The sequence below is a fragment of the Vibrio chemaguriensis genome (assembly GCF_012275705.1).
In the GTDB taxonomy this organism is placed as follows: domain Bacteria; phylum Pseudomonadota; class Gammaproteobacteria; order Enterobacterales; family Vibrionaceae; genus Vibrio; species Vibrio diabolicus.
Genome location: NZ_SHOE01000009.1, coordinates 1 through 115,343 on the forward strand (window position 1 = coordinate 1; position 115,343 = coordinate 115,343).

At 44.2% G+C, this 115,343-nt stretch carries 125 protein-coding genes (1 of these 125 running past the window's edge); 36 read left to right on the plus strand and 89 right to left on the minus strand.

Annotation, left to right across the window (positions count from 1 at the left end; translation table 11 throughout):
• Positions 1-81 precede the first annotated feature (81 nt).
• The 4 genes from EX191_RS10080 to EX191_RS10120 all read right to left on the minus strand — a co-directional run bounded on the left by EX191_RS10080 (position 82) and on the right by EX191_RS10120 (position 3,499).
• Positions 82-618, minus strand: coding sequence for a nucleotidyltransferase family protein (locus tag EX191_RS10080; protein ID WP_193447672.1), 537 nt, complete (start codon positions 616-618; stop codon positions 82-84).
• A gap of 144 nt (positions 619-762) precedes the next feature.
• A complete protein-coding gene (locus EX191_RS10090) occupies positions 763-1,260 on the minus strand; it encodes a hypothetical protein (RefSeq protein WP_193447673.1) in 498 nt (165 codons plus the stop codon).
• Positions 1,261-1,405: 145 nt separating this feature from the next.
• Positions 1,406-1,849 (minus strand): hypothetical protein, encoded by a 444-nt coding sequence (locus EX191_RS10100; protein ID WP_140247132.1) that lies wholly within the window; start codon positions 1,847-1,849, stop codon positions 1,406-1,408.
• A 1,347-nt stretch (positions 1,850-3,196) separates the two neighbouring features.
• The gene (locus EX191_RS10120) at positions 3,197-3,499 is read right to left on the minus strand and encodes a hypothetical protein (RefSeq protein ID WP_193447674.1); all 303 of its coding nucleotides are present in this window, start codon (positions 3,497-3,499) and stop codon (positions 3,197-3,199) included.
• 194 nt (positions 3,500-3,693) lie between these two features.
• On the opposite strand from EX191_RS10120, the gene EX191_RS10130 reads away from it, so the two are divergent.
• Both EX191_RS10130 and EX191_RS10135 read left to right on the plus strand, forming a co-directional pair.
• Positions 3,694-3,978: a type II toxin-antitoxin system TacA family antitoxin gene (locus EX191_RS10130; RefSeq protein ID WP_193447675.1), complete on the plus strand. Its 285-nt coding sequence runs from the start codon at positions 3,694-3,696 to the stop codon at positions 3,976-3,978.
• The gene (locus EX191_RS10135) at positions 3,975-4,253 is read left to right on the plus strand and encodes a type II toxin-antitoxin system RelE/ParE family toxin (protein ID WP_140139439.1); all 279 of its coding nucleotides are present in this window, start codon (positions 3,975-3,977) and stop codon (positions 4,251-4,253) included. Before EX191_RS10130 ends, EX191_RS10135 begins: the two co-directional genes overlap by 4 nt.
• A gap of 149 nt (positions 4,254-4,402) precedes the next feature.
• On the opposite strand, the gene EX191_RS10140 is transcribed toward EX191_RS10135, so the two are convergent.
• Both EX191_RS10140 and EX191_RS10150 read right to left on the minus strand, forming a co-directional pair.
• Positions 4,403-4,771, minus strand: coding sequence for a VOC family protein (locus EX191_RS10140; RefSeq protein WP_193447753.1), 369 nt, complete (start codon positions 4,769-4,771; stop codon positions 4,403-4,405).
• Between the two features lie 695 nt (positions 4,772-5,466).
• Positions 5,467-6,450 carry a hypothetical protein gene (locus EX191_RS10150; protein ID WP_193447677.1) on the minus strand — a complete coding sequence of 328 codons (984 nt, stop codon included), beginning with the start codon at positions 6,448-6,450 and terminating at the stop codon, positions 5,467-5,469.
• 254 nt (positions 6,451-6,704) lie between these two features.
• Between EX191_RS10150 and EX191_RS10160 the strand changes: the two genes are divergently transcribed.
• Complete coding sequence (locus EX191_RS10160; RefSeq protein ID WP_193447679.1) at positions 6,705-7,028, plus strand: hypothetical protein; 324 nt, start codon at positions 6,705-6,707, stop codon at positions 7,026-7,028.
• A gap of 187 nt (positions 7,029-7,215) precedes the next feature.
• Here the strand turns inward: EX191_RS10160 and EX191_RS10165 are convergent, their stop codons facing one another.
• From EX191_RS10165 to EX191_RS10225, 9 genes are all read right to left on the minus strand, one after another.
• Positions 7,216-7,854 (minus strand): hypothetical protein, encoded by a 639-nt coding sequence (locus EX191_RS10165; RefSeq protein ID WP_193447680.1) that lies wholly within the window; start codon positions 7,852-7,854, stop codon positions 7,216-7,218.
• Positions 7,855-8,013: 159 nt separating this feature from the next.
• Positions 8,014-8,430 (minus strand): lysozyme inhibitor LprI family protein, encoded by a 417-nt coding sequence (locus EX191_RS10175; protein WP_025507156.1) that lies wholly within the window; start codon positions 8,428-8,430, stop codon positions 8,014-8,016.
• Between the two features lie 145 nt (positions 8,431-8,575).
• Positions 8,576-9,673 (minus strand): SH3 domain-containing protein, encoded by a 1,098-nt coding sequence (locus EX191_RS22910; RefSeq protein WP_243238692.1) that lies wholly within the window; start codon positions 9,671-9,673, stop codon positions 8,576-8,578.
• 196 nt (positions 9,674-9,869) lie between these two features.
• Positions 9,870-10,370, minus strand: coding sequence for a GNAT family N-acetyltransferase (locus EX191_RS10185; RefSeq protein WP_193447681.1), 501 nt, complete (start codon positions 10,368-10,370; stop codon positions 9,870-9,872).
• A 559-nt stretch (positions 10,371-10,929) separates the two neighbouring features.
• Positions 10,930-11,430 carry a hypothetical protein gene (locus tag EX191_RS10195; RefSeq protein WP_193447682.1) on the minus strand — a complete coding sequence of 167 codons (501 nt, stop codon included), beginning with the start codon at positions 11,428-11,430 and terminating at the stop codon, positions 10,930-10,932.
• 144 nt (positions 11,431-11,574) lie between these two features.
• Positions 11,575-11,973, minus strand: a complete 399-nt coding sequence (gene fos / locus EX191_RS10205; RefSeq protein ID WP_193447683.1) for a FosG/FosC2-related fosfomycin resistance glutathione transferase — start codon at positions 11,971-11,973, stop codon at positions 11,575-11,577.
• Between the two features lie 123 nt (positions 11,974-12,096).
• On the minus strand, positions 12,097-13,302 hold the full coding sequence (locus EX191_RS10210) for a hypothetical protein (RefSeq protein ID WP_193447684.1): 1,206 nt from the start codon (positions 13,300-13,302) through the stop codon (positions 12,097-12,099).
• Positions 13,303-13,407: 105 nt separating this feature from the next.
• Positions 13,408-13,902 carry a GNAT family N-acetyltransferase gene (locus EX191_RS10215; protein ID WP_069545263.1) on the minus strand — a complete coding sequence of 165 codons (495 nt, stop codon included), beginning with the start codon at positions 13,900-13,902 and terminating at the stop codon, positions 13,408-13,410.
• A 139-nt stretch (positions 13,903-14,041) separates the two neighbouring features.
• Positions 14,042-14,395, minus strand: coding sequence for a VOC family protein (locus EX191_RS10225; protein WP_193447685.1), 354 nt, complete (start codon positions 14,393-14,395; stop codon positions 14,042-14,044).
• Between the two features lie 246 nt (positions 14,396-14,641).
• Between EX191_RS10225 and EX191_RS22915 the strand changes: the two genes are divergently transcribed.
• The 3 genes from EX191_RS22915 (at position 14,642) to EX191_RS10240 (ending at position 17,226) form a co-directional block, all read left to right on the plus strand.
• Entirely contained in the window at positions 14,642-14,944 is a 303-nt protein-coding gene (locus tag EX191_RS22915; RefSeq protein ID WP_243238694.1) for a hypothetical protein, read from the plus strand.
• Between the two features lie 307 nt (positions 14,945-15,251).
• The gene (locus EX191_RS10235; RefSeq protein WP_193447686.1) at positions 15,252-16,190 is read left to right on the plus strand and encodes an integron integrase; all 939 of its coding nucleotides are present in this window, start codon (positions 15,252-15,254) and stop codon (positions 16,188-16,190) included.
• 598 nt (positions 16,191-16,788) lie between these two features.
• A complete protein-coding gene (locus tag EX191_RS10240) occupies positions 16,789-17,226 on the plus strand; it encodes a VOC family protein (protein ID WP_193447687.1) in 438 nt (145 codons plus the stop codon).
• Between the two features lie 370 nt (positions 17,227-17,596).
• Here the strand turns inward: EX191_RS10240 and EX191_RS10245 are convergent, their stop codons facing one another.
• Entirely contained in the window at positions 17,597-18,478 is an 882-nt protein-coding gene (locus tag EX191_RS10245; RefSeq protein WP_193447688.1) for a DMT family transporter, read from the minus strand.
• Between the two features lie 312 nt (positions 18,479-18,790).
• On the opposite strand from EX191_RS10245, the gene soxR reads away from it, so the two are divergent.
• Entirely contained in the window at positions 18,791-19,231 is a 441-nt protein-coding gene (soxR, locus tag EX191_RS10250) for a redox-sensitive transcriptional activator SoxR (protein ID WP_017634100.1), read from the plus strand.
• Between the two features lie 331 nt (positions 19,232-19,562).
• On the opposite strand, the gene EX191_RS10255 is transcribed toward soxR, so the two are convergent.
• Both EX191_RS10255 and EX191_RS10260 read right to left on the minus strand, forming a co-directional pair.
• Complete coding sequence (locus EX191_RS10255; protein ID WP_005376976.1) at positions 19,563-20,138, minus strand: hypothetical protein; 576 nt, start codon at positions 20,136-20,138, stop codon at positions 19,563-19,565.
• Positions 20,135-20,854 carry an AHH domain-containing protein gene (locus tag EX191_RS10260; protein ID WP_005376975.1) on the minus strand — a complete coding sequence of 240 codons (720 nt, stop codon included), beginning with the start codon at positions 20,852-20,854 and terminating at the stop codon, positions 20,135-20,137. The genes EX191_RS10255 and EX191_RS10260 overlap by 4 nt, the downstream gene beginning before the upstream one ends.
• A gap of 131 nt (positions 20,855-20,985) precedes the next feature.
• Here EX191_RS10260 and EX191_RS23080 point away from each other — a divergent pair, with 131 nt between their 5' ends.
• Positions 20,986-21,120 carry a hypothetical protein gene (locus tag EX191_RS23080; RefSeq protein WP_279286899.1) on the plus strand — a complete coding sequence of 45 codons (135 nt, stop codon included), beginning with the start codon at positions 20,986-20,988 and terminating at the stop codon, positions 21,118-21,120.
• 61 nt (positions 21,121-21,181) lie between these two features.
• Here the strand turns inward: EX191_RS23080 and EX191_RS10265 are convergent, their stop codons facing one another.
• The 26 genes from EX191_RS10265 to EX191_RS10390 all read right to left on the minus strand — a co-directional run bounded on the left by EX191_RS10265 (position 21,182) and on the right by EX191_RS10390 (position 44,846).
• The gene (locus EX191_RS10265; protein ID WP_193447689.1) at positions 21,182-23,995 is read right to left on the minus strand and encodes a host specificity factor TipJ family phage tail protein; all 2,814 of its coding nucleotides are present in this window, start codon (positions 23,993-23,995) and stop codon (positions 21,182-21,184) included.
• Positions 23,955-24,380 (minus strand): hypothetical protein, encoded by a 426-nt coding sequence (locus EX191_RS10270; protein ID WP_025766778.1) that lies wholly within the window; start codon positions 24,378-24,380, stop codon positions 23,955-23,957. The genes EX191_RS10265 and EX191_RS10270 overlap by 41 nt, the downstream gene beginning before the upstream one ends.
• Positions 24,380-24,916: a DUF1833 family protein gene (locus tag EX191_RS10275; protein ID WP_193447690.1), complete on the minus strand. Its 537-nt coding sequence runs from the start codon at positions 24,914-24,916 to the stop codon at positions 24,380-24,382. The genes EX191_RS10270 and EX191_RS10275 overlap by 1 nt, the downstream gene beginning before the upstream one ends.
• Positions 24,917-25,708, minus strand: coding sequence for a LamG domain-containing protein (locus EX191_RS10280; protein ID WP_140340494.1), 792 nt, complete (start codon positions 25,706-25,708; stop codon positions 24,917-24,919).
• A gap of 2 nt (positions 25,709-25,710) precedes the next feature.
• On the minus strand, positions 25,711-28,737 hold the full coding sequence (locus EX191_RS10285; protein ID WP_193447691.1) for a hypothetical protein: 3,027 nt from the start codon (positions 28,735-28,737) through the stop codon (positions 25,711-25,713).
• Complete coding sequence (locus EX191_RS10290) at positions 28,727-29,203, minus strand: hypothetical protein (RefSeq protein ID WP_083150992.1); 477 nt, start codon at positions 29,201-29,203, stop codon at positions 28,727-28,729. The genes EX191_RS10285 and EX191_RS10290 overlap by 11 nt, the downstream gene beginning before the upstream one ends.
• Positions 29,204-29,209: 6 nt before the next feature.
• The gene (locus EX191_RS10295) at positions 29,210-31,432 is read right to left on the minus strand and encodes a hypothetical protein (RefSeq protein ID WP_193447692.1); all 2,223 of its coding nucleotides are present in this window, start codon (positions 31,430-31,432) and stop codon (positions 29,210-29,212) included.
• Positions 31,413-31,745 carry a phage tail assembly protein T gene (locus tag EX191_RS10300; RefSeq protein ID WP_193447693.1) on the minus strand — a complete coding sequence of 111 codons (333 nt, stop codon included), beginning with the start codon at positions 31,743-31,745 and terminating at the stop codon, positions 31,413-31,415. Before EX191_RS10300 ends, EX191_RS10295 begins: the two co-directional genes overlap by 20 nt.
• A gap of 23 nt (positions 31,746-31,768) precedes the next feature.
• On the minus strand, positions 31,769-32,200 hold the full coding sequence (locus EX191_RS10305; protein ID WP_193447694.1) for a hypothetical protein: 432 nt from the start codon (positions 32,198-32,200) through the stop codon (positions 31,769-31,771).
• A gap of 54 nt (positions 32,201-32,254) precedes the next feature.
• Complete coding sequence (locus EX191_RS10310; RefSeq protein WP_193447695.1) at positions 32,255-32,752, minus strand: phage tail tube protein; 498 nt, start codon at positions 32,750-32,752, stop codon at positions 32,255-32,257.
• 2 nt (positions 32,753-32,754) lie between these two features.
• A complete protein-coding gene (gpU, locus tag EX191_RS10315; RefSeq protein ID WP_193447696.1) occupies positions 32,755-33,204 on the minus strand; it encodes a phage tail terminator protein in 450 nt (149 codons plus the stop codon).
• Positions 33,194-33,826 (minus strand): phage tail protein, encoded by a 633-nt coding sequence (locus EX191_RS10320; RefSeq protein ID WP_171343091.1) that lies wholly within the window; start codon positions 33,824-33,826, stop codon positions 33,194-33,196. Before EX191_RS10320 ends, gpU begins: the two co-directional genes overlap by 11 nt.
• The gene (locus EX191_RS10325; protein WP_005376961.1) at positions 33,823-34,113 is read right to left on the minus strand and encodes a hypothetical protein; all 291 of its coding nucleotides are present in this window, start codon (positions 34,111-34,113) and stop codon (positions 33,823-33,825) included. Before EX191_RS10325 ends, EX191_RS10320 begins: the two co-directional genes overlap by 4 nt.
• Positions 34,114-34,121: 8 nt before the next feature.
• Positions 34,122-34,613 carry a hypothetical protein gene (locus EX191_RS10330; protein ID WP_193447697.1) on the minus strand — a complete coding sequence of 164 codons (492 nt, stop codon included), beginning with the start codon at positions 34,611-34,613 and terminating at the stop codon, positions 34,122-34,124.
• 64 nt (positions 34,614-34,677) lie between these two features.
• Positions 34,678-35,715, minus strand: a complete 1,038-nt coding sequence (locus EX191_RS10335; RefSeq protein WP_193447698.1) for a major capsid protein — start codon at positions 35,713-35,715, stop codon at positions 34,678-34,680.
• 41 nt (positions 35,716-35,756) lie between these two features.
• A complete protein-coding gene (locus EX191_RS10340; RefSeq protein ID WP_193447699.1) occupies positions 35,757-36,098 on the minus strand; it encodes a head decoration protein in 342 nt (113 codons plus the stop codon).
• Positions 36,099-36,111: 13 nt separating this feature from the next.
• Positions 36,112-37,464 (minus strand): S49 family peptidase, encoded by a 1,353-nt coding sequence (locus EX191_RS10345; RefSeq protein ID WP_005376957.1) that lies wholly within the window; start codon positions 37,462-37,464, stop codon positions 36,112-36,114.
• Positions 37,457-39,013, minus strand: coding sequence for a phage portal protein (locus tag EX191_RS10350; protein ID WP_193447700.1), 1,557 nt, complete (start codon positions 39,011-39,013; stop codon positions 37,457-37,459). The genes EX191_RS10345 and EX191_RS10350 overlap by 8 nt, the downstream gene beginning before the upstream one ends.
• On the minus strand, positions 39,013-39,222 hold the full coding sequence (gene gpW / locus EX191_RS10355; protein ID WP_005424556.1) for a gpW family head-tail joining protein: 210 nt from the start codon (positions 39,220-39,222) through the stop codon (positions 39,013-39,015). Before gpW ends, EX191_RS10350 begins: the two co-directional genes overlap by 1 nt.
• The gene (locus EX191_RS10360) at positions 39,219-41,195 is read right to left on the minus strand and encodes a terminase gpA endonuclease subunit (RefSeq protein ID WP_193447701.1); all 1,977 of its coding nucleotides are present in this window, start codon (positions 41,193-41,195) and stop codon (positions 39,219-39,221) included. The genes gpW and EX191_RS10360 overlap by 4 nt, the downstream gene beginning before the upstream one ends.
• The gene (locus tag EX191_RS10365) at positions 41,083-41,685 is read right to left on the minus strand and encodes a terminase small subunit (RefSeq protein WP_140131088.1); all 603 of its coding nucleotides are present in this window, start codon (positions 41,683-41,685) and stop codon (positions 41,083-41,085) included. Before EX191_RS10365 ends, EX191_RS10360 begins: the two co-directional genes overlap by 113 nt.
• 114 nt (positions 41,686-41,799) lie before the next feature.
• Positions 41,800-42,282: a lysis protein gene (locus EX191_RS10370; protein WP_193447702.1), complete on the minus strand. Its 483-nt coding sequence runs from the start codon at positions 42,280-42,282 to the stop codon at positions 41,800-41,802.
• Positions 42,264-42,743 carry a lysozyme gene (locus EX191_RS10375; protein ID WP_086485284.1) on the minus strand — a complete coding sequence of 160 codons (480 nt, stop codon included), beginning with the start codon at positions 42,741-42,743 and terminating at the stop codon, positions 42,264-42,266. Before EX191_RS10375 ends, EX191_RS10370 begins: the two co-directional genes overlap by 19 nt.
• Positions 42,730-42,921 (minus strand): phage holin family protein, encoded by a 192-nt coding sequence (locus EX191_RS10380; RefSeq protein ID WP_005376950.1) that lies wholly within the window; start codon positions 42,919-42,921, stop codon positions 42,730-42,732. Before EX191_RS10380 ends, EX191_RS10375 begins: the two co-directional genes overlap by 14 nt.
• Before the next feature lie 155 nt (positions 42,922-43,076).
• The gene (locus tag EX191_RS10385) at positions 43,077-43,745 is read right to left on the minus strand and encodes a hypothetical protein (RefSeq protein ID WP_193447703.1); all 669 of its coding nucleotides are present in this window, start codon (positions 43,743-43,745) and stop codon (positions 43,077-43,079) included.
• Between the two features lie 150 nt (positions 43,746-43,895).
• Positions 43,896-44,846, minus strand: a complete 951-nt coding sequence (locus EX191_RS10390) for a hypothetical protein (RefSeq protein ID WP_193447704.1) — start codon at positions 44,844-44,846, stop codon at positions 43,896-43,898.
• A gap of 558 nt (positions 44,847-45,404) precedes the next feature.
• Between EX191_RS10390 and EX191_RS10395 the strand changes: the two genes are divergently transcribed.
• From EX191_RS10395 to EX191_RS10405, 3 genes are all read left to right on the plus strand, one after another.
• On the plus strand, positions 45,405-45,575 hold the full coding sequence (locus tag EX191_RS10395) for a hypothetical protein (protein ID WP_237301229.1): 171 nt from the start codon (positions 45,405-45,407) through the stop codon (positions 45,573-45,575).
• Between the two features lie 730 nt (positions 45,576-46,305).
• Complete coding sequence (locus EX191_RS10400) at positions 46,306-48,153, plus strand: P-loop NTPase fold protein (RefSeq protein ID WP_193447705.1); 1,848 nt, start codon at positions 46,306-46,308, stop codon at positions 48,151-48,153.
• Positions 48,154-48,702: 549 nt separating this feature from the next.
• Positions 48,703-49,047 (plus strand): hypothetical protein, encoded by a 345-nt coding sequence (locus EX191_RS10405; RefSeq protein ID WP_140319048.1) that lies wholly within the window; start codon positions 48,703-48,705, stop codon positions 49,045-49,047.
• A gap of 46 nt (positions 49,048-49,093) precedes the next feature.
• On the opposite strand, the gene EX191_RS10410 is transcribed toward EX191_RS10405, so the two are convergent.
• The 11 genes from EX191_RS10410 to EX191_RS10460 all read right to left on the minus strand — a co-directional run bounded on the left by EX191_RS10410 (position 49,094) and on the right by EX191_RS10460 (position 54,861).
• Positions 49,094-49,705: a hypothetical protein gene (locus tag EX191_RS10410; RefSeq protein WP_140319049.1), complete on the minus strand. Its 612-nt coding sequence runs from the start codon at positions 49,703-49,705 to the stop codon at positions 49,094-49,096.
• A gap of 390 nt (positions 49,706-50,095) precedes the next feature.
• Positions 50,096-51,070, minus strand: a complete 975-nt coding sequence (locus EX191_RS10415; protein ID WP_193447706.1) for a DUF968 domain-containing protein — start codon at positions 51,068-51,070, stop codon at positions 50,096-50,098.
• Positions 51,063-51,374, minus strand: coding sequence for a DUF559 domain-containing protein (locus EX191_RS10420; protein WP_193447707.1), 312 nt, complete (start codon positions 51,372-51,374; stop codon positions 51,063-51,065). The genes EX191_RS10415 and EX191_RS10420 overlap by 8 nt, the downstream gene beginning before the upstream one ends.
• On the minus strand, positions 51,371-52,066 hold the full coding sequence (locus EX191_RS10425) for a phage antirepressor KilAC domain-containing protein (RefSeq protein WP_193447708.1): 696 nt from the start codon (positions 52,064-52,066) through the stop codon (positions 51,371-51,373). The genes EX191_RS10420 and EX191_RS10425 overlap by 4 nt, the downstream gene beginning before the upstream one ends.
• Positions 52,060-52,272: a hypothetical protein gene (locus EX191_RS10430; RefSeq protein WP_140319053.1), complete on the minus strand. Its 213-nt coding sequence runs from the start codon at positions 52,270-52,272 to the stop codon at positions 52,060-52,062. Before EX191_RS10430 ends, EX191_RS10425 begins: the two co-directional genes overlap by 7 nt.
• Positions 52,273-52,282: 10 nt before the next feature.
• A complete protein-coding gene (locus EX191_RS10435) occupies positions 52,283-53,239 on the minus strand; it encodes a helix-turn-helix domain-containing protein (protein ID WP_140319054.1) in 957 nt (318 codons plus the stop codon).
• Positions 53,239-53,532 carry a hypothetical protein gene (locus EX191_RS10440; protein ID WP_193447709.1) on the minus strand — a complete coding sequence of 98 codons (294 nt, stop codon included), beginning with the start codon at positions 53,530-53,532 and terminating at the stop codon, positions 53,239-53,241. The genes EX191_RS10435 and EX191_RS10440 overlap by 1 nt, the downstream gene beginning before the upstream one ends.
• Entirely contained in the window at positions 53,529-53,726 is a 198-nt protein-coding gene (locus EX191_RS10445; protein ID WP_047104230.1) for a hypothetical protein, read from the minus strand. The genes EX191_RS10440 and EX191_RS10445 overlap by 4 nt, the downstream gene beginning before the upstream one ends.
• Before the next feature lie 160 nt (positions 53,727-53,886).
• Positions 53,887-54,156, minus strand: coding sequence for a hypothetical protein (locus EX191_RS10450; RefSeq protein ID WP_140319056.1), 270 nt, complete (start codon positions 54,154-54,156; stop codon positions 53,887-53,889).
• Positions 54,153-54,605 carry a YmfL family putative regulatory protein gene (locus tag EX191_RS10455; protein ID WP_193447710.1) on the minus strand — a complete coding sequence of 151 codons (453 nt, stop codon included), beginning with the start codon at positions 54,603-54,605 and terminating at the stop codon, positions 54,153-54,155. The genes EX191_RS10450 and EX191_RS10455 overlap by 4 nt, the downstream gene beginning before the upstream one ends.
• The gene (locus EX191_RS10460; RefSeq protein WP_172563578.1) at positions 54,595-54,861 is read right to left on the minus strand and encodes a helix-turn-helix transcriptional regulator; all 267 of its coding nucleotides are present in this window, start codon (positions 54,859-54,861) and stop codon (positions 54,595-54,597) included. Before EX191_RS10460 ends, EX191_RS10455 begins: the two co-directional genes overlap by 11 nt.
• Before the next feature lie 108 nt (positions 54,862-54,969).
• Here EX191_RS10460 and EX191_RS10465 point away from each other — a divergent pair, with 108 nt between their 5' ends.
• The 10 genes from EX191_RS10465 to EX191_RS10510 all read left to right on the plus strand — a co-directional run bounded on the left by EX191_RS10465 (position 54,970) and on the right by EX191_RS10510 (position 62,104).
• Complete coding sequence (locus EX191_RS10465; RefSeq protein WP_031778939.1) at positions 54,970-55,635, plus strand: LexA family protein; 666 nt, start codon at positions 54,970-54,972, stop codon at positions 55,633-55,635.
• A 9-nt stretch (positions 55,636-55,644) separates the two neighbouring features.
• Positions 55,645-55,854, plus strand: a complete 210-nt coding sequence (locus EX191_RS10470) for a hypothetical protein (RefSeq protein WP_172563577.1) — start codon at positions 55,645-55,647, stop codon at positions 55,852-55,854.
• Between the two features lie 321 nt (positions 55,855-56,175).
• Complete coding sequence (locus EX191_RS10475) at positions 56,176-56,571, plus strand: hypothetical protein (protein WP_172563576.1); 396 nt, start codon at positions 56,176-56,178, stop codon at positions 56,569-56,571.
• A 40-nt stretch (positions 56,572-56,611) separates the two neighbouring features.
• Positions 56,612-57,430 carry a DUF2303 family protein gene (locus EX191_RS10480; RefSeq protein ID WP_193447711.1) on the plus strand — a complete coding sequence of 273 codons (819 nt, stop codon included), beginning with the start codon at positions 56,612-56,614 and terminating at the stop codon, positions 57,428-57,430.
• A gap of 52 nt (positions 57,431-57,482) precedes the next feature.
• The gene (locus EX191_RS10485; protein ID WP_005376930.1) at positions 57,483-57,695 is read left to right on the plus strand and encodes a hypothetical protein; all 213 of its coding nucleotides are present in this window, start codon (positions 57,483-57,485) and stop codon (positions 57,693-57,695) included.
• Between the two features lie 10 nt (positions 57,696-57,705).
• Positions 57,706-57,969 (plus strand): hypothetical protein, encoded by a 264-nt coding sequence (locus EX191_RS10490; RefSeq protein ID WP_140333105.1) that lies wholly within the window; start codon positions 57,706-57,708, stop codon positions 57,967-57,969.
• 124 nt (positions 57,970-58,093) lie between these two features.
• Positions 58,094-58,324 carry an excisionase family protein gene (gene xisR / locus EX191_RS10495; protein ID WP_047104247.1) on the plus strand — a complete coding sequence of 77 codons (231 nt, stop codon included), beginning with the start codon at positions 58,094-58,096 and terminating at the stop codon, positions 58,322-58,324.
• Entirely contained in the window at positions 58,324-59,559 is a 1,236-nt protein-coding gene (locus tag EX191_RS10500; RefSeq protein WP_193447712.1) for a tyrosine-type recombinase/integrase, read from the plus strand. Before xisR ends, EX191_RS10500 begins: the two co-directional genes overlap by 1 nt.
• 272 nt (positions 59,560-59,831) lie before the next feature.
• Positions 59,832-61,484, plus strand: coding sequence for an AAA family ATPase (locus tag EX191_RS10505; RefSeq protein WP_193447713.1), 1,653 nt, complete (start codon positions 59,832-59,834; stop codon positions 61,482-61,484).
• On the plus strand, positions 61,481-62,104 hold the full coding sequence (locus EX191_RS10510) for an HNH endonuclease (protein WP_193447714.1): 624 nt from the start codon (positions 61,481-61,483) through the stop codon (positions 62,102-62,104). The genes EX191_RS10505 and EX191_RS10510 overlap by 4 nt, the downstream gene beginning before the upstream one ends.
• A 495-nt stretch (positions 62,105-62,599) precedes the next feature.
• On the opposite strand, the gene EX191_RS10515 is transcribed toward EX191_RS10510, so the two are convergent.
• The 8 genes from EX191_RS10515 to EX191_RS10550 form a co-directional block, all read right to left on the minus strand.
• The gene (locus tag EX191_RS10515) at positions 62,600-63,073 is read right to left on the minus strand and encodes a DUF2947 domain-containing protein (protein WP_012841656.1); all 474 of its coding nucleotides are present in this window, start codon (positions 63,071-63,073) and stop codon (positions 62,600-62,602) included.
• 13 nt (positions 63,074-63,086) lie between these two features.
• Complete coding sequence (locus EX191_RS10520; RefSeq protein WP_005376917.1) at positions 63,087-63,674, minus strand: HD domain-containing protein; 588 nt, start codon at positions 63,672-63,674, stop codon at positions 63,087-63,089.
• A 1-nt stretch (position 63,675) separates the two neighbouring features.
• The gene (gene rimJ / locus EX191_RS10525) at positions 63,676-64,260 is read right to left on the minus strand and encodes a ribosomal protein S5-alanine N-acetyltransferase (RefSeq protein ID WP_005396929.1); all 585 of its coding nucleotides are present in this window, start codon (positions 64,258-64,260) and stop codon (positions 63,676-63,678) included.
• A 36-nt stretch (positions 64,261-64,296) separates the two neighbouring features.
• Positions 64,297-65,841, minus strand: a complete 1,545-nt coding sequence (gene tyrR, locus EX191_RS10530) for a transcriptional regulator TyrR (RefSeq protein ID WP_005376914.1) — start codon at positions 65,839-65,841, stop codon at positions 64,297-64,299.
• A gap of 100 nt (positions 65,842-65,941) precedes the next feature.
• Positions 65,942-66,982 (minus strand): YcjF family protein, encoded by a 1,041-nt coding sequence (locus EX191_RS10535; protein WP_193447715.1) that lies wholly within the window; start codon positions 66,980-66,982, stop codon positions 65,942-65,944.
• Positions 66,979-68,355, minus strand: coding sequence for a YcjX family GTP-binding protein (locus EX191_RS10540; RefSeq protein WP_074191491.1), 1,377 nt, complete (start codon positions 68,353-68,355; stop codon positions 66,979-66,981). The genes EX191_RS10535 and EX191_RS10540 overlap by 4 nt, the downstream gene beginning before the upstream one ends.
• A gap of 263 nt (positions 68,356-68,618) precedes the next feature.
• Complete coding sequence (locus EX191_RS10545) at positions 68,619-68,804, minus strand: hypothetical protein (protein ID WP_012841654.1); 186 nt, start codon at positions 68,802-68,804, stop codon at positions 68,619-68,621.
• 173 nt (positions 68,805-68,977) lie between these two features.
• A complete protein-coding gene (locus EX191_RS10550) occupies positions 68,978-70,495 on the minus strand; it encodes a fumarate hydratase (protein ID WP_005376905.1) in 1,518 nt (505 codons plus the stop codon).
• A 271-nt stretch (positions 70,496-70,766) separates the two neighbouring features.
• On the opposite strand from EX191_RS10550, the gene pabB reads away from it, so the two are divergent.
• Positions 70,767-72,128: an aminodeoxychorismate synthase component 1 gene (pabB, locus tag EX191_RS10555; RefSeq protein ID WP_193447716.1), complete on the plus strand. Its 1,362-nt coding sequence runs from the start codon at positions 70,767-70,769 to the stop codon at positions 72,126-72,128.
• Positions 72,129-72,497: 369 nt separating this feature from the next.
• On the opposite strand, the gene EX191_RS10560 is transcribed toward pabB, so the two are convergent.
• Together EX191_RS10560 and EX191_RS10565 are read right to left on the minus strand one after the other, a co-directional pair.
• A complete protein-coding gene (locus EX191_RS10560) occupies positions 72,498-74,198 on the minus strand; it encodes an ATP-binding protein (protein WP_193447717.1) in 1,701 nt (566 codons plus the stop codon).
• Positions 74,199-74,205: 7 nt separating this feature from the next.
• On the minus strand, positions 74,206-74,745 hold the full coding sequence (locus tag EX191_RS10565) for a heme NO-binding domain-containing protein (protein ID WP_012841652.1): 540 nt from the start codon (positions 74,743-74,745) through the stop codon (positions 74,206-74,208).
• A gap of 242 nt (positions 74,746-74,987) precedes the next feature.
• On the opposite strand from EX191_RS10565, the gene EX191_RS10570 reads away from it, so the two are divergent.
• The 5 genes from EX191_RS10570 (at position 74,988) to EX191_RS10590 (ending at position 81,133) form a co-directional block, all read left to right on the plus strand.
• Entirely contained in the window at positions 74,988-75,587 is a 600-nt protein-coding gene (locus EX191_RS10570; protein WP_012841651.1) for a CoA pyrophosphatase, read from the plus strand.
• Positions 75,588-75,931: 344 nt separating this feature from the next.
• Entirely contained in the window at positions 75,932-77,185 is a 1,254-nt protein-coding gene (locus EX191_RS10575) for an aromatic amino acid transport family protein (RefSeq protein ID WP_005396901.1), read from the plus strand.
• A 98-nt stretch (positions 77,186-77,283) separates the two neighbouring features.
• Positions 77,284-78,645 carry an L-serine ammonia-lyase gene (locus EX191_RS10580; RefSeq protein WP_005396900.1) on the plus strand — a complete coding sequence of 454 codons (1,362 nt, stop codon included), beginning with the start codon at positions 77,284-77,286 and terminating at the stop codon, positions 78,643-78,645.
• Positions 78,646-78,855: 210 nt separating this feature from the next.
• Entirely contained in the window at positions 78,856-80,571 is a 1,716-nt protein-coding gene (gene tpdA, locus EX191_RS10585) for a cyclic di-GMP phosphodiesterase TpdA (RefSeq protein ID WP_193447718.1), read from the plus strand.
• 94 nt (positions 80,572-80,665) lie between these two features.
• Positions 80,666-81,133: a GNAT family N-acetyltransferase gene (locus EX191_RS10590; protein ID WP_005396898.1), complete on the plus strand. Its 468-nt coding sequence runs from the start codon at positions 80,666-80,668 to the stop codon at positions 81,131-81,133.
• A 90-nt stretch (positions 81,134-81,223) separates the two neighbouring features.
• Here the strand turns inward: EX191_RS10590 and queD are convergent, their stop codons facing one another.
• Positions 81,224-81,586, minus strand: a complete 363-nt coding sequence (gene queD, locus EX191_RS10595) for a 6-carboxytetrahydropterin synthase QueD (RefSeq protein ID WP_005376896.1) — start codon at positions 81,584-81,586, stop codon at positions 81,224-81,226.
• Between the two features lie 292 nt (positions 81,587-81,878).
• On the opposite strand from queD, the gene EX191_RS10600 reads away from it, so the two are divergent.
• A complete protein-coding gene (locus EX191_RS10600) occupies positions 81,879-83,504 on the plus strand; it encodes a methyl-accepting chemotaxis protein (RefSeq protein WP_193447719.1) in 1,626 nt (541 codons plus the stop codon).
• Positions 83,505-83,692: 188 nt separating this feature from the next.
• The gene (gene asnS, locus EX191_RS10605; protein ID WP_193447720.1) at positions 83,693-85,093 is read left to right on the plus strand and encodes an asparagine--tRNA ligase; all 1,401 of its coding nucleotides are present in this window, start codon (positions 83,693-83,695) and stop codon (positions 85,091-85,093) included.
• Positions 85,094-85,193: 100 nt separating this feature from the next.
• On the opposite strand, the gene EX191_RS10610 is transcribed toward asnS, so the two are convergent.
• Positions 85,194-85,412, minus strand: a complete 219-nt coding sequence (locus EX191_RS10610; RefSeq protein ID WP_012841649.1) for a hypothetical protein — start codon at positions 85,410-85,412, stop codon at positions 85,194-85,196.
• Positions 85,413-85,533: 121 nt separating this feature from the next.
• The gene (locus EX191_RS10615) at positions 85,534-86,940 is read right to left on the minus strand and encodes an aminotransferase-like domain-containing protein (protein WP_193447721.1); all 1,407 of its coding nucleotides are present in this window, start codon (positions 86,938-86,940) and stop codon (positions 85,534-85,536) included.
• A 258-nt stretch (positions 86,941-87,198) separates the two neighbouring features.
• Here EX191_RS10615 and EX191_RS10620 point away from each other — a divergent pair, with 258 nt between their 5' ends.
• The 3 genes from EX191_RS10620 to EX191_RS10630 all read left to right on the plus strand — a co-directional run bounded on the left by EX191_RS10620 (position 87,199) and on the right by EX191_RS10630 (position 89,504).
• Positions 87,199-87,429 carry a hypothetical protein gene (locus tag EX191_RS10620; protein WP_005396877.1) on the plus strand — a complete coding sequence of 77 codons (231 nt, stop codon included), beginning with the start codon at positions 87,199-87,201 and terminating at the stop codon, positions 87,427-87,429.
• 245 nt (positions 87,430-87,674) lie between these two features.
• Positions 87,675-87,974 (plus strand): hypothetical protein, encoded by a 300-nt coding sequence (locus EX191_RS10625; RefSeq protein WP_005396873.1) that lies wholly within the window; start codon positions 87,675-87,677, stop codon positions 87,972-87,974.
• A gap of 339 nt (positions 87,975-88,313) precedes the next feature.
• The gene (locus tag EX191_RS10630) at positions 88,314-89,504 is read left to right on the plus strand and encodes an amino acid aminotransferase (RefSeq protein ID WP_193447722.1); all 1,191 of its coding nucleotides are present in this window, start codon (positions 88,314-88,316) and stop codon (positions 89,502-89,504) included.
• 87 nt (positions 89,505-89,591) lie between these two features.
• Here EX191_RS10630 and EX191_RS10635 read toward each other — a convergent pair whose 3' ends face one another.
• A complete protein-coding gene (locus EX191_RS10635; RefSeq protein WP_193447723.1) occupies positions 89,592-90,233 on the minus strand; it encodes an outer membrane beta-barrel protein in 642 nt (213 codons plus the stop codon).
• Positions 90,234-90,550: 317 nt separating this feature from the next.
• On the opposite strand from EX191_RS10635, the gene EX191_RS10640 reads away from it, so the two are divergent.
• Positions 90,551-92,440 (plus strand): DUF294 nucleotidyltransferase-like domain-containing protein, encoded by a 1,890-nt coding sequence (locus EX191_RS10640; RefSeq protein ID WP_005396868.1) that lies wholly within the window; start codon positions 90,551-90,553, stop codon positions 92,438-92,440.
• 8 nt (positions 92,441-92,448) lie between these two features.
• A complete protein-coding gene (locus EX191_RS10645) occupies positions 92,449-93,168 on the plus strand; it encodes a 3'-5' exonuclease (RefSeq protein WP_172605974.1) in 720 nt (239 codons plus the stop codon).
• A gap of 70 nt (positions 93,169-93,238) precedes the next feature.
• On the opposite strand, the gene EX191_RS10650 is transcribed toward EX191_RS10645, so the two are convergent.
• Together EX191_RS10650 and EX191_RS10655 are read right to left on the minus strand one after the other, a co-directional pair.
• Positions 93,239-95,122: a methyl-accepting chemotaxis protein gene (locus tag EX191_RS10650; RefSeq protein ID WP_193447724.1), complete on the minus strand. Its 1,884-nt coding sequence runs from the start codon at positions 95,120-95,122 to the stop codon at positions 93,239-93,241.
• A 230-nt stretch (positions 95,123-95,352) separates the two neighbouring features.
• Positions 95,353-96,924: a BCCT family transporter gene (locus EX191_RS10655; protein WP_005394723.1), complete on the minus strand. Its 1,572-nt coding sequence runs from the start codon at positions 96,922-96,924 to the stop codon at positions 95,353-95,355.
• Positions 96,925-97,311: 387 nt separating this feature from the next.
• On the opposite strand from EX191_RS10655, the gene EX191_RS10660 reads away from it, so the two are divergent.
• Entirely contained in the window at positions 97,312-97,788 is a 477-nt protein-coding gene (locus EX191_RS10660; protein ID WP_031780419.1) for a MarR family winged helix-turn-helix transcriptional regulator, read from the plus strand.
• Between the two features lie 40 nt (positions 97,789-97,828).
• Here the strand turns inward: EX191_RS10660 and EX191_RS10665 are convergent, their stop codons facing one another.
• The 6 genes from EX191_RS10665 to EX191_RS10690 form a co-directional block, all read right to left on the minus strand.
• Positions 97,829-98,467, minus strand: a complete 639-nt coding sequence (locus tag EX191_RS10665; RefSeq protein ID WP_005394727.1) for a response regulator — start codon at positions 98,465-98,467, stop codon at positions 97,829-97,831.
• Entirely contained in the window at positions 98,460-99,815 is a 1,356-nt protein-coding gene (locus tag EX191_RS10670) for a cache domain-containing protein (RefSeq protein WP_005394729.1), read from the minus strand. The genes EX191_RS10665 and EX191_RS10670 overlap by 8 nt, the downstream gene beginning before the upstream one ends.
• Positions 99,816-99,966: 151 nt before the next feature.
• Complete coding sequence (locus tag EX191_RS10675) at positions 99,967-101,253, minus strand: TRAP transporter large permease (RefSeq protein WP_005394731.1); 1,287 nt, start codon at positions 101,251-101,253, stop codon at positions 99,967-99,969.
• A 12-nt stretch (positions 101,254-101,265) separates the two neighbouring features.
• Complete coding sequence (locus EX191_RS10680; protein WP_012841642.1) at positions 101,266-101,805, minus strand: TRAP transporter small permease subunit; 540 nt, start codon at positions 101,803-101,805, stop codon at positions 101,266-101,268.
• Positions 101,806-101,920: 115 nt separating this feature from the next.
• Entirely contained in the window at positions 101,921-103,012 is a 1,092-nt protein-coding gene (locus tag EX191_RS10685; protein WP_005394734.1) for a TRAP transporter substrate-binding protein, read from the minus strand.
• Between the two features lie 414 nt (positions 103,013-103,426).
• On the minus strand, positions 103,427-103,831 hold the full coding sequence (locus tag EX191_RS10690) for a hypothetical protein (protein ID WP_005394736.1): 405 nt from the start codon (positions 103,829-103,831) through the stop codon (positions 103,427-103,429).
• Between the two features lie 273 nt (positions 103,832-104,104).
• Here EX191_RS10690 and EX191_RS10695 point away from each other — a divergent pair, with 273 nt between their 5' ends.
• On the plus strand, positions 104,105-104,770 hold the full coding sequence (locus EX191_RS10695) for a DUF2982 domain-containing protein (protein ID WP_193447725.1): 666 nt from the start codon (positions 104,105-104,107) through the stop codon (positions 104,768-104,770).
• Between the two features lie 18 nt (positions 104,771-104,788).
• Here the strand turns inward: EX191_RS10695 and EX191_RS10700 are convergent, their stop codons facing one another.
• The 12 genes from EX191_RS10700 to EX191_RS10755 form a co-directional block, all read right to left on the minus strand.
• Positions 104,789-105,445, minus strand: a complete 657-nt coding sequence (locus tag EX191_RS10700) for an MBL fold metallo-hydrolase (RefSeq protein WP_048625699.1) — start codon at positions 105,443-105,445, stop codon at positions 104,789-104,791.
• 95 nt (positions 105,446-105,540) lie between these two features.
• On the minus strand, positions 105,541-106,089 hold the full coding sequence (mepK, locus tag EX191_RS10705) for a peptidoglycan L,D-endopeptidase MepK (RefSeq protein ID WP_193447726.1): 549 nt from the start codon (positions 106,087-106,089) through the stop codon (positions 105,541-105,543).
• Positions 106,090-106,255: 166 nt separating this feature from the next.
• Positions 106,256-107,818 (minus strand): L,D-transpeptidase family protein, encoded by a 1,563-nt coding sequence (locus EX191_RS10710; RefSeq protein ID WP_455722165.1) that lies wholly within the window; start codon positions 107,816-107,818, stop codon positions 106,256-106,258.
• 120 nt (positions 107,819-107,938) lie between these two features.
• Positions 107,939-109,021 (minus strand): DUF1513 domain-containing protein, encoded by a 1,083-nt coding sequence (locus EX191_RS10715; RefSeq protein WP_047009970.1) that lies wholly within the window; start codon positions 109,019-109,021, stop codon positions 107,939-107,941.
• Positions 109,002-110,039, minus strand: coding sequence for an imelysin family protein (locus EX191_RS10720; protein ID WP_193447727.1), 1,038 nt, complete (start codon positions 110,037-110,039; stop codon positions 109,002-109,004). The genes EX191_RS10715 and EX191_RS10720 overlap by 20 nt, the downstream gene beginning before the upstream one ends.
• Before the next feature lie 10 nt (positions 110,040-110,049).
• Complete coding sequence (locus tag EX191_RS10725; RefSeq protein WP_193447728.1) at positions 110,050-111,432, minus strand: di-heme oxidoreductase family protein; 1,383 nt, start codon at positions 111,430-111,432, stop codon at positions 110,050-110,052.
• Between the two features lie 97 nt (positions 111,433-111,529).
• Entirely contained in the window at positions 111,530-112,792 is a 1,263-nt protein-coding gene (locus EX191_RS10730; protein WP_193447729.1) for an imelysin family protein, read from the minus strand.
• Between the two features lie 176 nt (positions 112,793-112,968).
• Positions 112,969-113,625 (minus strand): GTP cyclohydrolase II, encoded by a 657-nt coding sequence (locus EX191_RS10735; RefSeq protein WP_005394759.1) that lies wholly within the window; start codon positions 113,623-113,625, stop codon positions 112,969-112,971.
• A gap of 216 nt (positions 113,626-113,841) precedes the next feature.
• Positions 113,842-114,018: a hypothetical protein gene (locus EX191_RS10740; protein WP_005394761.1), complete on the minus strand. Its 177-nt coding sequence runs from the start codon at positions 114,016-114,018 to the stop codon at positions 113,842-113,844.
• A gap of 146 nt (positions 114,019-114,164) precedes the next feature.
• On the minus strand, positions 114,165-114,575 hold the full coding sequence (nrfF, locus tag EX191_RS10745; RefSeq protein ID WP_193447730.1) for a heme lyase NrfEFG subunit NrfF: 411 nt from the start codon (positions 114,573-114,575) through the stop codon (positions 114,165-114,167).
• Positions 114,562-115,095, minus strand: a complete 534-nt coding sequence (locus EX191_RS10750) for a DsbE family thiol:disulfide interchange protein (protein ID WP_193447731.1) — start codon at positions 115,093-115,095, stop codon at positions 114,562-114,564. The genes nrfF and EX191_RS10750 overlap by 14 nt, the downstream gene beginning before the upstream one ends.
• On the minus strand, positions 115,073-115,343 hold the end of the coding sequence (locus EX191_RS10755; RefSeq protein WP_193447732.1) for a heme lyase CcmF/NrfE family subunit. It continues 1,634 nt past the right edge of the window; only the last 271 of its 1,905 coding nucleotides appear in the window; the start codon falls outside the window, past its right edge; its stop codon occupies positions 115,073-115,075. Before EX191_RS10755 ends, EX191_RS10750 begins: the two co-directional genes overlap by 23 nt.

Here is a 115,343-nt window from a genome sequence, read left to right on the forward strand (position 1 = left end):
GCATTAAGGTGTGAGCGACGCTTGGCTATACTTGAGCGAAGCGAAAACGCCAAGCGTTGCGAATCACTCTTAAATGCTTTGTTAGGGCACAGTTCTCAACGAAGACCACCTTACTAGCCAGCCCTTTGAATTTACACGATTTTCAAACGTTTCTCGTGACCTTTTAGGGTTATGTGTGACACAGCAACCAAATAAGGATTCGTACCCAAAAGCTGCAATACATTCATAGTTATCAGGTGCGACTTGTCGAATGGCAACAGCTGTCTCTTGTTCTGGCCAATAGCTCATAGCATCAAGTGAGCTAGTGTAAGGTAAATCGCCATTCCGAGTATGCATGAGTGTTTGGTTGCGAACTTGCCAATTAATTTCCGGCATTAGCTGCTTGAGCTGAGATTCATACTGTAGATATGCAGTGGGGTCATTCTCGTTTGGAGAAAAGTAAATAACATCCGCATCGTTCAATGGTGTTGCTACATCAAAGCCATGCAGTGCATCCCAAACAAGATTACGAACGAAACCAGCTGCAATGTAGCATTGAGGCAACCCCAATTTAGAGACGCACTCTAAGGCTTTAACTCTAACTGGATCTTGTTTGATTAAATCTACGATTCTATCCACTTCCGCCCTGTGCCCTAACGCCTTGTTAAGGTGTGAGGCGCGCAATACCGAAGCTCCCGCATACCACCTTAACCACTAAAACCAACGCATAGTAAAAATGCCACGCGTGCCGAATCACTCTTGAACAATTTGTTATGCAATTTTTTAGAGCACCCTAGCCATAAGCATTTTTTGCAATTTATCCGGAAAGCTATCAGCTGGAGTAAGATCATCAAACAACCATTCAAAATACTCATCGAGAATATCGACCAACTCTCCAATAGAGTAATATGCGTTCGCTACTGAAATTCCAGGCTGAGGTCCAAACACGTAAGTAAAATGATCCCTAATTTCTGGTTTGTGGACCTCTGTCAAAACCTTTTTTTCATCGTTAGGTTTGTCCAATCGAAAATGTTTCGAACCATTTGCTAGATCGCGTGTGGCATTAACTAGTTCCTTCATTTGTGGCGGCGCTTGATTAACTTTTTTATAAAACAAGTTAGGTCGATTTTGTTTATCGTTTTTAATCCAGTCGTGGTGCAAGTGCCATGCAGTGACCACAAAGTTGAAGAAATCATAAGGGTGATAACTTTGAGTAACTCGTTGCCGCTCAAATTTTAATTTTTCACGTAACTCGTGAACTGTCTCAATACCTACTTTCAAACGAAGTCCTCAAATTGCATAACGCCCTGTTAAGGGGTGAGCAACGCAATACCGAAGCCGCCGCATACCACCTTAAACACTAGAACCAACGCATAGTGAAAATGCCACGCGTTGCGAATCCCTCTTGAACAGTTTGTTAGGCTTATTATTCGCCGTTTACCTGCTTCGCAAAATTAGCGTGAAAACTGATTAGCTCGACACCATCTATTGCTTTTATAGATGCATTATTTCCCTCAGCAGTGCAGAAAGGTGGATACGCGAATAACAACTGACCAACCTTTAAATCCAAATCGTTTGGAATGCTCAACCTTTCAATTGGGTCCTCGTCAACCCAAGCCAAAAACTGTTCCCAAGTACAACCAAATTCATCAATATCACCAGTTTCTGCATTCAATTTAACTACCAAATTATCTCGAATAAAAAACTGGTCACCAAAGCAATCCTGAGCAATAGGAAAATCACTTGCTTTAACTTCTCGATATAAGTTGTGGAAAGCCAACTCACCATCTAAGAAAGTATTAACATTTAACAATCGCTCTTGTGCATCATTAGAGCGGATTTGTAGACCGCCTGAATATAATATTTTCATAGTTTCTCGTTCTATAAGCCTAACGCCCTGTTAAGGGGTGAGCAACGCAATACCGAAGCCGCCGCATACCACCTTAACCACTAAAATCAACGCATAGTAAAAATGCCACGCGTTGCGAATCCCTCTTGAACAGTTTGTTAGTTTGCAAACCCAAAGCGTTGATTTTACGTTATTTTAAATTTTGAAAACAATAAACTCTATGTGTTTTGATGCTCTTAAGTCAGGCGCAGTTTCAAAGCGACTACTCAATGAAACCACGTGGAACAAACAACGCCGCAGAAAACGAACTCACAACACCAAAAAGCGCTTTTGGAAAACCAATCTCACAATGCGGACTTTCAACAAAGCCACTGAAACCACATGAACTTACCACACCAGAGAAAACGCCATTTCAGCGAGTAAATCGGCTTTTGTACCAATAAACTCAACGAACAGAGTTTCAGCAAAAAAGTTCGACTCAGTTAACCCTAAAGTCACCGCACCAAAGAACAAATCAACCGTTGAAACGATGCCAATTTTAGATTTTCACCACGCTAGTTAACACTAAAATTGAAAGCCAATACGACAACTTAAACTATGAGCTTTTACCACTAGATCTTGCGATATAGCTGCGTTTTCCTCTTGCAAACTAACGCCTTGTTAAGGTGTGAGGCACGCAATACCTAAGCTTCCGCATACTACCTTAACCACTAAAACTAACGCATAGTAAAAAATGCCACGCGTGCCGAATCACTCTTGAACAATTTGTTAGAAGTTTGTTCACCTAATACTCCGACTTTCCCTTTTCGCGTCATGTGGAAAACAGTTTGTGTACGCACGAGCAACATGACTTTTGCCATTGTCATCTATGACTACACAAACGAGGTTGCACGGATTTCCCAATGCACTCCGCCAATTGTGATGACGCTCCTCATATTCTGCTTCAAATTCAATGTAAACGTATGCTGAACTAACCCACTCAAAAGGGATTGAATGTTTTACAAGTAACCCTTGAAACATCTTTGAATAGCGCTCAGTCATGACGTCAAAGTGTGGGTAATATGGAACAATCTTTTGGGAGCAAAGGTCTATAGAAACACACTTGCTTTGAAGATGATCTACGAACAGGTATAGCTTACCGATACCCCAATAGCCATCGACATCATTGTTTCTACTCCGAAACGAACCAATAATACCGCTTGCAATACTACCTAATTCTCTCCTACGTCCCATATTTGTTCCTAAAACTTCTAACGCCCTGCTAAGGGGTGAGCAACGCAATACAAAAGCCGCCGCAAACCACCTTAATCACTAAATTCAACGCATAGTAAAAATGCCACGCGTTGCGAATCCCTCTTGAGCAGTTTGTTATGTTTGTTCTACATGCGCGCGATCACACCAATACTCTGAGTAACTTTCATTTACCCAACACTCAATTCGTATTGTGCCAAACTCTTTATAAGTACCTAGTTCTTCAGAGATTGTTATACGTTCAGACGATAATAAATCACTAACTGAATCAGCCAAATCTTCAAACCCATAGAGTTCAACATTTTTATGTTCACTTTGAAGAGTAAGCTTCAGAGCTCCTTGTTCTTCGGTCCGAGTCGCTGTGAGATTATAAATAAAGTCAGGCCTCACACACTCGAATAGCTTCTTATAACTACTCATATTCACTCCGAAAACATAACGCCCAATTAAGGTGTGAGGCACGCAATACGATGCTCCCGTATACCACCTTAATCACTAAAACCAACGCATAGTAAAAACGCCACGCGTGCCGAATCACTCTTAAATTGTTTGTTAGTTGCCCATCTCAAAGCCTAGTGCTAACATTTGTACACACACCAACAAAGGAATACATCATGGACACTAGAATTCAATTTCGTGTTGATGAAGAAACAAAACGCCTTGCTCAACAAATGGCTGAGAGCCAAGGTCGCACTCTGAGTGATGCTTGCCGTGAACTTACTGAGCAACTTGCTGAACAACAAAGAAAAACATTATCTCACGATGCATGGCTAACTGAACAAGTAAACCTAGCATTTGAGAAGTTTGACTCAGGAAAATCTGTTTTCGTTGAGCACCAAACTGCTAAGTTTCGAATGGAAGAGCGCAAAGCCAGAATCCGTAATCGAGGTAAGCAATGATTTTATGGGAAGAAGAGTCACTTAATGATCGTGAAAAGATCTTCGAGTTTCTCTATGACTTCAACCCTGATGTGGCAGAAAAAACTGACAACCTCATTGAAGCAAAAGTAGAAAACTTGCTTGAACAACCTTTAATGGGTGTACAACGAGATGGTATCCGCGGACGATTGCTCATTATTCCTGAGATTTCGATGATTGTCTCTTACTGGGTCGAAGGCGATATCATCAGAGTTATGCGTGTACTCCACCAGAAACAAAAATTTCCTACGGATTGATTGCTTCCTCTGGGGAACTAACGCCCAATTAAGGTGTGAAGCACGCGACCACGACACCCAATTTGACCGCCGTAAACACTAAATTTAACCCAAACCAAAAATGCCAAGCGTGCTGAATCACTCTTAAATTGTTTGTTAGGGCGCTGAGCCTATTGATATACGCTGACTTCAATTAAATTTTTATCAAGATCCAAAAAGTAGACCGATTGAATTGAACCAACAGCTCCTGATTTTTCTACAGGACCCTCAATAATTTTGACATTTTCGTTGACCAAATGATCTATCACTGTTCTCAGTGGCCAATCAGAAATCAAACAAACATCACCTGAACCAACATTAGCTACATTTCGTGATTCTTGACCCAGAAGCTGAAAGTTAATCTTTTGATTTCCAAACGTTACAGCCTTGCGACCATTGGCAAAAGTGACTTCTTCCATACACAAAACCCGTTTGTAAAAATCCACTGATTTTTCTATGTCGGAAACTGTAAGAACAATATGATCTATGTGACTAATCATCATTTTACTCCTTGCGCCCTAACGCCGCGTTAAGTGGTGAACAACGCCAACCACTAAGCCTAAACCCTTACACCTTAAACACTAAAACTGATTTAAGCCGAGATCGCCAAGCGTTGTGAATCCGCCTTAAACGCCTTGTTAGGCGAAGTTTCCCAGTGGTATTTAAGTTTGTTTGAAAGCAAGTTACCCTAAAACCTATAAGCAACCAAACACCCACTAACTTTTTGTGATTCAAGAACCACAAATATCACTATGTTTCAGCCAAGATTCCAACAACCACTGAACGCAGACCTTCAGCAACAAAAATAGGTTTTGAGCCCGAAAAAACCAAAGCTGCAAACTAACAGCAAATTCGAAAGCCTCGATTAACTTGTCCTTTCCACACTTTAAGACCGCGGGATTCACAACCAACCGACTGTGAAAACCAATGAGGCAACCCGCGAACCTTGGCATGTCTTACGGTTGGAGGTATTCAAGAACTTGAGCCGACAACGCTGAATTGCCGACTTAGAAAAACGAATGCTTAAAGAAAACTAAGAAGATGAGAACAAAGAACTTTCCTGCCCGTCGCCTAACGCCCTGTTAAGGTGTGAGCAACGCAATACCGAAGCCGCCGCATACCGCCTTAAACACTAAATACAACGCATAGTAAAAATGCCACGCGTTGCGAATCACTCTTAAACAGTTTGTTATGTTTATACCCACCGTTTTGAAGAAGAGCAATAAAAACCCTTCCATTCATCTAGTGCAATCTCTGAAAGGCTAAATTTATAATACCTAAGTCCTTTAGTTTTTGAATTGTTTAACTTTTCTTCAAGCCTATTTATCGACCAACCATCTTTAAAGTAATATAGTGGAGATGAAAAGCCTCTGTACTCGATTAACTTTGTAGCTAAATATTCCTCACTCAATACATACCTCGGCCAAAGATCTATAACTTTTATTTCATTTTTCTTTTGTTCATCAAATAAAAATATCAGTGATAGCGTTTCGATTGCTTTCATCGACATCCATAAATACTCTTTTTCACCAGTATGACAAAATGAACAAGACCACTTGTATATATTTAGAACACATTGGAGTTTACATGGTAAGTTTAAACAATTTAAATTTATTAGCTCTTGTATTACCATGGTCACCGGAAGTTCTTGAACTCCACTTTTAACCTTTCCATTCCTAGTGATATCACATGACTCAAAACCTATTATCGACTTAATTTTATTTTCAATTGCAACTCTAATTTTAAATGGTATAGAGTACATATCAAATGTTTCTTTATGTTGAAGAAGGTCTATAGACTCGTATGTTTTGGGCAATATTGAAGATGCTGCCAAGTGAAAAAAAGCATGGTCAGATATTTGGGATTGAGAAAAGGTCAGTATAAACTTATCACTGATTTTCAACTTGTGATTTGTTGCAAACTGCTCTATATCAGCAATCAACAACTCGAGTAAACTTTGTCGGTCTTTAACTCCCATACTCTTATTAAAAATACAGTAATCAATTCGATTAGTTAGCAACTTTTCTGCCTGTTCGACGAAAACCTTAAGACTTGCACTATTGTCCCTTTCAAGTTTGTTCTTCGATGGGAAATCCACTGAATCTTTACTTGCACCAGTTAAGTAATTTAGCTTTATATTGGTTACATAATCCGCTAGTTTTTTATCCATATCTTCCATTTTTCGCCTTAACCTCCCTGTAAACATAACGCCCTGCTAAGGGGTGAGCAACGCAATACCGAAGCCGCCGCATACCACCTTAATCACTAAAATCAACGCATTGTAAAAATGCCACGCGTTGCGAATCCCTCTTGAGCAGTTTGTTAGTCGCGAGGCACCGAGCGACAATTTTAAGCCGAACTAAACTTTGCAAACAACAAACTTTATGTGTTTTGATGCACTTAAGTCAGGCGTAGTCTCAAAGCGGCTAGCCAATGAAACCACTTGGAACAAACAGCGCCGCAGAAAACGGACTGACAACACCAAAAAGCGCCTTTGGAAAGCTAATCTCACAGCGCGGACTTTCAACAAAGTCAATGAAACCACGTGGAATTTACAACACCAGAGAAAACGTCATTTCAGCGAGCAAATCGGTTTTTGCACCAACAAACTCACCGAGCGGAGTTGCAACCAAAAACAGACTCTCGATTGCCCTGCTCTGTCAGCACCAATGGACAAAACAACCGCTAGGACAGTTACAAAACTTTGGACTTAAAACAGCTGAAAATGAGTTGGGACCAACAACGATGAACCTGTGAACCGAACGATCAGCAGCCAAGTTTTGAGCTTAGAAACATGATTTTGATTGCTAGTTTTTTCTGGCGACTAACGCCGCATTAAGGTGTGAGCAACGCTACCACCTAACCTAAGCCATTGCACCGTAAACACGAAACCCAAACTTGAACTGAAAATGCCAAGCGTTGGGAATCACTCTTAAATGCTTTGTTATGCATCATTTGACTTCTTTGACTCTGTATAAAGTCTGTAAGGCTTAAATGCAAGTTTCAAATACCAGTGTAAAATGGGAACTTGCTCTACAATTTCGTACATTAATTTTGCATAGATTTCTGGAACCCAATTTACAGCTTCATCCTTAAATTCCACTCCCACACCTATTTTTCGACTTGCAACGGCGGGCTTTGTACTGCCGGAGCTTCTATAAGAGAAAACGACACGATCATTTGGATTGAGATAGCTAATGTCAATCGAAACCTCACCACTATCATTTGTTTCTATATAAGTCGCGCCATCATCTTGATAATAATTTGTGGTAGAAACTTTAACGTCAAACAATGGAGAATCATCACCTGGAAGCAACTTAACTTCTAAGTTCTCTAGGCTCTCAGTACCTGTATTCTGAACAGCAACTTCGCCATGAAATAACTCAGATATTACTTTTCCCTTGTATTTAATTTCAATATCCGACTTAACCATATCTTCGATATCTAACAGCTGTGAAGAAGGAGAACTAAAGATAGTTAAGTGAGATAATGATTTATTTTTCTTCATTATAATTGCTGTACCGATGACACCAATTAACGCTCCAAGAACTACAAATATCCCATTTATAACTTCTGGGCTCATATTTTCCTCCACTCTATGATGCATAACGCCCTGTTAAGGGGTGAGCAACGCAATACTAAAGCCACTGCATACCGCCTTAACCACTAAAACCAACGCATAGTGAAAATGCCACGCGTTGCGAATCCCTCTTGAACAGTTTGTTATGTGCGTGGTTGAAACCTACTCTACACTTGGTTCTGGTAAAACTGGTGGGGTACTGTCCATATAAGTTAAAAAGTTTTCCCATAACTCGTGCGTTCTTTGTTTAGTTAGCTTAGTTTTGCACGATATCGCCATAATTCCACGAATAGTTCCATCACGCCATTGCGTATAAACCGAATCACAGTGAGAGGACATATATGCTTGCCAATCCTGTTGCGCAAGCTTAATTGCTGCGATCAGTTCTGGGTCATGAGAGTTATGCTCAAAGCTAGTGCTTAGATATTTGTCTAATTTAACTTGTGCTGACTCTAGTTCAATAGCAGCACATTGGTTTATCTCGATTGTGGTCATCGCATTATTACAGTCAATGGACTCTTCTTCAGCAAGAGCACCAAATGAAAGACTAGATAATATGATGATTAGACACTTATTCATCGTTTTCTCCGAAAGCACATAACGCCCAATTAAGGTGTGAAGCACGCGACCACGACACTCAATTTGACCACCGTAAACACTAAACTCAACCCAAACCAAAAATGCCAAGCGTGCTGAATCACTCTTAAATTGTTTGTTAGCTTAATTACTTAAATCGTTCTGTATACTCATTGAGAACCCACCCCTCAAGAGGCTTAGCATTCGTTTGAGGCACAGCTACCTTTACCCAACTTCGATCTTTTTCTAGGACGTATACTAATTGACCAAATTCTAAATATGAAATGATTTCTACTTTCGTAGAAGCAGAAGACCTTAAGCGAACCCCATTACCGGTAATAAATCTGTTTGCGGCAGTAATTTCAATACCATGTTTCTGTGGCAGCTTTTTAATTGTATTTTTTTGTACTCGTGGAGGCTCACTATTATTTTGAAGGTAATCTTGCAGTATTGGTTGCAAGTAAGCGGCAACAAATAATGGCATCACAATATAGTTAAACAAATATTTGAGAAACAGTAGGACAAAAGCAGGTATTTTTTGAAGAGTTTTGACCGCCTCTATCTCAGAACAGCTTTCCTGTTGGAGGTTATTATCGACCTCTGATAACACCTCTGAGAATTCAGTTAATTCTTGTTCAGTATATAACGAGCTAAGAGCATCGAAACGCATCAGCGAAGCTGAGTTTACAACAGTATCGAAGACACTAGAGTGTGGAAATGATGCAGCTTGTATTGCAGATTCAAGAACACTGCCATGTGACAAAGCTGCTGCTTTTACAGCAGATTCAAAGAGACTTGCGTGTGGTAAAGTCGCTGCTTGCATAGCAGACTCGAAGAGACTTGCGTGTGGCAAAGTCGCTGCTTGCGCAACAGATTCGAAGAGGCTTGCATGTGGCAAAGTTGCTGCTTTCACAGCAGATTCAAAGAGACTTGCATGTGGCAAAGTCGCTGCTTGTACAGCAGATTCAAAGAGACTTGCATGTGGCAATGTCGCTGCTTTTACAGCAGATTCAAAGAGGCTTGCATGTGGCAAAGTCGCTGCTTTTACAGCAGATTCAAAGAGACTTGCATGTGGCAAAGTCGCTGCTTTCACAGCAGATTCAAAGAGACTTGCATGTGGCAAAGTCGCTGCTTGCGCGGCTGCTCCCAAAGCACAAACATGTGACAATGTTATACTTTCAAACCCCTCAACTTGTTCTGATAAAGAACTACACTTAATGGGTTTCTGCAATTCCACATGCTTCATAGTCGATAATTGTCCATAATGCTAAGCTAACCAAAGCTACTACTCTATTCGCTCATGCGCAACTTATTTCCTGTTAAGCTAACGCCGCGTTAAGTGGTGAACAACGCGACCACCCAACTAAACAATTGTGCCGTAAACACTAAAACTGATTCAAACCCAAAATGCCAAGCGTTGTGAATCCGCCTTAAACGCTTTGTTAGCACACAATTTCCAAGCTGTACTCCGCTGTATTTTCACTATTAGAAACTATCTGTTCAAAACCCAGTTTCTTTAGTACCGAAGAGCTTCTACTATTCCAAGAATGGACACCTGCCCAAATACTACCTTGATAACCCGAACTACGAACATGTGATAGCAAAGCTTTGCACATTTGCGTCGCTAAACCGTGCCCCCAGAATTCCGGATTAACCCAATAAGCTAAAGCCAAACGATTTTCCTGAGGAAGCAATGTGACCTGACCAATAACTTGGGAATTGTGCAATCGGCGACAGCTCCAGACATAACATTTGCCCATATTCCACTCTGACATACGATTTGAACACCAATTCTCAGCTTGAGTTAGAGTTTTAATGTTTGCTAATGGAAGCGACTCAGGAAATAAATCGGAGTTCACTGCGGTTAACAAATACACTGCATCAGCGATTTCTATTGGAGTAAATACAAAACTTGAACATTCAAGTTTTCTTGCGAATTTCAAAGCCTTCTCCTTGTGTGCTAACGCGCAGTTAAGGTGTGAGAGACGCACATGCACCCTAACCTAAAATAAACTCTGATAAATCCGTGCCTATTTGGGCACTAAAACCCCAATGCGTTTCGAATCGCCTTGAACGTCTTGTTATTCCGCAACTAAAGTCGGCTATGTTTACGCCTAATCTTTTGATATGACGAGAAATTTTCGGTATGCAGGCAAAAATCGAAGCCGAAGTATTTGGCAGCTCACTACCTTAAATCGCTTTAGCGTCACTCTTTAATTGCTGCGCCATATTAAGGTGCGCTTAAAGCGCTTTAAGGCTAGCATGGAAATGACCAATATTCGCCCTTTTCGCCGCTTTTCCAACCTATTACCCCGCCACTTTCACTCTTAGGCTACAACCACGTACATTCAGCCTGAGAGATCCGTTGCGGAAATAACGCCCTGTTAAGGGGTGAGCAACGCAATACCAAAGCCGCCGCAAACCACCTTAATCACTAAAACCAACGCATAGTGAAAATGCCACGCGTTGCGAATCCCTCTTAAACAGATTGTTAGGTAAATATCACTCCAACTGGTTGTTACTATTAAACTTATCACGTTTAATTAAAAGACTTTCCTCATCTGGCAAATAGTCGACTAAGCGTTTTAAATCGTGGTAGCCAATTTTTTCATAGTAGTCATGTTCATTTATATGCTTAATCAAGTTTTCAATAGGATCCCGTTTTAAGTCTAAGCTTTCCTTGAGATCCTCTAACTTATACTCTGCTTTAATTTCTAATAGCCTTGAATATGTATTGAAGGTAGAAACCATAGCACGTAATGTTGGGTACCCTAAGGATATTGCCAATGCGATAGCCATTGGATAGCCAATAGATATCTCCAATGATGGAACAACACTAGAAACCTCTTCTACAAGCTGCCCCCCACTTCTCTCAGAAGTAAATAAAACAACTAGCGCTTTCCAGTTTACAATCACAGCGGCTATTGTATAAGAGCCTAATAGTGGGCTAGACGCCCTTTCTCTTACATTACCCGAAATAGAACTAATCAACTCTTTTATCATCTTAATCTCAATTAATTTACCTAACGCCCTGTTAAGGTGTGAGCAACGCAGTGCCGAAGCTCCCGCATACCACCTTAAACACTAAACGCAACGCACAGCAAAAATGCCAAGCGTTGCGAATCACTCTTAAACAGATTGTTATGTTTAAAGCCAAACGAGCCCACTATATGGTTTCGTTCTTAGAGATTCTAACCGGCTTTTCAGCGAACCTGAATGTATCTCTAGTTTGTGGCCATCAGGGTCTAAGATATAAAGTGACTGCCCTTCACTCTTATTCTCTTTCCAAACTTCTGCCCCCAATGAAACTATGCGCTTCGCAAACGCTTCAAATTCTTTTGGTTCGATATCAAAAGCTACGTGGGTATAGTCTGTTTTAGGGCAAGGTTCATCGTGGGAAAGGCAAAACCATAGTTCGCCTATTGATAAATAAGCTCCGTTGTCCCACTTAGCATGAGCTGTGAATCCCAACGTCTCCTGATAGAACTGAAGAGAGCGATCTAAGTCACTAACTGCAATGGTTATATGATTGAGCCCTAAAATCACCGTTTTCTCCCGTAAACATAACGCCGCATTAAGGTGTGAGCGACGCTTGGCTATACTTGAGCGAAGCGAAAATGCCAAGCGTTGCGAATCACTCTTAAATGCTTTGTTATATTCGTTTTTAAGTTATCGACTTTCAAATATTGGTACATCCGTAACAGCAAAGCCATCGACAAAGTGTTTAGGAAAAAGAACACCCGCCCTACCCGTTTTTTCGTTCCAACCAGGATTTTGAGTGGCTAGAAACTGTCGTACTATTTGATCGGTTGGTTCATCTAAACACATTAGAACGTAAGCAATAAAATCTTGAACCGTTTGATAATCTTCAAGCGCTTGTTCAGGGGAAGAAATACTCAGTGACGCAGTATGCACCTGAGTAAACATATCTTTGAACTCAGCAAAGATAGGCGTATTTCCTTGAAAATAGCATGTGTCATATACCGACTTTTTAGGGTCAATATTGCCATGTAAGAGATCATTCCGCTTGTTAAATAGCGAATGTAATTTCTTACATGAATCTGCATTGTTGTAATCTACGGGATGAGCGAAGCCACTACAGTTTCGATGTAGCTGCTTAACTCGTATATCTATATTCTGCCTTACAATACTCTCATATAGGCGCTGATCTTTTTTTACATCACTATCCGCAAGCAAAAATATCAAAGTATTTACGAAAGACTCAGCATACACTGGGGCGAGAATTCTGATCCCAAATGCTAAAGATGTCGCTTGAACATAACGTGCGGATAGTTCTTCAAATACACCCTTGTTTTCCGGACGAACCCTCCCCTCTGCGGGGCAACTATCAAGTTCTAGTGCTTCAAGAGCACTAACTTGATATTCGATCATAGATTTATTGTGATAAAAAGGATTAGCAAATAAACTCCACTTTTCTAATGTCGTTCTAAATTGACTAATCTCTTTTTTGTAGTTCATAAAGTCTTGCTTTATGTCACTTAGGAACGAATCTAATGCATATTGATGATCTAAGAATTTAAAACCATGCATTACCTCAATTCTGTAGTTCGCGCACATTATATCTACAGTTTTGTTTTCATAGTGAAGCGTATAATGCCAATGAAACAAATTATCACTATGCTGGTTTTTAAATAAGTTTTGCATCCCGTTTGGAGCGCCAAAACGTGCGTTGAGGTAACAATAAATATCTACAGGCTTTACATTCTTTATCAGAAACCACAATGCAATTCCTTCTTGATCTGCACTTTCACAGACACTAGCTTGAACTGTCCCTGCTTCTTTCAAATCTAGATACTCTTTGGCAAGCTCTTTTGTAGGTCTGCACTCAAATTTAGATATATCAAACTTATCCATTATTACCTCGGAGAATATAACGCCGCATTAAGGTGTGAGCGACGCTTGGCTATAATTGAGCGAAGCGAAACTGCCAAGCGTTGCGAATCACTCTTAAATGCTTTGTTATGTGCGTGCTAAACGGTAGCGCCTTACCGTACCCTCACTCTCATCTGTGTAGTTACCGAGGTATTCTCCACCACAGTTTTCGATGACCTTTTGAGATGCGGGATTGTCAATTGAGCAAGTAACAATAACTGAATCAGTGACAACATGGTCTCGCACCCAAGCAAGCAGAAATGAGGCTACACCCTTACCACGAGCTGACGGTCTAGTTTCGTAGCCAATATGACCAATGACATTTTCTACGTTGGCATTAGTACCTTTGCGAACTCGGATTGCACCTAAAATTTCGGAGTTCGATACACAGTAGTAAGTTGTGCTAGGTAAATATCCCTTTGGTAACTCGGAGATTGCCTTTGAACGTTCGACCAAACCTGACAAATAAGCTGTCGGATCTAGCTCCACACCCGAATATTTTGGAATACCCGACTCTAGGCATTCTTTCGCATAACTCGCTAATAATGGGGCCAAATCAAGGTTGGCCTCTATCACTTCCATGTCAATTTTCCTCATAAGCACATAACGCCTTGTTAAGGTGTGAGGCACGCAATACCTAAGCATCCGCATACCACCTTAACCACTAAAACTAACGCATAGTAAAAATGCCACGCGTGCCGAATCACTCTTGAACAATTTGTTATGTGGTTTTCCCACGTAGTCCTATTAAGTTTCCAAATGGGTCCTCAACTTGGCACATTGAAAGCCCATATTCAATTTCCATTGGTCCACGATAAAGGCACGCACCGAGTTCTTCAAAATGAGTCAGGGCAACACATAAGCTATCTACTGACCAATAAACAACTGTGCCACTTTTACCAGCACCAACCTTTTTGTCTGCTTGGACTATTTCTAGTGAGAAACCATTTATATCAAGCGCTGTGAAGTCAAAGTCAGGATGATAAACCGGAACGGCTTCTGGAAAAGCTTTCTTGTACCATTCAAGCCCTTTCGCTACATCTGGGACATGAACAAGAACCGCTGATGGATTCATAATTTTTCTCCAACCACATAACGCCCTGCTAAGGGGTGAGCAACGCAATACCGAAGCCGCCGCATACCACCTTAATCACTAAAATCAACGCATAGTAAAAATGCCACGCGTTGCGAATCCCTCTTGAGCAGTTTGTTAGTCGCGAGGCACCGAGCGACAATTTTAAGCTGAACTAAACTTTGCGAACAACAAACTTTATGTGCTTTGATGCATTTAAGTCAGGCGTAGTCTCAAAGCGGCTACTCAATGAAACCACTTGGAGCAAACAACGCCGCAGAAAACGAACTGACAACACCAAAAGGCGCTTTTGAAAAGCTAATCTCACAGTGCGGACTTTCAACGAAGTCACTGAAACCACGTGGAATTTACAACACCAGAGAAAACGTCATTTCAGCGAGTAAATCGGCTTTTGTACCGACAAACTCACCGAGCGGAGTTGCAACCAAAAATAGACTCTCGATTGCCCTACTCTATAAGCACCAAAGAGCAAAACAACCGCTAGGAAAGGTACAAAACTTTGGACTTAAAACAGCTAGAACTAAGCTCTGATGATCTACGATTAATCGGTGTACCAAGCAAACAGCTGCAAAATTTTAAGCTCATAAACATGATTTTGATTGCTAGCTTTTTCTGGCGACTAACGCTTTCTATACGGCAATTTGCCTCATTTCTGGCAAGCTACCGCCCTCTTTCTGATCAAAAGCGCTATGAATCGTAGCATCTATATACATGAAACAAATAGAAAAACAGTATGAATATGTGTGGTCGCGCGCGCAATTAGACGGCGCAATGCACGCTAATTGCAAAAGAGGTGATAGATTCAAGGGACTGTATAAATAAACAGGTCAATTTTATCATGAAAAGTCAGTTTTTACTTAGTGTAAAAGAGCACATGCTTACTCGTCATTATGCGAATAAAACCATCGAAAGTTACCTATTTTGGATAAAACGCTTTATCACTTTCCACCAGCTTGCACACCCTTCGACACTAGCAGAAGATGATGTCGTTCAGTTCCTGAGTTACTTAGCGGTAAAAGAAAAAGTTGCGGTAAAAACGCAAGCTTTGGCACTGAACTCAATATCATTTTTATATCGTGATTATTTCAAAACTCCACTATCACTTGATATGAGATTTCAGAAATCTCTGACCGAAAAGAAACTTCCCGTTGTGTTAACCAGGGAGGAGATCCGACGATTCGTTCAACATATCGACCCGAGGTATAAACTCCATATTCAGCTGCTTTATGGCTCAGGGCTTCGAGTCATGGAGTGCTTGCGCTTAAGAGTTCAAGACATCGATTATGATTATGGTGCAGTTCGCGTTTGGCAAGGAAAAGGAGGTAAAAATCGTACAGTCACATTAGCCAAAGAACTGCATGAACCACTCAAAGCTCAAGTTAATTTAGCAAGAGATTACTATTTTAAAGATAGACACATGCCTGGTTATGCGGGCGTATACATCTCTGAAGGTTTACGACGTAAATACCCAAAAGCGGAGCTAGATTTTAACTGGCACTTTTTATTCCCATCAACAAAGTTAAGTACAGATCGGGACACCGGAGAGCTCAGAAGACATCATATCAATGAAAGTGCAATACAAAGAGCGGTAAAGCGCGCTGCAACGGATGCGTGTATCGAGAAAACAGTAACATGCCATACACTCAGGCACAGCTTTGCCACACATTTATTGGAGTCTGGTGCTGACATTAGAACAGTACAAGAGCAGCTTGGTCACACCGATGTAAAAACTACCCAGATCTATACTGCAGTTCATCATGTCAACCACAAAAAATGATCTGTCATTGGCGGGTTGAGAACAAATAAATAAAAATCAATAACTTAACAAAGACAACTCTACATAAAGGTTCTCCTAGTCATTTCATAGATGACCAAAAGAAATCCTAAACATTTAAAAATGTATGCTTAACTCGCCCCATTATTGCCCCAAATTTGCCCCATTTATTAACTAACTTGAATTAGTCTGAATGCAATCTGTCAGTTTCTTTATCTCGATGTGACTAGATCTGACAGGTTGTCCTAAATCGGTTCTGATCCATTCCAATTTAGAACAAAAAACCTATCTATTATCTGTTCACGATGATCAGCCCTAAGTAAAGTTATCTAAAGAACTTTTGAAGTAACCTTTTCTAAAACTACGCGCCATTTTGTGATCCGGTATCCCTTACTTCTTATTCACCTATTAATTATGGGTTTAAGTGTTATTGCAAAGGTTGCGTTATAGTTTCATAAGGAGTGGCTAAATTCAGTAAATTGAAACAGTCTTAATCAATGGTGCTTCAAGGGGGAACGGGCTTGATTTAACTCGCCAGTTTTTAGCTTTAGGTATAGCGTTGCTCGCCCCTTAACAGAACTAGAAGATCGTAAGGAGTCACATGACAGTAAAACGAATGGATAATGTAGGAATAGTTGTCGAAGATCTTGATACTTGTATTAAATTTTTTATCGAGCTTGGTCTCACCCTAGAAGGTCGTATGCCAATTGTAGATGATTGGTCTGGTAGAGTTACAGGTGTGCGTGGCCAGCAACTTGAAATAGCGATGTTACGTACTCCTGACGGCAACAGTCGAATTGAGCTTTCACGTTTTGATTCCCCTCCTATTGAATCTGATCATCGTACAGCACCGGTAAACTCCTTAGGTTATTTACGTATTATGTTTACCGTTGAAAATATCGAAAATACCATAAACAAGTTAAGCCCTTTTGGCGCTAAAATGGTTGGTGAGATTGTTAATTACCAAGACACCTATAAACTTTGCTACATAAGGGGGCCTGAGGGAATACTTATTGGCTTAGCACAAGAGCTTGGGTAACTATTACTGTTCACATAGCATCTAAGGTTTCAAGATACTTTTTCTGTTCCAAATAAAGCACGTTATAATCCATACGCTAACGTGATTTTGTACAGTCATGTTAAAGCATGCATCGCTAACACGGATTTGCCCCAAAGTTTGTTTCGGAATTCGCTACAACTTATTATCAAAACTAATAGGTATCTCTTTTGAGGTGGAACGTTTTCAGTTTTATTATTTGAACCTAAGACATTTGAAACAAGTTAGACTGATGGATAAAGAAATCTATAATCAAGTAAGATTAGATAAGGCTTGAAAATACACACGCCCGATGAAGTACATCGAGCGTTTGTTTTACTAAAAAGTCGCAATAATAGCCTGAACATTCCCACTAAGTTTTTTGTTCATACTTTGCGACAATTTGATTCAATAAAAGAGCTGATAAAATAATACCAAGAGCCAGCCAAGTTGTAGCCAGAATGCTTTCATTGGTGACCAGCGCAGCGATTAATACACCTACAGCAGGTACGAGGTAGTTAGTCATTGACGTAAAAACAGCTCCTGCATTCTTGACACTAGTCATATATAAGTAATAGACAACTCCCGCGCACATGACACCAAGATAGATTACAGCAATAAAAATGCTCGGCGATGGTGCTTTATCTGTCATTGTCGTCGTTGTAATGAGAGCGACAATGATCAGTTGAATGCTCGCCATGGTCAGAACATTTCTTGCGACTATCAGAGGATGCTCTTTTTGAACACGGTTTAGCAATAGCAAAGCAATGGCAAAGCATACTGCGGCAAGTAAGACAGCTAGCACGCTGACAGGCTCAATCCTTTGAGATGTTGAAATTATGTCAGGGTAGAATAGTACAACTAAACCAAAAAAACCGATGGTTATACTGAGCAGGTTTCCTTTGGTGATCTTTGTATTCCTAATAAATAATGGCGCGAGAAGAAGTGCGTAAAAGGGTAATGTTCCCATTAAAATTGCAGTCACTGAACTACTCAACTCTTTTTGAGCAAAAGGTACGAGAACAAAAGGAACAGTTGCTTCAAGAAAACCGATTACACTATAGAGTTTCCACTGTTTACTATTACTGCAAATTCGCATGATACGACAAATAATAAACAGGGTTATTGCGCCGAATACCGCACGTAATGTGCCTATCCATACTGGAGTGAATGCTTCTAGTGCTGTTTCTTGAAAAATAAATTGTGATCCCCAAATCAGCCCAATTGCGATCAAAGTGAAATAATTTTTAAGCATAGTAAAGAATCCAAGTGCAGCTCAATGGGTTGAGCTGTATGAAAAGTTGGAACAGATTATGGCGTACTGGCTAAGCCGATTTAAAAGTAACGGCATCAACAACAATTGTTATGCTATCCAGCGCTAGTTTAGGTACAGGAATTAAGGCTCTCGCTGACAGCGTATCTGACCACCTGCATTTTTGCATCTCTTCACTCATGGGGGGGCGGCATGATCATATCCTTTTATGCGTTGAGTTTTATATTTAAAAGGAGTATAAAAGTTAAAGTTAACTTTAAGTAAAGCGATAAATTAACAAAAGTTAGAATAATTATGATTAGAAATGATTACCTTACCGTTGGGCAGTTATCAGAACGCAGTGGTGTAGCGACATCGGCTTTACGTTTTTATGAGACCAAACAGTTGATCACATCTTTTCGAACCAATGGTAATCAACGTCGTTACTTGCCTTCTATGCTACGTAGAGTCGCACTTATTCAAGTAGCACAGTCAGTAGGGTTTACCCTAGAAGAAATAACGCATGAGTTAAGTACCTTACCTATGAACAAAACAGCTACTAAACAAGATTGGGATAGAGTTGCGAAGAAGTGGCAGCAAGATCTGGACAAAAAAATGGTAAAGATCCAGTCACTAAAAGATAACCTCTCTGGATGTATCGGCTGTGGTTGTTTGAGTATGAAGAAGTGTCACCTATTTAACCCAGAGGATGGACTATATGAGCAAGGGCAAGGGGCGCAACGAATTATTAGATAATGTTTTCGGCTATTCTATATTCAACACAGTCTGTAGTGGATAAGTGAATTCGGCTAGTCGGTTAGAGGTTGCAATATCTAAGGTAATCCGTTAAATGCTAATTTAGGAAAGTCACTGACAAGGTTTTGTCCAATTGCGAGTTTTGACACCAGCAAACCGACTGTATGATCTAGTCGTGGCTAACCCGCGAATGTGTAAGATCGAGTATGAGTCACTACAACTAACTTTACCTCAGAACAATGTGAAGTTACTAAGGGTACTTATCAGCGTTCAAACTAAGCACAAAGCGATTTGATGCGCTGATAAGTTTAGTTAAATCTAAAACAGCTGATTAATAGTCAAATACATCCAGTAGATCTAAATCGAATTCAACACCACGCAAGTCATGTTCATTACACAAGTTCTTTAGCTTGTCATCGCAATACAGCAAGTTACACCCTTGCATCAACGACTTAAAAACGTACTTATCTGTAACACTAGACTCGACGAACTTGAGCATTTCCAATCCTGCCGGATGGCCATCAATGTATTCGTGTTTCGTGTGTTCCTTGTCTTCTTCGCCAAAGCTCATGACATTGAAAACCTGAAACTTCTCACCATCTATCACGATAGGTAAAAATTCACCATCTGTTTCAATGTATGGTCTCAACACTTCAACCGCTCGAGGCGTTAGTACCAACCATGATCCCCAAACGGATATGTCTGGAATCTTTACAGACGTTTTGTAGTGAGCGGTAAATTTAACACTCTCTTCTACCCAAACGTCGGCCAGCCCTAGTGCTCTTACTGGCTCATTAAAAAGCCTATCCAACAGAGCTCCATCGCCCGCAGCCATAGCCCTTTGGAACGGGTCATGCTCAAGGACTTTAAAGTAACGATTGAGATTTCTTATTTGGTATATACTCATTCAGGTGGGTTCCAAGTTGGGTCTTTCTTCATAAGGATTTGGGGAGGGTAAGAACCATCCTTTAACTGAGATTTGATTCTCACAAGTCTAGATTTAAACGCACTCTCATTGTGACGAATATCGGCCAATTTACCAACCCATCTCTGATAATTATTGCCATGTATGCGCGAATGCGTCGGTGCATTTGGCGTAGTATAATGTCCCTTGTAGGCGGTCGAACGTGGTAGCCAAATACCATTCATTGAGTCGTTAATACCTATCCCAAACATGAACATTTGCAACCGAGCGTCAGTCATGGCCCTAACTCGACCATTACCCATAACGATATGATGTGCTGCATGATTTGGGGACGGTTGCGGCTCTGAAACAGCATACAAGTTACTTACCAAGCGATTTGTAGGATGGTGATTTTCCATCCCCAGCTCGGGACTAGATTTATCTTTGTTATCATCTCGATATGCTTCTAAATCTGCAAGCAACTGCTCTTGCAGTTGTGCATGCGCGTTAATCTTGGCACGCTCTCGATTCAAATGAGCAACGGTTTCCTCTGCTTCTTTAACCTCTTTAGGCGAGGTTTTATCTAGATCCTTTATCTTGTGGTAATGCTTGTACGCTTTAACCTGAAATCTATATATCGCCATCTCCAAACCTGACGGGTTCTTTGGCCTCAAAGGGAGCTTCAGAACGGGAGACTTGCCCAAAATTACCTTTTCCATTTTCTTTTCAAACCTTCAAAAAGAATAATGCTCCCCTTAATAAGCTAACTCGGTCAATGAGTTAAACCCGTTTTTGTGCTTAGGTTAAAACTGTCACAAATTGACGAACATATTAATTACATAAGGGACTTATGTACAATTCTGTAATTCACAGCAGTCTGCCATTTAATCTTCAGCCAACTTCCGAAGAAGAAAATACTCTGTATTTACCTATGCGCTTAGGCTACCTTGAGCAACTCAAAAAGCATGATGTTGATTTCGGCTAGAACTCAATAGTCAAAACTAGTAAAACTAATAGAAGAACTATTACGAATTTAGGGCGCTTCTTTAAGCCACTTTTGGGTATCCCTGTTCGTCGGGTTCGTTGTCATCATCCTCATACACACGCACATCATAGTTCACCGCCTTAACGCTGCACTTCTCAGTGCCTTGTGGCGTCACATCATTAATGAGCGCTGGATAACACCACTTATCCGCTGGACCAAACAGCCACAATGGTGGTTCCATTTCGCCGTCTAGTGAGGGCGTAAAGCCCAAGTTACTGGTGATGATGACTTCGTTAGGATGACTCCCTTTAGTGCAAACATGTGGCCCCGATGCTCTACCATCGGGTTTTCGGACGGTGATGTGATGCACTCCGCTTTCCCATTCCAGTGGCAAGTCTAGCCATAGGTGCGTCTTGCCGTTCTGAATGCTAAACCCTTCCAATCTGCCGCTTTGCGCGTAACCTGGCACATCGTCACCCAAAGCAACGTAATCGAGATAGTTAGAGTTAAAGGCATCCATCTCAGTTTGGAATGAATACTGAAAGCGTCGGTAGCGCTTCTTACGTCGCACTCGCATACCAAATTGCCACGCCTTGGTTGGGTCGGTCACTCCAAACGCTCTGACTTTCTCCGGTTTGATGCCGAGGTCACCAGGCAGCAAGCACATTATGGTTTCCGGTTTCCATGTCAGAGTGGAGAAGTATTCCACCTCCACACCGTCGGGCTCTTCTTCGCGAATAAAGCTGCCTGAGCGCTCCAAGCCTTTACCGAGCATGTTGTCCGGTTGGTACTGAAAATCAAAAGTGGTTCTTGGCTCATCCCGAACTGGAATGATTTGACCGTATTTGAGCGTTGGCTCGGAATAACCGACGAGCAAGACTTTCTTCAATACCTCGAACAAGGTGCTGCTGTCGGTGAATACTGCGTCGAACGTATCCCCTCTGGCTTTCCAAACCTCATGCAAACGCAACAGCTCGTAATGACCGATGTGAACATCACTCAATCCACTATCAAGAATGATGTAGCGGATAGCCGGTGCTATATCTCGGGTCGGGTAAAGCTCTTGCGTCCAACCTCCTAACCCATCTGGAATTTGCAGCTTACGGGTGGGCACCACGCCCAGCTTATTCTCCGCGCTTCGCGAGAGCGAGTTACTACCACGGATTTTGAACGCGATAGTGGTGAAGTCGTCATACTTGGTGTTGCTATCAAGTCGCGCTTTCAATCGGCGGTACTCGATGCGATCCAAATACTTGAGGTCTTTATTGTCGTTGGTGATGCGATATACGCGCACTTCAGGGCGAACTTTACGACCTAAGTCTATTTCGATAGTTTCCGCAAGCTGATCGCGAGTGCCGTCTCGGCGCTCGTACTTGACTTGGTTCCACTCGGTTTCTCCCTCTCCGCGCCATTCAATCATGGCCTCGACAGTGAGCGCGTTGGTGTCGCCGTTCTTGTTCACGTATCCAAGGCCGTCAGGGTGTTTGAAGTCGATGTAAATCTTATCGGCCACCTCTGAGGCTGGGCAGGCGAAGTGTGGGCCTGCAGGCTTACCAGGCAGTGCCACTTCGGTTTCAAGCGTCCACCCTTTGTTCTCGCCTTGATGCGTGAAAACATCCCACCAAACCTGTGCTTTCGTCCCTTCGGGATACAGCCTATCGACTCGGCCTTTCGGGTTGTTCGCTTCACGGATGATATAGCGGCCATCGTCCGTGCCGTGAAACTTGATGGGATGATGGCGCGTTTCTGACGGTACGGTATCGACCGTTATCCAGTAGCCCTCACCATTTAAGATGCGCAGCGCATAGAACGTCTCGCCATTGACCTCGAACGTCTGCTTAATGTCCACCATGCCCACGGAATATTCCACCACGGGGTCGGCTTCATGTGGGACGTAATAGTTGGTCGGGTATTCAACATAATCGCCTTGTTTGCAGTTATGCAAATCAGGGTCACGCGACCAAAAGTTAAGAATGTCTGCCCCATTTTCGTTTCGCCAGCCACCATTACCACTTGCTTCGGTGATCTCACGAATACCAGGCGAACCGGATATTTTGATGATGTGGCCAGCTTCCCATTCAACAGGCCAGTATTCTGTGGCGAGTCCATCCACATCGCTCACCACGCCGAGCGTATCGTCCACCACGTTGACTTGGCTCGGAGTGATGGAGTTAATCGGCCCTTCTAGCTCGATCCCTGCCGTGGAAGACGTCGAACCGACCTCGCGTGAGGTGTAAATGTTTTCGTGCGCTGGGTGGCTGGTCACGTCCTCCCCTGGCGCAAACACTTGATAACTGATGTCCCCTGCGTATTTCGACACAGGCGTGTCACTGATGGTGATGTCGTCGCCCGTAAGCTCAAACTCGCCATTGCCAATGGCGGTCATCATGAGCAGGTACTCTTCATCTTCTGAGAAATACCAATGCGGCTCACTGATGATGTCAGGGAAGGTTTTGTGGCGTCCAAACAGCTCAGGGATGATCCCCATTAATCGCACTCGGTTGCCTTGTGCGTTGGCTTCATAAATCGGACTGCCTTCTGGCATGGTTTTCTGGAAGTTGTCAGGGATTTGGTTCATGGCGTAGATGGCCGCGCCAGCCGCCACCACCGCGATCACCGCATAAGCGATACTTGCAGGGTCTTTCGGCTCGGCAACCAACTCCACTAAGTCACCATCTTGCCAAACATAATCAAACCAATCTGAGGAAGTGCGCTGTTTTTTATTCACGAAATAAGAAAACGGCGGCGTTTCTGATACGTAGTAACCTTTGATGTTCGCAGCCATCCAATCATTGAGCGTTTGCCCAGGTTTGATTGGGGTAAACTCGCACTTACTACGATTGAGCTTGTTGGGATAAACCGCTAGTACAGTCATGTTCGATGTAGTACCTCGTAATTAGTGACATACGCTCAAAATCAGACAGGCTACAGAGCCAAGGTCGGCCCATTTTTCGCCCTGTTTGAGCCACTTTCAGCCCGTTTTCATTCACCACGACACCCACATGCACCAAAGTATCTTCAATCAGATGGCATGCGATTGCGCCATCTATCGGGGCAGTTTCAACATACCCACCCACCAATTGGTGATAGGCGTCGGTCATGCCTGCTTTGTCGTCTGGGTCCACGGTCCCAAAACTGTCCAATAGGGGTAAGCCGTGATGATGGTGGCGAACCAAACGAACAAAGCCCCAACAATCCAGACCATGCTCGTCACGACCATGATCCAGATAAGGCACCGCCATTAACTCATTTAAAGTCATTAGTTCCCCTGGTACTTGAGTCCTTTGGTGATCGTTGGCGTGTAGCGGCGTTTCGGCCATGCTCGGTTCACCAAGTCATGAAACGACGCGACAACGCCGACGGTTTGAATATTGTCTTTTTCACTGACCGCCGTCAGCGTGAGGGGTGGCTCGGCAGGTGCCGAGACATGGGGATACAAGTAAAAGCGATACGTGATGGTCACTTTGCTGCCATCTTCCATGGCTTTATCAATAAAGCGACGGGCATCGCCCGTCACGTTATCAATCTGGAATTGCAGGTTCTGTTTCCCTTTGACGCTTTTACCCGGTAATGACACCCCGAACGCCGACGCTCGAAAGAAGGTCTCTACCCCTGTTTCTAGCCCAAGATAAATGCCTTCCACACCGTCGACTTCAAGATGATAGAAACCGTCAGCCAGACGAATGACCGATTCCGGCTCGCCTTTCTGATACGCATCTTCATTTTTGATTTCTATGGTGTGGATGGGGATTTTATCGACAGGAGCAGAGGCGTAATAAACCTCTATGGCTTTCATTTATCGCCCTATTGAATACTTGTTCATGAGCCACTCATCAACCGCTCGTCGGTATGAATCGTTTTCAGGCTCTCCCAATGAAATATCCATAACGCCCATTTCGCCAAACTGACCATTCATACCGCTGGTTGAAATGGTTCCTAATGCTGTGCCAAACAACGTAAAACGTGACACGGTTAAGGGAGCTTTGTCGTCGGGCGACGTGGCCACTTCAACCCCATTTCGGTACATGCGCAAACCATCGTTGGTCGAGTACGTCGCCATCACGTAAACAAGTTGGTCCATGTATAAGGCACCGTCACCATGCGCAAGACGAACCGAGGTATCCCCTCGCCAGATTCTAAATATCCCCGTATTGTTGAAACCAACACGCAGGCCATAACTGGTATCGTCCACAATATCTTCACCATGAGGAGTGAAGATTTCGTGAGGCGTATCTGGTGTTAAGTTAACCACCGCAAAGACTGTCCAAGCCGTCTTATTGACCTCTACACCCGTGTCATAAATCGACGTATACCCAGAATCAGGAAAGGCTAGGCACTCCTTACCATTGACGAATTCAGAGGGCACCGCTTGGTACATTTTCTCACCCCTTGGGCTAACTGGCACTAAGGGGAAAATTCGATTCAGAAGATCGCCATTATCTTCGTTGTAATAGTTTTTACCTGGACTCAGTAGCATTCTCCAACCAGGAATACTGGCTGCTGCCAGTTCGTTCTGATCAAACGGCACTTTCATTGGAGACACAGCATGTGTCACATTCAGACCTTTGATTTTTTGTACTCTTAACATCGTTATGCCTCCACGACTTCAATTTCTTGATGGACTGCCCAATTATCCAGTCGGCGACCATCAAAACGACTTGTTCGCTTATCTCCTGCGCTATCACGAACGTTTCCGCGAGGTATGGTGTATTCAAATCGCTGGCCGGAGTGGCCGTTCATGGCGTACTCCAATCTCTCACTGCCTCCTGATGGCAGGCTTTGCAATTCAATTACGATGGTGTCTGCCGCTGTGACCGTTACCGATTCGATACCAATCAACTCACTACCATTTCGGAAACGGAATCCTTTAGCGTCACGCTCTGTCACTTGCACCGTATCAAGGGAGATTGGCGGTACAGGCACCGACCAAGATACCGTCACGGTAGTGCCAGTTCGTGTGGCGCTAAGCATTCTCAAACAATCCCAGCCTTTACCAGGCCAATTTTGCTGAAGAAATGCAGGAACCGCCGTTTCACTAACGAGGTGATAACCTGGTCCAGCAAGGTGAACAAAGTCTGGAGAATACGGATAAGCATAATTGGCCGAGACAAGAAAGTGATGTTCACTCGTTTCATGTGCTTTTAATATGCCTTTAACCGCCTCTTTAACACTGGAAAAACTGCTTGGTTGGTTCATAAAGAATGGCACCGTACGCACTTGATTCGTGATGGCTTTAATGTCCAAATCAATGTCACGCTGCCATTGGATCAAGTCGTCATAATATTGGGCGTTTCCAGCATCGGCTTCACCATGCACCAGGTACACGAAATCCACTACGGCTTTCATCCCTAGTGACTCGGCCAATTCTTTCGCACGAGTCACCGCCGACATAAAGTTCATGTACGGCTGAGTGCCTTTTTTTAGCTTCTCGTAACTACTTCCACCCAGACCAGGTGCAATCCAAAGACTTTTCCATGGCGTCGGGACACGATTTGCAACGCGAGACAATTCAAAGGCCAGAGCCTCACCCACGGTTTCACCACGATTGCCATTCCCCTGACCATCTTTAGCCACTAGAGGTTGAAAGCCTGTTGCGGTTTGAGGGTCAAACGCTGACAGCTCTCCACCCAAGGTCGCTAATCCGAGGCGAATGTCCATTTCGGGCGTACCAGAAAACATCCAACAATCTTCTGGCCATGGATTCCTAGTCGATACCAAAGGGACTCCTTGAGCGCCAACTGATAAAGACTGACCGTACACGACACAAATGTGCAGAATGCGGCTGTCATCCGGCACCAATGCACCAAGACCTGGCGCGCCAGAGACTTGAGTGGTGTCGTATAAACTCGGCTCACTCACCACTGCTCGCACAGAGTTGTGATTAAATGGACTGCAATTGAGCACCTTGTTCTTGTTGATTTCCGCAACAACTTGGTCGCCATCATCCCCCACACTGCGCAATGCATTCTCTGAGGCATAAGGCATTGGCCATAAACGAGATCCCGGACTTGATACACCGCCGTGTTGATCAATTTCTTGGATGACATAACCGGACTCATCCTGAACTTGCATGGCAGGTGTATTTTTGTTTGATGCAAACGCTCTCACACCAAGATGCGGACTCTCAAAATTTAAGAAGCCAAAGCGGTCATAGAAAGACAGTAAATTATCGTGCTCATCAACCTCAACCGCTGCCATATCATTGAAACCTGGCACGTCAAAAGCAAGCGTGGGGTTATCCAACTGGTTGACTTGGTCTCTAACTTCTGAAAATTCCTCGACCTGACTTTGTACTTTTGAAATGGACTCTTCTGCTTGACCAAGTCGCGGGATAACTGGCCCTTTTTGATCATTTCGACCGAGGAGTTGACCTGTTTTTGACAGATTAAAATCCGTAGCCAAAAGGCCAATCATAATGCCGTAATAATTGCCTATCAAAAGGAGGTTATCACCACTAACAAACGTGTCACCTATTCCTGCAATCTCAGCTAAAGTTACCTTATAGCCTTGATTGCCATCGCTACTTCCATCATCTATGTACTCCTGGCGAGTGTTGATGAACAAACAATATCCGTGAGGAACTTCTAATGGCGGTTGGTCATGAACTTTGCGTACCAGTTTCTTTACCCCATCAAGAACCCGCATCGTTTCCCAACTCACAGTAAGCACCATGTTTGAGCCGGATCCGACAGAGTCAAAATTCAATTTATAAACGGATGGGTCTGGATTGTCTGGGTGGGGAGATGATATTTGCCAACGTCCAGCAATGACGCTACGGCTAACGTCTGCTATGACCGTTTCTGCGAGACCTAGTCTCGGAATAACAGCGCCCTTTGAATCGTCGCTACCCAATAGCTTATTCATTTTGGCTAAATTGAAGTCTTGCGCTAGCAAGCCCATCATGATGCCGTAATAGTTACCAATCAGCAGCAGATTATCGCCACTAACAAACGTGTCACCTATCCCAGCAATCTCTGCGAATGTGACCTTGTAGCCTTGAGCACCGTCTCCGCTAGCATCATCCACATACTCTTGACCAGTATCAATGTATAAGCAATAACCATGAGGGATTTCAATCGGGGCTTGGTCTGCCACCTTTACGACAAGATTTCGCATGCCATCAAGGACACGCATCGTTTCCCAGCTGACGGTGATAACCATATTGGATTCTTTGCCGACCGAGCTGAAATTCAACTTGTAAATATCCGCATCAGGCGCGTCAGGATGAGGGGAAGATAATTGCCAACGCCCTGTGGCCACTCTACGGCTAAATTCCGTCATTTTGTCATATGGTGACTTTGTCCATCCCGTTCCGCTAATGTAACCATATAGACCGTTATAGTCTGGAGTAGAGTCATTCCAGACTTCAGCCAAAGGGGTTTCTGCTGGCGGTGCACCAGACAGTAGAAGTGCATTACGCGTTTCAAAAGCTTGGCGACCTTGCACTAATGCCTGAAAGGCTAGAAAGCGTTCCGCAAAACGCTTATCTATTGACGGTTTTTCAACACCGTCAATCATCGCACTGTCATGCTCTCCGCCAATAAGAATCGTATTGAGCCAATCGATATTCTTCTTAAACCATTCGATCAGTTCAAAATAGTTATTGCTACTTTCCATTCTTCCAGCTCTCTGTGTAATAACGGCTCATATCTGCGCCTGCCACAAACTCTTCGAGCGTGTGTGGGGCTAACATTTGGCCAACGGTGATTTCTTCGCTTTGAATTGGGTATTGGCGAATTTCACATTTCACGGTGTAGTAAAACTTGCCACCTTTTTGCTTGGCGTCTTTGAGTGGGTGGTCTTTCATTTTGATTTGTAGGGGAACCACGCCCAGTTCGGTGCGCTGGTTTAAGGTAAACCAACGAATGCCACCACTGAGTGCATGGTCTACCCAACCAAGAAACGCCGCTGCTTTGTCCTTTGGCATCCGAAACACGAGGGTTTGGAACGTCGGCACGATGACATGCCGACGACGGTCCCGAGTACGCCCTGTCGACATTTCCGTGGAAATACGATTGGACATCTGTTCGATTTTGTCGGGGAACTGAGGATGTGGCAGGTAGCTTGGGTACATCATTGTCATGAGTGCTTATACTCCCACTGGCTTGAGGTCAAAGCGCTGCGCGATCCCTTGAGACATTGGTCCGTCAGAATCGAGGTCTTCCAAAAAGACATCGGTGATGTTTTCACCATTGTCACCTTGGCGCTCTCTCACTTTCGCTCCCTCTGGTGCGCCGTAAATGTTCACCACGTTACGACCTCCAACGGCCAACCCTGCCTTGGCTGAATCCAGGCTTGGATCATTCATCGCGAACTTCTGACGCTGCATGGCCATGATGGCGCTATACATTTGGTCGATTCGGTTCGCGGATTCGTTGGTGTAAACGCGCTCACCTGCTTTCAGCGTCCAGTCGGATTCCATTCGACCACCCAACATCGGCACTTCGGATATCCCGTTGTGCGCCATGTTCGAGACTGAATCGACTTTGCTGGCCATGGAGATACCAAAGCCCATAGCGGTGCCTGCCGCTGCCGCAGCAAGACCAGGACCGACATAAGGAATGCCAACTAAAGATTTGTATGCCGCTGACGCTGATTCGTAAGCGTTAAGCATGATTTGGACACGCGCTGCGGTTTTACCAATACGAGCGGCGTTTTTGTTTTCACTGCTTTGCAGCTCGGAGATTTGACCGAGGAAGTTGCTCATGCCTCGAACGCGTTCTTGCATCAAGCGCTCTTCACGATACGCCCGTTTTTCAGCTTCGATTTTGGCCTTTTCGGTTTTGGCTTCTTCACTCTTAGCAAAAGACTCGATTGATGCTTCCAAAGCATCATCTTCTAAATCTTTACGTGTCTTTTCTGCATTTAGATAGAACTCTGTCTCACGGTCACGATACTCAGCTTTTAGCGCTTCCAAGGTATCAAAGCCACGACGCTTTAACTCTTGCTCGGACACCTGCATTTCTTCGATGTCACGCAAGCGTTGCTCATGCGCTAAGATGAGTTTTTCACGCTCACTCGCGTACTGCATATCAAGCGATGCTAGGCGCGATGCGCCAGAAGACTGCTTGCTTTCTAAACCTGCGGTGTCTTTCGGTAATATTCTGTCTGGCGTGTCGCCTTCAGGTTTTAAACCTGGTTGCGGCGTGTCATAGTTCATGCCAGTTCGCATGATGTTGTAGCGTTTTTGCTGACGCGCTATCTCGGCATCGAGCTCATCAAGTTGCTTTGTTAATCGCCCAAAATCAGAGTTAAGGTTGAATAGCTCGTTTTCACTACGACCAAGAGGGTTTATAGGCAGTAAGCTGTCAACATCAATACCTTCGTACTCTTTAAAGGTACGGTTTACCTCTTTTAACTCGTCACTAAGCTCTTTTCTCTCAGATCTCAATTCTGACAGCTTTTTGCTTAGTCCATCGACCGTTCTTGGCGTGTCTGACCAACTATCAAACAGTGTTCCCCAATAGTCGATTGAGTAAGCCAGCTTATCGCTGAACCAATCAATCTGATCACTGGCCCCAAGCACGGCATTAGCAAAAGAGCGCTGCAGCTTAAGCCCAGTATCTTTGAGTTTTTGGTCCATCTCTTTGAATTTCTCAATGTCATACTCCGACATGGAGACGTTCAAATCGTCGTACTTTTTGGTCAACTCAAAGAGCTTTTGGCCTTGATTGTCGAGCAATGGCATCAAGGCCGAGGCATCGTTCGCGATACTCTCCAGATAAAATATCTGGCTTTTCATTGGAACGTTGGCTTGGTCCATCGCCGTTTTGATGGCAATCAACGCATCGGGACCCGACAGCTCTTGCAGCTTCTCAATGGTCAGTCCGACTGTTGGCGCGATGTTCTCCATGAAGTCGGCAAATTCACCACCTTCATTTTCGGTAAAGTCGCCCAGCTTATCGTTAACGTCCTTCAGTATCTCGGCCATGTTTTCGCCGCTGATATTGAACTGCTCAGAGGCGTATCCCAAGGCTTGAATTTGCTGGACCGATACCTGAGCAACGGTGGCCATCTTTTCGATTTCGCGCGCTTGTTGCGCCTGCTGCGTAATAAGGTAAGCCGTGGCACCTGTGACCGCACCAATACCTGCCGAGACATAACCTGCAGCATCTAACACGCCGCGACCTGCGTTTTTGGCGCGGTCTGCGGTTTGCTCTAAAGAGCGGCTTAATGATAGGTTTGAGTCGTTCGCCGCTTTGGCTTCTTTGGTGTAGCCGCGCAGCATCTTTTTGGCATAATCCACGTCCTTCTGAAACTTGGCGGTTTCAGTATTGAAGCGGATATTAAAATCAGCTATCTGGGCACTCAAGGCGAACTCCTCCTGCCGACGCGCTCAACGCCATCAGCTCTTCGTCGGTGTATTCTTTGGATTCTTCTTCGGGATGTTCTAGGGTTGGTAGGAAGTCTTGGTAGCTTCTAAGGACGCTGTCGTCCTTGCAGCCTGCGGCCATGGCCGTGACATTCCAGTTTGAAGAACAGGTCACGGCAAAGCGCAGATTGTCCATCTGGTGTTTAAAGCCGTGTTTTGAAAAGTATTCACGCCACTCCACAACAGCTTCGCCGCTAATGGAAGCCAACAAGGTGCGCCAACAGACTTGCCCGAACTCTCGGGCAAGGTCCATGGCAAACTCAATTTCATCCCGAATTAGACTTTTGGGTCGGTGGGTTCCTGAGTGGCGGTGTCTTCCGTTGTGGCGCTTTCAGTGCTAGTGGTGGTTTCCGAACCATCTGATGGGGCTGTTTCTTCTTGCGCAGGCACTGGCAAGCCTGAGAAAGAAGCGATTTCATAGTGAAGCGTTTCAACCTGTTCTGGCGTCATGAGTGACATGATCTGTTTGTGTCGTTCATCGATGTCTTCCACGCCATCACGATAGCCATACGCCACCAATCGAGCTTGTGCAAGAAAGTTAATGCGGAACCATTTCTTCGTGTACTTGTTCAACTCGACCAGGTAATTATCTTGCTCCGACTCACTGGCGGACTCATCCGGTTTGGCTGGTCGTTCTGGTTCTTGAATCTCTGAACAATAGTCCATAAAATCCAGTCTTTCTAAACCAGACAACTGAGTGATGGTCACGCTTATTTCATCGACAGGTACGGTTTTTTGTTTTCAAAAAAGTCTGGGTCATGATTATGCTCCTGCGCCAGCCGCTTGTTCAGCGATGAGCATTTCCGCGAGTTTTGGCTTGCCAACGTTTTTGATTTTTAGTGTTCGAGTGATCTTCTCTTTAATCGTTACCGCTTTACCCCATGAGTTAAGGTAACCAGAATACGCATCCACCGTGCCATTCGGGTATTTGGTTCGATATTCGGTAACAGTACCGTTCACTACATCATCAGAAAGTTGTTGTTGACCTGGTTCACCAGGTTTCCAAACTAACGTGATGGTCGTATCACCTGCTGACTTTTGACCCGGAGTGGTCTTTGCCCAGTCCGCATCAGGATCGTCTAGGTAGTTATCTTCTTCATCTTCAACCGTAACTTCACCTGGTTGAATCTCTTTGACGCCGCCTAATTTTTCCCATTTGGCGTCATCAAGGTAATCTGCAGTAGTAAGCAGTTCTTGGTCGTCTTTTTTGCGCCAAAACGAGGTTCCAGCACCTTTGATTGCTTGAGTTGGGTCCGACATGATTAAACCTCTTCGGTGTATTCAATAGTAAATGCCAAGTCCAGCGTTCCCCATGGCTGCTCTTCGTCTTGTGCGTATCCAAACGATTGACGATTACAGAGGTCGAGAAGACCGTTGGCGGTGTAATGTTTGGTGATGATCTTGAGAACTTCTTCACCTAATGCGTCGAGCTCTTGCTCCGTGTAGTTGTCTGCCACCAGATAGATTCTGATAGTCAGCTCAGAGCGCCATGTGATTTCTTCAAAATCTTCTTCAACGCACTGGCCTTCAGAGACGGAGACTGAAATGGCAGGGATGTCAGTATCATTCTCTTCAGCTTCAAATTCGGGAACCGCGATGTATCTGGGGTTGCCATTAAAAAACGTTGCGATGATTGACTCGCCAGTCTCATCGACTAACCCTGCTTTCAAATCAGCAACAACTTGTTTGCGTATGGCGTTGTTAATTTCCACGACCAACCTCTCTGCGAATAACCAAGCGGATTTGCTGCTTCATCGCGCTGGACAGCTCTTTTTTCATGTCCGTTCGAAGCAACTCGTCGCTGTGCTTTTTAAATGCTTTGGTGATTTCATTCACGATTGGCACCTTGCACACTTTGATGGGATGCCTCGCATCCGAGACACGTTGCATGATGTGCCAACGACCGTTCTTCAGCTTTTGTAAGAAGGCGTTCTCGAAGCGGTGCCGACCGACAACAATGGCGGTGTTACCGGATAACTCTCGCTTTTGGTAACGACCATTTCGGCCTCGGTTAACTCGGCTGATTTGGTATTGCCCTCGCTTGCGCCGAATTTGGGTTCTAGCCGTATCGATAGAGATGGCAGGAACATCGAACCTGCGCACTCTGACAAAAGCCACTGGCATTTTCCCTGTGGCCTTTTTTGTTATCGACGCGCGAGGGCGAATAACTTTTTGCTTGATACGAACGGCTTTTGCGGTGTCTTTCACTGACCGAGAAACAGCTCGAGCAGCCACACGGTTAATCGCCATTGCACTGGCTTTCGGTACCGCGTTACTTTGTAATGAAGAAAGGTTTTTAACGGCTACCGCCAATTCCCGATCAATGCTATTCATAAGATCACCACAATATTTCCGTCTTCTGGATAAGGGCCACTGGTGACAGTGAGCTTTCTGCCCGAGGAAACGAACTCGATAGGTGTTCCCTTCTTCGGTCTGACATTATCTGCTTTCTTAAATGTCAGCTTGCGAGCGATGCCTGCCATAGCGTCAAACTGGTTTAGGGATTCGTCATAAATGGCTTTGATAGGTTCTCCACCATTGACTTTCACCCAGACACCAAACGCTTCAGAAACCGTGTTATCCACCTCTTCCATTAACTGGTCGAATTCGTTATCAAACATAAGCGGCCTTACATCGTCGCGACGAAATACGCCAAGCCTGCGTCCACCGCTTCCATCGCGGTTTCTTCATCTAAAAACGGCTTATCGCCACGTTTGAGCAGCACCGTCTTTTGGCCTTGCAAACACTGAAACGGCTTATCCACGAGAACTTGCACATTGCCTTTTTCATCGGCGTTGACTTCTGGCGGCTCACCATCGTCTAGAACCGTGGCATCATCGGGTAATTCGACCGCAGCACCGATAAGCACTTCCGATTTTTCGCTGGCTTGACTCTCGGTTTGTTCGCTTTGATCACTGGCAGTATGGTTAGCGTCATTTCCTTGCGTTTGCGACTGTGCTTCATCATCGGATTCGTCCATGTCTGGTAACTTGGCTTCCAAATCGTCAATGACTTTATTTAGCTGAGGTTCGGTCGTTTTGTCTGAATATTGCGGTTCAGTAATACCGAGCTCTTTGCAAAGCTCATCAACACGTTTTTTCAGGTTTTCTTTTCGGCTCATGATTGGCTCCAAAGTAAAAATGGGTCCGTGGACCCATTTTGCTTTTCGTTAGTGGTGGTCAGGATTAACCGACTTTGACGACAACAACTTTGTTAACGTCAATGAGGTACATCGCAGGGGCGGCTTCCGTTTTGGTATAGCGAACTTCTGGATCGCCATTTTCCGTCCAATCTTTCACGTAGCGTTCGGCTTCATCAAAGCCTTCACGCTGAGCGGATAAGTCTTGGATTTGACCGTACAGACGCGCACCGCGCAGTTCGGTATGCGCCAAAATCAACGTGAAGTCGCGTTGAACTTTCTTCGTTGTGCCGTCACGGTCGATGTACTCTTCATCCACCACGATGATGGTGACATCGCCAAGATTGCCTTTGATGCTGACTGTTTTGCCTAAATCTTTTAGTGCCGTTTCCAGCTGAGAGTTAGAGCCACGGCGAGTTTCCAGCGCGTCATTGAACTTCTTGAACTTACGCATCAGCGCCCACGTTTTAGGGTCGGTAATGATGGCGTTTGTCAGACCTTCAGAAATCGCCGCCCAAGCTTCAATGTCACCAACGATGTCGTAGGTAGCAAAGTCTTGATTCGCCCACTGAGCTGCCGAAAGAAGCGTGATCATGTTGTTCGCATTTCGGCCTGCATCAATTTCGTAAGGCGTTTCAATGTAAGGGCTGTCGATCACGGTTTTACCGTCGTAGACCATCTCGGCACACATCAGCTCTTCACGGTCACGAACCGCTTGCTCTTCGATGTCGAGGTTTTGCATCACAATCGCGTTTTGACGGTCGCCTGCCGACATAGAGCCTGTGATTGGCTCGCCTGGTCGGCGCTTAACGCTTTGGTTAGCGGTAACTGCATGCTTGGACTTCACGTATGCAGGTTTGAAGCTTGAAGTTTTAAAACCTTGGTTGCGATCCACGGCTGCACCAATCATCGGTGAGCAAAATGCTGCAATCTTGGTTTTATTTGGGATCATGTCGAGGTCGACTTTTTCCGTGGCAAAGGTGTACATCTCACGGAAGAAGAAGCGCATGAAGAAGTTATCGCGGCGAATCCCTGCTTCTTGAATGGCTCCAAGCAGTTCGCGAGTGGTGTAATTATCAGGCATAAGAAGCTCTTTTTTTTTCTGAATTCAAAGAAAACGACGAATTAGTATTCGTCGTCTACGAAAACTGGACTGCCAAGGAAAGCAGCGCGTTTTTGCTTGTTGGTTGTGACCGCATCAGGCCAGTTCACAAAACCGATACGAAAGCCACCCTGTAGGTAAACTGTCGATTCTTGGTCGCTGCCTGTATTCGTCACATCACGAGCCGAGATAGCGATGGCTGTGCCTGGTGTACCGTCCCATTCCACCAAAGTGGCGGCGTCAGTCGCGTCGACCATTAATGGGGTTCGAGCAGGAAAAGATACGCCCGTTTTGATGGTTGCTCGCGCCGTGACTGGTGCGCTAATAAACAGCTCATCTGGTGTGTATTCTGTTTGTTCTAACATGCGAGTTTCCTTGTTAAATGCGTGTGTATGAAGACGCTAGCGCTTTGATGTTCTTTTGTTCTTCGGTGACATCACCGGAACCAACATCATCACCAAGAGGCTCACCGTGCTCTGAGGCCAGTGCCATTAATGCCGACTCGTTTTGCGCAGTGGCACTAACTGGTACTGAAGCAAGTAAGGCCTTGGCTTCATCGACGCTAATTTTTGGGTTACTGGCAAGTTGCTGCGCGAGCGCTTCACGCCCTTTGGCTTCTTCTAGGCCAATAATGCCCATGCAGCGTTCACGCTCTTTTGTGGCTGGGTCCGTGGACTCATCACTTTGCGCGCTCGCTTGTGGCTGTTCTGGAGTGGATTGCTGTTCTTCAGCTGGAGTTTGTGGAGTCGCTGGAGCGGCGGCTTGTTGTGGATTGCCTTGCTCACCCGTTGCGACTGGTTGTTGTTCTGCTTGCACCGTCATAGCGGCTCCCATATCAAAGGTGGTTTGTTGTTTCTTGAACTGTTCAGCCATGATCTGAACCGCATCAAGACCGTTAACGACTTCGTTTGCGAAGCCAACATCCACTGCGGCTTGGCCTTCGTAGACCTGCGCCTCAGTCGATAGAATGGTTTTAATGTCGACGCCCATGTACTCGGCGGCTTTACCTGCGAACATTTGACGTGTGCTCTCTGCTTCGGATTGCCATTTCTCTCGCACCTCTTTCGGCAGAGATTGGTAAGGGTTGCCATCGGCTTTATGGTCACCTGCCGTCACAAGGGTGATTTCCACGCCTTGCTGATCCAGCATCTTCTCGATGTTGGTGTGCGCCATAATCACGCCAACCGAGCCTGCGATGCCCGTTTGAGTTATGAGGCGCCTTGAACACGCACTCGCAATCATTTGTCCGGCACTGCAGTGCATGTCGTAACCGAGGGACCAGATAGGCTTGATTTTTCGCATCTCTGCGATTTTGTCGGCCAAGTCAAAACAACCTGCGACCATGCCGCCCGGTGTGTTCATATCCAGCAAAATGGCTTTAACTTCGGGGTCTGCGACCGCTTCTCGCAAGCGGTGCATAATGCCGTCGTACCCTGTCATCCCTGAGTAGGGTTTGATGTGGCCATACTTATGAACCAGCGAACCATCAATCGGAATGATGGCGATACCCTGAGAGACTTGATAGCTGCGGTTACTGCTACGAGTCCGAGAAAAGCCAGAAGCGACTTTTTTCATGTCGTTCTCACGCAGGACTTGCCCTTCGGTGTCGGTTATCTGGACCACATTGCCGAGACGTTGGCTGAGCGCCGAGAAAAATACCCGAGCGTAACCAGCTTCTAAGGCGAGCGGCCTGTTGAATGTGTTGCTGATTAGGTGTTGTAAATTATTCATTTGAACTCTCGCTTGGGTTATCCGGTGCTAACGCTTGTAGCTTCATCCAGCTTGGCGGTGGCAAACCTTTCGATTTGCGCTCTTCCATCTCTGCCAACTGTTGATCAAAGATTTCTTGATAGTCTTCACCGAGTAGCGCGAGCTCTTTCTCATACGTCGATAGACCTGAGTCGATACGCAGTACGGCTTCTTTGACTTCTTTCAATCCATCGATGGCCAGTCGACCAGAGCCAATCCAGTCACACTTGGTCCAAGCGTTGCGGCGTTCGTAGAAGTTGAATCGCGCTTTGCTTGGCAGCTTGATGTAGCCACGCAAGATCATTTCTTCGAACATGAGTGCGAAGATTTGGCTGGCGAATCGGTTAGCAATGATTTTTCGTCGACCCATGAAGTAACGCCATGAATCGTTGTGCGAAGCACGAATGGTGCTGTAAGACATTTGCGCGTAATTGCGCGACAGCTGCGCGTAATCCACGCCCAATCCAGCCGCAACGTAGCGGATGATGGATTGCTCCAAGGCCGCGAATCCGTTATCGGCGTTCCCTGCGCTGTGCAGGTTGATTTTGTCACCTGGCATGAGGTGAGGCAGTTTGACGCCGTTGAACTTGACCTCGTTGTTGGCGTAGTAATCGCCGTAGGTCATTAGCATCTTTTCGACCGCGCCATGTTGCTGCGCACCGAACAAGTACTCCATCGCTTGGTCCGTTCCAAGCTCTGACTCGATACTGGCGGCGTACATGGCGTTGACAATCGCTCGCTGTAACGTGGTGTTCTGTAAGGTGTCGAGCATCTTCAATTGCTCTAAACACGATAAGAACTTATTCACGCCACGACATTGCCCACCTTCCGATGGCTCAAAGATATGCAAGAACCCCATGCGTCCCGAGCGTAAACGCTTCGGTACTTCACGCCATTTCTTTGGCGAGCCAAAGTTATCGGCTCCTTCTTCAATGAAGTAGGAAATGGCTTCGCCATGTCGATTGAAGCGCATCCCACCGCGCTGATGGGGTTTGTCCATCATGTAGTTGGGGTTGTTAACCTTGCGTGGCGCGACCATGCGAATGCAGGTTGAAAAGTGCGAATGGCGACGGTCTATCCATTCCGGCTTCGCCATGATTTCGCCCGTGTGAGCATGCGTTTCAATGCCCTCTCGCATCATCATGGTGAACGTGCGGCGACCTTCTGCGTCGATAAAGCAGTTCGGGTCTTCGGCGATGTCACGAAAAATGGCTTCCACTTCACGCACGAACCCTTTGTCTGGATCGATGCCGAGCAATAGCCAATTTGGTTTGTAACTGAGGCGAAACTCAGAGCCAATGATGTGGTCTTTGTGTAGCTGGATGCCGTTTGCAGCAATACCGTTATTGCGCGTGACATCGTCTGTTCTGGCGTTCGCCTGTCTCATGACAGGTAAGAAAGCAGCGTCTACCGATTTTGACGGAGGGTTCCAATCGCTCATCTGGCCACCAAACCCTGAACCGCCAGCTCGATACACCGCATCTCTTAATGGTGTTTGACCATCTGCAGCCAGTAGTCCGGTGTGTGTCATTAGAATGAAACTCCTGCAGGGCCGCGACGACGAACTGAGCTCAATCCTAACTGTCCACGCAAGTCATCAATGTAGGCGCGAAGTTCATGGATGTTGGCTCGACTGTATTCAACTTTGCGGTCTCCTTTCTGTACGGAAACCGCCATCTTTCCTGTTTGCAAGCTATGAAAGGCGGCTTCGGCCTGTTGCAACATTTCTTGTTTTGTCATCTTGATCCACCTTTCAATCTCGCGGCTAATTCAGCGATGCTGAGACCGGATGTTTGTGGTTGTTCTTGAGGTTGTTGGGGTTGCGGCTCTTCCAGTTCGAGACCGAACCGTTGAGTGAGAATGTTGAGTGCCGCATACGCATACACCCATCCGTCTAAAGCTTCATCAAATGGGTGGTATTGCTTCACCCATCGCCAAACTTGTCGCCCTGACTTGTCATGTTCCAACTTTTTATTGGCTGAGCAGAGCTGCTTGAAAAACTCATCACCGGCTATGTCATCATCCAATGGAAAGTGAACACATCCAGGCACAGGTTCATCACCTTTCGGGGTTAAACCTAAACGGCTGTAAAGTCGTTGCTTGATACCGTCGGTACCTAGCCTAGTGAGGTAGACTTTTTTGTTGTTTTTCTTGCGAGGGAAGTTTTGTATCGGCTTGCCGTATTGGTTCTCACCTTGGATTGGGATCACCCAAATCACGCCGTGCGTTCGACTCATCTGGTAAACGTCATCGGTTTTATGGCCCATGGCGTCCCAACACCAAAGCTGAACGTCCATCACTTGGCCACTGCGCTTTTTGTAGGTCCGATACAGCGCTTTTCCAGCGGCATCCTTTAATACTTGGCTCGATAAATCCCCGAGAAGAACGATGTGTTCGACAAGCCAACATTCTTCACCTGGTCCCCACGCCCACACAAAGAGTTCGATGCGGTCGTCCTGAGTATCAATGCCTCCGGTCAAAACCACGGCTCGCTCAGGTACTGGGTTACTGGTGCGACTCTCTGCCCACCATATTTCACGGCGCGACTTGAGATGCTCCCAATCCAGCTTCTCTCCGTTCTCACCATCCCAAAGCTCACCGAGCGTTAGATTGACGAACGTTTTGAGCTGACTTGGGTCGTCTTTCTTGTTGAGGAAGTCACGCACTATGCCGCGCCAACCTGCACTCAATTTGGTGTTGTATCCTGACCAAATGTGAATACCGACGCTGCTTGGCGTAGGCGCTGGGTTGTCGTCTATATCAAAGAACTCATGGCCATCGCGTGTCCATGTGCCATCTTCAGCAATCCAACGACCTGCCAGCTCCATCTTGTAGAGGTGCTTGTAGTAGATAGGGTCGTCACAATGAACGCAGCTGTAATAAACCGTCTTTGATTTTTTCTCGATACTTGGCTGAGTGTTGTCCCACTTGAAGCCGTGTTTATCTTCTTTACTGCCCCACTCTAAAACCTGCTCGGTTCCGCAGTGTAGGCATGGCAGATAAAAGCGGAAAGTCAGCTCCATCTTTGCCATTAGGCGTTCAACGTGCGACTCGCCTGTATTGGTTGGTGTGGTTCCCCACCTTGCCATCGGGAAAGCGGCGCCTTCCAAACGCATTCGCGCAAGATCGATAGGGTTACCTTCTTTACCGACCTCCCAATCCCATCCATCAATCTCATCACCGAACAACGCGCCTTTAGTCAGAGCACGCATGTTTCGCGGTGTGGATGTGCCGAGGACATGCAGCGACCAGCCTGTTCCCTGTTTGTAGGAAACGGTGTTTCGGTGGTCCTTAGCGAATAAGGCTGGGAAGATTTGGTGCATGATTGGCATTTCCTGCCAAGCTGCATCAATTTCGGTGACAGAGATGTTTTTTGCGTCGTTCTCTGTCGGTACGTAAATCACGGTGTTGGTTTTGAACTGAGCATGCAGACAAGAGTTTGCTGCTATGACCAACTTGGACCAGCCAACACGAGCCGACTTTTGCATGGTCAGCTCGGATATAGCGCGGTTGCACATCATGTTGAGTGGCACAACCTGCAAAGGCAGTGTTTCCCAAAAGCCTTCTTCCTGAGAAGAACCAGCAGCTAACCGGAAATGCTTATTTGCCCACTCCGCTCCCTTGATGGCGATTGTTCTCCTCATCCCCATCAAGCCACGACGGACTTTCGTCTGGATCGCTGTCAATGTAATCGGAGAGGTTTGGTTGAACATCGGCACACTCATTTAATACAGCAGCAATCACGGCCTCTAAAACTTCCACCGCTTCGGGTGGCATGTCGGGCCATGCGTTCTTTAGTTTCGGAAGGAGGGTGTCGAGGCGTGTGCCCACTCTGGCGCATACCTGTTCTAAGGTATCGACGATGATGTCTATTGGTGCGTAACTTTTTTCAAACAGTACGCGCTTGGCTTTTAGCATCGCCAACTTTTCGCGCCGTTCCTCTATCTTGAGATCGCGTTCTAATTTCGCAAACGCTTCCTCATCTTCTTGCTCGGTTTCCGGTTTTGAATCGGAGGCTTTTGATTGCGATTTATAGGTAATGTAAGCATGGATACACGCAAGAGGATCGATACCATTTCGCCCTTTGGCGACAGGCAGAACCCCTTGTTGCGTAAGGTTTCGGACCTGTCTAGATGAAATGCCAAGAAGCGTCGCTATGTCCAACTGCGTGAACTTTTTGCTCGGGTTGAATAGTTCGCTCATTCATGGTTTTTGACCGGAAACCGGAAACCTCCAAAATAAAAAAAAATTTTAACGAGAGCTTTTCTGCGAGGTCGAGCCCCCGTGGTCGCTCAGGGTGCCCGAAAGGACCCGCGATCATAATTGATCTTCTGCTAGGCATTGAGTCCTGATGTAATCTTGCAAATACTTTGTCTGCTGCTCGTTCTCAATCATCATTCGCCTGAGACGTAGATAATCTTGTTCAGCTGCGGCTCCAAGTCTTGGGGTGTTTGCATTGCCCACGCTTCTGGTGCTGGTGGCTTCGGGCACTGCTGGGCAATCTGCCTGGACATACACCCGCTTAGAGCCAGTGCTGAGACTATCGCTAAGACGATCAATTTCTTCTTTTGCTGCGGATAACTCTGCTGCATGCTTCTCTCCCAATTGGTTGAAGGATTGAATTTGAACTTGCTGCTGGTGTAACGCTGCGATATAGCCCTGAATCTCGCTCTTTACCATGGTTAGCTGGCTTTCAGCGATATCAGCCCGATTGCTTTCCACAAACAATGCTGCCGAGAGTGTCGCAACCACTACTACCACAATAGCTGTCGCCCATACTGTCAGCTTTGCATTAGGCATACTTCCCTCTCGATATCTCGTCGGTTCATCAATCCTTTCCACGGTTTTCCTGCTGCATATATCCATCGTTTAAGTTGGTCACATGCTGCATGCCACTCACCTTTGTTGAGCAGCTTTAGTAACGTCGAGCGTGAGAATGAGCCTATGCCAACATTAAATGTGAAAGAGTAGAGAGCTGCTCGTGTCGTCTCAGGAATATCAACGTGAATCATCGGATCGACCATTCGCTTAACATCGGCCAAGTCAGACTCCAGAAATTCATCACACTCGGCTTGTGAGTAGACTTTGTCTGGAATGATGTCTGCTCCTGTATGTCCGTAACAAACAGTTTGAACGCCAGCGACATCGATGTAAGGAGTATACCGAACACCTTCCATTGGCTTTACCATTGCTGTCGCCATAATAAGAGCCGAAGCTCCTGCGGCTGCTAACATCTTGACTGCAGAATTAAGGTGCTTCATCGCCATAGTCCTTTTCGAAACGCTTTTTCTGCCAGTAGTTGTTAATCCAGGCAGTAATGAGCATACCAGCCAAAGCAATCAGCACCGTATAACCATCTGCAGATATAGACCCAAACACACCTATTACCCCATTCCAAAAATAAGATAGGGCGCTAGATATCTTTTCGTTCATACGCATACTCACCCCCGTACTGGAGTGCCCTTTTGCTTGGGTGAAAATGAAAAAACCCCGCCAAGGCGAGGTTTTCGAGAATTTATGGTAGGCACAAAAAAACCGCCTAAGTGGCGGTTACTTTCAATACTGTGTACTTATCCATAATGGATATATACACATTAAATTGCCCCGTTTTTATTTTCAAGCTCTTTTTTGAATAATTTCCGCGCGGACTTGTCATAGTTAATTAGCAAGGTACGAATCACTTCAATGTGCTTTTCCCATTCAGACCAGTGGTTTTGGTAATAGCGAGAGCGTTTCTTTCTGAGCCCATCGGACTCAATATTCTTATCTTTACAATCGACTTCCACCAGCGCTTTGATTAGGAACTGACGGCTAACGCTGGGCGTATATTGAATACCATCATGATCGAAGTAAGTCTGAGCCCCAGCCAATTGTTCAAGCGCGATATTACCAGCGATAGTACTAATGAGAGCTTTAACTTTGAGATAGGTTCGCTTCTGAACAATCACGCCTTGCTCAGATGAAAGAACAACCCAATCATTCAACACACTTTCCACAAGGCGCTTCTTGTTTTCTTTCGAGTTCCAAAGTGGTGAGGCGTAGGCGTACAGGCTCCAATCGGCCAAATGCGCTGCTTTCTTCTGCATTCTATCAATCGTTAAAAGCACTTTTGCACCATCAATTAGAGATGCCATTTGGTAGTCAGCAGCCCCGAAACCACCGCCACCACCAGAACCGTCATTATACTTTGCTTTGATGCCTTCCGTAGCCATACCTATTGCCGCTGGCATCGGCCACATTTCAATGTTTGTCGCTAATCCCATTATTGATAATCCTCGCAATCTAGTACTGAATATAATAACAGTAAGTCTATAAATTCACAGATTGAACGCACAAAAAAGCCCCAGTAGAACTGAGGCTTCTATAAACTCTTACATACGACCGTCGATAACAGCCGTACTAACAGGAAGATTCTATCCACCAGCATTCGCTTTGTTCCACTCTCGTTCTTCTATCCTCTGAAACTCTTTTAGCTTCCTCTCAAACTTCCGTTCAAGCCCATCAAGCCAATACACAAACTCATTATCTATAAATTTTCGAGGCAAGTTTTTTGATTGGACATCTACAAAAAAGACCAAAACTTCAGACAAGTCTATTCCTTGATATTTTAATTCCATACCAATTCTAGATTTTGCTAGCACCATTAATAAGTCAATGTATTTTCTCGTATGTCGATATCCAAACTCTAACAAACTAGATTGTAAAAACAGTGCTGTAGGCAATATTAGCAGATTGATTCTATCTAACTCTCTTTCAGGATCCTTTGCTTTCTTAAGGTATTGATAATTGAGCATACGACTCTTAATGCAAGCAATAGGATTTAGAACTCTCAAATTATCGACAGGAGCAAGTTCAAATTCTGAGGGAAACTCAAATAACTCTGTATGTTGTAGTAAACGACCATGCTTGAAGTCATGCCCCTCGAAGCCCATAGGAAGCTCTAGGAAATCAACTTGGTTAGGTTCTTCTTGCTGCTTATTAATCCAAGCACCAATATCGACATACATTAGCCCATCGGTTTCTTTGATCTTCCCAGTATCTCTATGTAGCAAAACACTAATACCTACTTCCGGTGTAGATTGATCAATGTTAGGTACCCGAAACTTAACATTCCACCGTTCAGTTAGAACCAAAAAATCGGCTTTAGAACCACAGAAATCGACATCTACAGAAGTTGCCAAAGCTCTATCTGCGTCACTCAGAGCACTCACATAGTCGTAGTATTCTAGCCAATATGATATGGATTGGCCTCCTATGATTATCACAGGACGATTCAATTGATCTAAATGGGTATATATTTCTTTACAGAGATGGAAAACTTGATCAAGAGGGGCTAAATGGTAATTCGCAACACGGTCATCCATAACAATCCTTTCATCCATAAAAAAGCCCCGCGCATCACGAGGCTATTTGAATACGTTAAGTCCGATGAGGGACGATTGGGACAGTCAATCCTTTAATATTCCGACAACCAAACGAAGATGAATATCGAGAACGAATGTCTAGTAGCTGCTCTCCTTGCTGAGCTCTAACTAAGTATTTACGATGATTCTCGTGTATTTTTGCCTTAACAGGTCTATCTATATTTCGCATATAAGCACCCAACACATACATTAAGTGGCTTGAAAGCTACACTCCTTGTAGTAGCTCCTGATGTAAAATTAATACAGCGCCATAAAGAGATCAATAAGAATATTAAGGTTTACAATCCATTCAACAATCATATCACCCTTTTCTTAATCGTGCTTCAGATCTCTTTTAAAGTATAGTATTCATGCAATTAACTACAACTATTAACCGTATTAAGAGCTTTCTAACAAACAGCATCCGATCAACGATACGTGTAGTTTTTTTACTTTTTGCGACATTGAGCAGATGGCCCATGTGGATGCGACAACACTGCAGACAATGTATCTGTGTTGATGGCTAATAGTGACAGTCACAAAGTCGTTTATACCATTCCGAGAAACCACTACCTCGTTGGGACTTATCTAAGCGGGAAGTGCTTCATCTTGCTCTATAAAGGTGAAGTGAAACACTACCTAGACAAAAACGCCGACCAACGTACTAAGAACAACGTGGTTTGGCTGTAAATTAAAGTTCAAGTTTCCTAACTTAGCCCTTTAAAAGAGTGGATCTTCCTACTCACGGTGGCGAGCTTATGCTTTACCAATTTAAGCTCGCCGCTCAAAATGAAAGGGATCGTGCGGTATAAATTACTTACAATGACATTGAGCAAAGTACTGTAGCGGACATTACAAAATTGGGGGCATTGTAATTAACCCCGAAACATACCAGCCTTCAGTGTTAACTGTAGGAGCCCAAAATCGGCTACAGGTCTCGATTTATATACAAATACATCTCAATAAGCTGATTATGTATACCCTCCCCCTACCAAGATACTTCCAGTTGGTGTCCAATCGCACATACCACTAGCGTGGTATTACCCTTATATTTCAAATGCTACAGCCGATATCACTACTTAATAGGAATGAACCAAGGGGATCTGACTCTCGGTTGTTTATCTTGACCTAATCGTACAAGCTGCCCCTGCACCACTAAACTCGTGTCTGGACAAAACTGTGTTAGAAATGACTTTATAGTTTATTGAAAACCGCACTAAAACGGGATAGCGAAAACTAACAGGCAACAAAGTAAGGCTTGCCCCATTTGTTGCTCTTAATTAAACGTAGAATGCGCCTACCCCCTATCTCTTATATGTCGAACTAACCAGCATACAGACTCGAACAAGCGGTTAATTAGCGGTCATATGAACTATTTCAATAAGGTACACTATATACAACTAACTTATTGCGAGTAACCATGACAAACAAAGCAACACAACAGATTATTGAGCAACTAAAGGATTCTAGTCACCCACCAATCGTTCTGCTTGATGGGGCTTGGGGAATTGGAAAAACTCACTTAATCGATAATGAACTACGCCCACTGATTGAATCCAATCCTCAAGAATTTGGTGATTATCATTACGTGTCAGCTTTTGGTATCAAAAGCGTCACGGAGTTCCAAGATCAGATCGTCTCTCTCTACATATCTAGCCAAGAGGAAGGCTCTAAGTATCTCGATGGTTTAACTCGCCTCAGTGGCAAGCTTGCGCGAATGTGCGGTGCTGATGCGAGCGAAGCCGGAGTTATTCAAGGTGTCATATCTGGTACTACTGGGTTTCTGCGCCAAAAAGCTATCCAAAACATGAAAGATATCACTCTTGTAGTCGATGACCTGGAGCGATTGACAGATGAAAAGCTAATATCGGACATCATGGGAACTTGCTTACGATTCGCTGAGCACAACAAAATCAAGATTATTGCCGTTGCAAACGCAACTGCATTTCAAGATAAAACCAAAGTTGAAAAATCTTTCAGTGACGTAATCAAACTCACTAGAACGACTGAAGAACTGCTTGCCATTATTGCTGATATTTACGATGGGAAGTTGGATGCTATGGTGGAACACACGTTTTTTCAAACTATTAACCATGCACAAACAAAAAAATTAGATATAAATAACTTACGAGTACTTCAACGAGCAGTAAACCGAACTATTAAACTAATAAATAGAATTCGCCTTATTGAAGGAATCGATGAACGACGCAGTGCCGAAAAGCTAACTCAACATATTGTTCTTATTACACTCTATGGCTACGCTAACAAATTAGATATTGATGCCTTTGTATCGATACTTGAAAGTGCTCAAAAATGGCAATCCCACCGGTTGGCAGAAGCGGTAGCAAGCCGTAATGCGAGCCAGAATGAGAGGGAAGAACTTACCAAAGATGAGCAACAGCAAAAAGTTTTGTTCGACCAACTAACTTCACTACTTAACGGCTTCGCCTGTAGTGATACTTTGGCTGAATATTGCTTTACTAACCTCATTCCAGAACTTAGTGATGAAGAGTTTATTGAACGCTTCCAACTACCCAGATTAGCGAAACCACTAGATATTTTCAAAACACACAGCTTTTATAGTTTTACCTCAGAAGAAGAGTTTGAGGAAGGTATTACACAACTGGTAGATCTACTCTTCACTATGACCAATGTGAATTGGTCAGATTGGATAACATGTTGTGATACATACCTATTTATGCACGAACGAGGATATTTTGAAGACTCTAATATCGATGAGCTTTCCAAGAGGCTTGAAGAAAGAGTTTTAGAAGATGGAGTTATTGACATAGACACGGTAAATCAATCCCGTTTTTCCTTCAGAGACTACTCATCAAATCAAATGAGCACGACTAACTTTAATAAGGCCATCGAGGAAGTAAACCTTCGCTCTAAAACTAAACAGAGAGAAGCTATTACAGACAGCTTCCTAAAAGATTGGCGACATACCATCTATAAGCCTCAAAGTTACATTGAAAATCAACCATTTTTCCATAGCATCGATAACGAACGGCTTGCTGAAGCAATTGCTCAATGGAGTGCGAGGGAAGTAGCGGAGTTCATAGGCTTTATGAGGAAGAGGTACTGTGTAATTAATGACCCAGAAAAAGATCTTCTAGAGCTACCTGCTTTAATACAACTTTCAAAACGATTGGACCTAAGACGCGAATGTATGTCAGGGCGGCTACAAAAAGGGGTTCTCAAAGAACTAATAGATGAGCTTAATGCCGCTATCACTAAGATTGAGACAAGACAAAAGCAAAACTAACTTGTACGCACCAAGATAAAATAACAAAGGTTAGTCGCAACTCGTTTGGGGCATTTTCGTGTTTCATGCCCCCGTCGGCACACCTTTGGACAGAACTTTGTCAGCTGTATTATTAAATTAGGATATAACGGATTAGCTGACATATGTAAAATTAATGCCACGCGTTGCGAATCACTCTAAATGATTTGTTATGTGCTAATTTAATGCAGCCCACTTGTTATTTAGTACCTTATAACTTGAACTAATTCATAGCATTGTTGGTGGTGTTGTGCTGTCTGTAGGTAGAGGAAAAATCACATCGTATACCGCAACTTCTACTGGCTCCATTTGGTTTGCCTTCATGTACTCTTCAGCAGCCCCGACCTCAACCTCTTTACGATCATTAGAGTCAGACGCCCTAACGTGAAGAAACTTCCCTGCTAGACTAAGACCATTGAAACATCTTTCTTTATTGAAGACTCCAACAAAACTGCCGTTTCAATTAATTTTTCTCTCTAAAACATCGTGTTAAAATAGCTGATTATGCAACGAATTTTTTATGGGGACGAAATGAAAATATTTGTTATTCTGGGTTTAATTGCAGTAGCGTTCTACTTTTACACCAGTGGCGATGAAGCCAAAATTAATAATCTTAGATCTGTAGAGTTCAGCGCCAAAAATCGGATTCTGACGATAGCAATAGATGATGATAGAGACTTGCAAACAAAAATCAGAATGGACGATAAAATCGAAGAAGCTGTGTTCCTTAATCAGCTGATTGATAAAGGCAAATCAATCTATGTCGACGGTAACTATCTTTACCAAGGCCGATGCCAACACGTTCAATTAGAATGGCAAAAAGGTGAGTTGTTCTTACCGAAATACTACAAGGTACTTTTGAATGAGGCCTGTTAAATGTAAAAAAAGGTTGGTGTTAACACACCAACCTTTTCCTAGTTTGTTAACCAAATATATATGCTGTTGTGAGCGGGCTTTGATATGACTGATTTGCTAGGTAAGTTAGCGTAGGATTCAGAACATCATTTGGATCTTTAATTTGGTTCTCAATTTCTTGCATGGCAATTGCACGACCAACTTCGAGAATCCATCGAAGCATGCTCTTTGGACCACCGGCAACTGCGTACTCTAAACTAGCGTTCAAAAACGCTTCTAGAAGGCTCAAAGCTTCGGATGCCTTAAGAGCACCCTCATACATGTGATAGTAAGTATTAGCTACTTCATCGTTAAACCTAAAGCCTGAAGGCGGTCTAAATACAGTACAGTTGTTGCCGTACATATTACGATTCCCGATCTTACGGAATAGCTCCATAAGGCGCAAAAACTCTGCTTCCGCCTCTTCAGGGGATACATTATCTGAAACTGCACTCTTAGCTTTCACCATCTCTACTTTTTCAGCAAAGCTAGTACCAATCACATCATCGTATTTCAGATCATTTAAGCCTACTTCTTGAGTCAGCGCACCAAAGGCAATACGACTGTTTAATTCATGCGCCTTATTGAGCTGAATTTCAGATAGGTCATTTTTAGCGGTTTTCAAAGCTTCTTCGAGCATTTTGATTCCTTATTTTTGTGGGTTAAGTTGTTCTAGAAAGTTAAAACCAATTACGTTTAGACTTGCAACAAACACTGTATATAAAAACAGCATTTAAACTGTACATACATACAGTGTTTTTGTAAAGGAAAAATGGACTTTGTTGTATTGTTTTCAGTTAGTTGTTTTGTAACGAGGTTGGGGCATAAGGCTACGATGATTAACTGATGTAGCCGATCAGGTCGTAACTTCCTGATTTAGTTGCGTCGAATTACGCAACAAAGCCGTTGTATTGAGCAAGAACTTTGCTCTGAATTGTTTTGGGACAAAACCGACTTAGGGCAACAGTCGGCTTTAATCGTATCCTTGCTTAGGGCCTGACAGACTGAGTTCTAACTCATTTCTCTTTGCTCACCCCAATGCCCCAACCACTAGCGCTAGGTTAATCGTCTCCTTCACATGCCAAAGCTGATCGCCGTGTTGGCGTTCCCAGGAATTCATATCGCGGTGCAGTTCTTGGTGGTGCTCATTACATAACGGGAAGGTAAACATGTCCGAAGCCTTACTTCCCATTTTCCCTTCGCCATGACCTATTAAATGATGAGCAATACCTGCAGTCTTTCCGCATACGCGACAGGGTAACTTACGGACGAATGAAAGATACTTCTCACTCTCCCAACGAATTGGCTTGGGTTTTCTTAAGTACATCGCTGGTGGATCGTCATCTATGACTAGCTTTAAAACCGGCTTTGCTAACCGTTCTAGTTGCTCACGCTGACTTTCAACAACATACCTAGCATCAGTATCAATGTTGCCCTTAACACCTAATCGCTTAGCCGTAGCCTCTCGCTTAAACTGGCGATCTATAACGGCTTGAGGAAGCAGCTCATACACACCATTTCGTACCGCCCACCAGCATAGGTCTACATCTGCAATCTGCTTTTGGTACCCATGTAACTGGCGAGACACCGCTTGGAGGCCGTGGACGACACTGTTCATTCGAGCAATGTGAAAGTAAAGGTTTGGATCACTGTCCCCCTGGAGATCATGATGCCAACATAGCCTTACCGCGCCTTCACCTGTTTTCCGTGTCTTCAAGTTGTGGTCACAGTAACCCGAGTCCTTTAACTGGCATTCGTTGATTGAATCCACAAACTGATGCGTTGGGCCAATTCTGCTTTGCACTTCCTGATGAGAGAAAAACGCCACGAGACTCGAATCAGTTGGCTTTAAGGCTTGCCTCTCTTCCGGCACCAATTGCTGTGCTGGTGACACTAAACCAATCTTACCGTCCACCAGCAGTGACTTTAACGATTGAGTGTTGGGTGTCAGAGCGATCACCGCAGCGTTAAGAGTGGGCACAATATCGATATCTACCTTAATCACTTAATGCCTCCTCAATCATCTGTATCGCCAACCCCTTTTTGATCATGTCTCCGGTAAAACGCAAAACAGTCCAACCTCTCAATACTGCCGTGTTGTATTTCTCACAATCTGCTTCAAAACCTTTCGCTCGATTATGGCGACCATTACTCCAAGTCCCACCTTCTACTTCGATAGCCAGCTGCTGATCGGGATAGGCAAAATCAAAGCGCCATCTGCGTGTCTCGTGAAATCGATACTCAGACACGGGTACTTCCAACTTCAATGCTCTTATATGTTGCAATAACAACTTCTCTAACTGACTCACGCTGCCACTGCCTTAAGGTGACCTGTTTTCAACAGCTTTTTGCGCAGCCAGATTTCACCCTTTCCAGTAATCAAGGCCGTGTGGCTGATCCGAGTTTGCGAGTTAGTTTCATAAGTACCCTGTTTCACCGTAAAGTAACCACGTTCTACAAACTCCTGATACGGCAAGTTGTATGAGTCACCACGGCTCATAAAGATCTTTAACTCTCGAAGTACACGGAAAATAGTGACAGGCCCCAAACCTACTGTTTTAGCAAACTGACCAAGCTTCACACCTTTGTCCGCTCCAGCAATAGCATCCGCAAACTCTGCTTTTGGCGCTGCGATAGCTAATGCCTGGTTCTTTTCTTCCAGTTCCTTGGCTTGGTTAGCGGCTAACTGCAATGCTTCAGCATACGTTGTCGGTATAGATGGTTTACCTGCGCTTTCTAACTCATCCCACCGCTTGATAATGGAATGACGTAACTTGATGTTGTAACCAGAAACCAACGTCAACGTGAGCTCGCGATTCAAGTGATATTGAGTGTACTGATTACCTTTATGCCAAAATTGGGAACCCTCCAAATTTGGATGGTTCAACTCAGCCACCATTCGTTCAATATCTCGTTTAACATGCGAGTGCTGCTTACCTGTCAGTTCCGCAATCTCTCGACTACTCATTGTCATCTCTGTTTGGGTGCTGATACTTAACATTCGACTCCCTCTGCTAACCAGTATTTACTCGAGAACCCCGTCAGTTCACTACTCTCATGCCGGACATCCACACCAGAACGGCGAGCCGCCTTAACCAATCTAACTAAGTCACAAATGTGAATACCCAATTCATCACACAGCTCGCTCGGAGACCAAAGCCGACGACGAGATTTCATTACATCAACCAAATCCTTTTTACTTGCCATTCTCGCCCCCCTACACTGCCTCTAGGTTCGCAACACGCTCCAGTAACTCTCTGCGCTTAGCCGACAAATCTGCGATCTTTCGCTTTGATGGTTCCACTTCATGCTGAGGTCGCTTAGCGTCAATCAAGTACAACATGCGCTGATTTTCTGAGTTGATAGAGCTCTCTAGCAAAGCGACTTCGCGCTGAATCACGGTTACTTCGTCCTGAGTAGCCACTGAGGAATCACCTTGCTGTGGTGGCAGGTAACGCCCCTTGTCTTGCTCTCTGCCAAGCCAACCTTGAATAAACTTTTCGATACCTTGCTTGGTTTTTCGCTTACGAGGATTGGCATCGCACCAAGCGATCATTTTTTTCAGCTCAGTACGAACATTCACTGCACCAAACAAATCCGAATAGCGGTCGATGTCTGGTTGAGTTACTCCATGAAACAGCCCTTTCCTGTTCAAAGGAATTTCAAACAGTGCTGGTTCGGCTTCGAGCGGTTCGCTTGGAGCAAGATCTTTACTTGATGGTTCTATTGGTGGATCTATTGGTGGTTTATAGCCGGATTCCGACCTACCCCCAGCCGGAATTTGACCTACCCCCTCAGGTTGTTTCGTCTGTTCGAGTTTCGAACGTTCGACTTTTGAACAGACGAAATTCGACTGTTCAAAATCTGTCTGTTCATCTGCTTTCTTCTTCAAAAGCATTACAGGCAACTGGTACTGATTATTCGAACGAACTAAGCGACCTGTATCCGCCTTTTTGAATTGGTTCTTTTTGAATAACCATCCGGCAGCTTCCAGTTTCTTGAGTGTCGATTTTACAGTGGTAGGTGAAACGCCAGACTTGCGAGCAATAGTATCGATAGACGGCCAACAAAGACCGCGATCATCCGCATGGTCGGCTAGGCAAAGCATCACCAACTTATCAGAACCTTTAAAACTCGGAATGTCCCAAACGTAGCTCATTACCTTAACTGACATTATGCGCTCCCCCATGGGTATTTTGGTTTTCCAAGAATCAAATCAGCGTCACTATCAAGCTGTGAAAACTTTTCTTCCGATTGCTCAGTTGTTAAGTACCCTTTGCGTAACTGAGCTTTTATCCAATCACGGCGATCCGACTTCCAGTTCTTCCGAAACTGTCTGTCGTATTCTTCAACAATTTCAACTCTGTTTTGGTAGTCCCGTTGTTCGTCACTGGTCAAGAACGGCTTAACATCTAATTGCTTGATGCGCTCGAGCGCGCACCTTTTATCAAACGCCAACAGATTCATACTTCCACCTTCCCTACAACCAAACGCGCCTTACCTTTTCCAAACACAGCAAAGTTGTTCGCAAATAAAATCAGCACGAAGCCAGTTATCGTCTGAGTGTCCAGCAAAGCCTTATATAGAGAACGAGTGAGCAGGGAGAAGCAGCCTGTTGTTAGCTCTTGGCCGTCATAGTCAAAAAACGTAGCCTTTAGCATCAAATAGCCCTCCCCTTATAAACAGCAGTTACGTAAATGCGCTTTGCTTCAAACAAGTCTGCTAACTCATCATGGGTGAGCATGATGCTCTGCCCCTTCTCCACCTTGTAAAACTGGTTTTGGTGGTACCACAATGAATAATTGAGTGTTATTCTTTCCATCACTCCTCCGTGATCTTTGCTGGTGACTGAGTGAGATGTGATCGTTCCTCGCAAGAATCATCACAACCCGGCTTTAGACCGTTGCCGCGGTTTAAAGCCACTTCCTCGTTTATTACTCGTAATCGACGCTCGCACTTTGCTTTCAACAGCTGAACTTGTTCACGTTCGTAGTCCTCTGAAGATTGGCCTTGCGCCACCATTAGCTTTGCCGATCTGCAGGTGATGTCAGCCATCTGTGAAACGGTTTGCCAGAATATTTCTGTTTTCATACAACCTCCGCATACAACGCATCGAGCTTCAGCATGAAGGCTTCGAAAGTTGCGTGATATTCCGCTTTCAATTGGGCGATGAGCGCACGTTCGCGAGCATCAAACACACCATCTGCTTTTGCTTCTTCAATGGTTTTATCCAAGAGCCCTTTCACTGCATTAAGGTGTAAATGGCAATCGAACATATCCACGGTATCCAGTTCTGCGACATCAGGTTGCTCTACCACCATGCAATTAACACGGTTAGCAAAGTACTCTGCTACGTATGGGGTGTTGGTTAGCTCAGCCATTTCCACCATCTCATCAACACTAAAAAAGCGAGAACCCTTCTTCTCGTATAGGTGATTGTTAAAACTGTCGATCGACATACCAAGAACGGCAGCAACCGCCTCTTTACCACCAGTGACGCCTGCAATGGTTTTATTCACCATCTCTTTCTTATTCACCATTTGCTCCTTTGATTGGTGGTTTAACTTCTTGCCCTTCTGTTCCACAATCTTCTTGCGGATCAGGGAATACATCTTCGAACTTGCAATCAGCCCCCAATGAATTCAAAGCGTTCACAATTCGCCAACCAAGGACGGTATCAACCGTTCTATTCCCATTTTCATAATGATTAACAGCGCTTTGGGATACGCCTACCTTTTTTGCAAGAGCTTGTTGTGTAACTCCTAGCTCACCACGAATAGCTTTTAAATTCGACATAATGCCCCCTTAACAAGAATAAATATTACATTATGGAATTTATTTAAACAACAAATATTACGATATGGATATTCATCTAGTTATTACAATGAGTAATAATCTTTAACTATGAAAATGAATTGGAATGACCTAGTAAAAGCTAGGATGAAAGAAGTTGGAATCACTCAGAACGCTCTTGCAGAAATGATGGGAGTATCTCAGAGTGCGATAGCTCATTGGCTCAGCAAAAACAGAGAGCCAAGTATCGAGAACGTTGCTGCCATTATGAAGTGTGTTGGCTTAACTCATATGACGCTTGATTCGGAAGGTTTTATTGACTACCCAGATGACAGCATTGCCAATGTAACGAAACTCGATATACAACCTACCTACCAAAAGTCCTTCCCTGTCCTTAGTTCAGTTCAAGCAGGGCAATGGCACGAAGCCATCGAGCCATATTCAATAGAAGAAATCAGCGAGTGGTACCCTACAACAGAGCGTTGCAGTGAACGATGCTTCTGGTTGACTGTTCAAGGTGATTCAATGACATCACCAACAGGAGTGAGCTTCCCTGAGGGGACTATGGTGCTGGTGGACACTGAAGTCGACGCAGAGAACGGTAAGCTGGTGGTTGCAAAACTCACTGACGTAAACGAAGCTACTTTCAAAAAATTCATTGTCGATAGTGGCCAGAAGTATTTAAAGGCTCTTAATCCAGCATTTCCGATTCTGCCAATCAATGGCAACTGTAAGATTATCGGTGTTGTGATCGACGCTAAACTCAAACTCTTTTAAGGAGCAGTAATGAACGTAGTAAAACTTCTTCTCGCATTCGTGATGCTTGGAATTGTAGCTATCCTCTCGTTTCTATTTGGTATAGCTGGATTTGTCGTGGCACTAGGCATGTCGATTGTTATGTCAATGATGCTTTCTAGAATGGAAAGGGAAAAGCTCGAAAAGCAACGACATGAAGAACTGCTAGAAGCAAGCAGAAGTAATCGTCAATCAGATTAAAAATCTACGAATAAAGCCCTCTATGTTGAAAAGGACTTTAACATGAGACTGATATCAGCATTGCTTATTGGCCTGGTTACCTTTAATGCTAACGCTTCATTTCGTATCCAACAAATACGGTTTGGTCGTTGGCGAAAGTCAAAGCTAGCTGCACTAAAATAATATAAATCGACAAATTCCTAAACCGCCATCCTGGCGGTTTTTTTACACCTAGAGTAAATTACGCACGATAATTCCATTTTGTAATTGACCATTAAATTCCATTATGTAATATTATTCTCATTCCAGTTGGTTAACTAACTACTGAAGCGAGGAAATCACATGTCTAACCAAGAAGCAGGAAACCTCAGTCTTGAGGACCGCACTACTAACTTCCCAAAACTGATGCAGGAATTGGACGGCGGCGTTGTCTCCAATGTCGTCGGTTTGGCGTTATCTAACGTTGCCCGAGCTGTGTCCTACAGCGATAAGCAGGGAAACGTGAAGATGGATCTAAAGCTTAAACCTATGGGCACCAACAACGAGATGGTCGAAATCACCGTCAACATGTCGGTAAAAGAGCCAAAAGCCGGATTCGGTACCAAGTCAGAAGACTTCCAATACACCTCAATCGCGTACGTGGGCAAAGGCGGCAAACTTACCTACGACCGACCAAAAGAAGATATTCACGGCCAAGCCGTTATTGAAGAAGGCATGCTGCGAGAAGTACGCAGCTAACCCACTCCACCAGCAACTCACTCAAAGAGAGAATAGATAAATGGATAAATCAGCAATCCAACAGATCCAAGAATCAGCGAATGCTCCGCAGTTTTTAAAACAGTTAGAGAAAGCGGGATTCCCTGTTGCCGCCCTACCTGAATCCTTCGATTTGCATGACTTGGAGAAGTTCATGCCAAACCGCAATTATTTCCGCGGCACAATGAAGACGGCAAATATCGACGAGTTTGTGCGTTACCACGAAGAGTACCAAACCGAAGGTAATCAGTGCTTTATTAATGCTGAACGTATGGCTGCAGTGACTATTTTCGATCTTGGTACTCATAACTTCCCTGGACACTGTAAGCATCAAGCAAACTTAACTCTACGCCGCACTGCAGCACTTAACGCCATGCTAAACATTAACGAAGAACGCCTTGGTCAAAAGAAACTGGCTGAGTGGGTAGAAGACTACAGCGAGTTCGTTCAGGTCTTCTCTACGACTGGGGAAGTCATCGAAAACTCCGTCGCGTCTGCAGCTATTCGCAACATGAAGTTTGAAGCGAAAGCAGGGCGTGAATCCAATGTAGATGACTTCAGCCACCATCAATCTGAATACGAGTCTGTTGCGGTTCGCACTAAGGAAGAGTTCCCAATGCCTGCGGTGTTTAAGTTCACGTGTGTGCCTTACTTAGGTTTGGCTGAACGCACCTTTGAACTGCGCATGAGCACGATAGGTAATGAAACTCTAGTCCTTCGTATCAAGAAGCTGGAACAACACGAAGAAGAGATGGGCGAAGAGTTCCAAACCAAGCTTCAAGCGTGCTTTAAAAACGGTGAGATCGAAATTGATACCTTCATTGGCTCATTCAGCTCTTAACTAATATTGGCGCCCTCTTCTTAAAGGGGGTGTATCTTGCGAGGAAATATCTATGGCGGCAACCATCGATACTCAATTCGGGCAGGTCACGACATCGGCCCCTTACTTTAGTCACCAACTAGGTTGTGAAGTGATCAACCTAACTCTGATTAAACCAGAGAACGAGAGCAACGGCTGGGGCATCAGCAAAGAATGTCCTTCTAATGTCTCGCTCACCAATCAATTTCTAAACATGTTCGCCAGAGATGCAGCACAAGTAATGTAAGGATTTCGCGATGAGCATGACACAAGAAGAGATCAATAGAGCGGTTGATGGTGTGATGGAACTTCGCCCAACTGATGCGCGTTTACCAAAAGAGCAACCCAAGGACTCAGCCGTTAAACAACGAATGAATGATGTGCAGTTTGAGCAGGAACTAGCAGCAATTATGGAAAATGAACCCGTGTTAGGTTCCGCTTTCTACTTTTGTAATCAGGACGTAACGAAAGGTGGTCGTAAGAACCTGAACTTCAATCGATATCCTGGTGGAGTGAAGTAATGGCCTTCATTAACTTACAGTATCTGTCACTACGCTGCTGCTATTAACCCGTCAACCACCAAATTAAGAAGAGTAAGGTGGTTGCCCTGCTCTTCTCTCAATTCAACTATATAGGAGTTTACCGATGAGAACATTTACGGTGATTCAACTAGAGCCTAGCCGTTGGGTGAAAGAGGATCTTCTGATTGATTTAACAGGCATGTCTACCAATGAAATCAAAGACTATCGTCAGTTTCGTTGGATTGAAGGCGTTCACTTCAAAAAAGCATCCGGTAAGAGTAGTGGTGGTGGCAAAAGTTTTAAGTATGACCGTGTTGCCATCGATGAGTTTTCAGCAAGAGAAAGGGTTGCGTAATGAACACACCAGAAGGTGTAGAGATCCGCGGTAAGTCTATCCGCATTAGTTTTACTTACCGGGAGATGCGTTGTCGGGAGACACTAAAAGGATGGGAAGTCACTAAAGGCAATCTCAAAAAAGCAAGTCATCTACGCGCTTCTATACTTTCTGAAATTTCATTAGGCACATTTGATTACTTATCTCGATTTCCAACATCAAAGAAAGCGCAACTCTTTGCGACTCCAGAACAGCGTGGTAAGAACCTGACCGTTCGCGAGTTGTTTAATGACTATATTCAATTGAAGAAAACGACTATGGCTTCGCAGTCACTCTATGTATTGAGTACTACCGCAAGAGCATGCTGCTTATTTGTTGGAGAGGAACGTACTATCTCCACCATCACGATTATGGATGCACTAAAGTGCCAAAAGTTAATGGTCGACTCCCCTACTCGCAATGGAAGACCACGAAGCGCAAAGACGATCAATAATATGATCAAACTAATGCGCAGATGTTTTGATTTAGCAGTGAAATCAAAATTTATCGATGACAACCCATTTCTGCATGTTGAGTTACTAAGTGGTGGCTCTGGTGAACCGGATCCACTAGAACTAGAAGAGTTCCACCAGCTAATAGAGTCAACGACAAACTTACAGCAGCGGAATATGTTCACCTTAGCCATTTACACGGGCATGCGAACTGGTGAGCTCTGTGCGTTAGCATGGGAAGACGTCGATCTTGAGAAAGGTACTATCGAGGTTACTCGCAACGTCACGCTTGAACGAAAGTTCACAACGCCGAAGAATAAGAAGTCAGAGCGAACTATTCACTTACTTGAACCTGCTCTCCTTGCCCTTAAGTCTCAAAGAGAGCTAACTATGTTTAGCCCAGTTAGAGATATTTTAGTGGAAGTAAAAGGTTCAAACACTTTTCGCCAGGAAAACGTTCGATTCGTGTTTATTCCAGAACGTCGTAATGGCCAAGAAACGAGTGAGACCTATAAAACGACAACATATAACCGACTATGGTCACGCGCGCTTAAGAGAGCTAGCATCCGCCATCGCTGTTCATATCAATCTCGACATACCTACGCTTGTTGGTTGATCACCAAAGGCGCAAACCTGTCATTTATCGCGGAGCAGATGGGACACAAGAGCACAATGATGTTGGAACGTGTTTACGGCCGATTCATGAAGTCTCACTCGCATGAACAGATCGAATACCTAAATGGGATAATGGCTTCGAATAAATAAGGCCATTCGAATTATGATGTGCATTTCAATGTGCGGAGCAGAATTACTCCTTTTTGTTTCAACGGATTGGCCATTCATTTCACTGAAGTATCATTAGACTTACTTTTCCTAATACTTACAAAGTATCTACAGGGTTATTGCCGTACACAAAGCAACGTCCACCTTAAAGAAGGTTGAGCAGTTCGATAAGCTTTGGTTATATTTCAATTAATTGTTTTTTAAAGTAAAGTTATCTTTAATTTAATCATAGCAATGACAATTTAGGAAAGCACATGCTGTTAAACAGTGTTACGTTACTAGGAAGAACGATAGATCTTGCCGATGTGCAAGAGAACGAGGATTCGAATGTTGTAACTATAGTGATGGGGAACAATGGCTCAGGTAAAAGTAGACTCTTTCAGACTATATGCTCAGCGTTTATACAAACTCCAAGACAGGGCTATATGGAGCATCACTTGAGAGAGGTTGTCAATCTATCCGATCTCGAACAACTTGATAGTTTGTCTTATATGCAAGGTGGCGACTTTAATTCACTCTATCGCTCTAAAGAACCATTCATTCGAAGATATCTTGTAGGTAATGATACATTTGTAGATATTCTGGCCATTTATCCATATGAAAAAGCTATTTTAAATAATGTACATAATTTAGATGACGTCGACATAATTGACTCACTAACTCCGCACTTTCTTGCAGAAGCAAAAGCTCAGAGTAAATATCTAAAGTTTAAAAAAAACGGAATAAGTTCTACAGAGCTTAATATACCTAATAAAGTTCTAGCGGTTACAGGCAGTCCGTACGATAAGTTTCCTTTTAGGGATACATATTCACCACAAGGCTCTTTGTCTCCATATGTTTACTTGGGTACAAGAGGAAAACGGCAAGCTGGTGCAAGATTTAATCGTGGCTATCTTAGCTATAAGTTTGACCAATTAGGTGCATCGTTTATCAAATTGCTTTTAAAACCAAGACAAGAATATTTCGATTTTTCAAAGATGTTCGATTTTTTGGATATATCCCCTTCCTTTACACTGAAGCTCTCTCTTAGTGAGAGAATTAGGAAGGAAGAAATAAATCAAAAAATGATTCTTGATGTGGTTAGGCATGTTAAGTTCTTTAAAGATAAAGATCATGAAATGATAAGTGAGGAAAATGAGAGAGATGACCTATCTAAGCGATTGGTAGACGCACTACTTTATGTTGCAGGTGAAAAATTAGATAAACATGAGAGCCACTACTTTAAACCGCTTGAAGTATTATGCAAAATAGATTTGGCTAAAGAACTTAACGACACAGAGTATTTAAGCTCATTATATCTCTTATCAGAGTATGATTTAGTAGAGTTAGAAGATGTAGTTTTTTCTAACTCTAGAACAAATCAGGAATTTTTGCTTTCTCAAGCAAGCTCTGGAGAACTTAGTCTACTGTTTACAATGTCTTCTATTGCTGGTGAGATAGAGAATGGTTCGCTCATATTGATTGATGAGCCAGAACTGAGTTTACATCCCGAGTGGCAATTGAATTTTTTGTCTTTACTTACTGATATTTTTTCTAATTATAAAAACTGTCATTTCATAATAGCTACGCATTCTCCAAATATAATATCTTCAATTCCAGATAGTAATGCATATATTGTTAGCATCGATGATGTTGAATCGAAACTAATGCCTTCAAAAATGTACCACAATAGATCTGCTGACTTTCAATTAGCAAGTGTATTTAATGCTCCAGGTAACAACAATGAATACCTAATTAGCCAAGTGATCGAAGCTCTAGACGGGTTATGTAAAAATGAGGTTGATGACGAATTACTCTATAGGACAAAATGGCTTTTAACCTTTGAGGACAAGCTTGAAGATGGTGATAAGGTAAAAACGCTTTTGAAGATTTTAAAGCAGACAATGGGAGCGTTGAATATCCAATGACACCTTATTTATTAAGCCAAGAAGAATCTCAAACTGTCACCTTATTAAGTAACAAAGCATTATCTTCGAAGCAGATGTGGGAGGATGAAAGCGTCACAGATTTAAAATCGCGAATCAAAAAGCACTATATTTTTGAACAAAATCAAGCCTGCGCATACTGTAAAGTAGAGCTTCATACAGACAACGGCATGGTATGGGACACTGAGCATATTATTGACAAAGATTCTTTTCCCCAATGGACATTCGAACCACTTAATTTGTGCGTTTCGTGTAAACCTTGCAATATCGCTAAATGGAATAGAACTGTCACTAAGTCTGAGTCTTATAAATCTTTCCCAAACAAATCAGCTAATTATCGTATAGTTCATGCGCACTTTGATAACTATGAAGATCATATTGAGGTCGGTGTTCCAGGTGTTACCTATCGATATAAGTCAGAAAAAGGAAGAGCAACGATAGAGATTTGCGGCCTTCTTCGATATCACGAATTAGGGGGGAGGAAGGATATTGACCCAATTTTGCAGGCCGTATTGAATTATGCAGGTGATCGTCAAACACCAGAAGCTTTAGAAGCTGCCTTATCTTATCTTTCGAGTAAGCTTGGTAAAGACAATCAATAATCTTAAGGCTACTTCAGTGCAAAGCGCGGAGGTTTAATTGTATCTACACGACAAAGAGCTGATAACCAATAGTTAGAAAGCCTTCGATGATATAGACATACTTAAAGTTATTCATGAGTTACTAATTTTGCAAAATCACTGGCAAGGTTTTGTCCAATTGTGAGTTAGGATACCAGCAGTTCGACAGTACGACCTAGTCGTGGCTAATCAGCGAGTGTGTAAGATCGAGTATGAGTTACTACAATTAATGCTCAAATCTTCACATGCGAACTTTAATCCGTATAACCATAAATAATTCTGAATTGTCCCACCAGCGCCCCACTTTGGTCGGGGCGTGATAGCTACCAATAAAAACAATCACTTATAACATGGGTGTAAAAACCACCCAGATTTATACTCACGTTATCGAGCGCGGGGCTGGTGGCGTGTTGAGTCCATTATCCAGCCTTTAGAAAAACAAAGCCACCTCGAAAAGGTGGCTTGCTGTATAACTCGCTATTGACGAACACCGAGTTTCACATTGCCTTTTGAATCAAACCAAAGCGCTTGTGAACGGCGACGTCCAATCAATATTGGACCATCATCATAAAAGAGAAAGTTCTTCCAATGCTTTTTAAAAATCGACCACTTAGTTTCGATGACATTGTACTTCTCGTAGCAAAAGTAAACGGTCACATCGTCTTGCCAATCGATATGTGCTTCTACTTCCGCTGGCATATCCGGATCATCCAACTCCCACGCAGCCATCCAATCAACGACTTCAGACCAGTTCGCCTCATTCATTGGCCAATCTTGGGAGCTAAGTCGATCCATATCGGGGCTTTGAGCACTAATATTTTCTTTCCAAAATTGTGCTGAACGAGCTTGGCTCATCGGCTTAATAAAAGCCAAATCTTCTTCTGGCACAGGCATCGACTGATGCGTAAAAATCCATTTTCTTTGGTATTCATCCAAAGGCAAATAAGACATTCAGTCTCCTTTATTACGATTTCAGCCAACCTTTCTCTGTGGCTTCTTCTATCAACTCTTTCGCTTTGTCCCATAAGGTAACAGAGCCAAATTCAATTCGTTTATTAATGGTAAGTGCTTGTTCACGAGAGACGCCATGCTCCTTCCAACTCTGACCATTATTATGATAGTTCAAAAGCATTGGAATTAACCGATCGAGTGCTTTTGCATACTTAGCATCATCGGTCTGCGCGGCTTCAAATTCATGCCAAAGCGCCAATAACTCTTGCTCCTGATCGCTGGGTAACATACCAAACAAGCGTTCTGCCGCTCTAATTTCTTTTTCTGCTTGCTCTTGAGACGCGGCAGTATCATAAACAAAGGTATCCCCCGCGTCGATCTCTACTACGTCATGTATCAATAACATTTTCATCACTCGGCAAATATCTACAGGCGCATTCGCATGCTCTTCCATCAATATTGCCATCAGTGCGACATGCCAACTATGCTCACCACTATTTTCGAGACGCCCTTCAGCACTTTTAACTCGGGTTCGGCGCAAAATACTTTTGAGTTTATCGAGCTCGATGACAAGTGCTAATTGCTTTTCCAATCGCTCCATACTATCGCCCTTCTGGTTGCCAATTCGGATTAATAAGTGACGTTAGAACGTGGTCTTGCCATTCACCATTAATCAAAAGGTAATCTTTTGCATACCCTTCTCGGTTGAACCCTACATGCTCTAGCACAGCTTCACTACGTTTGTTGTGAGGCATGTAGCCGGCTTGAATACGATGCAACTTCTGCACGTTAAACATGTAGTCGCAAGCCATGGTTAATCCACGACGCATATAACCATGCCCTTGTGCTTTTTCAGCGAGAGAGTATCCGACGTTACAAGAATAAAAAGGGAAACGACTCAAATTACTAAAGGATATCGTACCTAGCATTTCACCCGAAGAGGCTCTGACCAAGAGGCAATAATACCCCAACCCCATTCGATGCAGCTCATTGAGCTTGATAAGCTTTTGCAACCAACCGTTCACTGAGAAAAAAGCTTCTTCACGTTTCGGCTCAAACGGTTTCAGATATTCTCGGTTCGCTTGAAAATACTCGGCAATCATATCTGCGTCACCGATTTCAGCGGTACGCAGAAGCAAGTCACCGTCCAACTTATGAACGGCGATAGATGAGCTGTTATCTTCCATTACAAATGATTAATTCCGTCTTTTCGTTCAATTCGATTAATTCTTGCGGATACCGTAATCACGCAGTTTATTAGCGATTGAGGTATGCGATACATTTAAGCGCTTAGCAAGCTTGCGGCTTGATGGGAATGACTGATACAAACGCTCCAGAACCTGAGATTCATAGTCACGCATGATCTCATCCAATGAACCGTCGATGTTAAGAGTCGCACTACCAGCACCGACTGATTGAGGCTGAGGTAAATTGAAGTGATCCGCGTTTAGTATACCACCATCCATTTCTGTGAGCGCTCGAAGAACCATGTTATCGAGTTGGCGCATGTTTCCTGGCCACTGATAATTTGCAAGGGCATCAACTAGACCATCATCAAACTCTGGCTTATCAATCCCAAGCTGTTGAGCATGTTTCGCCACAAATAACTCAAGCAATGGCGCAACGTCATTTGAGCGCTTACGTAACGGAGGAATGCTGAGCGTAAGTACGTTGAGACGATAATACAAATCTTCACGGAACATTCCTGCCTCAGAAAGTTCGGCAAGGTTATGTTTTGTTGAAGCGATGATACGAACATCGACATGCATCTCATCTTCTGCACCGACACGACGGAAATTACCATCTTGTAGAAAACGTAACAGCTTGATTTGAAGATGCGAACTCATTTCACCGATTTCATCAAGAAATACTGTCCCGCCATTTGCTTGCTCAAAGATGCCTTTGTGACCTTGTTCATGATTAAATGAACCCGGCGCATGACCAAAAAGTTCGGTTTCTGCTACATCGTCAGGCATCGAAGCACAACTCAAAACTAAGAATGGCTTGCTCGCACGGCTAGAACGGCTGTGGCAAGCTTTAGCAAGCATTTCTTTACCGGTCCCTGTTTCGCCCTCAATTAACAGTGGCTGGTCAAGCACAGACAGCTTCTTAGCTTGGTTCATTAGCGCTTTATGACGGTTCGATATACCAACAAAGTGCTCAAAACCCAGAGGATTATGCAGTGGTAGCGCTTCTTCTATTCTTGCGACTTGCTGACTAGAGCGAATCGTCATCAGTGTACTAGCTAAGGTCGAGTTTTGCGCTTCGTCTCGGATATAAACTGGCATCAACTCAAGAACATAGTCCAAGCCATCAATCACAAGGTTTTCCCGCGTTCTGCCATTCACACCTTCAGACCAGCGAGAAAAACGAACACTTGGCAGCAAAGCTCCGATCTGCGTACCAATTACTTCTTGCTTGTGAAGACCAAGCAGTGAAAGTGCAGACATGTTTGCCATGTCTACGGCACCTTTAAGGTCGATGGCAAAAACCGGATCGGGCAAGTTATCAACTAGCGAGAGCAACTCCGTATTGTGGCGCTCCATCGGCATAAACTGGATTTTACGTACGTCTTTCACCCCCGGAATACGGCGGATTTCAGCCATCAGCTCACTAAACGTATCAAAATCAATATCTGGGCAATTCAAATAGATAATACCGCTAATATCGATTTCGATACCACGCAAGTCGATGCTTTTAGACGCTAAAATATCGAGCAGTTCTCGGGTCAAGCCGAGTCGATCTTCACATAAGACTTCAAGACGCACTGAAAATATCCCAATTCACGACTGTCAGGAAAAGTTGACAGTAGTTTCTATCATGCTTGGAATGGCGTCAAGCAATCCTATCCATCAAAGTTGATATTCGTTACGGTTTCATCGTAATTGATGCAACTTTCGCCGCCACAGCCTTGCGTATGGTGCCCAATTTAACCTGACGGTCAGGATACCATGGTAGTGGACGCAATAAGGTCATCGCTTTCAAGCCCAAACGTGCCGTTAGAATACCAACACCTAGCCCCTGCCCCGCACGAGCGGAGACTTTGCCCGCAAGGTCCATCGACATCAAGTCCATACTGGCATCAATAGCTAGCTCACTGGCACCAGCCGCCGCCATATTGACAAATACCGCTTTTAGTAGCTTGATGCGAGAGGCGTAACCTAGCTCTACCCCATATACCTTGGAGAGGTTGTCGATCATTTTGAAATTTCGCCACGCCACCAGCAACATATCAGCGGCAGCCAGAGGGCTCACCGCTACTAGGGCCGCACACTCGGTTGCGTGCTGCGATACGATTTTCGTTGCCAATTTGTCTTGTTGGCTCACGACCATCGAGTCATACATATCAAGGATTTCAGCATCACTATGAGCAGGGTTAATGCTGTTCCGCCAACGATCAAAGCCCGGGTTCTCTGCCATCACACCACTTTGTTCTGCCACTGTTTCGCAAAAGGCTTTCCCTTTCCCCACACTCTCACTATTAACAAGTGCTTCGGCTTCTTCTTGAGCACTAAAATGATTTCGTAGTTTGCGCAGTTTCCAAAGCTCTTTACCCATCGCCCCTAAACCAAGCGAAGCGATCGCAGCAATAAACCCCGTCCAGCTTAAAGCCAGCCAATCAGAAGTTTGAATTGCGGTTATAACCGAGTCCACCGCTTGCCAGCCAACCAAACCAGCGAAGGTGGCAAATGCGCCAGTCGCGAGCCACTTTCTGCCCGGTTTTGGACGAATGACATGCTCGAGTTGCAATTCCTGTTCGGTCTCCTGGCGCTCTTCTTTAACTTCAACAGGTACGAATGTTTCTTTTTCGCCGAATGTTTGCTGCGCCGTCAACTCCGGTTGATTCGATTGCTGCTCTTTTTCCATTGCCTTTTCAGAGAAAACTTGTTTTTGCTTCAACTCACTCATTTCAATTTATCTCCAATCAGGTAATCCAGTGCTTTGTCTAAGCGTATATGCTTCACTGGCTCATCATTCGGTGAGGGCATTGGACGGAATGACGTAAAATCAAACCCGTTGTTTTGCCAATAAGCCGCATTTGGTAGCTTTTTCGGCACTTCTCCCGGAAACATCGTCATCGGCTCACCATCCAACGTCGTACCCTGTAACGCCGGAATCGTCTTATCTCCAGAAGAAATAAATCCCGTCGTGGTTGATTGGATAGAAGCGATACTCATGCAGCTCATCTCGATATTCTCGTAGGCTGCGGTTTGCCACGCTGGATGCACCATTTGTTGTAGCAAAGACACTAAATTGGGATGCTGATCGGGCGTTATGTGATCCGCTTTTGTGGCAGCAAACAGCACTTTGTCGATTTTTGGTGAGAATAAACGGCGCAAAAAGCTACTACGACCATAACGGAAGCTATGCATGATCTGTTCTAGCGCTTGGCGCATGTCGTAAAACGCTTCATCGCCAGCATTGAGAGGCTGCAAGCAATCCACCAGCACAATCTGGCGATCGAAGGTCGCAAAATGATGCTTATAAAACGCTTTCACTACTTTCTGTTGGTATTCCTGAAAACGCGCTTCGAGCATTGCCAAGTTGCTGCCCTTAAGCGCCTTGCTTTCCGAACCAGCACGACACGGGAAAAACTGCAGCACAGGCGCGCCTCCGAGCTCACCAGGTAATACGAAGCGGCCAGGCTGTACCCAATGAAGACCTGCTTCTTTACAGGCATGAAGGTACTCGGTGTATGTATGCGCAACTTTCTCGAGTAGTTTCTCGTTCACTTCAGCAGAAAGATCCACCTTTTCTAATTCAGACAGCCAAGCTTTGGCTAAATCGCCACGCTGGCCTTTAAGTGCATCAAACTGAGTTTGCGACCACGTCGCAAAGTCCATGTCCAATAACGGCAGGTCGAGCAGCCACTCTCCTGGATAGTCGATAATATCAACATTTAAAATTGCGGTTTTACTCAACAGCTTTTTCGTGGTTTTATTTGGTTTGTACTTGAGCGCTAAGCGAATCTCACTCACATCCCGTGTTGGTACTGGCCATTGAGGTGGGGTCGCATGGATCTGGCTCATCGCTTCGTCGTAAGCAAAACGTGGCACCATCATATTCGCTTGAGGTTCACGCTTCGCTCCAATAAGACGCTTATCTCTGGCTGCAGTCAAAAGAGGCAAATTATCATGGGTAGCGGTATGGAGAAGCTGATTCACTAATGACGTGATGAATGCCGTCTTACCGGCACGAGAAAGCCCGGTGACGGCAATTCGAACATTGGAGTCCATACCTCTGTTGATAAAGTCATTGACTTCTTTCTTTATTCTTTTCATTGCGCTTCTTTATCTTGCTCCGCTCTAAAACAACGTTATCAGCCACTTCGGGTATTAATCTATGAATACTTACCTTTCAATACTGAACTCTATGAGTCTAACTTTATATACCTTAATAAAAGATGAACAAAACATTCGCTTAAAGCAGGATGAAAAAAGAAAAGCCCCTGAGTGGTTCAGAGGCTTACTTAATCAACACTAAAGCATTAGTGACCCTATTTATGCTGATTACTGTGTTGAACAGAAACCTGCTTTCTTTGAGTCTAGTCGTCTTCGATTAATTTATAGATAACAAATAGAGCGATTTCTAAAATCAGCCACAATACACACGTGATGGTCACGTACTTCTCATCAAAGATGCTGATGCCGTGAAGGATCAAGTCGTAGCCAACAAAGCCACCTACCACTACAGCAAGAATAATTTGTAGAATCTGAATAAAACGAGGCATGCCGTCTCCTAATTATTGTTCGCATAACGTTTGATTGCTATGCCCTGAGGTTTATATCTACATTATATAGACAAAAAGTGCAGTTTTCGCTGCACTTTTGTCAAATGTTTGCTAGGTAAATCAGCACCTTGTCACATTCTCTCTACTGAGACAATGTAAGATTACCGTTTGCCTTACGCTTCCATCTCTTGGATTTTCACTTTCCAAGTGTCAGGACCGATTTGGTGCGCGTTAACTCCATTTGAGTCTACAGCCACTGTTACTGGCATATCTTCAACTTCAAACTCGTAAATCGCTTCCATACCTAAATCTTCAAATGCGACAACGCGAGCTTTCTTGATCGCTTTCGCAACCAAGTACGCAGCACCGCCGACAGCCATTAGGTAAACCGCTTTGTGATTCTTGATAGATTCAACCGTTGCAGGGCCACGCTCAGCTTTACCGATCATGCCCATGATGCCTGTTTTTTCTAGCATCATATCGGTGAATTTATCCATACGCGTTGATGTTGTTGGACCAGCAGGACCAACGACTTCATCACCAACTGCATCGACAGGACCTACGTAGTAAATGAACTTACCGTTTAGATCTACGCCTTCTGGTAGACCTTCGCCATTATCTAGCATGCCTTGAATACGTTTATGCGCTGCATCACGGCCAGTCAGAATTTTACCTGATAGAAGAACGGTTTCGCCTGTCTTCCACTCTTGTACTTCTTCTTTAGTAATCGTGTCTAAGTTTACGCGACGCGTGTTTTCTCCCGCTTCCCAAGTAATGTCTGGCCAATCTTCTAGTTTAGGTGGCGTGAGCTCTGCTGGGCCGCTGCCATCAAGCGTGAAGTGTACGTGACGAGTCGCCGCACAGTTCGGGATCAAACAAACAGGCTTAGAAGCCGCGTGCGTTGGCGCAGTTTTGATCTTAACGTCGACAACAGTTGTCAAACCACCAAGGCCTTGCGCGCCGATACCAAGTTTGTTCACGCGATTGAAGATATCAAGACGAAGCTCTTCTTCTGCGTTTTGCGGGCCACGGTCAATAAGCTCTTGAATATCGATGTGTTCCATTAGAGATTCTTTTGCCAATACCGCTGCTTTTTCAGCCGTACCGCCAATACCAATGCCAAGCATGCCGGGAGGACACCAGCCCGCGCCCATTGTTGGTAGCGTTTTCTCTACCCACTCTGCAATATCGTCAGATGGGTTTAGCATCACCATCTTAGTTTTGTTTTCACTACCGCCGCCCTTCGCTGCGATCTGAATTTCAACTTTATCGCCCGGAACCATGTTGATGTGTACGACAGCAGGCGTGTTGTCTTTGGTATTAATACGTTTACCGGCAGGATCCATAAGTACTGACGCACGCAACGGGTTGTCTGGGTTCGTATACGCTTGTCGAACACCTTCATCTACCATCTGCTGAACCGTCATGTCGGTTGAGTCCCATTGCACGCCCATACCGATGTTGACGAAACACGTCACGATACCAGTATCCTGACAAATTGGTCGGTGACCTTCTGCTGACATTCGGGAGTTAATTAGGATCTGAGCAATCGCGTCTTTAGCGGCTTGGCTCTCTTCGCGGTGGTAGGCTTTTTCAAGAGCTTGAACAAAGTCTAGCGGGTGGTAGTAAGAAATATACTGTAGCGCATCAGCGACACTGCTGATTACATCCTGCTTGCGTATTACCGTCATTACATGCCTCGTTATAGTTATGCTTCCATTATTGGCTTGGCTTCAATCGTGTTTGTTGAGCTTATTGCTCTTTTGAGCTTCGTTTTTTTATAAACAATTGTCGAACGGCTGATATCGACACACGAAACGCTGAAGTCGCCTACTTGTAAACCATCTCAAAACCCTATGGATAGAGGGAGTTTGGCTATACAGAGGAATATGATACTCTTGCTGCCCATGACATGCCATGCAGTGAACGATCTCTTTGTCACAAATTACACAAATGAACAACATGGACAATCAATTCATTGATTTTAAAGCGCTGGAATACGCACCAGAGTTTGCTCTTCACCTCTTTTCTCGCATTCAACACCTGCCTTGGGCGATGTTGCTGCGTTCTGCATCAGAAACACATATAGATAGCCGCTTCGATGTGTTGGTCGCCAACCCGATTGCGACGTTAGAAACCACTGCCGAAATTACGCAAGTAAAAACGCCTTCGAATGCCTATTCAACTCAAGATGATCCATTCGCGCTGCTTCATCAGTTGCAAGAACAGTGGCTTCCTCACGTTGAGTTAAATAAAGAATTGGATTTGCCTTTTGTCGGCGGTGCGCTCGGTTACTTCAGTTACGATTTAGGTCGACGCGTAGAAACGATGCCAGAACTGGCCGAAAAGGATCTCAACACGCCTGATATGGCAGTAGGTCTGTATGAATGGGCCGTCGTTGTTGACCACAAGCATAAAAAAGCCTGCCTAGTCGGTCAGAATATCGAGCAAGCTTGGCAATGGTTAAACGAGCAAAAAGCAGAACAAACCGTTGACTTCGTTTTGTCTGGTGATTGGCAGTCAAACATGACGAAAGAGAGCTACGCTACTCGCTTTGATAAGGTGCAAGAATACTTGTTGAGCGGTGACTGCTATCAGATCAATTTGGCGCAACGTTTTAACGCACCGTATCAAGGCAGCGAGTGGCAAGCGTATCTGAAATTGGAGTCCGCCAACCAAGCGCCATTTTCCGCTTTTATCCGTATGCCTGAGTCTTCTATTTTGAGTATCTCGCCAGAGCGCTTTTTAGAACTCAAAGATCGCGTCATTGAAACGAAACCAATCAAAGGTACTCGCCCACGCAGCGAAGACCCAAAGCAAGATAACGCTAGTGCCCATGACTTGCAGACAGCGGAAAAAGATCAGGCCGAAAACCTAATGATTGTCGATTTGCTGCGTAATGACATTGGTCGAGTTGCATCACCAGGTAGCGTTCACGTGCCAAAGCTGTTTGAGATTGAAAGCTTCCCCGCAGTGCATCATTTGGTGAGCACCATTCGTGCGAATTTGGATGAGCAATACTCTCCTGCGGATTTGCTGCGAGCGTGTTTTCCAGGCGGTTCAATTACCGGCGCACCTAAAGTTCGCGCAATGCAGATCATTGAAGAATTAGAGCCACATCGACGTAGCGCGTATTGCGGCAGTATTGGCTACATTTCTCGCCATGGTCGTATGGATACCAGCATCACCATCCGCACTCTCGTAGCGGAGAATCACAAACTGTACGCTTGGGCTGGCGGCGGCGTCGTTGCAGATAGCGATTGCGCTTCTGAATATCAAGAAACGTTGGATAAGCTCTCAAAGATTTTGCCAGCGCTGCAATAGTAGGTTTCGCCAAATGGCAACGGTCTATGAACCCTGCTAACGAAAACAAGCAAAAACGCCTCCATTACGGATAATGCCGCTCGTTTAACAGCGAGTGTCATATTTCTGTATCTCGTCATCCTGTACCGCGACGAAGGAGCGTGATACAGGCTCTTCTATCCGAGCACTTTATGGTCAAATTTGTTTCATTAGCCGCTCAGCATGCTGCTATTAGATTCCTAGTCTCGCCAAGGCTCGCTGGAATGACACAAGAAACATCGTTAAGCGATCGGCATTATCCAGTGTGGAGCGTTTTTTGTGTGTTTTATTTACAGGTACTTTGGCTTTTAGCCGTTGGCTAACAAGAATCCGTTTTTTAAGAGGCAGCGTCTACTGCTCAAGCCACTTACACATGATCTGTTCAATATCGGTTGCGGTGTACGGTTTAGTGAGGATGTCGTCCATGCCTGAATCAATACACTTTTGACGCTCTTCGATAGTAGTACCAGCGGTTAATGCGATAATAGGATGAGTAAAGCCACTCTCTCTCAGATACATCGTCGCCTCATAACCATCCATTTCTGGCATTCGGCAATCCATAAATATTAGTTCGTAATCTTTGTTTTTCACCGCTTCTAAAGCTTCTTTCCCATTGGCTTTTAAATCAGGCGTAATGTCGAGTTTTTTCAGCATTTGAGTAACTATCACTTGGTTCATTCTGATGTCATCAACCACCAATATTGAGCGTCCAGCCAAATCACTTCGCTCTATGGTAGCTAATTCCCCCTCTGCTGCGCCTTGGGCTTGCCCCTCCTTTAGAGGAATAGATACTTTAAAGGTGGTACCTTTGCGTTCTTCACTTTCAAAACTAATCTCGCCCTGCATCAAATCCACTAGATTTTTACAAATCGCAAGGCCCAAACCTGAGCCTTCAAAACTGCGCTTCGCCGAGCGATCTACTTGCGCAAATGGGTCAAATAATGAGGGCTGCGCTTCTATTGGGATGCCAATACCCGTGTCTTCAACCTCAAAATGCGCAATACCGTTTATCCACTCCACTCGCAGCACCACCCCACCCAAATGAGTAAACTTAATAGCATTTCCCACCAAGTTGACCAAGATCTGTGTAATTCGCTCTAAGTCACCAACTAAAAACTCGGGAATACCGAGCTTTTTATCGATGGAGAAATGAATTCGCTTTTCTGCTGCTTTAGCTGAAAATACGCCCATGATGGCTTTTTCAAGCTCTTCCCAAGCAAAGACCTTATCGATGATTTCCATCATACCGGCATTCATCTTGCTGAAGTCGAGAAGATCGTTAATGATGACCCTCAACAAGTCTCCCGATTGAGTCAAGTTGTTTAGGTAATGGCGTTGCTCTTCACCTAACTGTGTTCGACTTAGTAGTTCAGCACTACCTAACACGCCATTAAGAGGTGTTCGCAACTCGTGGTTAATCATGGCGACAAACTCTTTCGTCGCTTTTTCCGATTCCTCTGCCCGCTTTCGCAGCTCCACTTCTCGCTCTAAACTCAAATGCCGGCCAATGACCCCATGAACCAAATCCGATACCAGCTCCATCTGTTTGGAAATAAACGACTGATCGATTTGGTCCAACTGAACAGAGAAGATCAACTCCCCTACTGTTTGCTTGTCAATGATGATAGGCAAATGCAAGTTCTCCCCTTGCCAATTGGGGACAGTCTTAATCGTATTCTCATGGCGAAGCTGTAAATGACCAAAATGATGTCGGCGCAAAGAAGAGAGTTTTGTGGAATCAAGATGTAAGTAAGCCGCAGAAATGATTGAGTTCGAAGTGAGCTGCTCAATAAAACTGGCAATCATGGCTTCATCAAAGGTGCTCGACAAAAAAGTTCGACCAAACTTAATCAGCGTCGCGTCAACTTTCTCTTCAAACTCAAACTTGCGTAAATCCTTTTTTGATTTCAACTCAAGCTTTTTCAAAGCAACACTTAGCTGTTGAGTAGATTCATAAAGTTCGAAGCTCTTCTGCTCCAATAAACGCTCAGCTGCTTTTCTTGATTCGATTTCTCGTTTGAGTTTCCTTTCTAGCGAGGAACTTCCTGTCATATCGTTCTTATTGTGCCTCTAACCAAAAGCGAACCTGGCTACCATCTTCTGACTGGTTTTGGTGTTTGATATGAATAACTTCACCAAAGTGTGCCGCGCAACCTTTTATTAGACCTAAACATACGTGAGACATGCACCGCGCACTTCGATAATCAAACACCATGTTTGATTGAGTCTCGCTGATAAAATCAAACTGAGGAGGATTAGCATCTGGGTAGAGCTTTTTGACCTCGACATGAATAAAATCTTCAACATGGCGAACAAATTGAAATGTCGTTTCACACTGCTGCAAACTGGCATGACTAGGAATCGAGCGAAGTAAATTCAAAAAAACGCACTCTCCAAATACTTCTTGCAGTTGTTCAGGTGGAATGCCAGATACTTTACTGAGATTCACAATCAATTTAACTAAGTCTTTATGATCGTAACTACCAACTGCCGTATAAATCCCTTCGTCATTAGAAAGATCGAGCACTTGGTCTAACACATCGAGACCAAACTTCTCTTCCACTAACTCCATGAACTCGGTGAAAATAATCCCTTTCATTAGTCAATACTTGCCCCATAGTGACGTCTTAAAATAAAGAATGGTTTATAACCTTATAAGTTTCAAATTATTATACCCAAGCAGAGTGAGACCCACGACACAAAGCAGGGAAAGAACCAATGGACGTGCTTTGGTATTGCCGTACTAATACTTTAATACCGTACCAACGGCGATAGCACCGCGCCTCTTGCGGCCATTGAGTATAATAAATAGTGGTTAGGCACAATAAATAAGGATTTGGTTTGGTTATCGACAAAACTCAATTACTGCAAAACTTTCAATTTCGGCTTCCAACGGGTTACCACAAAGAGTCCCTCGCGCGACTGAAATGGATGAAAGGAAAATCACTGCGAGACGCAGCGGTCTTAATTGGTTTTGTAGAACGCCCGGAGGGGCTACAGGTCATTTTGACAAAGCGAGCAGCGCACTTGCGTCATCATCCGGGACAAATCAGTTTCCCCGGCGGTAAGTTTGAGCAGGAAGATCATCATCTAATCAATACGGCATTAAGAGAAACCAAAGAAGAGGTCGGTATAGAAGATGAACATATTCATGTATTTGGCCAGCTTCCAACATTGCCAACGATTAGTCAGTTTAATGTGACACCGTTTTTGGCCTTTATTTCCCCTGAGTATAAAACGCATATTGACCCAAATGAGGTGGAGTCCGTTTTTGAAGTTCCTGCTAACCACATTCTGAACCCGAAAAAGCTGTACAGCACCAAGTTTGACCTAAAAAACAGCAGTCATCGTGTATTTGCTATCCCATATAGACAGCATTTCATCTGGGGCATGACCGCACAAATCATCGAATCAATGCAAAAACATATCATTTCACATTAAAAACTTCTGATATCGGTATTTTTATGGATGCGATCATCATGCGCATCAATATTAATAAAACGTTGCTTCATAAACATTCATTCACATTAGATTAATTTGCCGTTTTCACCGCAAACGCTTGCGGTGAAATAAATTTATACAAACAGCCCTATCGATAAGTTTTTCTAATTTTACTCATTAGCAGAAATCACGAGTAGCACATCATTTTCGTGATAAAAAGCAGGTTTTTGACATATCATTCAATAAGCGTAAGCAATAAATGATTTAGATCTAATTTTCCTAGTGTAAAATCTTGCAAAATTACTCCCGACTTATTTCCTGTTCCCAAAATGAGTAACTAAAAAATGAATACAACTACTTCTGCGGTTTCTACCGCACAATCGTCTAGTAAGTTTTCTTACAAAGACTTTACTTGGTGTCTGTCCCTTTTTGGTACGGCAGTAGGTGCCGGTGTACTATTCCTTCCTATTAAAGCAGGTGCAGGTGGCTTTTGGCCATTAGTAATCCTAGCCCTAATCGCAGCACCAATGACTTGGTTCGCACACAAATCTTTAGCTCGCTTCGTTCTTTCTGCGAAAAACCCAGAAGCGGACATCACTGACACAGTAGAAGAGCACTTTGGTAAGACTGGCGCAAACCTTATTACGTTCGCTTACTTCTTCGCTATCTACCCAATCGTACTTATCTACGGTGTTGGTATCACAAACACGGTTGACTCTTTCCTAGTTAACCAAATGGGTATGGAATCTATTCCTCGCTGGCTACTTTCCGGTGCACTTATCGCTGCAATGACAGCGGGCGTAGTGTTCGGTAAAGAGCTTATGCTGAAAGCAACTTCAGCGATGGTTTACCCTCTAGTGTTCATCCTACTAGCGCTGTCTGTGTACCTAATTCCTGGTTGGAACACTTCAATGATGGAAGTATCACCTGACTGGGGTGCAATGCCAGCTATCGTATGGCTAGCAATCCCTGTTATCGTGTTCTCTTTCAACCACAGCCCAATCATTTCTCAGTTCTCTAAAGAACAACGTCGTGTATACGGTGATGACGCAGTTAAGAAAACTGACGCTATCACTGGTGGCGCAGCGATGATGCTAATGGGCTTTGTAATGTTCTTCGTTTTCTCTGTTGTACTTTCTCTGTCTCCAGAGCAACTAGCAACAGCACAAGAGCAAAACATCTCTGTTCTTTCTTACCTAGCAAACGTTCATGAGTCTCCACTGATCTCTTACTTAGGTCCACTGGTTGCTTTCGCGGCTATCACTTCTAGCTACTTCGGCCACTTCCTAGGTGCGCATGAAGGTCTAGTTGGTCTAGTGAAATCTCGTTCAAAATCGCCAGTAAGCAAGATCGAGAAGATGTCTCTTATCTTCATCGTAATCACAACTTGGATCGTTGCTATCGTTAACCCAAGCATCCTAGGTATGATTGAAACAATGGGCGCACCGATGATTGCGGCAATCCTATTCTTGATGCCTATCTTCGCAATGCAAAAAGTTCCAGCGATGGCTAAGTACAAAACTTCAGCACCTGTGCAAATTTTCACAGCAATCTGTGGTCTTGCTGCCATTAGTTCTGTAATCTACGGCGCTCTTTAATCATCCCTGCCCTAGCAAGGTATGATTAATCCAAAAATATAACGATAAAATTAAGCCTCCCAACTCCCCTTGGGAGGCTTTCTTCTGAGGTAATCGATATGATTAGTGTTTTTGATATCTATAAAATCGGTGTTGGACCTTCAAGCTCACACACTGTAGGCCCAATGAAAGCGGGTAAAGAGTTTATTGATGATCTTCGTGCAATGGGAAAACTGCGCGACATCACTAAAATCACCGTTGACGTTTATGGATCACTATCACTGACAGGGAAAGGTCACCACACAGATATTGCTATCATCATGGGTCTTGCAGGCAACACTCCTGAGAAAGTTGATATCGATTCTATCCCGGGCTTTATCGCTCGCGTAGAAGAAACTGAACGCCTTCCTGTTGGCATGCACTGTCACACAGTATCGTTCCCACGTGAAGGTGGAATGAACTTCCACAAAACAAACCTTGAGTTACACGAAAACGGCATGCAAATCCACGCTTGGATTGATGACGAAAAAGCGTACTCAAAAACTTACTACTCCATCGGCGGTGGTTTCATCGTTGATGAAGAAAACTTCGGTAAAGAAGTTGAGAATCCAGTAAAAGTTCCTTACCCGTTTACAACGGCAGAAGAGCTTGTAAAGCAATGTCATGAAAGCGGCCTGTCTATCAGTGCGCTAACCATGAAAAATGAACATGCGCTTCATTCTGACGAAGAAACTCGTACTTACTTCGCAAACATCTGGCGCACAATGCGCGAATGTATGGATCGCGGTATGAACGAAGAAGGCATTCTGCCTGGTCCACTACGCGTGCCTCGTCGCGCGGCAGCACTTCGTCAGCAACTGCTTACTTCTGAAAAAACAACGAACGATCCAATGTCTGTTGTTGACTGGGTAAACATGTTTGCTTTTGCAGTAAACGAAGAGAACGCAGCAGGTGGTCGTGTTGTAACTGCGCCGACTAACGGTGCATGTGGCATCATCCCTGCGGTACTGGCTTACTATGACAAGTTTATTCAAACCGTAACTGAGAAAGACTACATCCGTTACTTCGCAGCTTCTGGTGCAATTGGCGGCCTTTACAAGCGTAACGCGTCTATCTCTGGTGCAGAAGTTGGCTGTCAGGGCGAAGTTGGCGTGGCATGTTCTATGGCAGCAGCGGGCCTTGCTGAGCTTATGGGTGGTAGCCCAGAGCAAGTATGTATGGCGGCTGAAATTGCGATGGAGCACAACCTAGGTCTAACTTGCGACCCGGTTGCAGGTCAGGTTCAGGTTCCATGTATCGAGCGTAATGGTATTGCAGCTGTAAAAGCAATCAACTCAACTCGTATGGCACTGCGTCGTTCTTCTGCTCCTACTGTTTCTCTAGATAAAGTTATCGAAACAATGCTAGAGACAGGTAAAGACATGAACGCGAAATACCGTGAGACTTCTCAAGGCGGCCTAGCAGTAAAAGTTATCTGTTAATAAGCCTTGCTGAATATCGACGAAACCCGAGCCACTGCTCGGGTTTTTTATACTTCATTAACCATGAATAATGAGTTGTCACACCCAGCATAAAAAAACCTAAAACCTTGAATATATCCAAATATTATGGATATCCCCGTAAAAAATCACATCCCTCTCCTAGCTTTATTGATAACGTAGCCAAAAATTAAACTTGGAGCACACCAACACATGATTAGGTTTGAAATTGGAAACCAAATCTGCGTTTGCTTGTCCGAAAACGAAATATCTTTAGAGCTCAATCAATCACTCCACCACTCCATTCCTGTCAACCCAAATGAGTACGCCATTCTGTCAACCATCGCCAAATACGGCAGCTTAAATACGCCAATTAGCCAGCGATTGATAGAAAGCAAAATCACTCAACAATACAAAATGACACTGCCTGAAAATGGCTTTAAAAACGCGGTGGCCGCTCTAAGAAAGAAATTTCGCAAGCTCACGGAAGAACACGTAACCACAAAAAAAAATATTATCGAAAATATTCACCGGACCGGATACTTCATCCCTTTTACTATGCAAAACAACCATCAGAATGGCATCGACCATCAACACAAGATCAATCAATACACAACAAACAGCCTTGGCAAAGCCCTTCGTATTTGTCTGCGTAATAAAAAGATCTATTCAGATACGCTGTGGGTCGTCTTGAGCACAGCGATCATTTTCTTTGCCATCTGTTATTACGCGATAAACAGCATTGTGAAACATAATTATCTTGATAACGCCTTCGAAATTGCAGAAAACCTTTCCCAAAAGAGCTGCTTTGCTGATGAAAGAGAATTGAAGTCGCTCTTTGATAATGTAAAGCTGGTGGAATCGAGCATGATGCTGGACCGTTTCAATATCCGGTGTTTAGTCACCCCCGAAACCGTTGTCCCTGTCAGCAAAAAAGCATTTGAAGAGTGGAGTTATAATAGCAATTATACGACCCAATCATTTGACTTGAATAACGCAACCGTTTTGGTTCGTGTCAAAAACATTAACTTATCCGACAACGTTGAAAATCATATTTCGCGTTTTTTTCTTTCCGGCATGAAGCTATCAACCAATACAGGGACCTCTTTAGAAATTGGTAACACCAATGAACGCTTTTTCAACTATCACGTGAAGAACAGCGGCTATAAAGAGGTGTATTACATCTCTGGCCCGTTTCAAAGCATCATTTTATTAAGCTTGCTGTTTCTAATAATACTGCGCCATCGCTCTCTACAAGCCTTTATGGCTTATTTGTGCGCAATTCGACAATTTAAAATCAAACTGGAGCCGATTTATGACACTTCAGCGCAAAAGATTGTGCATTACGAAGCGCTCTCGCGGTTTAAGGTAAAAAATACGCAACGGTTTATTGAGACACTGATCCGCAATGGGCTGCTCCTAACTCATACCTTAATGGTGATAGAGTCCATCTATACTAAGCACAAAGCGTTGCCTATTCCTATCAGTATTAATGTTTGTCCTTCTTTGCTGCGAGGACGCAACTTTTCAATCCTACACAGAGAACTATCTAACCGAGATTGTCGTTTGCTGACGATTGAAATCACGGAAAATGCATCGATGTACTATACCTCCGAGATTTATGGCAATGTCGCGAAACTAAAAGCACTGGATTGTAAAATCAGTATCGATGATTTTGGTACTGGCAACAACAACGTGTCGCTCATCAGTAAAATCAATCCAGATTATTTGAAAATAGATCGGGAGTTTGTGATTGGTTTAAAGTCGGACGATAAGAAAGTGGAAACGTTGCGTCAGTTAATCGCCATGGGAAATACGTATCGTTGTACCGTCATTGTTGAAGGCGTAGAAACCGCCGATAGCGCTCACTTACTCACAACATTAGGCGCCTATATTCACCAAGGTTATTATTATCCTCTGCATTTCTAGCTTTTCTTAACCTCGTGAGTTACTTAAACTAGAGGGAATACTCTATTAAAGTTCCTGGCGGCATGAGGATATGCCGCCAATTTGTGGTTGAACCATGATTGCTATTAAACCCACCAAACTGAAAGATTTTTCGAGTTTGATGCAATTGGATGTGCAGGAAGAGCAGAAAGGATTTTCTACGCCGTTTGAAGTGGCTTATCAAAAACGCAATAAGTCTGAAGCGTTCTTTACGATTTATTCTGACGATCTATTAGTTGGCTATCTTGTTATCGATAAAGGCTTCTCCCAACATGCGCCCTTTGCCAAAAGGCACGAGCTGGGGCTCAAGTACTTGATGGTTGATCAACGTTTCCAACGCCAAGGGGTTGGGAGTGAAGCGTTACGCAAACTGTTCGTTTATGCGTATACCATTGACCCTGAAAGCACCTCTCTTTGCGTCACTGTGCCACAGAGTCAGCAATACGCTATCAGTTTTCTTGATGCGTGTGGATTCATCAATACAGAGAAAACAACGTTTGGTGAGAACGAAAAAGAATGGATTTTACGTCATCCACTGAGCTAGCAAGAAAAGTATAAAAAATAGGGAATATCCAGATACAACAAAGGCAAGCTCATGGCTTGCCTTTGTCTTCAATGCTCAATAAAAAGTGACTTATTCACCTTTGTAAATACAACCGGCTGTGCACGTCTCTTTGATTTCAACTTTACTTAGCAACGGTAAACTTGGCTTAAGCTGTTGCCAAATCCATTTTGCTAGCACTTCGCTCGTCGGATTCTCCAAACCTTCAATGTCGTTCAGGTAATAATGGTCTAAACGATTGTAAATTGGTTTGAATGCCGCTTTGATTTCAGCGAAATCCACTACCCAACCAGTATGCGGGTCTACCTCACCTTCTACATAAAGACGAACTAAGAAAGAGTGTCCATGCAAACGACCACACTTATGGCCTTCAGGTACATGTGGCAAGTGATGTGCCGCTTCGAACATAAACTCTTTGTACAATTCTGTTTTCATCTTGATTCTCAGGCTTTAAAAAGACACGCAATACTAAGGAATTCACTGCCAACAGACAAGTGCTACTCAATACAAGCGTAGCAAAACGCCGTTTGTTCTCAGCGAAAATAATTAAACCTTTGTCCTGATCGTCGTATTTCTGTCATGCGCCAAACATTTGATTACACAGCACTCATATCACAATTACATATCCCCAACATGAGTGGGGTCACAATCATTCATTTCGTTGTTCGCAGTGCGCATTTGTGCACATTAAGATTGTGCAGTTCGTTCCAATTACACTTATAAATTTATGCGCTCAACTATCACTTTTAAGCTCTTGCTCGCGTTAATTGCCGTCTTCAGCTGTGTTCTGGCTGCCTCTACGGCTTATCAATACCATCAACAAAAAACCTTAATCAATGATGTTCTCAGTGAACAGCTTCATGATAAGGCTAGTAATTACTTCGATAGCCTAAACATGATGATGCTAACAGGCACCATGTCGCAAAAAGAAACTTTGCGAAAAAAAGCACTCGCTCAAGAAGGGATTGAAGAAGTGCGCGTGTTGCGGGCCGATACCGTAACCAAGCTTTACGGACCAGGACAAGCAAACCAACAACCGGTCGATAATATTGACCAACGAGCTTTAAATGGCGAACTGGTCATTGAGCCAATTTCAGCCGATTGGGGGAACGGACTGGTTGTCGCGCTACCAATGAAATCAAGCGAAAATTATCGTGGCACCAACTGCGTTTCTTGCCATGTAGCACCAGAAGGCGAAGTATTGGGAGCGATTCGTTTGGAATACAACATGAACCACGTCAATTCAATGATCAATAAACAGGCAATGTTTGCGATGGGAATAATGGCCGTTATCGCGTTTGTTGGTTTTATTATAACGATGAGTTTGATTCGTAAGATCATTGTTCGCCCAATACAAAAAACGTCTCAATTCATGGCGAATGTAAGCCATAGTAAAGATCTATCTCAACGACTTGTTCATCACCAAAAAGATGAGGTAGGCCAGCTTTCTACCGCGATTAATTCGTTTATGGATACGGTATCCGAGAGTTTAGAGCGTGTACAAGACACCTCCCACTCTCTTGCCAATTCAGCCAGTCAGTTAACGGATGTTGCACAATCAACAGACAAAGCGGCCAATAATCAACAATTGGAAACCAGTGACGTACAAAGCAACATCACCGACATGCTGCAACAACAAACCGCCGTTGAAGACTCGACCAATAACGCTACAGCTCTAGTCAACCACACCGTTGATGTTGCTACTCACAGCGCAAGCCAAGCACACAGCGTGAGCGAAGACATCAAACACTTGGTGAGCAATATTGACGGCGTACGGGAAAAAATCAGTTCGTTAAACCAAAGAACCGAAGAAGTGTCGTCCATTCTTGGGGTCATTAAAGGCATTGCAGAACAAACCAACCTACTCGCGTTGAATGCTGCAATTGAAGCCGCCCGAGCCGGAGAGCAAGGACGCGGTTTTGCCGTCGTCGCGGAGGAAGTGCGTAACCTAGCTTCTCGGACCGCCGAAGCCACAGGCAACATTGAGCATATCATTTCTCAATTCCAGCAAGGGAGTGAAGAGTCCTTAGCCTCTGTGGATACTGTCTGCCAGTTTGCTCACCAACGTTCAGTCGATGTCGAGACACTTTCAGTCACGATGCATAACGTTGTCGATGAAATGCATCAAGTTCTGAAACATGCAGAAAACATTCAAAGCCAGACGCAAACCACATCCGACGTCAGTCAGCGTATTCAATCCAAAATTGATGTGATCACACTGCATGCTGACGACACATCGCAATCAGCATCGCACACGCGTGATATTAGTGTTGATTTAGAGCATCTATCCGAACGTTTAGAGCAATTACTTAACCAATTCACACTTTCAGAGCATCAAAGAGTGAATAAATAGAGAGATTCTCCCCATCAAAATGAATATAAAGGTTGATGCGAGCGAATTGACAGGTAATATGTCTCGTTGAATCTGTAAAATGCTACCCAACTCAGCACTTAGCTTGTTTTTTGAACAAAAATGTTATTAGACAAGTACTTTGATAAGTGTTGGGTTGAATTTTTACCTCAATGGAGAATATTGAAAACATGACTTACGCGCCTGTATCAGACGTATTGAAAGGTCAGCTAGCAGTAGACAGCGAAGTGACTGTTCGTGGCTGGATCCGTTCACGTCGTGATTCCAAAGCTGGAATCTCTTTCCTTGCCATATATGACGGCTCTTGTTTCGACCCGATTCAGGCCGTGGTCCCAAATAATCTTAATAATTACGAAGACGAAGTACTAAAGCTAACGACTGGCTGCTCTGTTGAAGTAACTGGTAAGATTGTTGAATCTCCTGCAAAGGGCCAAGACTTCGAACTTGCTGCCACTGGCGTTAAAGTGGTTGGTTGGGTTGAAGACGCAGAAACTTACCCGATGGCAAAAACTCGTCACTCTATTGAGTACCTACGTGAAGTAGCGCACCTACGTCCGCGCACAAACGTAATCGGTGCGGTAGCACGTGTACGTAACTGCCTATCTCAAGCAATCCACCGCTTCTACCACGAGCAAGGTTACTTCTGGGTATCTGCGCCACTAATTACGGCTTCAGATGCAGAAGGTGCAGGTGAAATGTTCCGCGTTTCTACGCTAGACATGGAAAACCTACCTCGTACAGATGCTGGTAAAGTAGACTACAACGAAGACTTCTTCGGAAAAGAAACTTTCCTTACGGTATCTGGTCAGCTAAACGCGGAAGCTTACGCTTGTGCACTAAGTAAGGTTTACACTTTCGGCCCAACTTTCCGTGCTGAAAACTCAAACACAAGCCGCCACCTAGCAGAGTTCTGGATGGTTGAACCTGAAGTTGCGTTTGCAGAACTGGACGACGTTGCGAAACTGGCTGAAGACATGCTTAAGTACGTATTCAAAGCAGTACTTGAAGAGCGTCGCGATGACCTTGAGTTCTTTGCTCAGCGCATCGACAAAGAAGCCGTTAGCCGTCTAGAGAACTTTGTTTCTTCTGACTTCGCACAAGTTGAATACACTGACGCGATCCAAATCCTGCTAGATTCTGGTCGTGAGTTCGAGTTCCCAGTTGAGTGGGGTATCGATATGTCATCTGAGCACGAGCGTTTCCTAGCGGAAGAGCACTTCAAAGCACCGGTAATCGTTAAGAACTACCCGAAAGACATCAAAGCATTCTACATGCGTATGAACGATGATGGTAAGACGGTAGCGGCAATGGACGTTCTAGCACCTGGCATCGGTGAAATCATCGGTGGTTCTCAGCGTGAAGAGCGTCTAGACGTACTGGATGCACGTATGCGCGAAATGGGTATCGACCCTGAGCACATGAGCTGGTACCGCGACTTGCGTCGTTACGGCACAGTGCCACACGCAGGCTTTGGTCTAGGCTTTGAGCGTCTAGTATCTTACGTAACAGGCATGGGCAACGTTCGTGACGTGATTCCATTCCCACGTACGCCTCGCTCTGCGAACTTCTAATCACTTTTTAGTGAGACAGAATTAGAAAGACCTCCCTAGTGGAGGTCTTTTATTTTGTGCTCAACCGTCAATACCATCTGCTAAGTAACTCAAGCTTGAATTAGTCTTCTTCCTTATCTCTGTCCGCTTTTTCAGCGTACTTTACGCCCACAATACATAAGCCAAACATTACGAAAGGGATCACGGCCGCGGTGTACTCTGTCCATGCCATATGAGAGAAAGACTTCGCCAAAATGAGATGCGCAAATACCAGTAAAAACGCACTAAAAATAGCAACGGCGATTAACCTTAACTCATGTTTAACCAACTGCTTTTTCATCTTAAATCCTGCTTAATCGTCCAAGGCCTGTCGACCTGAATAATGATTGAAGCACAATTTGCAAAAATGGCGCTGATACAGTTGGAGCAAAAAAACACTAAGCAGTTTAATGAGTATCAATTCAGAGTAATTCGCGAAGCAAATCACCTAATCTTTTGATAGCGCGTTCTAAACTCGTTTCTAAAGGAAGCGATGTATTCAGTCTTAAATAGTTTTCGTATTGATCACTTATCGAAAAGAGTTTGCCATAAGCGACGGTAACATGCTCAGACAATAGTGCTTGATATACCGCTTTACTTGATATTCCATCTGGCAATTTCAGCCAAAGAAAGTAACCACCATCAGGACGTTGATAGGTAACCTCTTTAGGTATGTGCTTTGCGAGTAAATCCACGAAGTCAGCTTGACGGTGTTGCAGTGTCTTACGCAGCTTTCTCAGGTGGTTGTCGTAACTGTCGTTTTGTAAGTAGTGTGCAACTCCCTGCTGAATAGGGGCACTCCCAGACAATGTCGATATTAACTGGAGCTTTTGAATAGTCTCGTTAAAACGCTTATTCACCACCCAACCCAAGCGATATCCAGGGCATAAACTCTTAGAAAAAGAACCACAATGAAGGACACGCTCTTGCTCATCAAAGGTCTTTAATGAGTTCGGCCTTTTGTCAGAAAAATACAGCTCAGAGTACACATCGTCTTCGATGAGATACACATCATATCGATTGGCTAACTCAACAATGTATCGTTTGTGTTCATCAGACAAAGAAGCCCCGGTTGGATTATGAAAGTTCGTCATTAACCAACAAGCCCGAACATCTTCATTGGCAAAAGCTGCTTCGATTTGTTCAAGCGAATGCCCACTCTCATCATCGACACTGATTTCAATAGCCTTGAGACCTAACCGTTCTACCGCTTGAAGTGCGCCATAAAACGTTGGGGATTCGACAACGACGGTATCACCTGGTCGGGTGACCGCTTGCAAACTCAAGTTTAATGCTTCTAGCGCACCGGAAGTAATAACCACATCATCATGGGTTAGTGATATCCCATGATGAATATACCTCTGAGCGACGAGTCGCCTTAACGACTCAGCACCAGGAGGTAGGTTGTCTAGCAACTTATCCGGCCCCATTTTTCGTCCCGAGCTGGCCAAATTACGGTTAAGCGACTCTAAAGGAAACAAACACGGATCCGGAAACGCCGAGCCTAAATGAACAACATCCGATGTTGCTTGATGCTTCAAAAACGAATACAACTCATCATTCAACTTGGTGCATGGTGTATTGTTGCTTTTAATTCCATTCGTATTAGTGAGACGTTCAAGATCGGCAGTCACATAGTAACCAGATTGAGGCTTTGCTATCACCCAGCCTTGCGCCTCTAGCAATTGATAGGCTTGTAATACCGTACCTGCACTTACGGAATGATTGCGGCTGGTGACGCGTATTGAAGGCAGCTTCTCCCCTGCTCTCCAAGTATCTTGCTGAATTTGTGCCTTAAACAATTCGGCCAATTGACGGTATCGATTCATGTATCCCTCATTTCACTTGCAGCCGCACCATAGCATACTTCGCGCCAGCATTCTGATATGGCAGTAGTCAATTTAGCAACGTAATTTATCAAGCTTGTTAATAGCAATTTCGACGACGAAGTGAGAATTTATGTTCCATACTTTTACTGATACGTCCGAGTGGTCTTAGATCTTGCCTTGTCTGAAAAGCAAGGCATTCCACAGAGCTGAGAGTGTAAAGTCCACTTAGACATCTATCTTTTAAGCCGGGAGGAAGCGATGAAAGTATTTACAATGGACGATCTCTCTTATCGCGGGAAACATAAAGGTGTACATAGCTGGGATCATCCTGGCGGCACCACCCCTTATTACTGGCATCCTGATTGGTTGCATATCGCTGAAGATGCTTTGGGTGAACACAAAAAGGCTGACCTTGAAGTCCCTGACGGAGAAGCAGCGACAGAAGAGCATGCAAAAGCGGCGATTCTCAAACACTTGAATGACGAGTAGCTTAGGCTCTATCACCGTTCAAGAATAGCGTTAGGCAGGCGAATCCATCGTCGTATGCTTTAAACGCAGATAAAGCCAAAACCTGCCAAATAGTAAATTCTTCTGAATGAGAAGTACGCATCGTCTGTAGCTATCGAATGACAAAATAAGTCGATAGTTATCACATTAATTTTCATTACATCTGTTACATTTAGATAGTAATGGTGATGCACACCTCAACTCATGAATTATGAGAGAAAACAATAATGGCGAAATACAACGAAGAAGACATTAAATACAAAGGTGAATCCAACGGCGTACATTCTTGGAGTTCTCCTTCCGGCCAACCTTATTACTGGCACCCAGATTGGCTACACGTAGCGGAAGATGCGACGGGCACACACCCGAAACAAAAGCTTGAAGTCGAAAAAGCGGAAGTCCCAACAGAGAAGCACGCGTTAAAAGCAATCTTAAAGCATATGAACGACTGGGCGACTGAGAAGCTTTCTTCTAATCCAGACATCGAAACCAATGCGGTTGAGTCTGAAATCGATCTGAAGAAATAATATCAATCGGCCTCTATACTTCTTACGAGCAAACGCTCCACCTTTAGTGGGGCGTTTTTGTCTCACCGAGTAACCGCCACTCCACGTAAATCACTAACGCAATAACGCAAAGCACTGAAGTCAAACGATTGGTACGTGAACAAAACTTCATCAACCATGGTATAAATCCCCTTCAAACTCTGTGCCTACCAAACGTTTTCATGGCAAAAACTTTAGTTATGTTAGAATTCTGTTTCAAATCGCAACTTTTTTAGGTTTTCTTTTCAGTAACGGTTGTAACCAATATTGCTGAAAGGTATAAATGTTAGCACACCCCTTCGATTAACATGGATGAAGATTATGTTTGAAAAAGTAGTTGCCGCTCCGGCTGACCCTATTCTTGGCCTTACTGAAGAGTTTAAAAAAGATACTCGCGAAGACAAAATTAACCTTGGCGTAGGTATTTACAAAAACGAGCAAGGCGAAACCCCCGTTCTTGCAACAGTAAAGAAAGCTGAAGCAGCACTTGTTGAAACTGAAAAAACCAAATCTTACCTAACTATCGAAGGCACAGCTGAGTACGGCATTGCAGTACAAAAACTGCTTTTCGGCTCTGATGCAGAAATTGTAAACGAAAAACGCGCTAAAACAGCTCAAGCTCCAGGTGGTACTGGTGCATTACGTGTTGCTGGTGAGTTCATTAAGCGCCAACTTGGCGATGTAAAAATCTGGATCAGCAATCCTACTTGGGCAAACCACAACGGCGTATTTACTGCCGCTGGTATCGAAACGGCACAATACAGCTACTACAACGCAGAAACAAAAGATAAAGACTTCGATGCAATGCTAAACGATCTGCAATCTGCATCTGAAGGTGACATCGTGCTTCTACACGGCTGCTGCCACAACCCTACTGGTATCGATCCAACTGCTGAAGAATGGGAAACATTGGCGAAACTTGTCGCAGAGAAGAAATTGCTTCCTCTATTTGACTTCGCATACCAAGGCTTTGCTAAAGGCGTGGAAGAGGATGCGGCGGGTCTTCGTACTTTTGCTAAGTACAACAAAGAAATCCTAGTCGCGAGCTCTTTCTCGAAAAACTTTGGCCTATACAACGAACGCGTTGGTGCCTTCACGTTAGTAGCGGAATCAGAAGAAGTCGCAACAACCGCATTTTCGCAAGTTAAAGCCATTATTCGCTCTATCTACTCTAACCCACCAGCACACGGCAGCGCGGTCGTGACTCACATTCTTGGCAACGCCGAAATGCGTGCGGAATGGGAAGCTGAAGTAGCAGAAATGCGTGACCGTATCCAAGAGATGCGTGAACTATTTGTAGCGACACTAAAATCAGAAGGTGTGGACGCAGACTTTAGCTTCATCGAACGTCAAAATGGTATGTTCTCTTTCTCTGGCCTATCTAAAGATCAAGTAAACCGTCTGAAAGAAGAGTTCGGTATTTACATCGTCGGTTCAGGCCGAATCAGTGTTGCTGGTATGACGAAGTCAAATATGGGTCCTCTATGTAAAGGCATTGCAGCGGTTTTATAATCGATAGTCGCATACTTTATTAAAAGGAAAGGTCAGCATAAGCTGACCTTTTTGTTTTTATTTATTGCAAATAAATGAAACAGTCCGCTAGTAGACAAACTTCAAACTCAGCCCCACTTCATTGACATAATCAGAGCTCTCACCGCTGGAATCGGTATCTCTAAACTGATAAAAAAGACCAGTACCAATAACATCATGCCATTGGTAGTTAAAACCTATCTTAAAATTGTTCTCATCGACGATATCACTGCGGTTAACTTCCACCTCGGCCGTCGCAATAAGTTTTTCACTGAATAAGTAATTCACGCCAATGGTGACGGCTTGAAGCAGTTCACTATCTGAAGATAACGTATCATCCGTTTTGTCGTCCTTCGCTTTCGCTTTGATTGCACCTATTCCATATTTACCGTAGATATCGAATTGATCCGTAATCCCATAACGATAACCACCACCAAACAACAAACGGTCAATGCGAAGAGTAAAGTCGTCCGGATGGAAAAACTGCGCCGAGCAATCGACATTAAACAACCAGTTCTCAGTAAATAAGTAATTACCACCGAGTCCAATTGTGGTCGCGTTCGAATTATCTAACCACTCTTCATTTGTGGTTCCGGCACCCACATCCAGGTGAATGTGTTCGTACCCAAATTTTTCTGCTTGGTCCATGACCGCCGCGCTAGTTACTGCTGGCAAAGCAGCTAAAGACGCAAGCAATAAACTTCTCACCATTCGACTTCCTTTCATGAGAATTATTTAAACACCGCCCCCAAATCACCTTGAGTGGCTTAGTTCAACAAAAATAACTTAGTTTACAGACGCAGTAACGATTTGAAATCTGCTATGCCTCTAAATCAAGCATTGGCCCAAATATATCGACCACGTTCGCTCACCTTTTAAGTGACTATATAGTAGTAGAAATGCCGATTCCTTATCGTGCGATATGTCAGAATCTTATGACTGAGTACGAAAATCACGGTTCAGATAAGACTCTGTTTTAAAACTAAGTTAAGATTACTTTATTATTTGCGAACTAAAAGGCACCTTCGATGGATGCAGAACTTCTCGAGATTTATAACTTTCTCGCCAAGTATCCCCCGTTCAATGAACTCCCTGAAGAAACACTAAACAAGGTGACAGAGAGTGTCGAGATCTCGTACTACCGAGAAGATACCCCAATCATCCATTTTGGAGACTATATCCAAGATCTCTACGTGGTGCGAAGCGGGGTCGTAGAAGTTTATCGACGCAAAGGAGAGCTTTATAACCGTCTTGATGAAGGTGACTTATTTGGCCAGATGGGAATGCTAACCAACAACAAAGTACGCTTTCCGGTAAAAGCCATTGAAGATACGCTTCTCTACTGTATTCCTGGTGACGTTTTCCAAGAAATATACGACAACTTTGATTCCTTTGCAGACTTTGTCGAAGTGGAAAATAGTGCTCGTTTACGCCAAGCCATTTCAGAAAACAAAGATGCAAATGATCTGACGACATCGAAAGTGAAAACCTTGCTGACTGGCGATGCTCATACGATTGATCGAGGACAGACAATCCAACAAGCCGCGCAGCAGATGGCGAATGACAACGTATCTGCTCTACTTATCGTCGATCCAGATTTCGTTCGTGACGAAGATGACCCACAGTCTCCGGTACTTGGTATTATTACTGACCGTGACTTGTGTACCCGTGTGTTAGCCGAAGGCTTGTCTCCACAGGACGATGTATCAAGTGTGATGACCACTGAAGTCATGTCTCTTGATCACAATGCCTACATCTATGAAGCAATGTTAACCATGCTGCGTTACAACGTGCACCATCTGCCTGTGGTTAAAAACCAATTACCTATTGGTATTATCGAAACAACCGACATTGTTCGCTATGAATCACAAAACTCGCTCTTATTGGTGAGTAGCATTTTCCAACAACAGACTATCGAAGATTTGGCAGTTGTTGCTGAAGAAGTAAAAAGCAGCTTTGTACGCCTGGTCAACGAAGATGCCAACTCACACATGGTGGGCAGTGCGATGTCCGTGATTGGTCGAAGCTTCAAACAGCGTCTGTTAGAAATGGCTGAAGAAGAGCTTGGCCCACCACCAATTCCTTATTGTTTCCTTGCACTTGGCTCAATGGGACGTGATGAGCAACTGTTGGTGACTGACCAAGATAACGCCATCATTCTAGATGAGACCTACCAAGAAGAGAAACATGGTAAGTACTTCGAAGCTTTAGCAAAATACGTCAGTGATGGATTAGATGCCTGTGGCTACAAGTATTGTACGGGCGATATTATGGCAACCAACCCATTATGGCGCATGACTCGTTCAGAGTGGGAAGAGTGCTTCGCTGACTGGATTGATAACCCGAACCCGAAAGCGCTACTCAACGCGTCCATCTTTTTCGATTTGGATGGCGTTTACGGTCGCTTAAAATGGGCAGAACAATTAACCAGCTTTATTGTTCGTCGTGCGCGTAAAAACAATCGCTTCTTAGCCTGTCTGGCTCGCAACGCACTTAACCGAACGCCGCCACTTGGCTTCTTTAAAGACTTTGTGATGGAGAAAGATGGCAGACACAACAACTCCATCAACCTCAAACGTCGCGGTACGGCTCCTCTGGTCGACTTAATTCGTGTTCACTCTCTGGCGGTTGGCTCACGTGCACAGAACTCGTTTGAGCGTCTCGACGACATCATTGATGCTGGCATTTTGCCAAAAGGTCGTGCACAAGACTTAAAAGACGCACTAGAGTTTATTTCCATGGTGCGTATTCGTCACCAAGCGACGGACGTGGAATTAGGCATTGACCCAGATAACAATATCGAACCAGAAAATCTCTCTGAATTTGAACGTCGCAACCTAAAAGATGCTTTCCAAATCCTAAGCAATGGTCAGAACTTCCTTAAGTTCCGCTACCAAGCGAATAAGAGCTTTAAGTGAGGTTGAACATGATCAAAAAGCTCTTTCAGAAGCCAACCATTCAGTGGCCAACGAAATTTGAACAAAAGTTGGAGATGGCTAAAGATGAGAATTTAATTGCGTTTTATAGCAATAAACCACCTGCACCAGAGACCCCCCTGTCTGAGGTGGAGTTCGTCGCGCTAGATTTCGAAACGACGGGGTTGAACCCCGAGAAACATGACATCATTACCATTGGTTTAGTGCCGTTTAACTTGAAGCGGATTTTTTTGCGCAATTCACGTCATTGGAAAGTTCGCCCGCAGCGAACACTCGATGAAGACTCGGTAATCATACATGGTATTACTCACAGTGAATTGATCGATGCACCTGACTTGGGTGACATCCTAAGCGAGCTACTACCATGCTTAAGCGGAAAAATCATTGTTGTGCATTATCGTCGTATCGAGAGAGAATTTCTGGATAAAGCACTCAAAAGCCGTTTAGGTGAAGGAATTGAGTTTCCAGTGATAGATACGCTGCATCTTGAAGAAACCATTCAACAGAAACGCTCTGGCTCACTCTGGGAGCGTTTAAAAGGGAAAAAGCCAGAATCGGTTCGGCTAGCGCAATCTCGACGCCGTTATGGTCTGCCAGACTATACCCCTCACCATGCATTAACCGATGCAATTGCTACGGCAGAACTGCTACAAGCGCAAATAGCCCATCATTATAGCGAAGACCAACCGATCAGTGAGTTCTGGCTATAACGTCTTGCTAGCTTAATAAGCGATCAAAAAAGGAGCCAAATGGCTCCTTTTTATTTAGGTCGGCATCCGATTACAGCTTAAAGCGTTGAATCTCTTGCTCTAATTCGTGTGAAAGCTCAGATAGGTGGGCAGCTTGTTCTGCTGCTTGATGAGCTTCTACCGACAGCTCGTTAGAAACGTCACGAATGCCTTCAGTATTACGCGTGATCTCGGTTGTTACCGATGCTTGCTCTTCTGCCGCCGATGCAATCTGCGTTGCCATGTCACTGATGCGCTCAACAGCAGTATGGATTTGCGTCAAGCTCGCTGCAGCCGCGTTTGCATCATCAACACTGGTGTCAGCCAGACGACGGCTATCACCCATGATGCCAACCGCTTTCGCTGTTGTGCCCTGTAACATCTCGATAGTTTCTTGAATCTCTTGCGTTGAAGCATGAGTGCGTTGGCTCAATACGCGAACTTCATCCGCAACCACAGCAAAGCCACGGCCTTGTTCACCTGCACGTGCCGCTTCAATTGCCGCGTTAAGTGCAAGTAGGTTAGTTTGCTCAGCAATATCTTGAATCGTTGATAGAATCGTATTGATGCTATTTCCGTGTGCTTCTAGCTCTTGAATCACATCAGTGGCAACTTGAACTTCTTGCGCCAAGTTCTGGATAGAACCTTGCGTCTGAGTCACTTGGCTAGAACCGTGTGAACAAGCTTGAACCGCTTCCTCTGAGTTACTTGCCGTGCTATCTGCATTACCTGCAATTTCTTGTGTCGCTGCAGCCATTTCGTTCACAGCCGTCGCCACCATGTTGATTTCATCTTGCTGGTAAGAGATACGCTGACTACGCTCTTCAGCTTGCTGTGCCGTCGTGCGTGCTTGCTCTGAAAGCGCAGATGATACGTGGCTAAGCTTGGTCACCATCGTGTGCATGTTGCCAACAAAGCGGTTGAAGTTTTCAGCCAGTTTACCGACTTCATCATCACTACGTGGTTCTAGTCGTTGCGTTAAGTCACCTTCACCAGATGCAATTTCCTCAAGTGCATTTGATACACGGCTCAAGTCACGGAACAAGAAACCAACCAACCAAGATACCGCAAGAATAACCACAATGGTGATCATCACTGCAGTGATCAATAGGTCACGTAGCAATACCGCATGCCCTGCTTCTTCCGTTGCGCGATCCATTTCAATCGCGAACATCCAATGCGTGCCAGGTACTTTATTAAAGTAGTAAAGCTTCTCTTTGCCTTTGATTACCGTATCTTCGATACGACCTTCATCTGCAGCGCGCTCGATTGCCTCTTCTGAAAAGTCTTTTAGAACACTGGTGATAGGCTTAAGCGTTAAGCTTTTATCAGGATGCGCTAGGAACGTACCTTCGTTCATATCGATTAACATCGCATGCGCGTTTTCACCTGCATCTAGGTTAATCACGTCGCTGATGAGCTGATCGATCAGTACATCTGCACCAACAACACCAACAAACTGACCATTTTTCATTACTGGCTCAGCAATGGTTACAAGCAGCGCGTTAGTGATTGCATCTTGATATGCAGCTGTGATGATCTGCTTACCTGCGGCGTTAGCATCTTTGTACCAAGGACGAGTACGAGGGTCGTAATCAGCACGGTTACGCTCAGGGTGAGAGCGATACATATCACCGTTTGGTGTACCAAGGAAGATGTCATCAAAGCCACCAGCCTTGCGAGCTTGTTGTAGGAAAGGGACAACGTCTTGCTCTGTCGAGTAGTCGTTGAATGCGGTAGCAATATCTTTGCGGATATTGACCCAATCAGAAATTCCTTCTGACGCAGTAGTACTTAGACTTTGCGCACGTGAATAGACACCTGAACGAGTCTGATCAAATAATTGACCAGCCGACAACCAAGTAAGTGCTGTTGCCATCACAACAACAGCAGAAAGGCTTGCGCCAATAAGCTTTTGTTTTAATGATAATTTCATATTTATAGTTTTTGAGTTGGGAGAACAGTTAAGGTGTGTGAATATTACACACTTTTTCACGACTATTCACTAATTTTTAAAAAACAAAATAGCACATTAACTCTTTGTAAAATATGAACTTTCATGTGTCATTTTTTTGTCTCACCGTCATAAAAACCGCACAAAAAAAGCCAGCAAAATGCTGGCCTTTTGATTACTTGTTACTCAGACAGATTTATAAAATGCCTGAGTTATTGACGTTCTGTTCTCATACCCATCAATAAGCTCACACACATTGCAAGCAGAATGAAGGTAAACGGTAGTGCTGTAGAAATTGCACCTGCCTGAAGCGCTTGAACTGCTTCTGAGCCACCAATCCACAGTAGAGCAACCGCAATTGCACCTTCCATAAATGCCCAGAAAACACGTTGAAGTACAGGAGCGTCGACTTTACCGCCCGCTGTGATGCTGTCGATAACAAGTGAACCAGAGTCAGAAGACGTGATGAAGAACACAAGTACCAACACAACAGCAATGATTGAAAGCATGCTACCAAATGGAAGAACATCGAACATTTGGAACATAGCAAGTGAAACGTCAGTCAAACCATTCGTGCCCAACTCACCTACTTTATCAACAACTTGCTCGATCGCTAGACCACCAAATACTGACATCCAAACAACAGTAACAGCGGTTGGAACCAATAGAACGGCTGTAATGAATTCGCGAACGGTACGACCGCGAGAAACACGCGCAATGAACATACCTACGAATGGTGACCATGAAATCCACCAAGCCCAGTAGAATACTGTCCAGCCTTGGAACCATGCCTCATCTGTACGACCAAACGGGTTACTTAGCGGAATAATATTCTCTACGTATGCCATAAGTGTGGTTGGAATCGAGCCTAAACTCGCAGCCCAACCGATAAGACCAACAAGAATCAGTAGCAAGAACGCCACAACCATGTTGATGTTACTAATGACTTTAACGCCACCATCAATACCACGTACGACTGAAACAACAGCAAGCAAAGTTACAACGGTAATGACGACGATTTGTAGGCCCAGGCCTGGCTCAACACCAAATACGTGATGAATACCACTTGCCGCTTGTTGTGCACCTAAGCCCAGTGACGTTGCAAGACCAAACAAGGTCGCAAGAACGGCCAAGATATCCACGATATGACCAGCCCAGCCCCACGCGCGATCACCCAGAAGCGGGTAGAAGATCGAGCGCATAGAAAGCGGTAAACCTTTGTTGTAGGCAAAGAATGCTAAAGAAAGTGCTACAACACCGTAAATTGCCCATGGGTGAAGACCCCAGTGGAACATCGTCGCACCCAGTGCTAATCTCGCTGCTTCTGGTGTGTTTGCTTCAACACCGAGTGGCGTTTCATACCAACCAGTGAAGTAAGCGACAGGTTCTGCGACACTCCAGAACATTAAACCGATACCCATACCAGCCGCAAATAGCATTGCAAGCCATGACATGAACGAGTAATCGGCAACAGCGTCTTTACCACCTAGGCGGATTTTACCCATTGGCGAAACGATAAGTGCCAAACAGAAAATAACGAAAATATTACCTGCAATAATGAACAACCAATCGAATGAACCAATGATCTTCCATTTCAGCCCATCAAGTGCCGTCTTTGCGGTATGTGCATCTAGAACTAATGCAGCGACAAGAAACAGCGCAATTAAACCTGCACTAATACCAAAAACTGGGTTATGAACATCAAAACCCCATTTTTGAACGTTGTCTTGACCTACCGTATAGTCGGTACTATCGATACTGTACTTATCTATACCCTTTGTCATCGTTCCTCTCTATTTTTGTACTGTTTTTACGTACCAAACAAAAAAATCTTTCGAACACGATACGTTTTACATTCCGTGAAGGCGCAAGATCCTATCATTTGACACGTTTTTGTCTATCTTTTTGCTATGAAAAAATCCAATAACTTACTTTTCACTCAGCAATTTCCGCCTTTAAAAGGATAAACCACTAGCGCAATAGTTAGACCACAAACATTTATTGCTATAATAATTTTAGGTCTTCTTATTTTGTCTACACGACGCGACAAAATGAAATTGGAGACACTACTTAAAATTGTAGTGGTAATTTTTGATTCCACCCCTTTAAATAAGGGCGCATTTAAGTTAGTGTCGCCTCGATAAATGTTCCCTACAGACTGGATGAATAAATTGGAAAAGTACGAAGAAGTATTGGTCTCGATTCGTCAGATCATCCGCGCTATTGATTTACATTCTAAAAAGCTGAGCAAAGAGTCTGGATTGACCGCTCCACAGTTGATTTTGATGCGTGCTATCAATGAGTTAGATAACGTAACGATTAAACAGTTGTCTAGCCACACTAACATGAGCCAAGCGACCGCAACGACCATTCTAGATAGACTAGAACGAGGCCAGTTTGTTGAGCGTCAACGCAGTGTTCAAGACAAGCGTAAAGTGCATGCTGTACTTACGAGCAAAGGCCAAGAAGCCCTAAAGCAAGCACCAACGCCATTGCAGGAACACTTCATTAATCGATTCCAAAAATTGGAAGAATGGGAGCAGTCTCTGCTGCTATCTTCCGTTCAACGCATCTCAACAATGATGAATGCAGAGGATATCGATGTCGCTCCAATGCTAGAGCTTGGCAGCATTACAAAAGTCGATTAATTTCGCTCTCACGTGCTCGCTTTTTGCGGGCACTACTCTCCTACTCCGTTAACCCTGTTTCAAACGCATATTTCGCTAGCTCCGCCGTCGAATGTAAATCCAACTTGTGCTTAATGTTGTGGCGATGCGTCTCTACCGTTCGGTAGCTAATGTTAAGTAGTGTGGCGATTTTCTTACTGCTGTTTCCTTGAGCGACTAATTTAAGCACCGCTTCTTCCCTGCGGCTAAGTGGATTCGTTTTTTGAGTGGCTGGCACCACCTCTTGGGTAAAAAGCGTTTGTGTGACAGACTCACAGAAATACGTTGAACCTTGATTCACCGTTTTTATTGCTTGCACCATTTTCTCGGCCGAGATTTCCTTGAGCATGTACCCTACTGCGCCAGCTTGCATGACTTTCATGATGTATTCACGGTTATCGTGCATGGTCAGCATAAGTATTTTGCTCTCTGGTCGCTCTTCTTTAATTACCCCAGTCGCTTCAATACCGTTCATTATCGGCATGCTAATGTCCATCAAGATGACATCAGGCTGAAGGTGCTTTGCGACTTCAATCGCTTCCAGCCCATTGCTTGCCGTACCGACCACTTCAATGTCAGGCTCTAACTCCAAGCGAGCCATGAAGCCATCTAAGACCACTTGATGATCATCAACAATCACCACACTAATCGGTTTATCCATAAACTAATTCATCCAAATTAAGCAGCACGGTAATCTCTGTTCCTAAACCAAGCTCACTCATCAGTTCAAACTCACCACCAATGAACTCTACACGCTCTTGCATGTTCCTTAACCCAATCCCTTGTTGGTGCACTGCTTGGTTAACCACAAAGCCAACACCGTCGTCACGTATGAGTAATTGCAGCATATTGCCCATTTTTTGCAAAGTAACCGTCACTTTTTTCGCTCTTGCGTGTTTTTCGATGTTGTTCAAAGACTCTTGAGCAACACGATACAAGGTCGTCGCGACTTCCGACGTCAGTTTGTACTGCTGAGTATCAAAATTACTTTCTATATCAATCCCAGAGTGAGAGTGAAAGTCTTGCAGTAAAGTGGTCAGTGCCGCCTCTAAGCCGATATCATCAAGGGCGCTAGGACGGAGCTGATGAGAAATATGCCTTACTTCATTTATCGCGGTGACCAATGAGCGTTGCGATTTGTCTAAGTGGGATTTGAGTTTTTCGTCTTCCAGTCTATGACTCATTAAATCCAAATGACATTTACTAGAAACTAACAGCTGGTTGATTCCATCATGCAACTCTCTCGCTAGATGCTTTTTCTCATCCTCTTGAAACATGACGGTTTTATGTGCCAACTCTTTAAGGTTTTTATCGGCAAGACGGTGTTCATGCAGATTGATCGCTAAAGTGAGAACGATAATTACAGCAACGGTCACCGCTAAGATCACGACGACCGAGAAAAAAGTCGTTTCGATATTTTTGTTCACCGCAGCACGCATATTGGCAACTTCTTGGCTGACGTCCTCAATATAGAGCCCTGTCCCTATCATCCATTCCCACTTATCGAGCCATGCGGCGTAGCTAAGCTTTGGGACGACCTCACCCGTAGATGGCTTTTGCCACAGGTATTGATGAAACCCACCACCTGATTGAGCTTGATACAACAAAGCTTCAATTAGACGATCGCCATTCTCGTCTTCAAGATAGAGTAAGTTCTCCCCGACTAGCTCTGGAAGAACAGGATGTACAAGGTTGGTACCGTATTTATCGTAAGCGAAAAAGTAGCCGTCTGCTCCGTAGCTTAAACGGTTTAAAATCGCTTTCACGCGTGTTTTAGCAACGCTCTCTTCTAAGGTTGGATCGTTGTAGATATAAGAAATGGAGTCAAAGGCGACGTCGACCGTATCTTTCAACGCCGCCTCTTTTGATTGGATCAGGTTTTGATGAAAGATCTCTACCTCCCTTTTGCCAAGAGTCTTGGTTTGATAGATAGAAATCCAACTGATACTCGCTGACACCAATACCACGGGTATCAATGTCAGCAGAATTAACTTTGCTTTGAGAGGCATCCCTTTCCTCCATGAAACGCTGCTTTACAGCTCACTATCTTAGCAGCACAAATAACTCGACTTCGTCCGCCTAGACATAAATAGCAGCTTAACAACTTGTCTCAAAAGGTAAAAACTCTCAGTTCACAAAATCTCTTTTATTATCGAGTGATCAACTCATGCCATAAAAGCCAGGGAAGAACAGCAAAGAAGCCAACACGACAATTTGAATCGCGATAAACGGCATTACACCTTTGTAAATATCTCGCGTAGTGACACCTGCTGGTGCGACGCCTTTTAGATAGAACAAACTAAAACCAAATGGCGGTGTTAGGAATGATGTCTGTAAGTTCATTGCGATAAGAATCGCAAACCACGTCATGTTGATACCCATCAACTCAGCGACCGGCGCAATAATTGGCACGATGATAAAACAGATTTCAACGAAGTCGATAAAGAAACCTAAAATCAGAATCACCACCATAGTAATGATGAGAAAGCCCCACTTTTCTCCAGGCAATTCTAACATCCACTCTTCGACTAGATAATCACCGCCGGTGTAGGTAAATGCCATTGAGAAGGCGGTTGCCCCTAGCAAAATAGCAAAGACCATTGCGGTTACTTTAACGGTTTCTTTCGATGCATCATAAATCATCGACCAACTAAACTGCTTATACAGTAACGACAGAACTATCGCACCAGCGCCGCCCAGAGCCGCTGACTCTGTTGGCGTTGCAATCCCAGCAAAGATTGAGCCCAATACTACAATTATCAGTGCTAGTGGCGGTAAAACGGCTTTCAGCGCGGTGAACACTTCTTGCTTTCGACTGATCGACTCATCGCGCTCTATCGCCTGTGCGGCTTGAGGGTTCAACTTCGCGTAGATGAGAATGTAGATCACATAGGCGCCAACAAGTGTAATACCGGGCCAAATCGCAGCTTGAAATAGGTCCCCTACCGGTACGCCAAGTACATCCCCTAACAAGATCAACACGATAGAAGGTGGGATAATTTGGCCCAACGTGCCAGACGCACAAATAGTCCCACACGCTAAACCTTTGTCGTAATTGTATTTAAGCATCACAGGCAATGAGATCAACCCCATCGCAACAACTGATGCGCCGACTACGCCCGTTGACGCGGCAAGTAATGCGCCAACTAATACTGTCGAAATAGCAATACCACCACGGACGCCGCCAAACAGACGTCCCATCGACTCAAGCAGTTGCTCTGCAAGCTTCGTCTTCTGAAGTACTAGTCCCATGAAGACAAACAATGGTACGGCCATTAGCACCGTATTTTCCATAATGGATTGAATACGATATGGCATGAAAGCAAACATCTCGATGCCTTCAGCCCAAACACCAAAAATCAGTGCAATACCGCCAAAAGTAAAGGCAACGGGGAATCCCAATAAAAGCGCAAAGAGCGCGACAAAAAACATCACTATACCGATCATAATGACTTCCTTTTACGACTTACCGTTATTACCGGCATAGATAAGATGAGGGTTAACAATCTTGTTGATCGAATGCAGCAGCAGTCCAATGCCACTAACTGCCATAAAGAAAAATGACAGCGGAATCATCGCTTTGATGATCCAACGATATGGCAATCCGCCTGGATCACCAGACGTCTCGCCTAGCGCGTAACTTTCTTTGGCGAAATCGATACCAAACCAAGCCACCAGTAGGCAAAAAGGGAATAAGAAAAATAGCGTGCCTATGATGTCGATGATGGATTGTGCTTTGTAAGATAAGCGTTCATAAAAAATGTCGACGCGAACATGGCCACCAGACTTAATCGCGTAAGGCACACCAAGCAGAAATACGGCGGAGAATAGATGCCATTCCATTTCTTGGAATGCAATGGATACATCGTTGAATACATATCGCATCACAACGTCGTAAACCACATTCACCAACAATAAAATAAACAGGATGCTGGACAACCATCCGAGGAAATCGCTAAAGCGGTTAAATAATCGCTCAATATAAATAAGACTTCTCATTCCGAACTCCGTGGAACGTTTGGATACGCTCCGCTATGGTGCGGAGCATTCATTATGAAGTTTTCTTGGGCTTCGTTCGCAGGCTAAACCTCTCGGCGTCGCCTGCGTCATAACGTTATTGTTGAGCTTGACTGTTTAAGTAAGCTCGGTGTGAAATGTCTGACCAAGGTCGAACTTGATTCATGTAGTTCGCTTGCGACTCTTGAATCTCTTTCGCCAAAGCATCTTTTTCTGCGTGCTCTTTCAACAAACGATCGTTTGCTTCTCGCAACGCAGCCACTACTTCAGGCGGGAAGTCTTTGACTTCAACATTTGGGTATTCAGATTTGATAGATGCCCAGTTTTTGCCACTTTCGTGTTTCGATTGCGTGTACATATCGTAAGCGGCGGTTTTCATTGCTACTTGTAAAATCGCTTTTAGATCATCAGGTAGACGGTTCCAAGTACGCTTATTAACAAGGAACTGAAGCTCAGTTGCTGGCTCATGCCAACCTGTGTAGTAGTATGGCGCGATTTTGTGGAATCCCATGCGCAAATCCAATGATGGACCAACCCACTCCAAGGCATCAATTGTGCGACGCTCTAGAGAGGTATATAGTTCACCAGGGGCGATATTCGTTGGTTTTGCACCTAGCTCTGCCAAGATCTCACCAGCAAAACCTGGGATACGCATTTTCAAACCCTGCAAATCCTCGACGGACTTGATCTCTTTCTGGAACCACCCGCCCATCTGAGTATCGGTATTACCGCCAGGGAAAGACATCAAATTATGTGGAGAGTACACCTTCTCCATCAGCTCCATACCACCGCCGTAGTAAAACCACGCATACTGCTCAGTTGGTAGCATACCGAAAGGCATAGAAGTGAAGTAAAGTGTGTTTGGAACCTTGCCCTTCCAGTAGTAAGACGCCGAGTGGCCCATGTCGTATTGGCCAGACTTAACCATATCAAACACCCCAAAAGGCGCTTTGTGCTTGTTTGCGGAATCAATACGGATTTGCAGACGCCCGTTGGACATCTCCTCTGCCATTTTTGCCATGTTTTTTGTCGCATCACCAAAAATAGGGAAGTTAGGTCCCCAAGTTTCAGCAAGCTTTAAACGATAGACTTTTTCAGCAGCATTTGCAGAAGTCACAACGAATGTCATCGCGGCAACGACAGCGGTTGTTTTGAGCACTCGTTTTAAAGATTTTTGGATTAGACTCATCGTTCACGTCCTTTATCACCAAGGTTATTGTTGTCATCCATTTCATTAGGATTGGCTGTATTCGGTATAAAAGATGTAACAATGTTGTCGAATGCGAAATGGGCATGAACACGGAAGCGAGTAATTCATCAATAAGACATTAGCCTTAGGTATTACGTATAACTACGTAGGACAGCCGTTATGCGACAAGTTTAACTATCATAAAATTAATGAGTTACTTTTCCCTTAACGATATAAAAAGAAAAATGATACGTACGTACTTCTCTGCCAAAAAATTTACATAGTATTTAAGAAAATGTGACAAAGCACTTATTGGCAGCGTTAAAATCAATTCCTAATAGATTATTTTCAATACGAAGATAAAAAAATACCCCGGCATTGGCCGAGGTATTCAAGCTAGAACGGTAGCGGTAATTAAACTGCTTTGTAGATAACTTTGTTACCTGCTAACTGCTCTTTTTGAACTAGGTTTTCTTCAAGAAGCTTCTTCAGTGCGCCAGTAGCCCATGATGCCGCTTTAGTATCTTCTTGACCTGCAGCTAGACCAATGCCTTTAGGGTTGATACCTTCAGCATTTGCTACAACGATGTCTAATACTTGTTGTTGCTTAGGAGTAAGGGCAACATCAACTGTTTTCACTGCAGCTACTTTTTTCTCAGCTACTACTTTCTCCGCAACAGCTTTTTCAGCAACAGAAGGTGCTACTGCTTTTTCGGCAACAGGCTTCACTGCTTTAGGTGCTGCAGCTAAGTTTGCTACTGTCGCTTTAATGCGTTTTTGCAGTTTCATCTGCACTTTACGCTTATGAGCAAGTCTCATTGAATATTTCTCCAGTTCACTGCATCTCAGCAGGGATGAAAATTTGAAGCGCGTTTTATACCAAAATTCACAAGCAATTTGTAGGTTTTAGCGGCGAAACGCGATGAAAAATGCGCTCAAAGCATAGAACGTCTACTATTTAATCAGATATTTTATGAACGGATTTATTGAATACTGGGTATAAAAACAGAGGTTTCTTTTATTTCAAATGCAAGTCAATGCACATTTAGTCATCCACGCATTTTTGATCAAGTATTCGATGAGGTTATAAGCATGGAAACGCTGCACCTAACAAATTCACATTTCAAACCCGACTCCCCTATCAACAGAATACTTTTGTTGCTCGTTGCACTGATAACCCTGTTTTTGGTTGTCATTTCTCCGGGATGGAAGCAAGCCATGTTGTCGATCATTTTGATGTCTGCAATTGTTGGTTTCGCCATCTTGATGATCAAAAAAAGCCAAGTCACTTTTACGCTGACAGCTTCTCACTTCCAACAACACCTTTTTAAAGGCGGATGGGTCGTCCGATGGCGAAATATTGAGTCAATAGGGATTTGTAGCTACCAGCAGGAAGGGTGGCATCAGCCGCTACCTTGGATTGGTATTCGTCTAAAACACTACTCACCTTATTTGGATTCGATCTGCCCTCGTATAGCGACAGAAATTCTCCTTAGCCAACGCGCACTACTTTATTTAGGTGCGAAGCAAAATCAGTGTGAAGATAAGTTTGAAGATATGGTGCTTGATCCTAAGCCATACATAAACAGCAATGGGATTGAGTATAAAGGCTTACTGGCGATGCTCGCCAACCGTATGAAATATCAAAGAGGATTTTACGGCTACGATCTGTTTATATCAGCCAGTGACCTAGATCGTGAAGCAGAGGATTTTGTGGGACTGACTCGGCGATACTTAGCTGCCGCCGAGCCAGAATAATGCTTACTACACGCGCTTTTAGTAAAGCGGCATCTCGTCAGCAACGAACGGGTTAGTTTTACGTTCGTGACCGAAAGTCGATTGAGGGCCGTGACCAGGGACAAACGTGACATCATTGCCTAAAGGCCACAATTTCTCTTTGATAGAGCTAATCAAGGTATTGAAATCACCTTGTGGGAAGTCAGTTCGGCCAATGCTACCGTTAAACAATACGTCGCCCACAAACGCCAATCGCGCTTCTTCACTATAAAGAACAACGTGACCAGGGGTGTGACCTGGTGTGTGGAATACCTTTAATACTTGATTACCAAACGTGACAGTGTCACCCTCATTTAACCATTGATGCGGTTCAAAGGCTTCAGTCAATGGGAAACCAAACATTTGGCTTTGCCCTTCTAGACCTTGTAGCCAAAAATTATCCGCTTTATGAGGACCAATGATCTCAGTACCACCAAGCATTGCAGCCAGCGGCTCTGTTCCGCCAACATGATCTAGGTGACCATGAGTTAGCACCAAGTTGACGATCTCGATGCCAAGCTCTTTAATGAGCATAGCAAGTTGCTTTTCGTCACCGCCTGGGTCAATAACGATGCCTTTCATCGTTTCATCACACCACACGATAGAACAGTTTTGAGAAAAAGATGTCACTGGGACAACTTGGTATTTCAGAGCCATAGAAAACCTATTACCAAACAAATTTGCGTTAAAACTGGCGCAACTATGACACTAACCCCATGCGACTTCAAGACCTGCTGAGGCTTGCTATTGACTTACCAAGAGCGCACAGCACCTGTGTCGATATGGACAAAGTTACTACTTGGATAATACCCAACACCACCAGCTTTCAAGCTAATTGCTGCATCGCGTACAGTAGACAATTTCACTCCATCAAGACGGAAGTCTATGGCCTTACCTTCCATATGAAGACTTTTCTTTGCCACTCCGCTAGCCCCTTTGCGCAGAGACGCATTGGTCAAAGGCGAACGGTAACCAAAAATTACAATGACTTCTGCACCTGTACCGATCAGCTTTTGAATCTGGCTGATTTGATCGAACAAGCGTCGATCCATAGGATGAACTTCGTTTCGACGGTGATCACGACAAAACTCATTCAGCTTTTTTAGTTCATCATCAAGATAGCGTCTACCATCGAAATAGCATGTTTCGAGGAGCTCTCCAGTATTAAGGTTGTTCATCGCCAACTCACGTGGCTCGTCAGGCAATGAAGCCCATGAAATCGACGGCAAGGCAGATGCCAATACTACGCCACCTGCGGTCATTTTAAGGAAATCTCGGCGGGAAAAATTACGACTTACCATTTCAAAAAACAATGCTCAACAACTAAACAAGTCGCGGACATTACCCAAACACATTTGTCACGTCAAACGCATAAATCGCTCCACCCTAATTTTAAGACGTGGCGATTAACGCTTAATTATTGAACAAACAGAAGATTCTTAGTTTTGTAAATTTTACTTAAAGATTTCAACTACGGTGATCGTATTTATAGATATCATCTCGGTAGTAAAGTGTTCCCTCTTCTAGCCATGCGGTTTGATAAATAATGTGCACTTGGATGCGTTCTCCTAAAGGGACCGACGTGTTAGAGCGACGCGTACTTTCCCGTTTTTTCGCTAGGCGTTCTTCTAATCCCTGAGTTTTGAATAAGAGCTCCGCCAGTTGGTCGGCATGTTCAACGCGGACACACCCGGAACTGAATGCGCGTCTATCTCGTTCGAACAAGTTTTTACTTGGCGTATCATGCAAATAGATAGCTTGGGGGTTTGGCATATTAAACTTATACAATCCCAATGCATTGTGTAAGCCCGATGCCTGCCGCATACGATAAGGAAATGTTCTCGGATTCACCGTCGCCCAATTGATGGTTGTAGGGTCAATAATTTCGTTTGAAGTCCAAGACCGGATGATTTGAATATTGTGGTTAATCAAATACATCGGATTACGTTTCACTTTAGGAATGATGTCTTTCACCATTATGGTCCATGGCACATTCCATGTGGGGTTGAGAATGACGGAGTCAAGAGTCCCCGACATGATTGGTGTTTTTCTTGAGGCTCTGCCAACCACAACTTTAGACTCGAACAACGGTTGACCATCGTGCCAATACGTTACTTCGTATCCAGGTACATTTACAAAGACAACATTATCTCTGTCTTTGGACCAAATCCTTGAACGTTCTGAGTTCAGCGCCAATAGATGCAATCGTTCTTGAGGAGAAAAGTTGATCCATCGAATGGTATTCGGGCCAATCACCCCGTCCTCTTTCAAGCCATGAATACGCTGAAACTCTTTCACCGCTAACTCTAATTCTTCATCATACTGTTGGGTCGTGATATCTAAATACGATACATCCACACCGACCACTTCCATACGCTCAATCAGAAGCGGTTTATTTTCTAATTGGTCACCGACACGGGCAAGGCCCGCTTGTTCATAGATTGGATATTGATACTGAGCGTGCTCGGATAAAGAGGAGTAAGCGGAATAAAAAGCTTCGTCCGTTTGTAAAGGAGAGCGAAGGCTTGCTAAGAATTGACCAAGTTTGCCAACCGTAATTTCGTTACTCAGTACGGACAAAGTATCGATACTAGGAGCAGGTAAAATCACGTGGGTTTTGTTAGCAAATAACCAGTTGATGCCTTCTTCAGGGAGCTGCTCGAGATAACTGAGATACATCAACAGTGAATCTGTCATCACCAAATCAAAGTCGAGGTTATCTCCCTGCCATCGAACTTGGTTTATACGATGGAGTTGATTCTCGAATTCGTCCGTCACGCCTGCAAGAGCAACCAGGTTTACTTGAAAAAGAAACTGCTCAATATCGCTTTCATTTTCCCAGTTCAAACGGTAATTGGTACTTTGATAAAGCTGGTCAATCACCTCTGGATAATGGATCATTTTTTCGACAGACAGCTTTTGTACCGCTCCCTCTTGCTCTGTTTGTGCAGAAGCTTCGAGAGAAACGACGGTAGAAAAGCTGCAAAACGGCACCATAAGTGCCGTCATGATTAAAACCCTAGCAAACACTGAAACGATCCTTGCGCTACTTGCCATAATGAAAAGTATGGCAAATATCTCACAGCTTGCAGGTTTAAAATTAAGAATCTGATGTCGAAATTAACATCAAGTTTCTTTATCTATTTGGGTTCAAACAATCTTTGACCAATGGTTATCCCATTGAACACCACTAAAAGAAGCGCTTTTATGTGTCGTTGGCCTTTGCTCAATCACTTTGCCAGCACCAGAGCTGACCCTGAATTCCTTTCCATATGTCACCACTCCCGATGCATCTGGCAAAGCACTTAACTCAACCAACTTCCCTGTAGCTTTGGACCATATCCCATAACAACTGCCCGGAGGAGAAGTCGCAAGGATCCATTCATCCGTCGCCGCGATACTCGCGACATAGTGATTAAATCTCGCCCACTCTTCGGGTTCCGCATGCAAAGATTGCATCACGCCTCCACGAGTGTGCATCGCAAGTAAAGCTGGGTATTCATCCGGCTCTCCACGATATTGCTGACCACACAGTACCGTCTCTGCACCATCATGCGCTAAATGACGGATGCTCAACTTATGATCTGGTAAAGAGACTTGATCCAACAGCTCACCTTCTTGTGAAAGGTAACTCAGGCTTGGTCTCATGCTATCAAGATTGAGCGGTTCACGGCCGTTGGTGTGTACGCCACCGACGCCAATCGCTAATGCGCCATCAGGCATCATGATCACTTCATGAGGGCCAAGGCCAAAACCCGTTAACTCATCGATCTTTTGATATTGCTTTTGCACATCATAAACACCGATGATCCCACGGCTTGTGCCCCTTTCTCCTTCTGTCGCAAATAGCAACGTGCCGTCACGGGAGTAAACACCATGACCATAGAAATGGCGATCCGGTTTTGCTAGCTGCAGCTTGATCATCTGCTCAGAGCGATAATCAAACACCATGAAGAAAGTTCCTGGTCGACGACCAAAGACCACAGCGTGACCTTGTGGGTTGGTCGCCACACCATGACCACGCTCAGGAATCGGCAACGAAGATAGCGGCATACCATGCTCATCGGCCACTACCGCTGCGTATTTATCTCGGCCGATGATTGAGCAGCCAATCAACGCTGGTTGACGTGAACGTGTTGAAGCACAACCAAATGGCATCATAGGTGCGGCCGCACCAAAGAGTGCGGCTTTCAGTAAGGTTCGGCGGGTTTGATCAGTCACCATCGGTTGCATTAAATCCTATAACCACGCCAAGCTCGATCGCCACCTCTTCATGGATCAAGTACTTCAATTGCTCTAGCTTATTGTATTGAGCGAGTACCATGCGATAGCCTTCTTTTGTTTGTAGTTCAGAAAACAAGCTCTTATCTTCTGGCCAAGTTTCTAACGCCATTTCAAACTGATTAACGACACGGTCTGCGAGATCTGCATGGCCTTGCTCTCTAAGTAGCGCATCTAGACCATTCCCGTTAGCAAAGTACAACGCTTCCATCCCTTGAAGGTTTGCTTTTAAGTTTGAAAGCGACGTCTCTGAACGCCAAGATTCAGAAAAGTAAGGACGAGGCTGACCAATTTTAGCTAACGGTCTGCTCAGCTTTTTCATGCTGTAGTCAAGCTGATTAGAGAGCAGCGAAATGTACTCGGATTTCCATTCCGTCATCTCTAACGACTTCCAAGGGTTTTGTGCCCAAGAATCTGCGATGATCTGCGCTTTGTTCTCTAGGTTTTCAGCAATTGCAACACCTGTCGCACAGGTATTGCTGTTGCTAGATAAGGTCGACGCTTTATCGTAAAGCAGCCATTCTAGTGCACCTAGGCCTTGCACAGTAACACTTTGCATGGAGATCTTTTCCGCACTCCAAACTTGGTCAGATTTCGTCAGCACAGACATTTTTCGGCCGGTGGTGTTCTTTTTATCTGGCCAAAACTGGACATTCCAACTTTGCTCCAACGCCGTAGCAGGGCCACGCTCTTGACCTTGTAATGCCATCCACGTCAGCATAGTTTGGTGCCATTGCTGTTTTACTTGCGCATCATCTTTCGTCTCTGATGTGCAGTAATCCGCGAAGCTTTGTTCTAGTTCTGTGGTTTGCCCTAAAAATGTCTGCGCTGATTGAAACTCAACTGCATAGACCGCTTGAGAAATATGACTTGTACTCTCAGGCTTGGCAGAGCTCGAACCGACTGTCGATTGGCAACCAACCAAACTTAACGTTGCGGCAACCGCACTCACTAATCGTGTTATTTTCATGGTTGGTTCCTTATAAAGAATTCAGAAACGCAATCAATGCGTCACGTTCTTTTTTGTTCAGTGCTAGCACGTTTTGTTTCGCCGTTTCCGCTTCACCGCCGTGCCACAATACCGCTTCCATCAGATTACGGGCGCGGCCATCATGTAAGAAGTAAGTATGCCCGTTTACTTCTTCGGTATAACCAATGCCCCATAGGGGTGCCGTTCGCCATTCACGGCCGTTTGCTAAGTACTCAGGACGGTTATCGGCTAAACCTTCACCCATGTCGTGCAGAAGCATGTCTGTATATGGATGGATTAACTGCTCAGAAAGCGCTGGCAATTCTGTTCGCTTCGCCGTTTTGACACTGGTCTTATGGCAGCTTTCACAGCCAGATGCAGCAAAGATTTTCTGACCGAGTTTCACGCTAGGATCGTTCACATTTCGGCGAATAGGTACGGCTAAGTGCTGGCTGTAAAACTCAACGAAGTCGAGAATATTTTCACTCACTTCGGGTTTGCCGCCATTTGGCATGTCGTCACAAATACTTTGTTTCGAGGTACAGTTTTCATTGGGGAATAAATGGCTCGTCAGACCCACATCACCATTGAATGCTGCTGCATTTTGCTGCATTAACGTCGGTTGTCCGGCTTTCCAGCCAAAACGACCAATTGAGAAGTCGCCCTTCTCAATCTCCCAAACCTTGTTTACTTTGCCTGAGATGCCATCTTTGTTGGCATCTTGTTCATCAACCCAAGCCAGTAGCGTTTCGTCAGGAATACTCTCTAACAAACCAAGGCCGATCATTGGCGGTGCCACGCGTGCTGAAAATTCCGTATCAGGGTGCATATCGCCGTAACCTAGATCGGTAATATTCAAATGAGGTTTTCTTAGTGTCACCGTCGTACCGTCTTTAAACTTCACTGGCACATCGGTGTACGTGATTTCGATTGTTCCTTCTGGCGTTTGATCTTGCAGGGCAAAGTCTTGGAGCTGGCCGCCATAAGTCGGCTCAGGTATAACGCCGTCTCTGATGTACGCTGTTTTTTGTTCTGACGTCATCGCAGGGATGCTCAAACGCACTAACATGGACACCGCATGCAAATCATTTTGCTCTGGAGGGTGACCACGACCATCTTTGATGTGGCAGTTTTGACAACCATTTGTATTGAAAAGAGGTCCCAAACCATCTCTGGCATCGGTAGACGCTGGCGCTTGTACCCAAGGGTTGCGGAAAAAACTATTGCCCACGCTAAAATCAAGACGTTTACTCATAGGAAGGTTCGCGGCAGGAAGAGAATACGCGTTGGCGCCTTCTTTTTTCACGCTCGTTTGTCCACCAGATTTCACATCATACGCGATAGCAGTAGAAGAAAAGATCACGGCCAAGGCCGAAATTAAGTAAGGCTTCATATCATTGCTCTAAAACACAACAAGAGGAGTGGGATAACAGCGAGTTAAAACGGTAAAGGGCTCAAACGAGCCCTTTCAATTATTTTTTGTACTTTGATTAAAACTCGTGGTCAGCAGTATCAGGGCTTAGGCTATCAATGCCAATGATACCCGCAGCACGCTCAATTGAACCGGTTTGAGCAACCAATGACATGATGGTGTCATTCACTAACGTGTTGCCTTGTGCATTACCCGCTGCAATTAACTGGTCGAAGTGTTGGTTGTTCTTCTCCGCAGACGTAACCAATTTACCAACTTGGTTACGCGTAACATCAAACTGCTTCTGGATCTCTTTAGCTGCTTGTTTGTCTTTTTGAGCCACTAGGTCAGCAATACTCGGACCAGAAAGCAATGTGCCGTCTTCACGCTTGTAAAGACCTGTGTAAACGTTATAGATGCCCTGCTCGTTGTAGTAATGAGAGTTGTGCGTATTGTCTGAGAAACAATCGTGCTCATCTTCTGTCGAGTTTGCTTCCAACGCCACCTTCATGCGCTCACCAGCAAGCTCACCCAAAGACAATGAACCCATACCGAACAACATTTTACGTAGGCCATTATCCGCAGAATCATTAAGAAGCGTTTCACGGTAGTTGCCTTTCACTTCCGCAGACCACTGTTTTTCCATCCATTCAAGGTCTTGAACCAGTAGATCGGCTGCCGCTTTTAGGTACTCACCACGACGGTCACAGTGACCATTCGTACACTCAGAACCGACAACGAAGTCTGTGTAAGCGCGCTGACCTGCGCCTGCGTTTGTGCCGTTTAGGTCTTGACCCCAAAGTAAAAATTCAATCGCGTGGTAACCTGACGCAACGTTTGCCTCAGAACCACCTACTTCGTTGAGATCCGCTAGCAATTCTGGAGTAATTTTTGAAACGTCTAGTTTAGAAGCACCAATCTGTAAACTGGTGTTTGCGATGATGTTTGCAGCAGCGCCTTCGTTACCGAGTTCATATTGGTAATCTGTCGCGACGTAGTCAATTAGGCCTTCATCAAGTGGCCAGGCATTCAGCTGACCTTCCCAGTCATCAACAATCGCGTTACCAAAACGGAATACTTCAGATTGTTGGTACGGAACGCGAGAGTCTAGCCACGCTTGTTTTACTTCTTCAAGCTTATCCGCTGTTGGCGATTTTAGGAATTCGTCGATTTTTACGTCGAGCGTTTTCGCCGTTGTCACTGAGTCAGCAAAGACTGCATGTGCAACGTCTGCATAATGTTCAACGACTTGTTGTTTCGTTACTTGGGCAGCAACGGTAGAACCACTGGCAATGAGGAGTGATGCAGCAATAGATTGGACTAAAACTGTTTTTGCATTCATCTGAAGCATCCTTGTTGAGCAATTTATTTGTTTTATTCGTAGTGCTAATTATTCTTATTTGCACTATTAGTCACGAGATAATACAAATTTACAATTTATTTTCAACTCTAGATACAAAAAAAGCCTCATCATTGTGAGGCTTTTAACATGCAAAACTGATAATTTAATAAATAAAATCAGAATTTTAGATTGTGCTTACCATGAGAAACTTTTGCTTTTAGGTAGCTTTCATTACCATCTTTAATATGTGCAGAGGTATTGACAACCTCAACAATCTCGATGCCGTATTCTGCTAATTCACGGATTTTCTTAGGGTTGTTGGTCACAAGGCGAATTTTACTTACACCTAATGCTTCGAGCATTTGCGCTGCTTCAGTGAAATCACGCAGGTCATCGTCAAAACCCAAATGGTTGTTTGCTTCATAGGTGTTCATACCTTGGCTTTGCAAACGGTACGCATCAATTTTGTTGTATAGACCAATACCACGACCTTCCTGACGTAGGTATAAAATAATACCGCCAGATTCGCCCATGCGTTGAATGGTTTCTTCTAATTGCTCACCGCAATCACAACGGGATGAGTGAAAAACATCACCAGTAAGACATTCTGAATGCATACGCACCAAAGGCGTTTCTTGCGTTTGATCCGCTTGCCTAAAGATAACTGCCACATGCTCTTTATCTGTCTTCAGGCCACGAAAAGACAGGATTTCAGCATCGATATTACTTTTAGCCCCGACTTTAAAATCTACTCTGGCACGTACTTCCGCCATATCTATACTCACTCGATTTATTGCTTGATGCGCTTGATGCGTTTTCGTTATTGCATTCATGGGATTCACTCATTGCTCTTCAACTATGGGGATTGATACCGCATTTTTCAATATAGAGATCACAATTGAGAGCAGTTATCCCCTAAAGACAGCCAAAGAGAACAACTCCCCACGCTGACGAATTGTTATAGTATAACAATTTTGAAAAACTACAATAAAAAACCCCAGACAAATTTTGTCTGGGGTTGATAATGAGTTGTATGTAGGGGTGATGATTTAATGTGTTTGGCTACGTTTCCAAACCGTAAGCTCTATCCATACCGCTTCGAGTTCTTGAATTTCTTCTTCGGTTAATACGGCAAGAGACGATGTAACTTGAGGCAGTTTCGAGGTTTGCAATGCACGAATCTGCGAATAAAAGTCTTTTTTTAACTGTAATATAACTGAATCCACTGCGTGCACCTACTTAGTTCTTTTATTACTTCTCCAGCTCAAATCGTTGATTTTCTTTATACTGGAATCTTCATAAATTCGGAAAAATGATAACATTCTGTTTGTTATCTGCACGATTTATTTCCCATAGTGGAATAGTGGTCACATTATTGACGCTTTATCATTTTGACCGAAAATAGGATAAAAAAGATCAAAAGTAATAGAGGAAAGATCCACAACGCTGCTGTCGAATAATTAAATGGTGGCTGATACAAAACGATATTCCCATATCTCTGAACCAAATAATCTTTTACCTCTTGATCCGTACTTCCTTCGTTTACCATCGAGTACACTTTCAATCTTAAATCTTTAGCGGCTTGTGCATTAGATTCAACAAGGTTTTGGTTTTGACATTGTGGGCATCGCAAAGCCTTGGCTAATGCATTTGCTCTTTGTTGCAGTTCAACGGAATGAAATTCAAACAGATCAACATGCTGCGTAATTTGCTCTGCTTTGACCCAAGAAGAACACAAAGAAAACAAAACAATAATGAAGTAAGCATATTTAAAGTGAGACATTAAAATACCTTGAAAATAACGAGTTCCATTTGTCTATTGTTAACTTACCTCTATATTTGATCAAAACATTGCCATTTTGATCAATTAAGTAAGTTTCTGGCGTTCCTATTACACCAAGTTCAACCGCCAGTTGCCCATTAGGATCGGATATAACTTCGGTATATGGATTGTGTGAAGAGCTCAAATAGCGTTTAGCCGCGCTCTCTTTATCTCGATAGTTAAGACCAACGATGGGCACACCTTGTCGAGCTAAGTTGAGCAAATCATCATGTTCTTGTTTACAAACCCCACACCAAGACGCCCAAACATTCAATAGCACATAACCTTGATTTTCTAGTACTGCATCGGTAATTCGATTGCCTGAAATAAGTGAGTAAGCGGTAAAATCCGGGATAGATAACACACGATTTTGTTGTATCTCCACGTTTGGTCTATCGGACAATGCCATTGTCGCGGTGACAACAAAAATCGCAACTAACAATATGAGAACGATCAGTTTAAGCGTATTTTTCGATCTCATTACCTTTTCCCCTTAGATTCATCATACTCCCCAAAGCACTTATTACGATTAAAGCGCCACCAAACCATATCCACCATATGCCCGCGCGATATTGCACTTTAATTGCGTAGGCGCTGTTGTCGAGCTTGTCACCCAAAGTGATGTAGTAGTCTCCATGCCATAGTGATCGAATAGCGGGCTCGGTCATATTCATCACGCGTACAGGGTAATGCCGTTTCTCGGGTTGAAAGTTCAGCGCCTTACCGCTC

Bases quoted from the DNA above. Each gene is read 5' to 3' on its own strand.
- EX191_RS10135 (WP_140139439.1), top strand. From the start codon at position 3,975: ATGATTTTATGGGAAGAAGAGTCACTTAATGATCGTGAAAAGATCTTC.
- EX191_RS10620 (WP_005396877.1), top strand. From the start codon at position 87,199: ATGAAAGTATTTACAATGGACGATCTCTCTTATCGCGGGAAACATAAA.
- EX191_RS10370 (WP_193447702.1), bottom strand. From the start codon at position 42,282: ATGCCTAATGCAAAGCTGACAGTATGGGCGACAGCTATTGTGGTAGTA.
- EX191_RS10385 (WP_193447703.1), bottom strand. From the start codon at position 43,745: ATGGGATTAGCGACAAACATTGAAATGTGGCCGATGCCAGCGGCAATA.
- EX191_RS10750 (WP_193447731.1), bottom strand. From the start codon at position 115,095: ATGAGATCGAAAAATACGCTTAAACTGATCGTTCTCATATTGTTAGTT.
- EX191_RS10130 (WP_193447675.1), top strand. From the start codon at position 3,694: ATGGACACTAGAATTCAATTTCGTGTTGATGAAGAAACAAAACGCCTT.
- EX191_RS10300 (WP_193447693.1), bottom strand. From the start codon at position 31,745: ATGGACCTTGCCCGAGAGTTCGGGCAAGTCTGTTGGCGCACCTTGTTG.
- EX191_RS10645 (WP_172605974.1), top strand. From the start codon at position 92,449: ATGATCAAAAAGCTCTTTCAGAAGCCAACCATTCAGTGGCCAACGAAA.
- EX191_RS10140 (WP_193447753.1), bottom strand. From the start codon at position 4,771: ATGATTAGTCACATAGATCATATTGTTCTTACAGTTTCCGACATAGAA.
- EX191_RS10165 (WP_193447680.1), bottom strand. From the start codon at position 7,854: ATGAGCCCAGAAGTTATAAATGGGATATTTGTAGTTCTTGGAGCGTTA.
- EX191_RS10635 (WP_193447723.1), bottom strand. From the start codon at position 90,233: ATGGTGAGAAGTTTATTGCTTGCGTCTTTAGCTGCTTTGCCAGCAGTA.
- EX191_RS10580 (WP_005396900.1), top strand. From the start codon at position 77,284: ATGATTAGTGTTTTTGATATCTATAAAATCGGTGTTGGACCTTCAAGC.
- tpdA (WP_193447718.1), top strand. From the start codon at position 78,856: ATGATTAGGTTTGAAATTGGAAACCAAATCTGCGTTTGCTTGTCCGAA.
- EX191_RS10665 (WP_005394727.1), bottom strand. From the start codon at position 98,467: ATGGATAAACCGATTAGTGTGGTGATTGTTGATGATCATCAAGTGGTC.
- EX191_RS10325 (WP_005376961.1), bottom strand. From the start codon at position 34,113: ATGTTTGATAACGAATTCGACCAGTTAATGGAAGAGGTGGATAACACG.
- EX191_RS10270 (WP_025766778.1), bottom strand. From the start codon at position 24,380: ATGACTTTAAATGAGTTAATGGCGGTGCCTTATCTGGATCATGGTCGT.
- EX191_RS10615 (WP_193447721.1), bottom strand. From the start codon at position 86,940: ATGAATCGATACCGTCAATTGGCCGAATTGTTTAAGGCACAAATTCAG.
- nrfF (WP_193447730.1), bottom strand. From the start codon at position 114,575: ATGTCTCACTTTAAATATGCTTACTTCATTATTGTTTTGTTTTCTTTG.
- EX191_RS10290 (WP_083150992.1), bottom strand. From the start codon at position 29,203: ATGACAATGATGTACCCAAGCTACCTGCCACATCCTCAGTTCCCCGAC.
- EX191_RS10450 (WP_140319056.1), bottom strand. From the start codon at position 54,156: ATGAAAACAGAAATATTCTGGCAAACCGTTTCACAGATGGCTGACATC.
- EX191_RS10285 (WP_193447691.1), bottom strand. From the start codon at position 28,737: ATGGAAAGTAGCAATAACTATTTTGAACTGATCGAATGGTTTAAGAAG.
- EX191_RS10695 (WP_193447725.1), top strand. From the start codon at position 104,105: ATGGAAACGCTGCACCTAACAAATTCACATTTCAAACCCGACTCCCCT.
- EX191_RS10255 (WP_005376976.1), bottom strand. From the start codon at position 20,138: ATGAGTATATACCAAATAAGAAATCTCAATCGTTACTTTAAAGTCCTT.
- EX191_RS10735 (WP_005394759.1), bottom strand. From the start codon at position 113,625: ATGAATGCAATAACGAAAACGCATCAAGCGCATCAAGCAATAAATCGA.
- EX191_RS10210 (WP_193447684.1), bottom strand. From the start codon at position 13,302: ATGGATAAGTTTGATATATCTAAATTTGAGTGCAGACCTACAAAAGAG.
- EX191_RS10630 (WP_193447722.1), top strand. From the start codon at position 88,314: ATGTTTGAAAAAGTAGTTGCCGCTCCGGCTGACCCTATTCTTGGCCTT.
- EX191_RS10725 (WP_193447728.1), bottom strand. From the start codon at position 111,432: ATGAAGCCTTACTTAATTTCGGCCTTGGCCGTGATCTTTTCTTCTACT.
- EX191_RS10535 (WP_193447715.1), bottom strand. From the start codon at position 66,982: ATGAGTGAGTTGAAGCAAAAACAAGTTTTCTCTGAAAAGGCAATGGAA.
- EX191_RS10340 (WP_193447699.1), bottom strand. From the start codon at position 36,098: ATGTTAGAACAAACAGAATACACACCAGATGAGCTGTTTATTAGCGCA.
- gpW (WP_005424556.1), bottom strand. From the start codon at position 39,222: ATGACAAAACAAGAAATGTTGCAACAGGCCGAAGCCGCCTTTCATAGC.
- EX191_RS10500 (WP_193447712.1), top strand. From the start codon at position 58,324: ATGAACACACCAGAAGGTGTAGAGATCCGCGGTAAGTCTATCCGCATT.
- EX191_RS10475 (WP_172563576.1), top strand. From the start codon at position 56,176: ATGTCTAACCAAGAAGCAGGAAACCTCAGTCTTGAGGACCGCACTACT.
- pabB (WP_193447716.1), top strand. From the start codon at position 70,767: ATGGACAATCAATTCATTGATTTTAAAGCGCTGGAATACGCACCAGAG.
- EX191_RS10675 (WP_005394731.1), bottom strand. From the start codon at position 101,253: ATGATCGGTATAGTGATGTTTTTTGTCGCGCTCTTTGCGCTTTTATTG.
- EX191_RS10640 (WP_005396868.1), top strand. From the start codon at position 90,551: ATGGATGCAGAACTTCTCGAGATTTATAACTTTCTCGCCAAGTATCCC.
- EX191_RS10350 (WP_193447700.1), bottom strand. From the start codon at position 39,013: ATGACACACACCGGACTACTGGCTGCAGATGGTCAAACACCATTAAGA.
- EX191_RS10470 (WP_172563577.1), top strand. From the start codon at position 55,645: ATGAACGTAGTAAAACTTCTTCTCGCATTCGTGATGCTTGGAATTGTA.
- EX191_RS10520 (WP_005376917.1), bottom strand. From the start codon at position 63,674: ATGGAGCGATTGGAAAAGCAATTAGCACTTGTCATCGAGCTCGATAAA.
- EX191_RS10685 (WP_005394734.1), bottom strand. From the start codon at position 103,012: ATGAGTCTAATCCAAAAATCTTTAAAACGAGTGCTCAAAACAACCGCT.
- EX191_RS10215 (WP_069545263.1), bottom strand. From the start codon at position 13,902: ATGGAAGTGATAGAGGCCAACCTTGATTTGGCCCCATTATTAGCGAGT.
- EX191_RS10320 (WP_171343091.1), bottom strand. From the start codon at position 33,826: ATGAATAGCATTGATCGGGAATTGGCGGTAGCCGTTAAAAACCTTTCT.
- EX191_RS10225 (WP_193447685.1), bottom strand. From the start codon at position 14,395: ATGAATCCATCAGCGGTTCTTGTTCATGTCCCAGATGTAGCGAAAGGG.
- EX191_RS10395 (WP_237301229.1), top strand. From the start codon at position 45,405: ATGGCTAATAGTGACAGTCACAAAGTCGTTTATACCATTCCGAGAAAC.
- EX191_RS10365 (WP_140131088.1), bottom strand. From the start codon at position 41,685: ATGAGCGAACTATTCAACCCGAGCAAAAAGTTCACGCAGTTGGACATA.
- EX191_RS10375 (WP_086485284.1), bottom strand. From the start codon at position 42,743: ATGAAGCACCTTAATTCTGCAGTCAAGATGTTAGCAGCCGCAGGAGCT.
- queD (WP_005376896.1), bottom strand. From the start codon at position 81,586: ATGAAAACAGAATTGTACAAAGAGTTTATGTTCGAAGCGGCACATCAC.
- EX191_RS10195 (WP_193447682.1), bottom strand. From the start codon at position 11,430: ATGATAAAAGAGTTGATTAGTTCTATTTCGGGTAATGTAAGAGAAAGG.
- EX191_RS22915 (WP_243238694.1), top strand. From the start codon at position 14,642: ATGAAACCACTTGGAGCAAACAACGCCGCAGAAAACGAACTGACAACA.
- EX191_RS10335 (WP_193447698.1), bottom strand. From the start codon at position 35,715: ATGCCTGATAATTACACCACTCGCGAACTGCTTGGAGCCATTCAAGAA.
- EX191_RS10455 (WP_193447710.1), bottom strand. From the start codon at position 54,605: ATGGTGAATAAGAAAGAGATGGTGAATAAAACCATTGCAGGCGTCACT.
- EX191_RS10600 (WP_193447719.1), top strand. From the start codon at position 81,879: ATGCGCTCAACTATCACTTTTAAGCTCTTGCTCGCGTTAATTGCCGTC.
- EX191_RS10440 (WP_193447709.1), bottom strand. From the start codon at position 53,532: ATGAATCTGTTGGCGTTTGATAAAAGGTGCGCGCTCGAGCGCATCAAG.
- EX191_RS10715 (WP_047009970.1), bottom strand. From the start codon at position 109,021: ATGCAACCGATGGTGACTGATCAAACCCGCCGAACCTTACTGAAAGCC.
- EX191_RS10310 (WP_193447695.1), bottom strand. From the start codon at position 32,752: ATGTCGGACCCAACTCAAGCAATCAAAGGTGCTGGAACCTCGTTTTGG.
- EX191_RS10100 (WP_140247132.1), bottom strand. From the start codon at position 1,849: ATGAAAATATTATATTCAGGCGGTCTACAAATCCGCTCTAATGATGCA.
- EX191_RS10430 (WP_140319053.1), bottom strand. From the start codon at position 52,272: ATGGCAAGTAAAAAGGATTTGGTTGATGTAATGAAATCTCGTCGTCGG.
- EX191_RS10460 (WP_172563578.1), bottom strand. From the start codon at position 54,861: ATGTCGAATTTAAAAGCTATTCGTGGTGAGCTAGGAGTTACACAACAA.
- asnS (WP_193447720.1), top strand. From the start codon at position 83,693: ATGACTTACGCGCCTGTATCAGACGTATTGAAAGGTCAGCTAGCAGTA.
- EX191_RS10410 (WP_140319049.1), bottom strand. From the start codon at position 49,705: ATGCTCGAAGAAGCTTTGAAAACCGCTAAAAATGACCTATCTGAAATT.
- EX191_RS10400 (WP_193447705.1), top strand. From the start codon at position 46,306: ATGACAAACAAAGCAACACAACAGATTATTGAGCAACTAAAGGATTCT.
- EX191_RS10560 (WP_193447717.1), bottom strand. From the start codon at position 74,198: ATGACAGGAAGTTCCTCGCTAGAAAGGAAACTCAAACGAGAAATCGAA.
- EX191_RS10425 (WP_193447708.1), bottom strand. From the start codon at position 52,066: ATGTTAAGTATCAGCACCCAAACAGAGATGACAATGAGTAGTCGAGAG.
- rimJ (WP_005396929.1), bottom strand. From the start codon at position 64,260: ATGGAAGATAACAGCTCATCTATCGCCGTTCATAAGTTGGACGGTGAC.
- EX191_RS10650 (WP_193447724.1), bottom strand. From the start codon at position 95,122: ATGAAATTATCATTAAAACAAAAGCTTATTGGCGCAAGCCTTTCTGCT.
- xisR (WP_047104247.1), top strand. From the start codon at position 58,094: ATGAGAACATTTACGGTGATTCAACTAGAGCCTAGCCGTTGGGTGAAA.
- EX191_RS10655 (WP_005394723.1), bottom strand. From the start codon at position 96,924: ATGACAAAGGGTATAGATAAGTACAGTATCGATAGTACCGACTATACG.
- EX191_RS10150 (WP_193447677.1), bottom strand. From the start codon at position 6,450: ATGGAAGATATGGATAAAAAACTAGCGGATTATGTAACCAATATAAAG.
- EX191_RS10680 (WP_012841642.1), bottom strand. From the start codon at position 101,805: ATGAGAAGTCTTATTTATATTGAGCGATTATTTAACCGCTTTAGCGAT.
- EX191_RS10390 (WP_193447704.1), bottom strand. From the start codon at position 44,846: ATGGATGACCGTGTTGCGAATTACCATTTAGCCCCTCTTGATCAAGTT.
- EX191_RS10565 (WP_012841652.1), bottom strand. From the start codon at position 74,745: ATGAAAGGGATTATTTTCACCGAGTTCATGGAGTTAGTGGAAGAGAAG.
- EX191_RS10330 (WP_193447697.1), bottom strand. From the start codon at position 34,613: ATGAGCCGAAAAGAAAACCTGAAAAAACGTGTTGATGAGCTTTGCAAA.
- EX191_RS10730 (WP_193447729.1), bottom strand. From the start codon at position 112,792: ATGAATGCAAAAACAGTTTTAGTCCAATCTATTGCTGCATCACTCCTC.
- EX191_RS10260 (WP_005376975.1), bottom strand. From the start codon at position 20,854: ATGGAAAAGGTAATTTTGGGCAAGTCTCCCGTTCTGAAGCTCCCTTTG.
- EX191_RS10670 (WP_005394729.1), bottom strand. From the start codon at position 99,815: ATGCCTCTCAAAGCAAAGTTAATTCTGCTGACATTGATACCCGTGGTA.
- EX191_RS10505 (WP_193447713.1), top strand. From the start codon at position 59,832: ATGCTGTTAAACAGTGTTACGTTACTAGGAAGAACGATAGATCTTGCC.
- EX191_RS10690 (WP_005394736.1), bottom strand. From the start codon at position 103,831: ATGAGACTTGCTCATAAGCGTAAAGTGCAGATGAAACTGCAAAAACGC.
- EX191_RS10235 (WP_193447686.1), top strand. From the start codon at position 15,252: ATGAAAAGTCAGTTTTTACTTAGTGTAAAAGAGCACATGCTTACTCGT.
- EX191_RS10160 (WP_193447679.1), top strand. From the start codon at position 6,705: ATGAAACCACTTGGAACAAACAGCGCCGCAGAAAACGGACTGACAACA.
- EX191_RS10485 (WP_005376930.1), top strand. From the start codon at position 57,483: ATGGCGGCAACCATCGATACTCAATTCGGGCAGGTCACGACATCGGCC.
- EX191_RS10720 (WP_193447727.1), bottom strand. From the start codon at position 110,039: ATGAAAATAACACGATTAGTGAGTGCGGTTGCCGCAACGTTAAGTTTG.
- EX191_RS10610 (WP_012841649.1), bottom strand. From the start codon at position 85,412: ATGAAAAAGCAGTTGGTTAAACATGAGTTAAGGTTAATCGCCGTTGCT.
- EX191_RS10245 (WP_193447688.1), bottom strand. From the start codon at position 18,478: ATGCTTAAAAATTATTTCACTTTGATCGCAATTGGGCTGATTTGGGGA.
- EX191_RS10280 (WP_140340494.1), bottom strand. From the start codon at position 25,708: ATGTTAAGAGTACAAAAAATCAAAGGTCTGAATGTGACACATGCTGTG.
- EX191_RS10435 (WP_140319054.1), bottom strand. From the start codon at position 53,239: ATGTCAGTTAAGGTAATGAGCTACGTTTGGGACATTCCGAGTTTTAAA.
- mepK (WP_193447726.1), bottom strand. From the start codon at position 106,089: ATGGTAAGTCGTAATTTTTCCCGCCGAGATTTCCTTAAAATGACCGCA.
- EX191_RS10545 (WP_012841654.1), bottom strand. From the start codon at position 68,804: ATGCCTCGTTTTATTCAGATTCTACAAATTATTCTTGCTGTAGTGGTA.
- EX191_RS10275 (WP_193447690.1), bottom strand. From the start codon at position 24,916: ATGAAAGCCATAGAGGTTTATTACGCCTCTGCTCCTGTCGATAAAATC.
- EX191_RS10480 (WP_193447711.1), top strand. From the start codon at position 56,612: ATGGATAAATCAGCAATCCAACAGATCCAAGAATCAGCGAATGCTCCG.
- EX191_RS10540 (WP_074191491.1), bottom strand. From the start codon at position 68,355: ATGAAAAGAATAAAGAAAGAAGTCAATGACTTTATCAACAGAGGTATG.
- EX191_RS10490 (WP_140333105.1), top strand. From the start codon at position 57,706: ATGAGCATGACACAAGAAGAGATCAATAGAGCGGTTGATGGTGTGATG.
- EX191_RS10265 (WP_193447689.1), bottom strand. From the start codon at position 23,995: ATGACTGTACTAGCGGTTTATCCCAACAAGCTCAATCGTAGTAAGTGC.
- EX191_RS10550 (WP_005376905.1), bottom strand. From the start codon at position 70,495: ATGACGGTAATACGCAAGCAGGATGTAATCAGCAGTGTCGCTGATGCG.
- EX191_RS10575 (WP_005396901.1), top strand. From the start codon at position 75,932: ATGAATACAACTACTTCTGCGGTTTCTACCGCACAATCGTCTAGTAAG.
- EX191_RS10465 (WP_031778939.1), top strand. From the start codon at position 54,970: ATGAAAATGAATTGGAATGACCTAGTAAAAGCTAGGATGAAAGAAGTT.
- EX191_RS10700 (WP_048625699.1), bottom strand. From the start codon at position 105,445: ATGGCTCTGAAATACCAAGTTGTCCCAGTGACATCTTTTTCTCAAAAC.
- EX191_RS23080 (WP_279286899.1), top strand. From the start codon at position 20,986: ATGTACAATTCTGTAATTCACAGCAGTCTGCCATTTAATCTTCAGCCA.
- EX191_RS10360 (WP_193447701.1), bottom strand. From the start codon at position 41,195: ATGTTCAACCAAACCTCTCCGATTACATTGACAGCGATCCAGACGAAA.
- EX191_RS10515 (WP_012841656.1), bottom strand. From the start codon at position 63,073: ATGTCTTATTTGCCTTTGGATGAATACCAAAGAAAATGGATTTTTACG.
- soxR (WP_017634100.1), top strand. From the start codon at position 18,791: ATGATTAGAAATGATTACCTTACCGTTGGGCAGTTATCAGAACGCAGT.
- EX191_RS10510 (WP_193447714.1), top strand. From the start codon at position 61,481: ATGACACCTTATTTATTAAGCCAAGAAGAATCTCAAACTGTCACCTTA.
- EX191_RS10380 (WP_005376950.1), bottom strand. From the start codon at position 42,921: ATGCGTATGAACGAAAAGATATCTAGCGCCCTATCTTATTTTTGGAAT.
- EX191_RS10445 (WP_047104230.1), bottom strand. From the start codon at position 53,726: ATGCTAAAGGCTACGTTTTTTGACTATGACGGCCAAGAGCTAACAACA.
- EX191_RS10405 (WP_140319048.1), top strand. From the start codon at position 48,703: ATGAAAATATTTGTTATTCTGGGTTTAATTGCAGTAGCGTTCTACTTT.
- EX191_RS10175 (WP_025507156.1), bottom strand. From the start codon at position 8,430: ATGAATAAGTGTCTAATCATCATATTATCTAGTCTTTCATTTGGTGCT.
- EX191_RS10120 (WP_193447674.1), bottom strand. From the start codon at position 3,499: ATGAGTAGTTATAAGAAGCTATTCGAGTGTGTGAGGCCTGACTTTATT.
- EX191_RS10345 (WP_005376957.1), bottom strand. From the start codon at position 37,464: ATGAATAATTTACAACACCTAATCAGCAACACATTCAACAGGCCGCTC.
- EX191_RS22910 (WP_243238692.1), bottom strand. From the start codon at position 9,673: ATGAAGCATGTGGAATTGCAGAAACCCATTAAGTGTAGTTCTTTATCA.
- EX191_RS10240 (WP_193447687.1), top strand. From the start codon at position 16,789: ATGACAGTAAAACGAATGGATAATGTAGGAATAGTTGTCGAAGATCTT.
- EX191_RS10625 (WP_005396873.1), top strand. From the start codon at position 87,675: ATGGCGAAATACAACGAAGAAGACATTAAATACAAAGGTGAATCCAAC.
- EX191_RS10590 (WP_005396898.1), top strand. From the start codon at position 80,666: ATGATTGCTATTAAACCCACCAAACTGAAAGATTTTTCGAGTTTGATG.